The 114743-nt window shown below is 69.9% G+C and carries 102 protein-coding genes, 3 tRNA genes and 1 riboswitch (1 of these 106 only partly in view); of the genes, 35 read left to right on the forward strand and 70 right to left on the reverse strand.

The annotated features are described in order from the left end of the window. The first annotated feature begins 206 nt into the window (after positions 1 to 206). Positions 207 to 2423 (forward strand): Ig-like domain-containing protein, encoded by a 2217-nt coding sequence (locus QRN27_RS02695; protein ID WP_285040624.1) that lies wholly within the window; start codon positions 207 to 209, stop codon positions 2421 to 2423. A 67-nt stretch (positions 2424 to 2490) separates the two neighbouring features. Here the strand turns inward: QRN27_RS02695 and QRN27_RS02700 are convergent, their stop codons facing one another. The 15 genes from QRN27_RS02700 to mfd form a co-directional block, all read right to left on the reverse strand. Beyond that, on the reverse strand, positions 2491 to 2802 hold the full coding sequence (locus QRN27_RS02700) for a rhodanese-like domain-containing protein (protein ID WP_285040625.1): 312 nt from the start codon (positions 2800 to 2802) through the stop codon (positions 2491 to 2493). Between the two features lie 273 nt (positions 2803 to 3075). Beyond that, positions 3076 to 3324, reverse strand: a complete 249-nt coding sequence (locus QRN27_RS02705) for a hypothetical protein (protein WP_194669511.1) — start codon at positions 3322 to 3324, stop codon at positions 3076 to 3078. A gap of 99 nt (positions 3325 to 3423) precedes the next feature. Then, positions 3424 to 3639 (reverse strand): histone-like nucleoid-structuring protein Lsr2, encoded by a 216-nt coding sequence (locus tag QRN27_RS02710; protein ID WP_194669510.1) that lies wholly within the window; start codon positions 3637 to 3639, stop codon positions 3424 to 3426. Between the two features lie 36 nt (positions 3640 to 3675). Further along, a tRNA-Leu gene (locus tag QRN27_RS02715) sits at positions 3676 to 3749 on the reverse strand. Between the two features lie 102 nt (positions 3750 to 3851). Beyond that, positions 3852 to 5405, reverse strand: a complete 1554-nt coding sequence (locus QRN27_RS02720) for an NAD(P)/FAD-dependent oxidoreductase (RefSeq protein WP_285040626.1) — start codon at positions 5403 to 5405, stop codon at positions 3852 to 3854. Between the two features lie 66 nt (positions 5406 to 5471). Next, the gene (locus tag QRN27_RS02725) at positions 5472 to 6698 is read right to left on the reverse strand and encodes a S8 family serine peptidase (RefSeq protein ID WP_350224082.1); all 1227 of its coding nucleotides are present in this window, start codon (positions 6696 to 6698) and stop codon (positions 5472 to 5474) included. 101 nt (positions 6699 to 6799) lie between these two features. Beyond that, on the reverse strand, positions 6800 to 7321 hold the full coding sequence (locus QRN27_RS02730) for a DUF501 domain-containing protein (protein ID WP_285040627.1): 522 nt from the start codon (positions 7319 to 7321) through the stop codon (positions 6800 to 6802). Positions 7322 to 7359: 38 nt separating this feature from the next. Next, positions 7360 to 8145, reverse strand: a complete 786-nt coding sequence (locus tag QRN27_RS02735; protein WP_285040628.1) for an FtsB family cell division protein — start codon at positions 8143 to 8145, stop codon at positions 7360 to 7362. A gap of 89 nt (positions 8146 to 8234) precedes the next feature. After that, positions 8235 to 9515: a phosphopyruvate hydratase gene (eno, locus tag QRN27_RS02740; RefSeq protein ID WP_056007454.1), complete on the reverse strand. Its 1281-nt coding sequence runs from the start codon at positions 9513 to 9515 to the stop codon at positions 8235 to 8237. Between the two features lie 116 nt (positions 9516 to 9631). Continuing rightward, complete coding sequence (locus QRN27_RS02745; protein WP_285040629.1) at positions 9632 to 10630, reverse strand: endonuclease/exonuclease/phosphatase family protein; 999 nt, start codon at positions 10628 to 10630, stop codon at positions 9632 to 9634. Between the two features lie 143 nt (positions 10631 to 10773). Next, positions 10774 to 12081 (reverse strand): histidine--tRNA ligase, encoded by a 1308-nt coding sequence (gene hisS / locus QRN27_RS02750; RefSeq protein ID WP_285040630.1) that lies wholly within the window; start codon positions 12079 to 12081, stop codon positions 10774 to 10776. 52 nt (positions 12082 to 12133) lie between these two features. Then, the gene (locus tag QRN27_RS02755; RefSeq protein ID WP_285040631.1) at positions 12134 to 12814 is read right to left on the reverse strand and encodes a MazG nucleotide pyrophosphohydrolase domain-containing protein; all 681 of its coding nucleotides are present in this window, start codon (positions 12812 to 12814) and stop codon (positions 12134 to 12136) included. Then, positions 12811 to 14262 carry an aldehyde dehydrogenase family protein gene (locus tag QRN27_RS02760; RefSeq protein ID WP_285040632.1) on the reverse strand — a complete coding sequence of 484 codons (1452 nt, stop codon included), beginning with the start codon at positions 14260 to 14262 and terminating at the stop codon, positions 12811 to 12813. Before QRN27_RS02760 ends, QRN27_RS02755 begins: the two co-directional genes overlap by 4 nt. A gap of 53 nt (positions 14263 to 14315) precedes the next feature. Further along, positions 14316 to 15284 carry an alpha/beta hydrolase gene (locus tag QRN27_RS02765; protein WP_285040633.1) on the reverse strand — a complete coding sequence of 323 codons (969 nt, stop codon included), beginning with the start codon at positions 15282 to 15284 and terminating at the stop codon, positions 14316 to 14318. A gap of 72 nt (positions 15285 to 15356) precedes the next feature. Further along, the gene (mfd, locus tag QRN27_RS02770) at positions 15357 to 18980 is read right to left on the reverse strand and encodes a transcription-repair coupling factor (RefSeq protein ID WP_285040634.1); all 3624 of its coding nucleotides are present in this window, start codon (positions 18978 to 18980) and stop codon (positions 15357 to 15359) included. 125 nt (positions 18981 to 19105) lie between these two features. On the opposite strand from mfd, the gene folP reads away from it, so the two are divergent. Both folP and QRN27_RS02780 read left to right on the forward strand, forming a co-directional pair. Beyond that, complete coding sequence (gene folP / locus QRN27_RS02775) at positions 19106 to 20044, forward strand: dihydropteroate synthase (RefSeq protein ID WP_082455875.1); 939 nt, start codon at positions 19106 to 19108, stop codon at positions 20042 to 20044. Between the two features lie 22 nt (positions 20045 to 20066). After that, entirely contained in the window at positions 20067 to 20852 is a 786-nt protein-coding gene (locus tag QRN27_RS02780) for a pyrimidine reductase family protein (RefSeq protein ID WP_285040635.1), read from the forward strand. 53 nt (positions 20853 to 20905) lie between these two features. On the opposite strand, the gene pth is transcribed toward QRN27_RS02780, so the two are convergent. From pth to QRN27_RS02795, 3 genes are all read right to left on the reverse strand, one after another. Further along, positions 20906 to 21487 carry an aminoacyl-tRNA hydrolase gene (gene pth / locus QRN27_RS02785; RefSeq protein WP_056007476.1) on the reverse strand — a complete coding sequence of 194 codons (582 nt, stop codon included), beginning with the start codon at positions 21485 to 21487 and terminating at the stop codon, positions 20906 to 20908. Positions 21488 to 21615: 128 nt separating this feature from the next. After that, complete coding sequence (locus tag QRN27_RS02790) at positions 21616 to 22224, reverse strand: 50S ribosomal protein L25/general stress protein Ctc (protein WP_056007478.1); 609 nt, start codon at positions 22222 to 22224, stop codon at positions 21616 to 21618. Positions 22225 to 22398: 174 nt separating this feature from the next. Then, positions 22399 to 22902 carry a gluconokinase gene (locus QRN27_RS02795; RefSeq protein WP_285040636.1) on the reverse strand — a complete coding sequence of 168 codons (504 nt, stop codon included), beginning with the start codon at positions 22900 to 22902 and terminating at the stop codon, positions 22399 to 22401. 273 nt (positions 22903 to 23175) lie between these two features. Here QRN27_RS02795 and gnd point away from each other — a divergent pair, with 273 nt between their 5' ends. Further along, positions 23176 to 24636: an NADP-dependent phosphogluconate dehydrogenase gene (gnd, locus tag QRN27_RS02800; protein WP_285040637.1), complete on the forward strand. Its 1461-nt coding sequence runs from the start codon at positions 23176 to 23178 to the stop codon at positions 24634 to 24636. A 75-nt stretch (positions 24637 to 24711) separates the two neighbouring features. Here the strand turns inward: gnd and QRN27_RS02805 are convergent, their stop codons facing one another. From QRN27_RS02805 to QRN27_RS02815, 3 genes are all read right to left on the reverse strand, one after another. Then, the gene (locus QRN27_RS02805) at positions 24712 to 25689 is read right to left on the reverse strand and encodes a ribose-phosphate diphosphokinase (RefSeq protein ID WP_285040638.1); all 978 of its coding nucleotides are present in this window, start codon (positions 25687 to 25689) and stop codon (positions 24712 to 24714) included. Positions 25690 to 25724: 35 nt separating this feature from the next. After that, positions 25725 to 27206, reverse strand: coding sequence for a bifunctional UDP-N-acetylglucosamine diphosphorylase/glucosamine-1-phosphate N-acetyltransferase GlmU (glmU, locus tag QRN27_RS02810; RefSeq protein WP_285040639.1), 1482 nt, complete (start codon positions 27204 to 27206; stop codon positions 25725 to 25727). A gap of 47 nt (positions 27207 to 27253) precedes the next feature. Then, positions 27254 to 27325, reverse strand: a tRNA-Gln gene (locus QRN27_RS02815). A 213-nt stretch (positions 27326 to 27538) separates the two neighbouring features. Here QRN27_RS02815 and QRN27_RS02820 point away from each other — a divergent pair. Next, positions 27539 to 28033, forward strand: a complete 495-nt coding sequence (locus QRN27_RS02820; protein ID WP_056007489.1) for a MarR family winged helix-turn-helix transcriptional regulator — start codon at positions 27539 to 27541, stop codon at positions 28031 to 28033. Positions 28034 to 28115: 82 nt separating this feature from the next. Here QRN27_RS02820 and QRN27_RS02825 read toward each other — a convergent pair whose 3' ends face one another. From QRN27_RS02825 to QRN27_RS02840, 4 genes are all read right to left on the reverse strand, one after another. Beyond that, positions 28116 to 28775 (reverse strand): methionine ABC transporter permease, encoded by a 660-nt coding sequence (locus QRN27_RS02825; RefSeq protein ID WP_064296483.1) that lies wholly within the window; start codon positions 28773 to 28775, stop codon positions 28116 to 28118. A 1-nt stretch (position 28776) separates the two neighbouring features. After that, positions 28777 to 29805, reverse strand: a complete 1029-nt coding sequence (locus tag QRN27_RS02830) for a methionine ABC transporter ATP-binding protein (RefSeq protein ID WP_285040640.1) — start codon at positions 29803 to 29805, stop codon at positions 28777 to 28779. Between the two features lie 102 nt (positions 29806 to 29907). Beyond that, complete coding sequence (locus QRN27_RS02835) at positions 29908 to 30810, reverse strand: MetQ/NlpA family ABC transporter substrate-binding protein (RefSeq protein ID WP_285040641.1); 903 nt, start codon at positions 30808 to 30810, stop codon at positions 29908 to 29910. Positions 30811 to 30949: 139 nt separating this feature from the next. Continuing rightward, the gene (locus tag QRN27_RS02840) at positions 30950 to 32749 is read right to left on the reverse strand and encodes an ABC-F family ATP-binding cassette domain-containing protein (RefSeq protein ID WP_285040642.1); all 1800 of its coding nucleotides are present in this window, start codon (positions 32747 to 32749) and stop codon (positions 30950 to 30952) included. A 60-nt stretch (positions 32750 to 32809) separates the two neighbouring features. Between QRN27_RS02840 and QRN27_RS02845 the strand changes: the two genes are divergently transcribed. From QRN27_RS02845 to QRN27_RS02855, 3 genes are all read left to right on the forward strand, one after another. Beyond that, on the forward strand, positions 32810 to 33685 hold the full coding sequence (locus QRN27_RS02845; RefSeq protein WP_285040643.1) for a spermidine synthase: 876 nt from the start codon (positions 32810 to 32812) through the stop codon (positions 33683 to 33685). A gap of 98 nt (positions 33686 to 33783) precedes the next feature. After that, positions 33784 to 34350, forward strand: a complete 567-nt coding sequence (locus QRN27_RS02850) for a TetR/AcrR family transcriptional regulator (RefSeq protein WP_285040644.1) — start codon at positions 33784 to 33786, stop codon at positions 34348 to 34350. Continuing rightward, positions 34347 to 35375, forward strand: a complete 1029-nt coding sequence (locus QRN27_RS02855; protein WP_285040645.1) for a diacylglycerol/lipid kinase family protein — start codon at positions 34347 to 34349, stop codon at positions 35373 to 35375. The genes QRN27_RS02850 and QRN27_RS02855 overlap by 4 nt, the downstream gene beginning before the upstream one ends. 51 nt (positions 35376 to 35426) lie before the next feature. Here the strand turns inward: QRN27_RS02855 and QRN27_RS02860 are convergent, their stop codons facing one another. From QRN27_RS02860 to QRN27_RS02870, 3 genes are read right to left on the reverse strand one after another with little or no spacing between them, the layout of a single operon-like run. Beyond that, positions 35427 to 37091, reverse strand: coding sequence for an FAD-binding oxidoreductase (locus QRN27_RS02860; protein ID WP_056007513.1), 1665 nt, complete (start codon positions 37089 to 37091; stop codon positions 35427 to 35429). After that, entirely contained in the window at positions 37088 to 37792 is a 705-nt protein-coding gene (locus QRN27_RS02865; RefSeq protein ID WP_285040646.1) for a lysophospholipid acyltransferase family protein, read from the reverse strand. Before QRN27_RS02865 ends, QRN27_RS02860 begins: the two co-directional genes overlap by 4 nt. Beyond that, positions 37789 to 38586: an SDR family NAD(P)-dependent oxidoreductase gene (locus QRN27_RS02870; protein WP_285040647.1), complete on the reverse strand. Its 798-nt coding sequence runs from the start codon at positions 38584 to 38586 to the stop codon at positions 37789 to 37791. The genes QRN27_RS02865 and QRN27_RS02870 overlap by 4 nt, the downstream gene beginning before the upstream one ends. A gap of 79 nt (positions 38587 to 38665) precedes the next feature. On the opposite strand from QRN27_RS02870, the gene QRN27_RS02875 reads away from it, so the two are divergent. Genes QRN27_RS02875 through QRN27_RS02885 form a run of 3 tightly spaced genes read left to right on the forward strand, consistent with a single transcriptional unit; the run spans position 38666 to position 42742 of the window. Then, positions 38666 to 39568: a hypothetical protein gene (locus QRN27_RS02875; protein WP_285040648.1), complete on the forward strand. Its 903-nt coding sequence runs from the start codon at positions 38666 to 38668 to the stop codon at positions 39566 to 39568. After that, positions 39565 to 41958: an SDR family oxidoreductase gene (locus QRN27_RS02880; protein WP_285040649.1), complete on the forward strand. Its 2394-nt coding sequence runs from the start codon at positions 39565 to 39567 to the stop codon at positions 41956 to 41958. The genes QRN27_RS02875 and QRN27_RS02880 overlap by 4 nt, the downstream gene beginning before the upstream one ends. After that, the gene (locus QRN27_RS02885; protein WP_285037863.1) at positions 41948 to 42742 is read left to right on the forward strand and encodes a ferritin family protein; all 795 of its coding nucleotides are present in this window, start codon (positions 41948 to 41950) and stop codon (positions 42740 to 42742) included. The genes QRN27_RS02880 and QRN27_RS02885 overlap by 11 nt, the downstream gene beginning before the upstream one ends. A gap of 63 nt (positions 42743 to 42805) precedes the next feature. Here QRN27_RS02885 and QRN27_RS02890 read toward each other — a convergent pair whose 3' ends face one another. The 6 genes from QRN27_RS02890 to rsmI all read right to left on the reverse strand — a co-directional run bounded on the left by QRN27_RS02890 (position 42806) and on the right by rsmI (position 49157). Then, positions 42806 to 43744 (reverse strand): 4-(cytidine 5'-diphospho)-2-C-methyl-D-erythritol kinase, encoded by a 939-nt coding sequence (locus tag QRN27_RS02890; RefSeq protein ID WP_285040650.1) that lies wholly within the window; start codon positions 43742 to 43744, stop codon positions 42806 to 42808. A gap of 40 nt (positions 43745 to 43784) precedes the next feature. After that, the gene (gene mgrA, locus QRN27_RS02895; RefSeq protein WP_285040748.1) at positions 43785 to 44852 is read right to left on the reverse strand and encodes an L-glyceraldehyde 3-phosphate reductase; all 1068 of its coding nucleotides are present in this window, start codon (positions 44850 to 44852) and stop codon (positions 43785 to 43787) included. Positions 44853 to 44861: 9 nt separating this feature from the next. Continuing rightward, complete coding sequence (gene rsmA / locus QRN27_RS02900) at positions 44862 to 45713, reverse strand: 16S rRNA (adenine(1518)-N(6)/adenine(1519)-N(6))-dimethyltransferase RsmA (protein ID WP_285040651.1); 852 nt, start codon at positions 45711 to 45713, stop codon at positions 44862 to 44864. Positions 45714 to 45775: 62 nt separating this feature from the next. Next, on the reverse strand, positions 45776 to 46681 hold the full coding sequence (locus QRN27_RS02905) for a TatD family hydrolase (protein WP_285040652.1): 906 nt from the start codon (positions 46679 to 46681) through the stop codon (positions 45776 to 45778). Then, positions 46678 to 48258: a methionine--tRNA ligase gene (gene metG, locus QRN27_RS02910; RefSeq protein WP_285040653.1), complete on the reverse strand. Its 1581-nt coding sequence runs from the start codon at positions 48256 to 48258 to the stop codon at positions 46678 to 46680. Before metG ends, QRN27_RS02905 begins: the two co-directional genes overlap by 4 nt. Before the next feature lie 41 nt (positions 48259 to 48299). After that, positions 48300 to 49157, reverse strand: a complete 858-nt coding sequence (gene rsmI, locus QRN27_RS02915) for a 16S rRNA (cytidine(1402)-2'-O)-methyltransferase (RefSeq protein WP_285040654.1) — start codon at positions 49155 to 49157, stop codon at positions 48300 to 48302. Between the two features lie 66 nt (positions 49158 to 49223). Here rsmI and QRN27_RS02920 point away from each other — a divergent pair, with 66 nt between their 5' ends. Both QRN27_RS02920 and QRN27_RS02925 read left to right on the forward strand, forming a co-directional pair. Beyond that, positions 49224 to 50786: a dolichyl-phosphate-mannose--protein mannosyltransferase gene (locus tag QRN27_RS02920; protein WP_285040655.1), complete on the forward strand. Its 1563-nt coding sequence runs from the start codon at positions 49224 to 49226 to the stop codon at positions 50784 to 50786. Between the two features lie 13 nt (positions 50787 to 50799). Beyond that, positions 50800 to 51810 carry a YeiH family protein gene (locus QRN27_RS02925; protein ID WP_285040656.1) on the forward strand — a complete coding sequence of 337 codons (1011 nt, stop codon included), beginning with the start codon at positions 50800 to 50802 and terminating at the stop codon, positions 51808 to 51810. A 28-nt stretch (positions 51811 to 51838) separates the two neighbouring features. On the opposite strand, the gene QRN27_RS02930 is transcribed toward QRN27_RS02925, so the two are convergent. Further along, on the reverse strand, positions 51839 to 52162 hold the full coding sequence (locus QRN27_RS02930; protein WP_056011390.1) for a DMT family transporter: 324 nt from the start codon (positions 52160 to 52162) through the stop codon (positions 51839 to 51841). Positions 52163 to 52176: 14 nt separating this feature from the next. Continuing rightward, a riboswitch (guanidine-III (ykkC-III) riboswitch) is annotated at positions 52177 to 52240 on the reverse strand. Positions 52241 to 52360: 120 nt separating this feature from the next. Between QRN27_RS02930 and QRN27_RS02935 the strand changes: the two genes are divergently transcribed. From QRN27_RS02935 to QRN27_RS02945, 3 genes are all read left to right on the forward strand, one after another. Continuing rightward, on the forward strand, positions 52361 to 53650 hold the full coding sequence (locus tag QRN27_RS02935; RefSeq protein ID WP_285040657.1) for an O-acetylhomoserine aminocarboxypropyltransferase/cysteine synthase family protein: 1290 nt from the start codon (positions 52361 to 52363) through the stop codon (positions 53648 to 53650). Between the two features lie 124 nt (positions 53651 to 53774). Continuing rightward, the gene (locus QRN27_RS02940; RefSeq protein WP_056011393.1) at positions 53775 to 54293 is read left to right on the forward strand and encodes a CoA-binding protein; all 519 of its coding nucleotides are present in this window, start codon (positions 53775 to 53777) and stop codon (positions 54291 to 54293) included. A 56-nt stretch (positions 54294 to 54349) separates the two neighbouring features. Continuing rightward, the gene (locus QRN27_RS02945) at positions 54350 to 57628 is read left to right on the forward strand and encodes an ATP-binding protein (RefSeq protein ID WP_285040658.1); all 3279 of its coding nucleotides are present in this window, start codon (positions 54350 to 54352) and stop codon (positions 57626 to 57628) included. A gap of 19 nt (positions 57629 to 57647) precedes the next feature. Here the strand turns inward: QRN27_RS02945 and QRN27_RS02950 are convergent, their stop codons facing one another. Both QRN27_RS02950 and QRN27_RS02955 read right to left on the reverse strand, forming a co-directional pair. After that, positions 57648 to 58463: an ABC transporter permease gene (locus QRN27_RS02950; protein ID WP_285040659.1), complete on the reverse strand. Its 816-nt coding sequence runs from the start codon at positions 58461 to 58463 to the stop codon at positions 57648 to 57650. After that, positions 58460 to 59473, reverse strand: coding sequence for an ATP-binding cassette domain-containing protein (locus QRN27_RS02955; RefSeq protein WP_285040660.1), 1014 nt, complete (start codon positions 59471 to 59473; stop codon positions 58460 to 58462). Before QRN27_RS02955 ends, QRN27_RS02950 begins: the two co-directional genes overlap by 4 nt. A 187-nt stretch (positions 59474 to 59660) precedes the next feature. Here QRN27_RS02955 and QRN27_RS02960 point away from each other — a divergent pair, with 187 nt between their 5' ends. Further along, positions 59661 to 61034 carry an L-serine ammonia-lyase gene (locus QRN27_RS02960; protein ID WP_285040661.1) on the forward strand — a complete coding sequence of 458 codons (1374 nt, stop codon included), beginning with the start codon at positions 59661 to 59663 and terminating at the stop codon, positions 61032 to 61034. A gap of 60 nt (positions 61035 to 61094) precedes the next feature. On the opposite strand, the gene QRN27_RS02965 is transcribed toward QRN27_RS02960, so the two are convergent. From QRN27_RS02965 to QRN27_RS03020, 12 genes are all read right to left on the reverse strand, one after another. After that, positions 61095 to 63023 carry a thioredoxin domain-containing protein gene (locus tag QRN27_RS02965; RefSeq protein ID WP_285040662.1) on the reverse strand — a complete coding sequence of 643 codons (1929 nt, stop codon included), beginning with the start codon at positions 63021 to 63023 and terminating at the stop codon, positions 61095 to 61097. 21 nt (positions 63024 to 63044) lie between these two features. Continuing rightward, on the reverse strand, positions 63045 to 63824 hold the full coding sequence (locus tag QRN27_RS02970; protein WP_285040663.1) for a DUF1684 domain-containing protein: 780 nt from the start codon (positions 63822 to 63824) through the stop codon (positions 63045 to 63047). 130 nt (positions 63825 to 63954) lie between these two features. Next, positions 63955 to 64890, reverse strand: a complete 936-nt coding sequence (locus tag QRN27_RS02975; protein ID WP_056007572.1) for an ABC transporter substrate-binding protein — start codon at positions 64888 to 64890, stop codon at positions 63955 to 63957. 91 nt (positions 64891 to 64981) lie between these two features. Then, positions 64982 to 65788 carry an ABC transporter permease gene (locus QRN27_RS02980; protein WP_285040664.1) on the reverse strand — a complete coding sequence of 269 codons (807 nt, stop codon included), beginning with the start codon at positions 65786 to 65788 and terminating at the stop codon, positions 64982 to 64984. Then, positions 65785 to 66495, reverse strand: a complete 711-nt coding sequence (locus tag QRN27_RS02985; RefSeq protein WP_285040665.1) for an ABC transporter permease — start codon at positions 66493 to 66495, stop codon at positions 65785 to 65787. The genes QRN27_RS02980 and QRN27_RS02985 overlap by 4 nt, the downstream gene beginning before the upstream one ends. Further along, positions 66492 to 67361, reverse strand: a complete 870-nt coding sequence (locus QRN27_RS02990; RefSeq protein ID WP_285040666.1) for an ABC transporter ATP-binding protein — start codon at positions 67359 to 67361, stop codon at positions 66492 to 66494. Before QRN27_RS02990 ends, QRN27_RS02985 begins: the two co-directional genes overlap by 4 nt. A gap of 203 nt (positions 67362 to 67564) precedes the next feature. Further along, positions 67565 to 69046, reverse strand: coding sequence for an aromatic amino acid lyase (locus QRN27_RS02995; protein ID WP_285040667.1), 1482 nt, complete (start codon positions 69044 to 69046; stop codon positions 67565 to 67567). 198 nt (positions 69047 to 69244) lie between these two features. Further along, positions 69245 to 70000, reverse strand: coding sequence for an ABC transporter permease (locus QRN27_RS03000; RefSeq protein WP_285040668.1), 756 nt, complete (start codon positions 69998 to 70000; stop codon positions 69245 to 69247). Then, entirely contained in the window at positions 70000 to 70911 is a 912-nt protein-coding gene (locus tag QRN27_RS03005; protein ID WP_285040669.1) for an ABC transporter ATP-binding protein, read from the reverse strand. Before QRN27_RS03005 ends, QRN27_RS03000 begins: the two co-directional genes overlap by 1 nt. Next, the gene (locus QRN27_RS03010; RefSeq protein ID WP_285040670.1) at positions 70908 to 71219 is read right to left on the reverse strand and encodes a transcriptional regulator; all 312 of its coding nucleotides are present in this window, start codon (positions 71217 to 71219) and stop codon (positions 70908 to 70910) included. The genes QRN27_RS03005 and QRN27_RS03010 overlap by 4 nt, the downstream gene beginning before the upstream one ends. Before the next feature lie 3 nt (positions 71220 to 71222). Continuing rightward, positions 71223 to 71873 carry a hypothetical protein gene (locus tag QRN27_RS03015; RefSeq protein WP_285040671.1) on the reverse strand — a complete coding sequence of 217 codons (651 nt, stop codon included), beginning with the start codon at positions 71871 to 71873 and terminating at the stop codon, positions 71223 to 71225. Between the two features lie 213 nt (positions 71874 to 72086). After that, positions 72087 to 73358, reverse strand: a complete 1272-nt coding sequence (locus tag QRN27_RS03020; RefSeq protein ID WP_285040672.1) for an HNH endonuclease signature motif containing protein — start codon at positions 73356 to 73358, stop codon at positions 72087 to 72089. A gap of 186 nt (positions 73359 to 73544) precedes the next feature. Between QRN27_RS03020 and hrpA the strand changes: the two genes are divergently transcribed. Continuing rightward, a complete protein-coding gene (hrpA, locus tag QRN27_RS03025) occupies positions 73545 to 77420 on the forward strand; it encodes an ATP-dependent RNA helicase HrpA (RefSeq protein WP_285040673.1) in 3876 nt (1291 codons plus the stop codon). A gap of 18 nt (positions 77421 to 77438) precedes the next feature. Here the strand turns inward: hrpA and QRN27_RS03030 are convergent, their stop codons facing one another. Next, complete coding sequence (locus tag QRN27_RS03030) at positions 77439 to 78290, reverse strand: sulfurtransferase (protein ID WP_285040674.1); 852 nt, start codon at positions 78288 to 78290, stop codon at positions 77439 to 77441. 210 nt (positions 78291 to 78500) lie between these two features. On the opposite strand from QRN27_RS03030, the gene QRN27_RS03035 reads away from it, so the two are divergent. The 3 genes from QRN27_RS03035 to QRN27_RS03045 all read left to right on the forward strand — a co-directional run bounded on the left by QRN27_RS03035 (position 78501) and on the right by QRN27_RS03045 (position 79966). Further along, positions 78501 to 79130, forward strand: a complete 630-nt coding sequence (locus QRN27_RS03035) for a flavin reductase family protein (RefSeq protein WP_502929466.1) — start codon at positions 78501 to 78503, stop codon at positions 79128 to 79130. Positions 79131 to 79239: 109 nt separating this feature from the next. Further along, positions 79240 to 79620, forward strand: a complete 381-nt coding sequence (locus QRN27_RS03040; RefSeq protein WP_285040675.1) for a DoxX family protein — start codon at positions 79240 to 79242, stop codon at positions 79618 to 79620. Positions 79621 to 79738: 118 nt separating this feature from the next. Continuing rightward, positions 79739 to 79966, forward strand: coding sequence for a hypothetical protein (locus QRN27_RS03045; RefSeq protein ID WP_285040676.1), 228 nt, complete (start codon positions 79739 to 79741; stop codon positions 79964 to 79966). Between the two features lie 91 nt (positions 79967 to 80057). On the opposite strand, the gene nrdF is transcribed toward QRN27_RS03045, so the two are convergent. The 4 genes from nrdF to nrdH form a co-directional block, all read right to left on the reverse strand. Further along, positions 80058 to 81032 (reverse strand): class 1b ribonucleoside-diphosphate reductase subunit beta, encoded by a 975-nt coding sequence (gene nrdF / locus QRN27_RS03050; RefSeq protein WP_056007612.1) that lies wholly within the window; start codon positions 81030 to 81032, stop codon positions 80058 to 80060. A gap of 121 nt (positions 81033 to 81153) precedes the next feature. Next, positions 81154 to 83259 (reverse strand): class 1b ribonucleoside-diphosphate reductase subunit alpha, encoded by a 2106-nt coding sequence (nrdE, locus tag QRN27_RS03055; protein ID WP_056011398.1) that lies wholly within the window; start codon positions 83257 to 83259, stop codon positions 81154 to 81156. 23 nt (positions 83260 to 83282) lie between these two features. Then, positions 83283 to 83696 (reverse strand): class Ib ribonucleoside-diphosphate reductase assembly flavoprotein NrdI, encoded by a 414-nt coding sequence (gene nrdI, locus QRN27_RS03060; protein ID WP_082455879.1) that lies wholly within the window; start codon positions 83694 to 83696, stop codon positions 83283 to 83285. An 84-nt stretch (positions 83697 to 83780) separates the two neighbouring features. Then, the gene (nrdH, locus tag QRN27_RS03065) at positions 83781 to 84014 is read right to left on the reverse strand and encodes a glutaredoxin-like protein NrdH (RefSeq protein WP_056007615.1); all 234 of its coding nucleotides are present in this window, start codon (positions 84012 to 84014) and stop codon (positions 83781 to 83783) included. Between the two features lie 354 nt (positions 84015 to 84368). On the opposite strand from nrdH, the gene QRN27_RS03070 reads away from it, so the two are divergent. After that, positions 84369 to 85577, forward strand: coding sequence for an MFS transporter (locus tag QRN27_RS03070; RefSeq protein ID WP_285040677.1), 1209 nt, complete (start codon positions 84369 to 84371; stop codon positions 85575 to 85577). 28 nt (positions 85578 to 85605) lie between these two features. Here QRN27_RS03070 and QRN27_RS03075 read toward each other — a convergent pair whose 3' ends face one another. Next, on the reverse strand, positions 85606 to 86172 hold the full coding sequence (locus tag QRN27_RS03075; RefSeq protein ID WP_285040678.1) for an NADPH-dependent FMN reductase: 567 nt from the start codon (positions 86170 to 86172) through the stop codon (positions 85606 to 85608). Between the two features lie 47 nt (positions 86173 to 86219). Here QRN27_RS03075 and QRN27_RS03080 point away from each other — a divergent pair, with 47 nt between their 5' ends. From QRN27_RS03080 to QRN27_RS03090, 3 genes are read left to right on the forward strand one after another with little or no spacing between them, the layout of a single operon-like run. Then, entirely contained in the window at positions 86220 to 87071 is an 852-nt protein-coding gene (locus tag QRN27_RS03080) for an aldo/keto reductase (RefSeq protein ID WP_285040679.1), read from the forward strand. Positions 87072 to 87094: 23 nt separating this feature from the next. Beyond that, positions 87095 to 87943, forward strand: coding sequence for an alpha/beta fold hydrolase (locus QRN27_RS03085; protein ID WP_285040680.1), 849 nt, complete (start codon positions 87095 to 87097; stop codon positions 87941 to 87943). Positions 87944 to 88002: 59 nt separating this feature from the next. Further along, positions 88003 to 89193, forward strand: coding sequence for an acyl-CoA dehydrogenase family protein (locus QRN27_RS03090; protein WP_285040681.1), 1191 nt, complete (start codon positions 88003 to 88005; stop codon positions 89191 to 89193). A gap of 41 nt (positions 89194 to 89234) precedes the next feature. Here QRN27_RS03090 and QRN27_RS03095 read toward each other — a convergent pair whose 3' ends face one another. Beyond that, entirely contained in the window at positions 89235 to 89513 is a 279-nt protein-coding gene (locus QRN27_RS03095) for a metal-sensitive transcriptional regulator (RefSeq protein ID WP_056007632.1), read from the reverse strand. 82 nt (positions 89514 to 89595) lie between these two features. On the opposite strand from QRN27_RS03095, the gene QRN27_RS03100 reads away from it, so the two are divergent. Continuing rightward, on the forward strand, positions 89596 to 90873 hold the full coding sequence (locus QRN27_RS03100; protein ID WP_285040682.1) for a DUF445 domain-containing protein: 1278 nt from the start codon (positions 89596 to 89598) through the stop codon (positions 90871 to 90873). A gap of 12 nt (positions 90874 to 90885) precedes the next feature. Here QRN27_RS03100 and QRN27_RS03105 read toward each other — a convergent pair whose 3' ends face one another. Continuing rightward, a complete protein-coding gene (locus QRN27_RS03105) occupies positions 90886 to 91971 on the reverse strand; it encodes a hypothetical protein (protein WP_285040683.1) in 1086 nt (361 codons plus the stop codon). Between the two features lie 130 nt (positions 91972 to 92101). Between QRN27_RS03105 and QRN27_RS03110 the strand changes: the two genes are divergently transcribed. Genes QRN27_RS03110 through QRN27_RS03120 form a run of 3 tightly spaced genes read left to right on the forward strand, consistent with a single transcriptional unit; the run spans position 92102 to position 94743 of the window. Further along, the gene (locus QRN27_RS03110; RefSeq protein ID WP_285040684.1) at positions 92102 to 93448 is read left to right on the forward strand and encodes an MFS transporter; all 1347 of its coding nucleotides are present in this window, start codon (positions 92102 to 92104) and stop codon (positions 93446 to 93448) included. Positions 93449 to 93497: 49 nt separating this feature from the next. Then, the gene (locus QRN27_RS03115; RefSeq protein WP_285040685.1) at positions 93498 to 94466 is read left to right on the forward strand and encodes an aldose 1-epimerase family protein; all 969 of its coding nucleotides are present in this window, start codon (positions 93498 to 93500) and stop codon (positions 94464 to 94466) included. A gap of 25 nt (positions 94467 to 94491) precedes the next feature. Further along, positions 94492 to 94743, forward strand: coding sequence for a hypothetical protein (locus tag QRN27_RS03120; protein WP_056007644.1), 252 nt, complete (start codon positions 94492 to 94494; stop codon positions 94741 to 94743). Positions 94744 to 94778: 35 nt separating this feature from the next. Here QRN27_RS03120 and QRN27_RS03125 read toward each other — a convergent pair whose 3' ends face one another. Next, positions 94779 to 96275, reverse strand: coding sequence for a serine hydrolase domain-containing protein (locus tag QRN27_RS03125; protein ID WP_285040686.1), 1497 nt, complete (start codon positions 96273 to 96275; stop codon positions 94779 to 94781). 229 nt (positions 96276 to 96504) lie between these two features. Here QRN27_RS03125 and QRN27_RS03130 point away from each other — a divergent pair, with 229 nt between their 5' ends. Then, positions 96505 to 97968 (forward strand): MFS transporter, encoded by a 1464-nt coding sequence (locus QRN27_RS03130; RefSeq protein ID WP_285040687.1) that lies wholly within the window; start codon positions 96505 to 96507, stop codon positions 97966 to 97968. Between the two features lie 16 nt (positions 97969 to 97984). On the opposite strand, the gene QRN27_RS03135 is transcribed toward QRN27_RS03130, so the two are convergent. The 8 genes from QRN27_RS03135 to galU form a co-directional block, all read right to left on the reverse strand. Next, positions 97985 to 98647 carry a MurR/RpiR family transcriptional regulator gene (locus QRN27_RS03135; RefSeq protein ID WP_285040688.1) on the reverse strand — a complete coding sequence of 221 codons (663 nt, stop codon included), beginning with the start codon at positions 98645 to 98647 and terminating at the stop codon, positions 97985 to 97987. 185 nt (positions 98648 to 98832) lie between these two features. After that, positions 98833 to 100008 carry a mechanosensitive ion channel family protein gene (locus QRN27_RS03140; protein ID WP_285040689.1) on the reverse strand — a complete coding sequence of 392 codons (1176 nt, stop codon included), beginning with the start codon at positions 100006 to 100008 and terminating at the stop codon, positions 98833 to 98835. 123 nt (positions 100009 to 100131) lie between these two features. Further along, positions 100132 to 101307, reverse strand: coding sequence for a N(5)-(carboxyethyl)ornithine synthase (locus QRN27_RS03145; RefSeq protein ID WP_285040690.1), 1176 nt, complete (start codon positions 101305 to 101307; stop codon positions 100132 to 100134). A 144-nt stretch (positions 101308 to 101451) separates the two neighbouring features. Next, positions 101452 to 101528, reverse strand: a tRNA-Ala gene (locus QRN27_RS03150). Between the two features lie 51 nt (positions 101529 to 101579). Next, positions 101580 to 102194: a hypothetical protein gene (locus QRN27_RS03155; RefSeq protein ID WP_056007658.1), complete on the reverse strand. Its 615-nt coding sequence runs from the start codon at positions 102192 to 102194 to the stop codon at positions 101580 to 101582. Positions 102195 to 102340: 146 nt separating this feature from the next. Further along, positions 102341 to 103366, reverse strand: a complete 1026-nt coding sequence (locus QRN27_RS03160; RefSeq protein WP_285040691.1) for a hypothetical protein — start codon at positions 103364 to 103366, stop codon at positions 102341 to 102343. A gap of 97 nt (positions 103367 to 103463) precedes the next feature. Beyond that, the gene (locus tag QRN27_RS03165) at positions 103464 to 104117 is read right to left on the reverse strand and encodes a GNAT family N-acetyltransferase (protein WP_285036995.1); all 654 of its coding nucleotides are present in this window, start codon (positions 104115 to 104117) and stop codon (positions 103464 to 103466) included. Positions 104118 to 104238: 121 nt separating this feature from the next. Continuing rightward, positions 104239 to 105132 (reverse strand): UTP--glucose-1-phosphate uridylyltransferase GalU, encoded by an 894-nt coding sequence (gene galU, locus QRN27_RS03170; RefSeq protein ID WP_285040692.1) that lies wholly within the window; start codon positions 105130 to 105132, stop codon positions 104239 to 104241. 153 nt (positions 105133 to 105285) lie between these two features. Here galU and QRN27_RS03175 point away from each other — a divergent pair, with 153 nt between their 5' ends. The 3 genes from QRN27_RS03175 to mscL are packed head-to-tail and all read left to right on the forward strand — an operon-like array spanning position 105286 to position 106742. Next, a complete protein-coding gene (locus QRN27_RS03175; protein WP_056780934.1) occupies positions 105286 to 105885 on the forward strand; it encodes a 5-formyltetrahydrofolate cyclo-ligase in 600 nt (199 codons plus the stop codon). Between the two features lie 32 nt (positions 105886 to 105917). After that, positions 105918 to 106244, forward strand: a complete 327-nt coding sequence (locus tag QRN27_RS03180; protein WP_285040693.1) for an FmdB family zinc ribbon protein — start codon at positions 105918 to 105920, stop codon at positions 106242 to 106244. A 51-nt stretch (positions 106245 to 106295) separates the two neighbouring features. Continuing rightward, on the forward strand, positions 106296 to 106742 hold the full coding sequence (gene mscL, locus QRN27_RS03185) for a large conductance mechanosensitive channel protein MscL (protein WP_056778539.1): 447 nt from the start codon (positions 106296 to 106298) through the stop codon (positions 106740 to 106742). Positions 106743 to 106779: 37 nt separating this feature from the next. Here the strand turns inward: mscL and QRN27_RS03190 are convergent, their stop codons facing one another. From QRN27_RS03190 to QRN27_RS03200, 3 genes are all read right to left on the reverse strand, one after another. Continuing rightward, the gene (locus QRN27_RS03190) at positions 106780 to 106995 is read right to left on the reverse strand and encodes a hypothetical protein (protein ID WP_285040694.1); all 216 of its coding nucleotides are present in this window, start codon (positions 106993 to 106995) and stop codon (positions 106780 to 106782) included. Between the two features lie 16 nt (positions 106996 to 107011). After that, a complete protein-coding gene (locus QRN27_RS03195) occupies positions 107012 to 110749 on the reverse strand; it encodes an AAA family ATPase (protein WP_502929462.1) in 3738 nt (1245 codons plus the stop codon). Between the two features lie 99 nt (positions 110750 to 110848). Then, the gene (locus tag QRN27_RS03200) at positions 110849 to 112063 is read right to left on the reverse strand and encodes an ROK family transcriptional regulator (protein WP_194669437.1); all 1215 of its coding nucleotides are present in this window, start codon (positions 112061 to 112063) and stop codon (positions 110849 to 110851) included. A 116-nt stretch (positions 112064 to 112179) separates the two neighbouring features. Between QRN27_RS03200 and QRN27_RS03205 the strand changes: the two genes are divergently transcribed. Next, positions 112180 to 113382: a glycosyltransferase family 4 protein gene (locus tag QRN27_RS03205; protein ID WP_285040696.1), complete on the forward strand. Its 1203-nt coding sequence runs from the start codon at positions 112180 to 112182 to the stop codon at positions 113380 to 113382. On the opposite strand, the gene QRN27_RS03210 is transcribed toward QRN27_RS03205, so the two are convergent. Continuing rightward, positions 113345 to 114379, reverse strand: coding sequence for a Gfo/Idh/MocA family protein (locus tag QRN27_RS03210; RefSeq protein ID WP_285040697.1), 1035 nt, complete (start codon positions 114377 to 114379; stop codon positions 113345 to 113347). The genes QRN27_RS03205 and QRN27_RS03210 overlap by 38 nt on opposite strands. Positions 114380 to 114544: 165 nt before the next feature. Here QRN27_RS03210 and QRN27_RS03215 point away from each other — a divergent pair, with 165 nt between their 5' ends. Next, positions 114545 to 114743, forward strand: the 5' end (the start) of a protein-coding gene (locus tag QRN27_RS03215; protein ID WP_285040698.1) for a LysM peptidoglycan-binding domain-containing protein. It continues 299 nt past the right edge of the window; only the first 199 of its 498 coding nucleotides appear in the window; the start codon lies at positions 114545 to 114547; its stop codon lies beyond the right edge, outside the window.

Raw genomic sequence — 114743 nt, forward strand, 5'->3', positions numbered from 1 at the left:
GCGACCCTTCCAGGTGCGCTCCCGGGTCGTACCGCTCCATCGCCACCGGCCCGCCTGGGGCAGACGACCCAGTCGGGCCAGTATGTCGGACGAGCGGTCGCGGCGCACCTGTCCGAGCCGGGCTCCGGTGCGGATCGCCCGGGAATTGTCGGCTGATCTGGCGCGGGAGGTTGACTTCGCGCGGCGATCTTGGGGGAATGGAGACGGTGACCGGGGAACACGCGCGCGCAGGAACAGGAGTCCGATCGAATCGCTCGATCGGACGCGTCGCGATCCTCCTCACCGGCTTCCTGCTCGCGGGGCTCTGGACGACGACCGTCGCCGCCCCAGCCTGGGCGACGCCCGAACCGCTTCCGGCTCCCAGTCCGAGCGACTCCTCAGCGGCCCCGACACCGACCCCGCCGCCGCTCGACGGCCCCACCATCACGAGTCCGGCCACCGGTTCGTTCATCGGCAGCGGGTCGGTCACCGTCACGGGCACGAAGGACACCGGGACCGGCATCCAACTCCAACTCGGCGACGGCGTGGAACCGGCCTGCATCCTGCCGCAGGACGACGGCACGGACTGGTCCTGCTCGGTCGTCCTCCCGGACGGCGGCGGCATCCCGATCACCGCGGTCGAGGTCGGTGCCCCCGAGACCCTGTCCGCGCAAGTCTCCGTGTCCGCGCTCGCCCCGCCCACGATCACCGCGGGCACCCCGAGCAACGGCGGCGTCCGCGGCACCGCCTACCCTGGCGCGACGGTCACCGTGCGCGCGGACTCCGGCGCCAGCTGCAGTTTCGCGGCGGACAGCTCGGGCAGCTGGTTCTGCGTCCTGGGCGAGCCGCTGCCTGCCGGCGACCTCTCCATCACCGCCACGCAACAGGCGTCCTTCACGGGTGGTCGGCGTTCCGACGCCTCCGCTCCCGTCGTCCTCTCGATCGACCGGGACGCGCCCGCTCCCCCGGTGATGACCTCTCCGGTCGCCGGCCAGGCGATGCCGCTGGCGGCGTCCACCTACGCCGGGACCGGCGAAGCGGGCGCGACCGTCACCGTGTTCGCCGACTCGACCTCCGTCTGCACGGCGGTCGTCGTCGACGGCTCCTGGACGTGCTCGGGTGCAGGTGTCCCGGCCGGCGCACACGTGGTCCTCGCCATCCAGCAGGACGCGGCGGGCAACACGAGCGGCGCGAGCACGCCCGCCACCCTCACCTTCGGGGACGCCGCCGGAGCACCAGCCACGCCCGCGCCCTCTTCCCCCTCCCCGCTGCCGACGGACGGTGCTTCGCCGTCCCCGGCCCCCGGAAGCCAGGCGCCGGGCACGCAGCAGCCGACACCCTCGCCCAACGGGGAGCCGACTCCCGGCGCGGCTCCTCCGGTCGGTGGTGGCGGTGGGCTCTGGTCGGGCTCGACGCCGTTCTCCCAGACCCTTTCATCGACGATCGACGGCCGTGGTCAGCCCGTCTGGTGGCTCGCGGCCCTCCTCGCGCTCGCAGCCCTGGCCCTCGTCGCGGTCCCGGCGCGACTCCTCGCGACCTCGACCGCCGGGTGGCTGTCGTTGGTCGGCGAGCATGGTCGCGCGCCTGTGACCGGGCGCAACCGGCCCAGAAGCGAGTTCGAGCGACCGCCGTCCGTGCCGCTGCCGAACCGGTCGATCCTCGCCGTCGTCACCACGGTGCTCGCCGCCGGCATCCTGATGTTCGCGCACCCGGTCGTCGGACAGCCGGCCTACCTCCGGCTGTGGTTCGCGTCCGTGCTCGCGGTGGTCGCGATCAACGCAGCAGGGCTCCTCGCCCAGCTCGTTGTCGCCCGGCGGTCCGCACTGGGTCCGATGCGGGTCAGCATCCGAAGCGGTGGCCTCGTGACCGTCGGTGTCGTGACCGCGCTGTCGCGGCTCCTCGCGCTGCAACCAGCGTTGCTCTTCGCCCTCCTGGTGGACCTCCGCCCGGTTCCGACGTCCGAGTCATCGGACCAGGACGCTGATGCGGCCCCCGGTGCGGTCGCGCCGGCTCGCGCGGTAGGCGTCTCGACGCAGACCGCCGGTCACCTCGCCCTGGCGAGGATCGCGGCCGCCGCGGTCGTCGGCGCGCTCGCCTGGCTCGTGTCGGCGCTGGCCGGCGAGCCGAGCGGTGCCGTCGGCGCAATGCTCGTGGAAGCGGTGAACCTGACGGCGATCGCCGGGATCGGCTCGGCGTCGATCGCGCTCCTCCCCCTCGGCCCGTTGGGCGGACGCGCCGTCCTCGACTGGTCCAAACCGGTGTGGCTCGGGAGCGCCTTCCTCAGCTTCACGCTCCTGTTCGGACTCCTGGGTCCGACCGCGACGATGCCCGGCGCAACCGACACCCTGGTCGGGATCCTGCTCGGTGCGCTCGTGTTCGCGACGATCGGTGCCGGCGCCTGGGCATGGCGTCGACACATCCGCCCGCTCCTCGACACGCACTGAGGGCGCCGTAGCGTTTGGGCACGGCTCTGCTGGGCGCGGGTTCGGTCAGGTCGAAGCGGAAGGAGCGTCAGCCGGCGTCTGCGGCGCGCTGGACGGGCAGGCCGCTGGCAGCCCACTCGGAGATGCCACCGGTGACGTTCACCGCGTCGTAGCCCTGCTGTTCGAGGTACGCTGCGACCCGTGCGCTCCGGCCACCGGAGTGACACATCACGTAGACCGTCTCCTCACGCGGGACCTCGTCGAGGTGGTCGAGGAAGGACGACATCGGCAGGTGTCGCGCGCCGGCGACATGTGCGACGGCGACCTCGTCGGCTTCACGGACGTCGATGATGACGGCCTCGTCGAGCTTGCTCAGGTCGGTGGGGGTGATCTCCTGCATCACTTCAGCCTACCCTCGCCTCGGCTCTCCGAGGCCGGATCTGACGGCGGGCAGGCGTGAGGGCGAGGTAACCCGAATACCTCGCCCTCACTTGAGGCGTCTAGCAACCGATCGACCAGGAAGCTTGCGGCTTCCGGGACCGGCTCACGGGTGACGCCCCCACTCGAAGGTAGCGGACCGTGGGCCCCTTCCGTGACGCGGACCGCCGTGTCGCGGCCCGGAAGGCGAAAGTGACGACCCCCGTTCGGGGGTGCTCAGTGACGACCGGAGGGGTCAGTGGGCGCTGTCGGGGTCGCGCGGGAGGTGGATCTCGCCCGGGTCGACGTCCACGTCGCCGACGTCGTCCGGCCCACCCGTGCCGGGGGCGACGTTGATCATGCCCGAGGCGATGTCGGGGTCGCGGACGACCGGCTGCCCGTCGTCCTGCTTCGCTTCCGTCTCGGCTTCGCTCGAGGGGCTGTAGGTGCGGTCCTTGGTCGTCTGCTCTTCGTCGTTCAGGCCGGATTCGTTCGGAGTACTCATGCTCCGCACGCTACCGGCCCCCGCAGGCTAGACCCCGCCCCTTGCAGGATGGCGAGGAACGTGCAGACCTCCATCGCCCCCGCGTGGGGCGGGTCGCGATCAGTGGAGGCGGCGGAGCGACGCCGCAGCGACGACCGGCCGGGCCGCCTCGACGTACGCGGACAGCGTCTCGCGGAGCGCCGCGGCGTTGTCGTCGGTCAGATCGATCTCGTAGTTCTCGCCGTCGATGCCGAAGCGGACGGTCTCCCCCAGCCCGCGTGGGATGTCGGAACCGTCGAGGTCGTCGATGAGCGTCGTGATCGTTCGGGTGGCCATACGTCCATCCTCCCACCTCCCGCGATGCGATCGTCGTACCCCCGGTGGGGTTCGAACCCACACTGCGGCGATTTTAAGTCGCCTGCCTCTGCCAGTTGGGCTACGGGGGCGTGCCTCTCATCGTATCGAGGCCTGAGACGCCGAGAGGCGCACGTCCCGGCTGACCGGTGACATGCGCCTCTCGAAGCGTGGAGCGGAACGCCCCAGATGGACTACTTGCTCGCGCTGACGTCCTCTGCGGGCGTCGCGTAGGCCTGTGCGTCGTCGGCACCGGTCGGAGCACCAGCGGCAGCGGCGGGAGCCTCCGATGCGGGAGCCTCCGCCGCAGGTGCTGCGGCCTCGGCCGGAGCGGCCTTGGGCTTGCGCTTGACGGGAGCCTTGCGAGCGGGCTTCTCGGCGGCTGCCGGAGCCGCCGGAGCAGCAGCGGGAGCCGCGGCGTCTGCCGGGGGCTTCGGGCGTGACGCGAACGTCTCGAACGCCTCACGAGGCGTCTGAACGGCCTGCAGCGAGACGATGTCGCGTCCGAGCCAGAAGTTGTTCCACCAGCCACCGAAGACGCGGAACTTGCGCTCGAAGCTCGGCATGGCCAGACCGTGGTAGCCACGGTGGGCGAACCAGGCCGGGAGGCCCTTGATCGCGAGGTTGCCGGACTGGAACACGCCGACGCCGATGCCGAGACCGGCGACCGCGCCCATGTTCTTGTGGAAGTAGTTCTTCGGCTCCTCGCCACGGAGGACCGCGGTGATGTTCTTCGCGAGGAGCTTGCCCTGACGCACGGCGTGCTGCGCGTTCGGCACGCAGAACCCGCCGACGCCGCCGCCGCTGAGGTCGGGGACGGCGGAGACGTCGCCGGCCGCCCAGGCACCCTCGACGATGTCGTCGTCGGTGCCGACGCGGAGGTCGGCGCGGGTCTTGATACGCCCACGCTCCTCGACGGGGAGGTCGCCACCGCGGACGACACCCGGGTTCGCCATGACGCCGGCGGTCCAGACGATGAGGTCGGACTCGAACGACTCACCCGTGGAGAGCTCGATCTTGCCGTCGACCGCTGACTGCAGCTGCGTGTCGAGGTGGACGAGCGCGCCGCGCTCTGCCAGGTTCTTGAGGACCCAGTGGCTCGTCTCGATCTTGACCTCGGGCATGATGCGCCCCATGGCCTCGATGAGGTGGAAGTGCGTGTCCTCGAAGGAGAGCTGCGGGTAGAACTTCAACAGCGAGCTGGCGAAGGAACGCAGCTCGGCGAAGACCTCGATACCGGCGAACCCGCCACCGACGACGGTGAACGTGAGCAGGCGGTCGCGCTCGGGACCGGCCGGCAGGTTGGCCGCCTTGTCGAAGTTGGACAGCACGCGGTCGCGGATCGCGACGGCCTCCTCGATCGTCTTCAGACCGATCGCGGTGTCGGCGACACCCGGGATGGGGAAGGTACGCGAGACGGCGCCGGCGGTGACGACGATGATGTCGTAGTCGACCTCCCACGGCTCGCCGATCTCGGGCGTGATCGTCGCCTTCTTCTCGGCGTGGTTGATGCCCGTGACCTTGGCGGTGATCACGTTGGTGGACTTCAGGTGACGACGCGGCGAGACGACCGCGTGACGCGGCTCGATGGAACCGGCGGCGACCTCGGGGAGGAACGGCTGGTAGGTCATGTACGGCAGCGGGTCGACCATGGTGACTTCGGCTTCGCCACGGCGAAGCTGCTTCTCGAGCTTCCAGGCGGTGTAGAACCCGGCGTAACCACCACCGACGATCAGAATTTTGGGCACGGCGAACGATCTCCTACGTCAAGACGATTGGTTCAGATCAATGTCTGAGAATATCGGAACAGAGTACTACTTCCGCAGTACCCGCTTGAAATGCCTGGTAGCGCCTATGACACCGAGCGCCACCAGGCTACCAGTTCCGAGCAGGAGCGCCAGCGGCAATGACCCGTAGAGCAGGGTGCTCGGGGTGGGCAGGAAGGGGTTCGCGCGGACCTCGACGGCCTCGCCCTCCGGGATCGCCGGTGGCTGCGGTTCCGGCGTCGGCCGGTAGAACCCGTCGGCCGGATCGGTGTCCTGCGGGGCGCGCCGGTAGAGCGTGATCCAGTCGGACAGCTGCTCCTCCGGAGAGGTCGACGCCGGCCCGACGGTGGCGCTGACCGCCCGCTCGGCGTCGATGAGACCGGCACCGTAGATCGGACTCTGGGCGGAATCGCCGACCTGCTTCGCCGTGGCGGTCACCCGCTCGATGACGTCGGCGGCACTGAGGTCCGGCCACGCCGAGCGTACGAGCGCGACCAGCCCGGAGACGATCGGCGCCGCGCCGCTCGTGCCCTGCCACTGCACGGAGGAACCGGCCGGCGTCACCCCGACGAGCTGCTCGCTCGGCGCCGCGACCGCGATCGTGATGCCCTGGCTCGAGGCGTCGAAGCTCGCCGAACCCGTCCGGTCCACGCCGGCGACGGTCAGCACCCCGGGGATCGTGGCGGGTGCTCCGACCTCGACCGTCCCGCTCCCCCGGTTACCCGCCGCGGCGACGACGACCACGTCGTGCGAGAAGGCGTACAGGAACGCGTCGTCCCAGCTGGTCGGCCAGTCGAGACTGTTGCGGGTGAGGGACATGTTGATGACGTCCGCGCCGTTGTCGACGGCCCACCGGACGGCCGTCGCGATCTGCTCGTCCCAGGGAACGACCGTGGACCCCTCCGAGCCGAACCCGACGGAAACGGAGAGCAACCGGGCTTCCGGCGCGACGCCGATGACGCCCGCGCCACCCGTCCGGCCGCGGCCCGCGATCATCGACGCGACGAGCGTCCCGTGCTCACTCCCCTCGGAGCCGACCGGGGTCCGTCCGTCGGCGCTGCCGAGACCGGAGACATCGACGCCGCCCGCTACCGCACCGTTCAACTCCGTGGGACCGTCGGCGATCCCCGTGTCGATGACCGCGACGGTGACCCCGGCGCCCTTCGTCGTCTCCCACGCGGTGGTGAACCCGTAGTCGCCGAGCCAGTACTGCATGTCGCGGACGGTGTCCGCCGAGGCTGGGAGTGCCGGTGTGACGACGAGGAGGACTGCCACCAGGGCGCCCAGCGCGGGGCGCAGACCACGGAGACCACGCGGACGGCGCCCGTGTCGCTCCCCGACGCTCCCCCGCGTGCGACGTCCGTCGCGTGCGGGGGCTATCCCAGACCCGCCTGGCCGTCTGCGCATGCGCAGACCTCCGGGCTCCACGTCGCGCGCTCGAGCGCGAGGTCGCCGATGGGGTTGACGCCCGGACCGGCCGCGAGGGCGTGGCCGACGAGCGCGTGGAGACACTTGACCCGCACCGGCATGCCACCGGCGGAGATCCCGTCGATCTCGGCGACCTCGGCGATGGAGGTGCGGTCGGCGAGGTAGGCGGCGTGGGCGCTCGCGTACCCGCTCCGCAGCTCTTCGTCCTCGGCGAGCAGCTCGGTGTACTCGTTCATGACCTGCGTCGCCTCGAGCGAGGACACCGCGGCGGTGGCCGCAGGATGCGTCAGGTAGTAGAAGGTGGGGAACGGCGTGCCGTCGGCGAGACGCGGTGCGGTGGAGACCACGGTCGGGGCGCCGCACACGCAGCGTGCGGAGATACCGACGACGTTCCGTGCCGGGCGTCCGAGTTGCGCCGACACGATCTCGACGTCGCGCTCGGAGACGGGGCCGAAGGGAGGGGTGCTCATGGTTCCATTATCGCCGGGATCGCCGACGTCGCTCGACGTCAGCCCCCGGCGGGCGGCGCGGCCGGTGTCGTCTGCGCGGGGCTCGGCGTCTGCGCAGGGTCCGTCGCGGTCGGTGCCGGCGAGAACCCCGTGGCGACGAGCGAGGCCAGCAGCCCGTCGAGCCAGTCCGACTTCGCGTCGACGAGGGTGTCGCTCACCGGGGTCTCGGCGGTGGGCAACGACGCCGGATCGACGTCGTTGATGATGATGTAGCTGACCTCGCCGGGCAGCGCGTAGAACAGGCGGTCGCGTGCCTGCGTCATGACGTAGCTCTGGTCGTTCCACCGTTCGCGCTCCGCCTGCTGGGCGTCGACCTTGGCCTGGGTGTCGGCCACCGAAGCCTGCAGGACCGCGATCTGCTGCCGCTGCTCGAGGAAGGTCTTGAGGTTCGGTGCGAGGACGACAACACCGAGGACGAGGATGCCGAGGAGGAGCACGCTGAACCCCGAGAGGCGGAGACTCCGCAGCCAGCCGCCAGCCTCGGACGACCTCGCGGGAGCCGTCCTGGTCGATCCGGTGCGCGTCCGGGGACCCGCGGAGCCCGCAGCCGCCGATCGAGCGGCCGATGAGCGCACGGGCTTCGTCGCCGGCCGCAACGCCTTGCCCGCGGATCGCGCGGGCTTCGTCGTGGCGCCCGCTGCGCGCTTGGACGGCGCGGCACCCCGCGGCGTGCTCGCTGTGTCGACCGACGGCCGCCGAGACGCCGAGGACCGCTGCTTCGCCGTGCCGGCGGATGGTGTCCCGCCCGTCGGTGGCGTGCCCTTGGGCTCGCCTCCGGCCGGCATCGATGGCTTCTTCACAGGCGCCTCCCGCACACGACGAAGGCTCTCAGGGGTGCCGATCGGCACCCCTGAGAGCCTTCAGGTGACGATGCTTAGGCGGTGAACCGGGGGAAGGCGCTGCGGCCGGCGTAGACGGCTGCCTGGCCCAGCTCCTCTTCGATCCTCAGCAACTGATTGTACTTCGCGACCCGCTCGCTGCGTGCAGGCGCACCGGTCTTGATCTGGCCCGCGTTCGTGGCGACGGCGAGGTCGGCGATCGTGGTGTCCTCGGTCTCACCGGAGCGGTGCGAGAGGATCGTGGTGTAGCCGGAACGCTGTGCGAGCGAGACCGCGTCGAGCGTCTCGGTGAGCGTACCGATCTGGTTGACCTTGACGAGCAGCGAGTTCGCCGCACCCTTCGCGATGCCGTCGGCGAGACGCTTCGGGTTCGTGACGAACAGGTCGTCGCCGACGATCTGGACCTTGGAACCGAGCTCCGGCGTGAGGTGGGCGTACCCGGCCCAGTCGTCCTCGGCCAGCGGGTCCTCGATCGTGATGAGCGGGTAGTTCGCGACGAGGTCGGCGTAGTACGCGGTCATCTCGGTGCTGTTCAGCGCCTTGCCCTCGAACTGGTAGGCGCCCTCCTTGTAGAACTCGCTGGAGGCGACGTCGAGGCCGAGCGCGATGTCGGTGCCGACCGTGAAGCCGGCCTGCTCGATGGCCTCGACGATGAAGTCGAGGGCTGCGCGGTTGTGCTCGAAGTCGGGGGCGAAGCCGCCCTCGTCGCCGAGGCCGGTGGCGAAGCCCTTCGACTTCAGCAGGCCCTTCAGCGTGTGGTACGTCTCGGTGCCCCAGCGGAGCGCCTCACGGAAGCTCGGAGCACCGATCGGCAGGATCATGAACTCCTGGATGTCGACGCCGGTGTCGGCGTGCGAGCCGCCGTTGATGATGTTCATCATCGGGACGGGCAGGACGTGGGCGTTGGCGCCGCCGACGTACCGGTAGAGCGAGAGGTCCGCGGAGTCCGCAGCGGCACGGGCGACCGCGAGGCTGGCGCCGAGGATGGCGTTCGCGCCGAGGCGGCTCTTGTTCTCGGTGCCGTCGAGCTCGATCATGGTGTGGTCGACGAGACGCTGGTCGTCGGCCTCGATGCCCTCGAGGGCCGGGCCGATCTCGTCGAGGACGGCGTCGACCGCCTTCTCGACACCCTTGCCGAGGTACCGTGCGGCATCGCCGTCACGCAGCTCGTACGCTTCGAACGCACCGGTCGATGCGCCGGACGGGACTGCTGCACGACTGACCGTGCCGTCCTCCAGGAGCACCTCGACCTCGACGGTCGGGTTGCCTCGGGAGTCGAGAATTTCGCGAGCGCCTACTGCCTCGATGAGTGCCACTGATGTTCTCCTTGTGGGGATTGGGACGTGGGACGGGTACGACGGCCGCCCGCGCTCAGTCTAGTGACATCGGCTGAACGGGCGCAGGGCCCCGCTCCGCCGACGGGTGACGAGCCTCAGCGGTCGAGCCGGAAGCTCGAGACGATGCCGTGGTGGTCGCTCCCCTGCGCGTCGCCGACGGCGTTGTGGGTTGCGACCATGCCGCGCACGAACACGTGGTCGAGTCGCATGAGCGGGGCTCCCGCCGGCCAGGTGAGGCCGAACCCGCCCTCGCTCTGATTCGGTTCCGAAACCTCGCTCTGCAACGCGGCGAGCGCGCGGTCGGAGGCGGAGGCGTTGAAGTCGCCCATGACGACGACGCGGTCCCTGGTGTTCGCCGCGACGGCCTCGGCCAGCTCCTCGAGCATCACGTCGCGCTCGGCGTGCGCGCCGGGGCGGGCGGAGTCGGCGTGGATCACGTAGACGCTCACCGCACCCGACGGCGTCTCCACAACGGCGTTGATCGCCCGATACCAGTCGAGGCCGAGCTTCAGGCCGACCGAGTCCTCGATCGGGTACCGGCTCCAGAGGCCGACGGTCCCGGTGAGGACGGAGTACGGGTAGTCGGCATCGAGGGTCGCCGCGAGGGGCTCCCGGTCCTGGTCCTCGATCTCCTGCAGCGCGATGAGGTCGGCCCCGCTCGCCGCGAGCGAGCCCGCGATGACCGCCGGGTCGCCCGCCGGGCCGAGGTTCTGGCTGGCGACGGACAGTGAGGCCGCTGCCGGGACGGCTTGCCGCGCATCGCCCAGCGGGACGACGCCCGGCCCGAACAGGAAGCCCCAGACGAGCGTCGGGGCGAGCAGGCCGATGACGGCACCCGGCGTGCGCGCCACGAGCACGAGGAGGACGAGGACGGGGAGCACGACCCAGGTCCACGGCAGTGCGTTGTCCCACACGAGTCCCAGGCCGAGGACGTCCGGTACGAGCGCATGCGCGGCCGTGAGGAGCGCGAGCGGGACACCCACGAGCAACGCGATCGTGGTCGCCTTGCGACGGACGCGACCGACACCGCGGCGAACGGGGACGGGCGTCTCCGGCGCGCGGCGGGAGCGCGTCTGAGAGGCCGTGGCGGTCATCGGAACCAGTTCTCCGGTCGAGGGGGTCGTGAGCGGGCGTCCACCTCGCGGTGCGGTTCCGTCGGAATGCTCCATCCTGCCCCGAAGAGCTGGGCAGGCGCTCGGAAGCGCGCCGTGCGTCGCGGACCTCGTCGTGCCGAGGCTCAGTCGAGCGGCTTGAACTCGAGCGATTCGCGCGTCGAGTCCGCCGCCACGAAGGCGAAGGAACCGAACCCGGCCGCCGTCACGCGGTCGAGGAGCGCTCGGAGGTTCTTCACCCGTGCCTCGAGGCGGACGCGGCGACCCTCGGCGACGAGTCTCGCCTTGAGCGCGACGAGCGTGGCCGCGGGGACGTCGCGGTCGTGCACGAGGACGACGGACTCCCCGGCGGCGTCGCTCGGGAGCTCGACGAGGTCCACGATGCGCTCGAACCCGATCGAGAACCCGGCGGCGGGCACGTCCTGACCGAGGAAGCGACCGATCATCCCGTCGTAGCGACCGCCACCACCGAGCGAGTATCCGAGATCCGGGTGGGCGATCTCGAAGATCGCACCCGTGTAGTAGCCCATCCCCCGCACGAGGAAGGGGTCGAAGACGAGGGGGTTCGCGAACGGGTCGGCCGGCTGACCCTGGAGCGGGCTCGCCGCGGCGACGGCCTTGCCGAGCGCGTCGAGCTCCGCGACCACGGTGTCGTCCGCACCGGCCGGCAGGGCCTTCCGGATCGCGCGTTCGCCGAAGGTGTTGAACTCCATCGTCTGCGGACGGGAGAAGAAGGCTTCGAGCGCATCGACGGCGGTGGCATCGACCCCGCGTTCGCGGAGTTCGGCGACCACGCCCGCCTCGCCGATCTTGTCGAGTTTGTCGATCGTGATGAGCACCTGCGCGTGCGTGTCGGCCGGGAACCCCAGGGAGTCGAGCATGCCGAGCAGCAGGCGGCGGTCGTTGATGCGCACCGTGGACCCGGTGATCCCGAGTTCGACCAGGGTCGCGAGCGTCGCGGTGATGAGTTCAGCCTCGGCGAGGTTCGACGCCTCACCGATGATGTCGATGTCGCACTGCACGAACTGGCGGTACCGGCCCTGCTGCGGGCGCTCGCCGCGCCAGACCGGCGCGATCTGGATGGAGCGGAACACCGGCGGCAGTTCAGCCCGGTGGGAGGCGTAGAACCGCGCGAGCGGCACCGTGAGGTCGAACCGCAACCCGAGGTCGGTGAGCTCGGTCTGGTTCTCGGCCGCGGCCACGATGGCCTCCGGCGTCAGCTTGCGCCGGAGGATGTTGAACGCCATCTTCTCGTTGTCGCCGCCGAGCCCGGAGTGCAGGCGGTCGTACTCCTCGACCACCGGCGTCTCGATCTCGTCGAAGCCGTGCGCCGTGAAGACCCGGCGGATGGTGCTCAGCGCGTGCTCCCGACGGGCCTTGTCGGCGGGGAGGAAGTCGCGCATGCCGCGCGGCGGGTTCACTGGAGCAGCCATGCCTCAATTCTGGCACGGCGCCGACGGTGTCCCGTGAGCGGTCGCCCGGCGGTCAGCCGTGCCGATCCGCCGTCGTCGGTTCCGCACCCGGACGCTCGGCGTCGAGGACCTGTGCGCTGAGCCGACGGACCGCCCCGCGGAGCGCCCGCTCGGCGTCGAGCCCGTCCGCCTTCGCTGCGGCGACGACGGCGAGGAGGTGGTCGCCGAGGGCGTCCTCGTCGGCGAACCGCTCCGCCTCGGGCTCCGGCCGCACGCCCAGCGGCGCCGCTCGGCCGAGCACCTTGTCGGCGAGGGCGAGCGAGGGCATCGCCTGCGGGATCCCCTCGAGGGCGCTCGCCCGCTGCGCCTTCTCGGTCGCCTTCGCGGCGTTCCAGACCCGCAGGACGTCCTCCGGTGTCGGTGCCTGCTCGTCACCGAAGACGTGCGGGTGCCGGTGGGCCATCTTGCGGGTGACCGCTTCGGCGACGTCGTCGAAGTCGAACGGTGCATCCGGGTCGCGTGACGCGATCTCCGCGTGGAAGACGACCTGCCACAGCACGTCGCCGAGCTCCTCGACGAGATCCTCGCGCGACCCCGCCTCGACCGCCTCCACGAGTTCGTAGCTCTCCTCGATCAGATACGGGACGAGCATCCGGTGATCGATGCCCTGCGTCCACACGCAGCGGTCGCGGATCTGGCGCATCGCGTCGACGAGGCGCGCGCCGGAGGTGTCGCCGACGGGCTCGGTGCTCATCGGCGCGGTCCACCGCGACGCTCGCCGCTCGCCCGACCGGTCCGGGAGAGCAGCCGCGCGATGCGGTCCCTGGCCTCGGTGAAGGGCGGGTAGACGAGCGACAGGGTGTCGGGCGTGAGGGGCTTCGAGAACACGGCCTTGGCGTGGCTGAACGTGTCGAAGGAGTGGCGGCCGTGGTACGCGCCCATCCCACTCCCTCCGACACCGCCGAACGGCAGCCCGGGGACCATCAGGTGGGCGGCCGGGACGCCGAAGGCGAGTGCTCCGGAGGAGGTGTCCCTGGTGAACCGACGGCGGGTGGCCGCGTCGTCGCTGAAGACGTAGAGCGCGAGCGGCTTCTCCCCCGCCCGGATGTGGGCGATGGCCTGCTCGAGCCCGGACACGTGGAGGATCGGCAGGATCGGCCCGAAGATCTCCTCCTGCATGATCGGGGCGGACGCCTCGACACCGTTCACGACCGTCGGGGCGATGTACCGCTGTGACGCGTCCACCGCACCGCCGACCACCGGTTCCAGACCGTCGAGGAGACCGCTGACCCGTCCGAAATGCCGGTCGGAGATGATGCGACCATAGTCGGCGTTGCCGGCCGGGTCGGCGCCGTAGAGGTTCGCGACCGCATCGCGGAGGTACGGCACCAGCCGGTCCGCCACGGACCTCGTGGCGAGCAGGTAGTCGGGGGCGACGCAGGTCTGGCCGGCGTTCATGAGTTTGCCCCACATGATCCGTCGGGCGGCGTCCGCGAGGTCGACCGTGTCGTCGATGTAGACCGGCGACTTGCCGCCGAGTTCGAGGGTGATCGGCGTCAGGTGCTCCGCCGCCGCCCGGGCGACGACTCGCCCGACCGCCGCCCCTCCCGTGTAGAATAGGTGGTCGAACCGTTCGGCGAGGAGGGCGGTGGCGACCTCCGCGTCACCCTCGACGACGGCGACGGCTCGGTCGTCGAGGTACTCGGGGAGCAGCCGGGCGAGCGCCGCGCTCGTCGCCGGGGCGAGCTCGCTCGGCTTCAGGACGACGGCGTTCCCGGCGGCGAGTGCTCCGATCATCGGCCCGAGACACAGTTGGACCGGATAGTTCCACGGGCCGATCACCAGCACCACGCCGACCGGCTCCGCGACGACCGACGCGGAGGCCGGCGCGAGGGTCAGCGGCACGGCCACCCGCCGCGGCCTGACCCAGCGCTTCAGGTGCTTCAGCGTGTGGTCGAGCTCACTGATGAGCAGACCGATCTCGGTGATCTGCGCCTCCGTGCCACTCTTGCCCAGATCGGTCGCGAGCGCCCGCTCCAACTCGTCCCCGCGTTCGAGCAGCAGCTGCTTCAGGGCACGGAGCTGCCGGAGGCGCCAGGCGAGGGGCTTCGTCGCTCCGCGGTCGAAGGTCTGTCGGAGCCGGGCCACGGTGTCGGCGACGACCGTCTCCGGGTCCTGGATCATCCGGGTACTGGTCGCCATGGGTTCCTCCGACTCGACGGGATCGTGCGCCCCAGCATACGTCCGCCGACCGATCATCCGCGGGGTGGGACGGCCGGCTCTCCGACGCCCGCTGCGGCGAGGAATCGCCCGACCCCGGCCGCGATCTCCGGCGATTTCGTGTGGTGCAGGTAGTGGTCGGCGTCGAGCGGGACGACCTCGCCGTGGATGACGCTCGCCGCCTGGTCCTCGTGCAGCGGGAGCCAGCCCTCAACCGTCGGGTTGTGGCGTTGCACGAAGAGCAGCACCGGCAGGTCGCTCGGGAAGGTCTTCCCCTTCGCCGCGCGGAAGTTCGCCGCGATGCGGGACATCTCGTCCGAGGAGGTGGCGCTCGAGGTGTTCCGCTGCGAGATCATCCCGAGCTGCTCCCGGGTGTGCTGCTCGTAGGGCGGATCCGGGTACGGGTCTCCTGACAGCGCCGTGACGAGACGGGTGATGCCGAGCGCCTTGGCCGCGCGCAGGGCGTCGACCGGCAGGGAGACGTCCATCCCTGGCTGGTCGGGGACGCTGCTGTCGATGCCGACGAACGCCGTCACCTCGTCCCGGAACCGCTCGACGTAGTCCAGCGCGTAGATCCCCGCGATGGAGTGCCCCATCAACACGTAGCGGTCGATGCCGAGCGCGGACACGGCCTCGTGGATCTCGGAGACGATGTTCGCGGTCGTGCGGGGCACGTCGGTCTGGTCGCTCAGCCCGTATCCGAGCGGCTCGACGACGACCACCCGGTACGTCGCGGCCAGCTCGTCGGTGAGCGGTGAGAAGTCGAGCACGGGCGAACCGGTGCCGAAGCCGGGCAGGAGGACGATCGTCTGCGGGCCCTCCCCCGCCACCTGGACGTTCATGCGTCTGCCGTCGACCTCGACCCGCTGCCCGTAGTCCTCGATGCGCGCGGCCTCGGAAGCCGAGGCGGCGGTGTTCACGATGGTGGTCGTGAGGAGCCCGGCGAGCACGAGCGCGACGAGCGCCACGACCCCGGTGAGGACGATGCGGAGGAACTTCTTCATCCCTCCACGCTAGGAATGAACGACACTCGTCGGATCAGCCGCGGGTGCCGACCTCCTCGTCCCGAGGTCCCATCAGGACCGCGGCGTGTCCCCCGCAGGTGCCTCAGGCAACGGGTAGATCGCGTTCAGGAACTGCTGCACCCACGCGATGAGATCCGTGTCTGCCAAGGCTTCGTCGCCGACCCGCGGCAACGGCACGATGACCGTGTTCGTCTGAGCAAGGTACTTGGCACCGGGGTACATGCGCCGCAACCGGGTCTGGATCGAATCCGGCAGATCCGCGGGCGTGACCCGGAGGTTCGGCCCCACGGCGATGAGGTCGCTGAGCCCGGATCGCTGCGCCCGCTGCCGCAGCCGCGAGACCGCCACGAGCGTGCTCACCTGCGCCGGCGGTTCACCGTAGCGGTCGGTGAGCTCGTCGATGACGAGGTCGATCTGGCCGTCCTTCGCGGCGGGACCGGAGGCGGCGGACAGCTTCTGGTAGGCCTCGAGCCGCAGGCGCTCGCTGTCCACGTACTCCTCCGGGATGTGTGCGTCGACCGGCAGTTCCAGCCGGAGTTCCGTCTGGCCCTCGGCGACGTCGCCGCGGAAGGTCGACACGGCCTCGCCGATCATGCGGAGGTAGAGGTCGAACCCGACACCGGCGATGTGACCGGCCTGCTCACCGCCGAGCATGTTGCCAGCCCCGCGGATCTCCAGGTCCTTGAGCGCGACCTGCATGCCGCTGCCGAGCTCGTTGTTGGCCGCGATCGTCGACAGGCGGTCGTGGGCGGTCTCGGACAGGGGCTTGTGCTCGTCGTAGAGGAAGTACGCGTAGGCGCGCTCGCGACCGCGCCCCACCCGCCCGCGGAGCTGGTGCAGCTGGCTCAGGCCGTACTTGTCGGCGCGGTCGATGATGATCGTGTTCGCGTTCGAGATGTCGAGGCCGGTCTCGATGATCGTCGTGCAGACGAGGACGTCGAAGCGGCGCTCCCAGAAGTCGACGACGACCTGTTCGAGTGCGGCCTCGCCCAGCTGGCCGTGCGCGATCGCGATCCGCGCCTCCGGGACGAGCTCGGCGAGGTCGGCCGCGACCCGGCTGATCGACGAGACACGGTTGTGGACGAAGAAGATCTGCCCCTCGCGGAGGAGTTCGCGCCGGATCGCCGCCGAGACCTGCTTGCCGTTGTACGGCCCGACGAACGACAGGATAGGGTGCCGGTCCTCCGGCGGCGTCGCCAGGGTCGACATCTCCCGGATGCCGGTGACGGCCATCTCGAGCGTGCGCGGGATCGGCGTCGCGCTCATCGCCAGGATGTCGACGTTCGTTTTCAGCTTCTTGAGGGCGTCCTTGTGCTCGACGCCGAACCGCTGCTCCTCGTCGATGATCACGAGACCGAGGTCCTTGAAGTGCACCTTGTCGGTCAGCAGGCGGTGGGTGCCGATGATGACGTCGACCGTGCCGTCCGCCAGTCCGGCGAGCGCCTCCTTCGCCTCCTTGTCGCTCTGGAACCGGCTGAGCGGTCGGAGGTGCACCGGGAATCCGGCGAAGCGCTCCTGGAAGGTCTCGAAGTGCTGCTTGACGAGCAACGTCGTCGGCACGAGCATCGCGACCTGCTTGCCGTCCTGGACCGCCTTGAACGCCGCCCGGACGGCGACCTCCGTCTTCCCGAACCCGACGTCGCCGGACAGGAGGCGGTCCATGGGGATCTCGCGCTCCATGTCGGCCTTGACCTCGTCGATGGTCTGCAGCTGGTCGGGCGTCTCCGCGAACGGGAACGCCTCCTCGAGCTCGCGCTGCCACGGGGTGTCGGGCCCGAAGGCGTGCCCCTTCGACGCCATGCGCGCCGAGTACAGCTTGACGAGCTCGACCGCGATGTCGCGGACGGCCTTGCGCGCCTTGCTCTTGGCCTGCGACCAGTCGCTGCCGCCCATCTTGCTGAGCTGCGGTGCCTCGCCACCGACGTAGCGGGTGAGGAGGTCGAGCTGATCAGTGGGGACGAGCAGTTTGTCGCCCGGGTATCCGCGTTTGGACGGCGCGTACTCGAGCACCAGGTACTCACGCGTGCTCTTCACGGGGTTGCGGCCGCCGCTCGAGACCTCCCGCTGGGTCATCTCGACGAACTTGCCGATGCCGTGGGTCTGGTGCACGACGAAGTCGCCCGAGCGCAGCTGCATCGGGTCGACGACGTTCTTCCGGCGGGTGGCGAGCTTCTTGACGAGTCGCGAGTCGTAACCGGCGGTGCGCCCGTAGAACTCGGTCTCGCCGAGCAGCATGAGCTTGGAGGGCTCGAGCTCGAAACCGCCCTCGACGTCGGCCTGGAGCAGGTAGGCGACGCCGGGCTCCGGGTCGGCGGGCAGCTCGTCGACCATGCGCGCGGCGATCTCGTGCTCGGCGAGGACGTCGGCGGCGCGCTCGACGAGACCGACCCCACGGGCGGCGACGATGACCGTCCAACCGTCACGGACGCGGGCGGCGACGTGCTCGATGGCGCCCTCGACGTTGCCGTGGAAACTCGGCACCGTGTCGCCGTCGACCGTGACCGTGAGGAGTTCGTCGAGTTCGAGGTGCTCGGGGAGGGTCTCGACGTCCGGGCCGGCACGGAAGCCGCTGAGGGTCCACCACGGGTGGTCGGGGGCCGGAGCCCCTGGCGCACTGAACGTGACGGAGTCCTTCAGCGCCCCGAGCGACATGAAGTCACCGGACGCGAGGTCGATCGGCGCGTTCGCCCCCACGGTCGCCGCGCTCCAGGCGGCGGCGAGGAACTCGCGGTTCGTCTCGGCGAGGCTGATCGAGCGGGTGACGACGCGCTCGGGTGAGACGACGGCCACGGCCGCGCCGTCCGGCAGGTAGTGCGTCAGCGGCACGAGGCGGTCGACGAGCGCCGGGGTGAGCGACTCCATGCCCTCGACGGCGATGCCCTCCGCGATCTTCTCAAGGATGCCCGTCAGGCTCGGGAACTCGTGCTGCATCTCCGCGGCGCGCTGCCGGACGGCCGGGCTGAGGAGCAACTCACGCGACGGCGGCAGGCGGATGGCGTCGACCGGCTCGGGCAGCGAGCGCTGGTCGGCCACCGAGAACGCGCGGATACCGTCGACCTCGTCGCCGAAGAACTCGACCCGGTAGGGGTGGTCGGCGACGGGCGGGAAGACGTCGAGGATGCCGCCGCGCAGCGCGAACTCGCCGCGTCGGGACACCATGTCGACGCGCGTGTACGCCAACTCGACGAGCCGCAGGGCGATGGCGGCCAGATCGTGTCCGCGGCCACCCTGGACGAGCTCGATCGGGGCGGTGTCGGTGAGGTTGTCAGCGACGGGCTGGAGGGCCGCCCTGACGGACGCCACGAGGAGGAACGGACGCTCGCCCGTCCAGGCGCCGAGCCGCCGGAGCGCCTCCAGTCGTCGTCCGACGATCTCCGCGCTCGGACTGAGGCGCTCGTGAGGCAACGTCTCCCAGGCGGGGAACTCCACGATCTCGGCTTCGGGCATGAGGTCGCTGAGCGCGGAGCGGAGTCGCTCCGAGTCGCGGCCGGTCGCCGTGACGACGAGGGCCGCCTGGGATGCACCCTGGCGACCGCGTTCGTCCATGAGCGCCGCGAGGAGCGGGGCACGGAGGCCGTCGATCACGGAGAAGTCCGCGCTCTTGCCCGCATACGCGAGGGCGTCGTCGATCGTTGCGGCGCGCCGAAGCGCGTGAGTCAAACCCTGAAGCGTCACCGGGACAGCCTACGCCGAGCCACCGACACCGGTGACCGGACGGGCCCGTCCGCCACCGCTGTCAATCGGCTGCGGACGACGCCCCACGCGCCGTCCCGGTCCGTCGGACGCGCCATGATTGAGCCATGACCAGCACGGAGCCCCGGCCCGACCAGTACGCAGCGGTGGAGCCGGTTCGCGGCTTCCCCCTCCCGCCGATCCGGCAGCCGATCCGCCGGATCGGCGCACGGACGTTCGACTTCTCGAAGCAGGTCGCGGTCATGGCGATCATCAACCGCACCCCCGACTCCTTCTTCGACCAGGGCGCGACGTTCTCGCTCGACCGCGCCGTCGAGGCGGCGGTGACGGCCGCGGAACAGGGCGCGGACTGGGTCGACATCGGCGGCGCGAAGTTCGCCCCCGGTCCGGAGATCCCGGCGGCCGAGGAACTGGACCGGGTCCTCCCGGTGGTCGAGGCGCTCGCCGCTCGCAGCGACGTCGTGATCTCCGTCGACACCTTCCGCCCCGAGGTCGCCGCCGCCTGCATCGCGGCCGGCGCCTCCGTGATCAACGACACGACAGGCATCCACGATCCGGCACTCGCCGACGTGGTCGCCGCGAGCGAGGCGACCCTCGTCATCACGCACAGCCTGGCGAAGCCCAGGCAGCCGCACCCTCGACCGCACTACGACGACGTCGCGCGCGAGGTCGCCGCGTTCCTCGCCGACCGGGTGGAGCTCGCGATCGCACACGGCGTCCCCGAGTCCCGACTCATCGTCGACCCTGGCCACGACCTCAACAAGACCACCGTGCAGACACTCGAACTGACCCGTCACCTGGGTGAGATCGCCGCACTCGGCTTCCCGACGCTCGCCGCCGTGTCGAACAAGGACTTCATCGGCGAGTCCCTGGACCGCCCGAAGACCGAGCGCCTCGAAGGGTCGCTCGCCGCGGCGACCGCCTGCATCCTGCTGGGTGCCCGCATCGTGCGCATGCACGCCGTGCCGGAATCCATCGCCGCCGTGCGCATGGTCGAGGCGATCCTCGGCTTCCGCGCGCCGGTCGCGCCCGTCCACAACCTCTGACCCACACCCCTCGAGGAGCCCGATGAGCATCCCCACCATCACTAGTCTCGTCCCCGGCCGCGACGAGCCCATGTCGATCGACGACCTCGTGGCCGCGTACTCCGTCGACGACCGTGCCGTCACGACGGTCCGCGTCAACTTCGTGGCCAGCCTCGACGGCGGCGCCACCGTCGACGGCGTCTCGGGAGACCTCGGCGGGCCGGCCGACAAGGTCGTGTTCGACGTCCTGCGCCGACTGGCAGACGTCGTCCTCGTCGGAGCGGGCACGGTACGCGACGAGGGGTACGGGGCGATGCGCCTCGACGTCGACGCCGCGACATGGCGAGACGAACACGACCTCCCGATGCACCCCGTGTTCGCGATCGTCTCCGGCTCGCTCGACCTGGACCTTCGCTCGGACGTCTTCACCCTCGCTCCGGTCCGGCCGCTCGTCGTCACGACGGAGCGTACCGACCCGGCGAAGCGTGCGGCGATCGAAGCCGTCGCCGACGTCGTCGTCTGCGGCGACGAACACGTCGAACCGGCACGGGTGGTGGCAGCCCTCGCGGAACGTGGTCTCCGACAGATCCTGTGCGAGGGCGGCCCGGCACTGTTCGGCGCGTTCATCGACGCGGACGCCGTCGACGAGTTCTGCCTGACGATCAGCCCGACCCTCGTCGGTGGCCAGAGCGCGCGCATCTCGGCCGGGCCGTCGCCGGAGACGCCGCGCGGGCTCCACCTGCAGCACCTCCTGCGTTCGGAGGACCTGCTGCTTTCCCGGTACGTGCGAGCCCGACCGACGTCCGCGCCGGAGGCGTCTACCCGGTGACCCGGCCCCGGCACACCACCGTGGCGCCGACGACCCCGTAGCTCGCGCGGGGGTCAGGCCCCGTGGAATCGGGTCTGAGCCGCGAGGAGCCCCTCGGAGACGAGGAGCTCGACGGCGTCCGCTCCATCGGAGACGAGCATCGGCAGCTGCTCCCGCTCCGTACCCGCGAAGTCCTTGAGGACGAAGTCGGCCGCGTCCTGACGGCCGGGCGGGCGGCCGATGCCGACGCGCACCCGGGAGAACTCGGGAGTCTTCAGGGCCGCAGCGATGTCGCGGATGCCATTGTGGCCGCCGTGACCACCGCCCTGCTTGAGCTTGATCGAATCGAACGGGATGTCGAGCTCGTCGTGGACCGCGATGACGTGATCGGGCTCCACCGAGAAGAACTGGGCGAGCGCAGCGGTCGGCCCGCCGGAGAGGTTCATGTAGCTGTTGGGCTTCGCCAGGATGAGCTTCGGACCTCCGGGGACGAGTCGTCCCTCCGCCACGCGGGCGTTGCCCTTATGGCTCTTGAAGGTGCCGCCGATCCGCTTGGCGAGTTCGTCGAGGACCATCTGCCCGACGTTGTGCCGGTTGCGGGCGTACTGCTCGCCAGGGTTGCCGAGCCCGACGACGAGCCATGTGTCTGCAGCCATGCTGCCTTCCTGATCGAACGCCTCGGTACGCCCGGTGAGACCGGCCAGAAACCGAGCGAACCTGCCGCCTGCCATGCTCCGAGCGTATCGGAGCCGGCGGGCGACAGGTTCGTCTGCTGGGGTGGTGACTACTCTGCGGCCTCGGCTGCGGTCTCCTCGGCGGCGGCCTCAGCGGCCTCCGTCTCCTCGTCGGCCGGAGCGGACGGAACGGTGATCGCGACGATGAGGACGTCGGCCTCGGTGATGAGCGAAGCGCCCTTCGGGAGCTCGAGGTCGCCGGCCAGGATCTGGGCGCCCTCTTCGAGGCCCTCGACGCTGATGGTGACGCGCTCGGGGATGTGGGTCGCCTCGACCTCGAGGCTGACCGTGGTGGCGTCCTGGTTGAGGATGGTGCCGGCTGCGGACTCGCCCTCGATGGTCACGGGGATGTCGACCTGGACCTTCTCGCCCTTCTTGACGACGATGAGGTCGAGGTGCTCGATGATCTGGCGCACGGGGTCCTTCTGGACGTCCTTCACCAGGGCGAGCTGGCCCTTGCCGTCGATGTCGAGCTCGAGGACCGCGTTCGACTTGCGGAGGATGAGCAGCATCTGGTGGCCGGGCAGCGAGACGTGCACGGGCTCGGTGCCGTGGCCGTAGAGCACGGCGGGGATCTTGCCGAGGGCACGGAGCTTGCGGGCTGCGCCCTTGCCGAACGATTCGCGGAGTTCCGCGGCTACCTTCAGGTCTTCAGACATGATGTTCTCCTCACGGGTCTTGCACCCGGTTGGTCGTGCCGCGACGCTGCGCGGCGGAATGGATGAGTCAACTCGAACGCGTATCTGCGTGAGGAAAAGCCGGAAGCCAGACCACCGCGTCGATCACGGAAGCTGCCACGGGCCGCTTCCCTCGCCGAAGTTCAATGGGAGAGTCTACCGCACGGCCTGGAGGCCTGCGACCGCCTCGTCCACGATCTCGTCGACGGTGGCGTCGACGTCGACGATGAACCCCGGCTCGTCGGCGTCCAGCTCCTCGAGCAGCGCGAACTGGGAGTCGAGCAGCGACGGCGGCATGAAGTGCCCGCTCCGGCCCTCCATGCGGCGGCCGAGCACCTCACGCGAGCCGTGCAGCAGCACGAACCGCACGCTCGGCGCCTCGGCGAGGATCGCCTCGCGGTACACGCGGCGGAGCGCCGAGCAGGCCATCACGAGTCCGGTGTCCTCGGCGTCGGCGAGCGCCTTGCCCACGAGGGCCAACCACGGCCACCGGTCCGGGTCCTCGAGCGGTGTCCCCGCGGCCATCTTGCGGACGTTCTCGAGCGGGTGCAGCGCGTCGGCGTCGACGAACGGCACACCCAACCGGTCGGCGATCAGGACGCCCGTCGTGCTCTTCCCGGACCCGGACACGCCCATGACGACGACGAGCGGTGCATTCACACGGAACCCCCTGCGGTCTCCGGTCGGTGACCGGTGGCCGGCTCGTCCGACCAGGACAGCACGATACCCGACGGTCGTCTGAGCCCACCGAGTGACCGCGGACCACACCGTCCTCCGGGGTCATTGAGAGGTGCGCGAACACCTCCCTTTGCTACGGTTGCAGCACGGGCCGTGCCCGGATCGACGAGGGCGTCACTGCTGTCACACCGCCGCCGGATCGACTCCTGAGCACTCGGAACGCCTCCCGCATCACCCACTCTGAAGGAGAACCACATGGTGAACACCGCCGAAGCGCACGCCAACATCGGCGTCGTCGGTCTGGCCGTCATGGGCAGCAACCTCGCTCGCAACCTGGCGAGCCGCGAGGGCAACACGGTCGCCGTGTACAACCGCTCCCCCGAACGAACCGAGCTGCTCGTCTCCGAGCACCCCGAGGCAGGCTTCGTCGCGTCGAAGACCATCGAGGAGTTCGCCGCTTCGCTGTCGAAGCCGCGGACGGCGATCATCATGGTGCAGGCGGGCAAGGGCACCGACGCCGTCATCCAGCAGCTCACCGAGGTCTTCGAGCCCGGAGACATCATCGTCGACGGCGGCAACGCCCTCTTCACCGACACCATCCGTCGCGAGCACGCGGTGCGCGAGACGGGCATCAACTTCGTCGGCGCCGGCATCTCCGGTGGCGAGGAGGGCGCCCTGAAGGGGCCGTCGATCATGCCTGGCGGCTCCGCCGAGGCGTGGGAGACCCTGGGTCCGATCCTCAAGTCGATCGCCGCGGTCGCCGAGGGCGAGCCGTGCGTGACCCACGTCGGCACCGACGGCGCCGGTCACTTCGTGAAGATGATCCACAACGGCATCGAGTACGCCGACATGCAGCTCATCGCCGAGGCCTACGACCTCATCCGCCGCGGCACGGGCAAGTCGCCCGCCGAGATCGCGGAGATCTTCGCCGAGTGGAACCGCGGCACCCTCGAGAGCTACCTCATCGAGATCACCGCCGAGGTCCTCAAGCAGGTGGACGCCAAGACCGGGCAGCCGCTCATCGACGTCATCCTCGACCAGGCCGGCGCCAAGGGCACTGGTGCCTGGACGGTGCAGACGGCCCTCGACCTCGGCATCCCGGTGTCCGGTATCGCCGAGGCCGTGTTCGCCCGCTCGCTCTCGTCGAAGCCCGCTCAGCGCGCCGCGGCCCGCGAGCTCGCCGGCCCCTCCGAGGAGTGGACGGTCGCCGACCCCGACCAGTTCGTCGAGGACGTGCGCCAGGCCCTCTACGCCTCGAAGATCATCGCCTACTCGCAGGGCTTCGACGAGATCGTCGCCGGTGCCGAGCAGTACGGCTGGGACATCAAGAAGGGCGAGATCGCGAAGATCTGGCGCGGTGGCTGCATCATCCGTGCGCAGTTCCTCAACCGCATCACGGAGGCCTACGAGGAGAACCCCGAGCTCGTCGCCCTCGTGACGGCACCGTACTTCAACGACGCCGTCGCCGAGGCGCAGGACAGCTGGCGTCGCGTGGTCGTCGCGGCCGCCCAGGCCGGGATCCCCTCCCCCGCGTTCTCCTCGTCGCTGTCGTACTACGACGGTCTCCGCGCCGAGCGTCTGCCCGCAGCGCTCGTGCAGGGTCAGCGCGACTTCTTCGGCGCGCACACCTACAAGCGCGTCGACCTCGACGGCACCTTCCACACGCTGTGGTCGGGCGACCGCAGCGAGGTCGAGCAGGAGGGCTCGAGCCACTAGCTCGCAGGCAGCAGACGCAGAACGCCCGGTCCGAGTTCGGACCGGGCGTTCTGCGTACCAGCTGCAGGTGACGGGTTACGCAGCGCCGTCGAACATGCTCGTCACGGAGCCGTCGTCGAACACCTCGTGGATCGCGCGGGCGATGAGCGGGGCGATCGAGAGGACGGTGAGCTTCTCGAAGCGCTTCGCCTCGTCGACCGGCAGCGTGTCGGTGACGACGACGGAGTCGATCGCCTCGCTCTGCAGGAGCTCGACCGCGGGGTCGGAGAACACGGCGTGCGTGGCGGCGACGACGACGCCGATCGCGCCGGCGTTCTTGAGCGCCTCGGCCGCCTTGACGATCGTGCGGCCGGTGTCGATGAGGTCGTCGACGAGGAGGCAGACACGCCCCTCGACCTGTCCGACGATCTCGTGGACGCTGACCTGGTTCGGCACCAGCGGGTCGCGGCGCTTGTGGATGATCGCAAGTGGCGCGCCGAGCTTGTCGCTCCAGATGTCGGCGACGCGGACCCGGCCCATGTCGGGTGAGACGACGGTCAGCGTCGACGGGTCGAGCTTCGCGCGGAAGTGCTCGAGCAGGACCGGCATGGCGAAGAGGTGGTCGACCGGGCCGTCGAAGAAGCCCTGGATCTGCGCTGCGTGGAGGTCGACCGACATGATGCGGTCGGCACCGGCGGCCTTGAAGAGGTCGGCGACGAGACGGGCCGAGATCGGCTCGCGGCCGCGGCCCTTCTTGTCCTGCCTGGCGTAGGGGTAGAACGGGGCGACGACGGTGATGCGCTTCGCGCTCGCCCGCTTCGCCGCATCGACCATGATGAGCTGCTCCATGAGCCACTCGTTGATCGGAGCAGTGTGGGACTGGATGACGAAGACGTCGGTCCCGCGGATGCTCTCGTCGTACCGCGCATAGATCTCGCCGTTGGCGAAGGTCCTGGCATCGGTGGGCAGGAGCTCGGAATCGAGTTCTGCGGCGATCGCCTCGGCGAGTTCCGGGTGGGCTCGTCCGGAGACGAGGACCAGCTGCTTCTTGTTGTCCGCCGTGATGCCTGACACAGACCCTGCCTTCTGCCGGAATCCTCCGGCCTCACTCACGAGTCGACGTTACCAGCCGCAGCCGAGTCGCCCGACACGGGATCCACGGCCGGAGGCGCGGTCGCCGCGGCTGCAGCCGACGCCGCCGCGGTACCCGGGCGCTTCTGCTCGACCCAGCCTTCGACGTTCCGCTGCTGTGCGACCGTCAGGGCGAGCGCTCCGGCGGGGACGTCCTTGCGGATGACCGAACCGGCTCCCGAGTAGGCGCCGTCGCCGACGCTGACCGGAGCGACGAGCGTGTTGTGCGCGCCGGTGCGGACGTGGGACCCGATGGTCGTGCGGTGCTTGTGCACCCCGTCGTAGTTCGAGGTGATGGTGCCCGCGCCGACGTTCGACTCGACGCCGATCTCGGTGTCGCCGATGTAGCTGAGGTGCGGGACCTTGCTCCCCTCGCCGATCTGCGCGTTCTTCGTCTCCACGAAGGTGCCGATCTTGCCGCGCTCGCCGAGCACCGTTCCGGGGCGCAGGTAGGCGAAGGGCCCGACCTCGGCACCCGCGCCGATGACCGACAGGGTCGCGTCCGTCCGGCGCACCCGGGCACCCGCACCGACCTCGGTGTCGACGAGCGTCGTGTCCGGACCGATCGTGGCGCCGGACTCGACGACCGTCGCTCCGAGGATCTGCGTGCCCGGTAGCAGGGTGACGTCGGCGTGCAGCCGCGCCTTGATGTCGATCCACGTCGTCGCCGGGTCCTGGACGGTCACGCCCGCGAGCTGCCAGGCGCGCACGAGGAGCGCGTTGAGCTTCGCCGCAGCGGCGCTCAGCTGGGCGCGATCGTTGATGCCTTCGACGAGCCAGGAGTCGCTCACGGGGAGCGCCGACACCTCGGACCCCGCACGCCGGAGCAGGCCGATGACGTCCGTCAGGTACTTCTCGCCCTGCGCGTTGTCGGTCGTGACCTCGGCCAGCGCGTCGCGGAGCTGGCCCACCCCGAAGAGGTAGACACCGGCGTTGATCTCGTTCACGGCACGCTCGGCGTCGGTCGCGTCCTTCTGCTCGACGATGTAGTCGAGCGCCCCGGCGTCGGTCCGGATGATCCGCCCATAGCCCGTCGCGTCGTCCGGCACGGCCGAGAGGATCGTCGCGGCGACGTCGTGGTTGCGGTGGCGTTCGATGAGCGTGGTGAGCGTCGCGGCGTTCAGCAACGGGACGTCGCCGTTCACGACGAGGACGTCACCGTCGAAGTCGTCGGGCAGCGCCACGAGCGCCTGCTCGACCGCGCGGCCGGTGCCGGGGACCTCGTCCTGGTCGACGATCGTCGCGCCGGGGAGTTCGGCCTCGATGGCCTCGACGAGCCGGTCGCGCTCATGGCGGACGACGGCGATGACGTGCGCGGCGTCGAGCGAACGCGCCGTCGCGAGCACGTGCCCGACGATCGGGACGCCACCGAGCGGATGCAGCAGTTTCGGCGTCGCCGACTTCATGCGGGTTCCCTGGCCAGCGGCCAGGATGATGATGGCCAGACGGTCGTCGGTCACGTGTGCTCCCCCTCGGTCCGGGCACTCGCCCGGTCGGTGATCGGTCGCTCCGCCACCAGGATTCGAACCTGGACCGAACAGCTCCAAAGGCTGCCGTGCTGCCGTTACACTATGGCGGACCACCCCGCGAGACGGCGGAGCGTGGTCAATTCTGCCATGGATGGGCAGCGGCCTTGTCAGCGCTGCAGGAAAGCCCGCCGTACTGCATCCATGGGCGGACCACTCAGCCAGACGGCGGAGCGTGGTCAATTCTGCCATGGATGGGCGACCATCGATTCAGCACCCGGCACTCGATTCGGGCCCAGTCGCCGCCGTGCCTCGATAATGGTGGGATGCCAGCTAGCACCGATGAGGTCGACCGCATCGTCGACGCGTGGAACCGCGAGCGCCCGGACCTCGACTTCTCGCCACTCCAGGTCCTCTCGCGTGTCGCCCGGCTGTCCCGCCACCTCGACCGCGCGCGTCGGGCGGCGTTCACCCGATCGAACCTCGAGCCCTGGGAGTTCGACGTCCTCGCCGCCCTCCGACGTGCCGGTTCCCCGTACCGGTTGAGCCCGAAGGCACTCCTGCTGCAGACGCTCGTCTCGAGCGGGACGATGACGAACCGCATCGACCGGCTCGTCGAGCGTGGACTCGTCGAGCGGCAGGGCGACCCCAACGACGGCCGGGGCATCCTCGTCCAGATGACCAACGCCGGCCTCAACACCGTCGACGCCGCCATCACCCGGCTGGTCGACGCCGAGGCCGACCTCCTGGGTGGCCTGAGCGGCGCTGAGCAGACCCGGCTGACCGTGTTGCTCCGGAAGCTCAGCCTCGACTTCGACTAGCGGAGCACGCTCGGTCACTGAGCTTGTCGAAGTGCGCCCTTCGACAGGCTCAGGGACCGGGTGGGTGCGACTCAGGGAGCGATCAGCGACGCAGGATTTTCCGCGCCAGCCAGTTGCCGAAGAACTGGATCAGCTGCACGAGCAGGATGATGATGATCACCGCGGCCCAGGTGACGACCGGTTCGAACTGCCGGAACCCGTACTGGATCGCGAAGGCGCCGAGCCCACCGCCGCCGATGAAGCCGGCGACCGCCGACATGTCGACGATGACCACGAACACGAAGGTGTAGCCGAGGATCAGCGGCCCGAGCGCTTCCGGCAGGACGATGCTCAGGAGCGTCCGGAGGCGGCTCGCGCCCGCGGCCCGTGAGGCCTCGATGACGCCGGGCGACACCGTCAGCAGGTTCTGCTCGACGATGCGGCTGATGCCGAAGGTCGCGGCCAGGGAGATGATGAAGATGAAGGCGTTCGCCCCGATCCCGGTGCCGATCACGAGGCGCGAGAGCGGCTGCGCGGCGGCCAGGAAGATGATGAACGGGATCGGACGGAAGATGTTGACGATCACGTTGAGCACGCCGTAGAGCACCGGGTGCGAGTAGAGGTTGCCGGGCCGGGTCACGTACAGACCGGTACCGACGACGAGACCGGCGATGCCTCCGAAGAGGAGGCTGAAGGAGACGAGGTACAGCGTCTCGACGGTCGCGTCGCCGAGCTTCGGCAGGAGGTCGATCAGGGCGTCCATGTCAGCGCACCTCCGTCACGGTGGCCTGTGATCCGATGGCGGTCAACGCTCCGTCGATCGTCGCGTCGTCGCCGCGGAGGGCGAGCGTCAGGTGGCCGAACGCGCGCCCCTGGATGTCGTTGATGCCGCCGTAGACGAGCTCGAAGTCGACACCGGCCTGCGCGAGCGTGAGGAAGACGCCGGCCTGGGACGCGTCACCGTCGCGGAAGGACAGCGTGACGATGCGTCCGACGTGGCGTTCCCGGAGCACCGCGAGTTCGGCCGGCGACGGAACGCCCTTGATGACCGTCGAGACGAAGCGCTTCGACGCCGCGTGCTGCGGGGCGGAGAAGACCTCGAAGACGTCACCCTGCTCGATGACCTTGCCGCGCTCCATGACGGCGACCTTCGTCGCGAGCGACTGGATCACCTCCATCTCGTGGGTGATCACGACGATCGTGACGCCGAGATCGCGGTTCACCTGCTTGAGCAGGGCCAGCACCTCCTGCGTCGTCTCGGGGTCGAGCGCGCTCGTCGCCTCATCGGCGAGCAGGATCCGGGGCGAGGTCGCGAGCGCCCGGGCGATGCCCACACGCTGCTTCTGCCCACCGGAGAGTTGGTCGGGGTAGTTGTCCGCCTTGTCGGCGAGGCCCACGAACTTCAGGAGCTCGTCCACCCGGGTGCGCACCTCGGAGCGCGAGCGCCCGGCGACCTCGAGCGGGTAGGCGATGTTCTTCCGGACCGACTTCGAGTTGAAGAGGTTGAACTGCTGGAAGATCATCCCGATGCCGAGCCGAAGCTGCCGCAGCCCGCTCTCCGAGAGCGTCGTCACCTCGGTGCCGTCGACGACGATGCTGCCGGACGTCGCCGGCTCGAGCGCGTTGATGAGCCGCACGAGCGTGGATTTCCCGGCTCCCGAGTAGCCGATGATCCCGAAGACGTCACCGGCCTCGATGTCGAGGTCGACGCCGTCGATCGCTGCGATCGGTGGGGCGCCCTTCTGCGGAGACGGGTAGCGCTTCGCGACGTCTCGGAGGCTGACGAGTGGCATGCGGGTGTCCTCGGGGTGGGGGCGGTCAGCAGGCGGGGAAACGACGATGCGTTCCTGCGGGGGCGGGTGACAGCCTCCCACAGGAACGCATCGGACGGTGGATCAGCCCTTGGCCTTGATGTCCTTCTGGACGGTCTCGAGCGACTTCACGAGGTCCTTGACCGGCGTCTTCAGGGGCACGGCCGTGCCACCGGAGTTTTCCACGACGCCGTCGATGACGGACTTCGTGTCCTGGTAGATCTTCACGAGCTTCGCGTACGTCTCGTTGTCGGCGTCGGCGGCCTTCGCGGCGAAGATGTTGACGTACGGCAGGGCGTTCGGGTCGGACGGGTCGTCCTCGGCGATCGCATCGGACGCCTTGAGGCCGGAGTCGTTGATGAAGTCGTTGTTGATGATCGCACCGGTGACGTCCGGCAGCGAGGTCGGCGTGAGCGAGGCCTCGAGCGAGGTGACGGTGACCTTCGACTTGTCGGCGATGATGTCGTCCGGCGTCGAGAAGATGTTGCCGCCGTCCTTGAGCTCGAGCAGGCCTGCGGACTGCAGGACGAGGAGCGCACGGGCCTGGTTGCTCTCGTCGTTCGGGATGGCGATCGTGTCGCCCTTCTTGATGTCCTTCACGCTGTCGACCTTGGTCGAGTAGAGACCGAGCGGGTAGATCGCGGTCGAACCGACGGGCGTGAGGTCTTCACCGGATGCCTCGTTGTACTGGGCGAGGTAGACGATGTGCTGGAACTGGTTGAGGTCGATCTCACCCTCGGTGAGCGCGGGGTTCGGCTGCGTGTACTCGCCGAAGTCGACGATGTCCACGAAGATGCCCTCCTTCTCGGCGGCCTCCTTGTAGGTCTCCCAGTAGGGGTCGCTCGCGCCGACGACGCCGATCTTGACGGGGTTCGCCTCGGTGCCCTTGTCCTCGGCGGCGGCGCCGGAACCGCCGGCGCATCCGGCGAGGAGCGCGATGGCGGGGATGATGGCCAGTCCGGCCAGAAGCTTCTTCGAGAAGGTCATTGCTGTGATTCCTCTTTCGGGTGGTGCGCGCCGGTGGACGCTGATTCGACGGTACGTCGGCCTAGCAGGGATGACGAACCGGTGCGTAACACTTCGGAACAGAGCGACGGACGTCGTCGATCGCGCTCGACGACGGCGACTATTCGACGAGCTCGGAGAGCTCCAGCCAGCGCACTTCGAGGTCGGCGATCTCCCCGTACATGGCCTGGATCTTGGCGCCGAGCGCCGTGATCCCGGCGAAGTCGTTCTGGTCGTGGACCGCGACCTTCTCGTGCGCCTGCTCGATCTGGCCGTTGAGCTTGTGCAGCTTGCGGTCGATCGCCTTGATCTCCTGCTGGGCGTTCCGCAGCTCAGCGCCACTCAGCTTCGGCGTCTTCTTCGTCGGACCGCCACCCGACGCCGTCGGGCGGTCGTGCTCCTGCGAGCGGCTGCCGGCGGTCCCGGCATTGAGCTTCAGGTACTGGTCGATGCCGCCGGGGAGGTGACGGAAGTGACCGTCCATGATCGCGTACTGCTGGTCGGTCACGCGCTCGAGGAAGTACCGGTCGTGCGAGACGACGAGCAGGGTGCCCGGCCACGAGTCGAGGAGGTCCTCCATGGCCGCGAGCATGTCGGTGTCGAGGTCGTTGGTGGGCTCGTCGAGGACGAGGACGTTCGGCTCGTCGAGCAGGATGAGCAGCAGCTGCAGACGTCGACGCTGTCCACCGGAGAGGTCCTTCACCGGGGTCGACAGCTGCGCGCTCGTGAAGCCGAGGCGTTCGAGCAGCTGACCGGGGGTCATCTCCTTGCCGCCCGCGACGTAGCTCGTGCGCTTCCGTCCGATGACGTCGCTCACGCGGTCCTGCTCGTACTCGGCGAGCTCGTCGAGCTGCTGCGTCAGCGTGGCGACCTGCACGGTCTTGCCGCGCTTGACGCGCCCTTCGGTGGCCTCGACCTCGCCGGTAACGAGTCCGAGGAGCGTCGACTTGCCGGCGCCGTTGACGCCGAGGATGCCGGTGCGCTCACCCGGGGCGATGCGCCACTCGACGTCCTTGATGATCGTGCGGTCGCCGTAGGACACGGTGACGTCGAGGATGTCGACGACGTCCTTCCCGAGCCGGGCGGTCGCCATACCGGCGAGCTCGACCGCGTTCCGCACCGGGGGTTCGTCGGCGATGAGCGCGTTGGCCGCTTCGATGCGGAACTTGGGCTTGGCCGTCCGTGCAGGAGCGCCGCGGCGCAACCACGCCAGCTCCTTCTTCATGAGGTTCTGACGCTTCGCCTCGGACACGGCTGCCGAGCGGTCGCGCTCGACGCGCTGGAGCACGTACGCCGCGTACCCGCCCTCGAAGGGCTCGACGATGCGGTCGTGCACCTCCCAGGTGGCGGTGCAGATCGCGTCGAGGAACCACCGGTCGTGGGTCACGACGAGCAGGCCGCCCGAGTTCCTGGACCACCGACGGTTCAGGTGTTCGGCGAGCCAGGTGATGCCCTCGACGTCGAGGTGGTTGGTCGGCTCGTCGAGGAAGAGGATGTCGTGGTCGCCGACGAGGAGCGCCGCGAGCGCCACTCGACGACGCTGACCGCCGCTCAGATCGGCGACGAGGGCGTCCCAGGCGATGTCGGAGGCGAGGCCGGAGATGACGTCGCGGACCTTCGGGTCGCCCGCCCACTCGTGCTCGTCGAACCCGCCGACGATGGTCTGGCCGACGGTCTTGTCGTGATCGAGGGTGTCGGACTGGTCGAGCACGCCGACCGTGACGCCGTTGCGCACGGTGACCCGGCCGGAGTCGGGCTCCTTGCGGCCCGCGAGGAGACCGAGGAGCGTGGACTTGCCGTCGCCGTTGCGGCCGACGATGCCGATGCGGTCGCCCTCGTTCACCCCGATCGTGATGCCGTCGAAGACGACTTTGGTCGGGTACTCGAGGTGGAGCGCTTCAGCGCCGAGAAGGTGTGCCATATCCGGTCTACGATACCGGCTCCGGCGACGCGCGGCCTCCGTGCACCCTAGGCTGCACAGGTGGCTCTGTTCTCCCGTTCCCGCCGGCTCCCGCTCGACCAACGCGACGCGCGGCTCACCCTCCTCGACAAGCGCATGCAGCGCTACGAACTCTCCGTCGACGACATCCCGCAGTCGGTCGTGTCACTCGCCGACCCGCGCTCGCTCGAGTACCCCTACATCCGGCACATCGCCCGCGTGATCGACGCCGAGGGCCCCGCGGGTGAGCCGCTCTTCACCGTGCATCTCGGGGCCGGGGCGCTGACGCTCCCACGCTACGTGCAGGCGACCCGACCGGGCTCTCCGCAGCTCGTCGTCGAGTTCGAGCCGGAGCTGTACGCCGCGATGCTCGAGGCGCTCCCGCTGCCGGAGGGTTCGCACGTGGAAGTCCGGTTCGGCGACGCCCGAGCCGTGGCGGACGAGCCGGTCGACGACATCTCGGCCACCGCCGCTGACGGCACGGTGTGGCGGGATGCCAGGGTGACCGTCGTCGACCTCTGGGACGCGGCGGTGATCCACCGTCGGGTCGCGAGCCTCGAGTTCTACCGTCGGGTCGCAGCGCGGTCCGCAGCCGACGGCGTGATCGCGGTCAACCTGCTCGACGGCAGCCCCTTCGACTACGCCAGGCGTCAGGCGGCGACCCTCCGGACCGTGTTCGCGCACGTGGCCGTCGTCCTCGACTTCGACCCGGTCGACGACGAGGGACCGCTCGGCAACGTCGTCGTCTTCGCGAGCGACGCACCACTCGCGGCCGTGACACACCCGCAGCTGTTCGGCGCACCAGCCCCGGAACAACTGCACGGTGACGCGCTGACGGCCTGGATCGACGGCGCGGCGGTCATGACCGACGCGGACGGCGAGGACTCCCCCGACCCCGACGACCCACGCTGGGACTGACGGGCCCTCTTTGCGCCCTCAGCCGGTTGCGCTACGGTGGGCGTAGCGCAATCGGCTGATTTACCCGGAATCGGCTTCCGCGCGGAGGAGGTTGGTCGGTGCCCGTCTCCCGACGCGTCTCCCGAGCGCAGCAGATGAGCGACCGCATCCTCGACGCAGCCCTCGACCTCATGCGCTCCCGCGGCTCGGTCGCCGTCAACATCGAGGCGGTCGCCGAGACCACCGGTGTCGCCAAGACGACGATCTACCGGCGCTACCGCAACCGCTCCGAGCTACTCACGGCGGCCGTCGCCCGCGCCATGGAGACCCCGGTCGAGATACCCGCGGACCTGCCGACGTACGAGACGTTCACCTGGCTGCTCCACGAAGCGCGCGCGATGATCGAGGACGTCGTGGGCCGGGGCACGATCGCGTCGATCCTGCTCCAGGACGATCCCGAGTTCTCCACCCTCCTCCGGGACCTCACCCGCAACCGTGCTCGTGCCCTGTCCAACCTGGTCGACGAACGGATCTCCACCGGAGACCTGAAGCCCGGACTCGACGGCCGCCTCGTCGCGACGCTCCTGCTCGGCGCCGTCCTCGGCCAACTCGTCCGCGGCGCCGACATGGACGACGACTGGGCGGACCAGGTCCTCTCCGTGCTCTGGCCAGCACTGGCGGCATGAACCCTCGCAGCACCCGACCGCACGCCGCCGTCGTCTACAACCCGACGCGCGTCCAGCTCGAGCGTCTCCGCCGCCTCGTCGACGACGCAGCGGACGACGCCGGCTGGGGCCCGACGACCTGGATCCCGACCCGCGAACGGTCCGCCGCCGTCGAACAGGTCGCCGAGGCCCTCGACGATGGCGCGGCGCTCGTGATCGCGGCGGGCGGCGACGGTACGGTCCGCGAGGTCGCCGGGGCCATGCGTCACACCCGGACACCGTTCGCCGTGGTACCGCTCGGCACGGCGAACCTCTTCGCCCGGAACGCCGGCATCCCCATCGACACGGCCGCAGCCGTCCGAGCGGCGTTCACCGGGGAGGAACGGCACATCGACGTGGGGTCGATCGAGTACCGAGCTGTGGACGGCGTAAGGCGGAGCACCCCCTTCCTCGTCATGACGGGCTTCGGGGTGGACGCCGACATGGTCGCCTACGCCGATCCCGTCCTCAAGCGACGCCTCGGCTGGGTCGCCTACGTCGGCCCGATCGTCCGAGGGCTCTTCCGTCGGGACCGGCCGCGGCTGTCCTGGAAGGCGGACGGCGGATCGATGCGCAGCGCGCGGACCCACACGATGTTCGTCGGGAACTGCGGGACCGTCTCGGCTGGACTCGACGTCCTCCCGGACGCGCTGATCGACGACGGCGTCCTCGACGTGCTCATGGTGCGCTCGCTCGAGGGATGGGACGGGGTCCGGGTGACCCGCTGGCTGCACCGGGCGAACAACCCCGTCGCCCGGTTGACGAGGTCGAAGCTGGCGCGGCGACGCCCACGGCCAAGCGCTGTCGAGACGGCCGGATCCGCGGGCGGCGCGGTCCGCTACCTCCGGGCGGAGCGGCTGGACGTCACGGTGTCACCACCCGCGGCGTTCCAGGCCGACGGCGACGGCATCGGCCTGGTGGCCGCGGCACGCGTGACCGTCGACGCGGGCGCGCTGCTCGTGCGCCTGCCGGTGACGGCCTCGCGTTCCACCCGCCTCGGTCCCTGAGCCGCCCTTCGACAGGCTCAGGGACCGGAAGCGGCTCAGGGACCGGAGAGCTCAGTCGGCGAGGATCTTGCCGGGGTTGAAGTTCGATCCCGGGTCGGCGCTCTCGAAGAGGCCACGCATGATCGCGACGCCCTCGCTCGAGATGTCCTGCTCCATCCACGGCGCGTGCTCGACACCGACCGCGTGGTGGTGCGACAGGGTCCCGCCGTGGTCGACGAAGGCCTGCTGGATGGCCGACTTGACCTGCTCGTACTCACCGATGGGGTCGTCGCCCGTGATGAACGCGAAGGTGAAGTACAGGCAGGCGCCCGAGTGGTACGAGTGTGACAGGTGGCACATGATCCAGCCGTGCACGCCGAGCTTGTCGTAGGCGGCGTTGGCGGCGTCGTTCGCGGCGTCGTAGACCTCCTGCAGCCGCGACCACGGTGCGGCCGTCTCCGAGACGTCTGCCGCCGCGCCACGGTCGAGTAGGAAGTCGCGCAGGTAGGGGGTGTCGAACTTCTTCTGGTCGTACAGGGCACCGGGGCCCTTGCCGACACCCATGCCGCCGTGCTTTCGGACGATCGAGCCGACGAGGCCCTTCTCGTAGCGGACGTGCGAAGCGCTGCCCTCGTATCCGATGAAGGACAGGCACAGCTGCTCGAGGTCCCAGCCGCGGGCCGTCAGGACCTTCATGAGGCCCTTCGTGACCTGCGCCGAGACGCCGGTGCTGGCCTTCCGGGTCGCGAGCGAGAAGCCGCTCTCCCGGGCGTTCGACACGCGCGTGACGGACGGGCTGGCGTCGCTCTCGGCGATCTCGTGCATCGCCGCGAGTCCGGCCTCCCAGGTGGGGAAGAAGTAGCCGAGGACCTCGCGGACCGCCGGGGTGCGGTGGACCTGCACCGTCACCTCGGTGATGATGCCGAGGCGGCCCTCGCTGCCGATGATCATCTCGCGGACGCTCGGTCCGGTGGAGGCGCTCGGAACGGGACGGATCGCGACGATCCCGTTCGGCCGGACCATGCGCAGGCCCTTGGTGATGTCGGCGATGTCGCCGTACTTGTCGGACTGCATGCCCGAGGAGCGCGTCGCGACCCAACCGCCGAGGGTCGAGTGCGTGAAGCTGTCGGGGAAGTGGCCCATCGTCCAGCCCTTGGCGCCGAGCTGTTCCTCGATCGACGGTCCCTGCGCACCCGCCTGGATGGTGGCGAGGCCGGAGCCCTCGTCGATCGACAGCACGCGGTCGAGGCGGCCGAGGTCGAGGGAGATGATGACCCGCTCCTCCGTCGGCTGCGGGTCGAGCGAGCCGGCGATGTTGGTTCCGCCGCCGAACGGGATGATGACGGCGTCCGCGGCGACGGCCGCCGCGACCACGGAGGCGACCTCGGCCTCATCGGCCGGGTACACGACGAGGTCGGGCGTCCGCGGAAGGTCGTTCGCGCGGATCCGGAGCAGGTCGCGGATGCTCTTGCCGTAGGTGTGGACGACGCGTTCCTCGTCGTCGGCCGTGACGTGGCCCTGGCCGACGAGCAGCGAGAGCTCGGCGATGAACTCCTCGGTCGCGCGCGAGGCCGGGACGGTGAGCTCGTCGAAGCTGAGGTGCGACTGCGCCGGCTTCCGCAGGTCGAGGCCGACGGCCTGCTTCACGAACGGCGCGAAGTCCGGCTTGTTGCTGTGCTCGAAGGCGACACCCTCGACACCCCAGCCCCACCACTTCATGTGCTCCACAGACGTCATCCGGCTTCCTTTCGTGGTGTGTCGATCGACACGTGTGCTTCCGGCTCGACCGAGGCACGCAGGGCCACGATCTCGGCGACGACGCGGTCCATGAGTTGGACGGGCGTCTCGTTCGGTTGCGGGTGGATCGGGCGCCCGAAGACGACGCTGACGGGCGGCCGTCCGGGGACGGGCCAGTTGCGGCCCTTCGGCATCGCGGCGTGGGTGCCGAGCACCGCGACCGGGAGGCAGGGGATGCCCTGGCGGGTCGCGAGGGCCGCCGCGCCGGGTTTGAACCGGCCGAGCTCACCCGTCTTGGATCTGCCGCCCTCGGGGAAGATGAGGATCGGGACGCCGCTCTCGAGGAGCTCCCTCGACACACCGGCCCGTTTGCGGTCGCCCGAACGGTCGACCGGGAAGGCGTTGAAGAACAGGGCCGCGAACAGGCGTCGGGCGGGGACGTCGAAGAAGTAGTCCGCCGCGACACCGGCGGCGAGGAACCGCGAGAGTCGCCGTGGCATCGCACCGACGACGAGCGGGGCGTCGAGGTGGGACTGATGGTTCGCGACGACGATGAACGGACCGTCCACCCCGGTGAGACGCTCGCGGCCCGTCACGCGGACGCGAGTCAACGACCAGACGAGCGGCTTCAGCAGGAGGCGCTGTGCGACGAAGCGCGCGTTCGCGTGCAGGGATGAGGTGAACCGCGGCTCTGCGGTCATCGGTGGGCTCCTGACTGGGCGGCGTTCGCGGCACGACGACTCGACGACATCCGGCCCGAGATCCACCGGATCGAGGAGCGGGGCGCGAACTTGACGAGGGCCATGAGCGATTTGAACCGGAGACTCGGGATCGACACGACGACGCCACGAGCGGCGTCGCGGAGGGCGTCGGCGACCAGTCGGTCGACGTCGATCCAGAGACCGGACGGGATCGAACGGGTGCTGATGCCGGCGCGGTCGTGGAACTCGGTGCGGACCCAGCCCGGGCAGAGCGCCGTGACGTGCACCCCGGTGCCGGCGAGTTCGACCGCCAGCGCCTCCGTGTAGGTCGTGACGAACGCCTTGACCGCCGAATACCCGCCCGTGGTGATGAACCCGGCGGTGCTCGACACGTTGAGGATGGTGCCGCCACCGCGTTCACGCATGGCACGGGCTGCGGCGCCCGAGAGCACGGCGACGCTGCGGCACATGACCTCGATCGCGTTGTCGAGCTCGCTCGTGTCGGGATCGGTCAGCCGCGCGTGCACCCCGAAGCCGGCGTTGTTGACGACGACGTCGATCGGCGCTGCGGCGTCCTCGATGCGGGCAGCGAGTCGTGCGACGTCGGCGCGGTCGGAGAGGTCGGCGGAGATCACCTCGACCGTGCGTCCGGTCGCGCGGAGCCGCTCGGCCGACGCCTCCAGGCGCTGTGCGTCGCGGGCCACGAGCACCAGGTCGAAGCCCCGCTCGGCGAGCGCCGTGGCGAACGCGGCACCGATGCCGGAGGTCCCACCGGTGACGAGAGCTGTAGCCATGTGGATCAGAATACGCTACGCGTTGCGTATCGTTGCAAGCTACAGTGATGAGGTCGGATCGTCACGGAACGGAGACGCCATGGTGAACCGGGAATCGCCGCGCCCAGCAGCACCCGCCGCCCTCGACGATGTCGAGCAAGAGAGCGCCATGCTGCGCCCCGCCCACGGGTTCAGCGTCCGCGACTACGCCACCTCGGCGGTCGGCAGTCGTCGCAAGGAGATCGAGGCGGAGGACTTCTCCTCCACGCCCCTCTCCCCCGAGACGGTCGCGCTGCTCCGGGCCCTCTCCGACATCGAGCGCGCGACCATGCAGTACCTCCGCGGCGTGCTGGTGACACCGACCCACAAGGACGCCAGGGTCACCGCGTTCCTCATCACCTGGGCGTACGAGAAGTACTGGATCACCGACACGATCGACACGGTGCTCAAGGCGAACGGCACGCCGCGGGTCAAGGTCCGCGCGACCGGGCTCCGCCGCACCCTCCGGGGTGTGAGCGACCGGTTCACGCCGATCGGTCAGGCCCTCATCGCGAACGTGCTCGGCGAGGACATCATCGCCTGGCACATGACGATCGGGACGATCGACGACCTCATCACCGCGGCGGCCTATCGGGCCGTCCGCGAGCGCGCCGCGCATCCCGGACTCGACCGCCTCATCGACGAGATCCTGGAGACCAAGGCCCGCCACCTGGAGTTCTTCAGCGCGCAGGCCGGCGACCGGCTCGCCGCGTCGCCCCGCGCGCAGGGCATCACCCGCCGCCGCATCCGCTCCGCCGTCTGGCCGACCGGATCCGACGTGACGGGCACCCGGCAGACCGCACGGTTCGCCGCCCTCGTGTTCCGCAGTACCGCCACCTGGAGCGACCCGGCGGTGATCGGGATCGACGCGGCCATCGACGCGCTCCCCGGTCAGTCGGGCCTCCATCTCGCCGCCAAGCTCGCCCACCGTGGACGCCACGGAAGCACCGAGGAGAACCGATGACCGACGCCACCACCCCCGACGAGGTTCCGCAGCCGGAACCTGTCGCGAGCACCGCACCGGCGATCTCGCCCGGCGCCCTCGACGGGGCACACGTCCTCGTCACGGGCGGCACCGGCTTCCTCGGGCAGGCCGTGCTCGAGCGCCTGCTCGCCGACCACCCCACCACCCGGGTCAGCCTGCTGATCCGCAAGAAGGGGTCCGTCCGCGGGAGCGACCGGTTGCAGACCCTCCTCCGGAAGCCGGTGTTCAAGGCCTGGCGCGAGCGCGTCGGTGCCGAGGCGGCCTCGGCCATCGTCGCCGAGCGGGTGAACGTCATCGAGGGCGGGCTCGACGAGATGGCGCTCCCCTCCGACCTCGACGTCGTGATCCACAGCGCGTCCACCGTCTCCTTCGACCCGCCGATCGACGAGGCGTTCGCCACGAACGTCGGCGGCGCGACCACCCTTTACGCGGCGCTCGCGAAGAGCGGCGCGACCCCGCACGTCGTCCACGTGTCCACGGCCTACGTCGGCGGGACCCGCAAGGGCATCCAGCCGGAGCGCAGCCTCGTGCACGACGTGGACTGGCGCGCCGAGGCCGAGGCGGCACGCTCCGCCCGCATCCGCGCCGAGGAGTCCTCCCGCCGGCCCGAGGTCCTGCGGAAGCTCATGCAGACCGCTCGCCGCGACCACGGCAAGGCGGGCCCGCAGGCGGTCTCGACCGCGGCGGAGGCCGCACGGATCGCCTGGGTCGACGCGCGCCTCGTCGCCCACGGTCGCGCCAGGGCCGAGAGCCTCGGCTGGACCGACGTCTACACCTTCACGAAGGCGATGGCGGAGCGCGTCGCCGAGGAGCGTTGGGCCGGCACGGGCAACCGACTGTCCTTCGTCCGCCCCTCCATCATCGAGAGCGCCCTCGCGCACCCGTTCCCCGGCTGGATCGACGGCTACAAGGTGGCGGATCCGCTGATCATCGCCTACGGCCGAGGCCAGTTGCCCGACTTCCCGGGCCTGCCGGACAGCGTCCTCGACATCATCCCGGTCGACTTCGTCGTGAACGCCATCCTCGCCGCGGCGGAGACCCCTCCGGAACCCGCCGCCCCTCGCTACTTCCAGGTGAGCTCCGGCGCGAGCAACCCGCTGCCGTTCCACAAGATGTACGCGAACGTGCACAGCTACTTCACGGAGCACCCGATCCCGGCCGACGCGGGCGACATCAGCGTGCCGACCTGGAACTTCCCAGGCGGACGGGCCATCGAGCGCTCCATCGACCGCCGGCAGAAGGCCACGAGCGCCGCGGGCAGGATCGTGTCGCACCTCCCGGCCAACGCGCGGACCCGTGGCTGGCAGGACCGCATCCGGAAGGCGTCGAGCGACCTCGGGTCGCTCCGCGACTTCACGGGGCTCTACCGCTCGTACGTCCAGAGCGAGATCGTGTTCGACGACCGTCGCACCCGCGAGCTCCACGCCTCGCTCACCCCGGAGCAGCAGGCGGACCGCGGCTTCGACGTCACGACGATCGATTGGGACGACTACTTCCAGCGGATCCACTTCCCGGCCGTCACCACGCTGACCCGCGCGTTCGCGAACCGCAAGGCCGGCGCGGCGAAGCAGCAGAAGATCCTCCCCGTGCGGGACGACGTCCTCGCGGTGTTCGACCTCGAGGGCACGGTGCTCGCCTGGAACCTCATCGAGCAGTACCTCTGGTTGCGGCTCGCCGCGACCTCGCGCTCGCGGTGGCCCATCGAGATCGCCGCGCTCGGCGCGTCCATGCCCGGCTACATCGGTGCCGAGCTCCGCGACCGCGGCGAGTTCATCCGCACCTTCATGCGTCGCTACGAGGGCGTCGACGTCGCTCAGCTCGAGAAACTCGTCCGGGGCGGGTTCGGCAAGGCGGTCCGTTCGCGACTGCTCCCCCAGGCGCTCGAACAGATCGCCGCGCACCGCGCCGCCGGGCACCGGACCATCCTCGTGACGGGCACGATCGACCTCATGGCCGCTCCCCTCGCACCGTTCTTCGACGAGGTCGTCGCCGGTGCGATGCACGCCGAGAACGGGCGCCTCACGGGGTACCTCGACAGCCCGCCGCTCGTCGACGAGGCCCGTGGCGCCTGGCTCACCCAGTACGCCGAGCAGCACGGGATGGACCTCGCCCACTCCTACGGGTACGGCGACTCCCACGCCGACGCGGCCTGGTTGCAGCTGGTCGGCAATCCGGTCGCCGTGAACCCCGACCACACCCTCTACCAGCTGGCACAGGCCGGCCGGTGGACGGTGCGAGAATGGGCACGAACCACCGGGGGCGTCCGCTCCGAAGACGAACTGACCCGCGCACCGCGCCCCGCACAGCCGAGAGGAGAGCGGACGGCCGAGGACACGATCCCCGACCGCCCCAACGCACATGGCGTTTGACATCGACAAGTTCACCGAGACGAGCGTCTCGGTGAACTGGAGTGACCTCGACTTCGACGAGTTCAAGACGAATCCGCTCCCCGCTTCCACCCTCCGCAGCCTGCGGTACATGTGCGACATCGAGTACCACACGGTCTGCTACCTCCGGGACATGCTCATGACGCCGTCCCACGAGGACGACGAGGTCGGCGCGTTCATGACGATGTGGAACCGCGAGGAGTTCTGGCACGGTGAGGCACTCGCCGCCGTCCTGGCCGCCCACGACATCACCGTCGACTTCGACGAACTGAAGGCGACGCGCTTGAAGCTCGGCTGGAAGGACCGCCTCGACCCCATCAAGCAGTCGATCCTCGGCAACCTCGTCGGCACCGACTTCATCGCCGTGCACATGAGCTGGGGTGCGGCGAACGAGTGGTCGGCCACGGCCGCGTACACCCGCCTCGCGCAGCTCGAGCGGCACCCCGTGCTCTCCGTGCTCCTCAAGCGGATCGCGAAGCAGGAGACCCGCCACGTGGCGTTCTACGCGAGCCAGGCCAGGGCACGCCTCGAGTCGTCGAAGAGCGCCCGCCGCCTCACCCGGTTCCTGCTGCGCAAGGTGTGGGGTCCTGTCGGCTCCGGCGTCATGCCGGACTCCGAGGTCACCCACGTGATGGGGCACCTGTTCGGCGACGAGGAGGGCCTGGCGGAGGTGCGCCGCATCGACGGCCACATCGCGAAGCTGCCCGGCATGGAGGGGCTCACGATCATCGAGAACTCCCTCCGCGTGCGAGGCGTCGCGGCCTGAACCCGTGTGTCGGAACCCCGGTCGGATCACCGACCGGGGTTCCGTCGGTCACGGAGGTACGCCTCAGCTCTGCGAGACGATGCGGGCGCCGTGGACCGGCCCGTGTGCCCGGATGGTCTTCAGCCCGGATGAGGCGAGCGTGACCTGCAGCTCCAGGGCGTCGTCGGTGTCCGCGGCGAGGAAGGCGATCGTGGGGCCGGAGCCCGACACGAGGCTGCCGAGGGCGCCCTGCGAATCCCCGAACTCGAGGACCTCGCCGAGCACCGGCCGAAGCTGCAGGGCGGCGGCCTGCAGGTCGTTGTAGAGGACATCGCCGAGCAGGTGGGCGTCGCCGGCACGAAGCGCCTGGAGCACCGCGGCGTCGACGGTCGGCTGGCGGCCGGACGGCGAGATGTCGAGGATGTGGCGCGCGCGGTGCGCGTCGAGCTCCTGGTAGACCAGCGGGGTCGACATGCCGAAGTCGGCGAGCGCGAGGACCCACTCGAACTGTCCCTTGGCGAGCGCGCTGCTCAGCTGGTCGCCTCGGCCGGTGCCGACGGCCGTGCCGCCGAGCAGCGCGAACGGCACGTCCGCGCCGAGACGGGCGGCCAGGGCCAAGAGCTCGTCGCGGCTGCGCTCGGTGCCCCAGAGCGCGTCACAGGCGAGCAGGGTCGCTGCTGCGTCCGCCGAGCCACCGCCCATGCCTCCGGCGACCGGGACGTGCTTCTCGATCTCGAGGCGCACGCCACCGCGGAACCCCGTCCGCCTCGCGAGCGCCTTTGCGGCGCGGATGGCCAGGTTGCTCGTGTCCGTCGGCACCCCGGAGACGTCGACGGACCCCGAGAACGTCACGCTGAAGTCGTCGGCCGGGTACGCGTGCACGTCCTCGTACAGCGAGATCGCCTGGTAGGCGGTCGCGACGTCGTGGTAGCCGTCGTCCATCACGTCGCCGACTTTCAGGAAGACGTTGATCTTCCCCGGTGCGCGCACGTGCACGTGCTTGAGGATGGCCTCGGTGGTCATTGTTCCAAGTTAGTCGATCCGGGAACCGCCCCGGACCGCCCTACTTGTCCGAGGAGTCCGCCCAGATGTTGACGTCCGCGCCCTCGGCGAGCCGGTCGATCTCCTCGAGCTCCTCGGTCGTGAACGCCGGGCCGTCGAGCGCGGCGAGGTTCTCGTCGAGTTGCTCCGGCCGCGAGGCGCCGATGAGCGCTGAGGTGATCGCCGGGTTGTTCAGCACCCAGGCCAGCGACATCTGCGCGAGGGTCTGGCCGCGCTCGGTCGCGATGTCGTTGAGGGACCGCAACCGCGTCGCCATCTCCTCGCTCACCTGGCGGTCCGGCAGTGACGGGCGGTTCGTCGCGCGCTCCGCCGGGCCCTCCCCGAGGTACTTGTCGGTGAGGAGACCCTGCGCGAGCGGCACGAAGGCGATCGCCCCGAGGCCCGTCTCGGTGAGCACCTCGGTGAGTCCGTCCTCCACCCAGCGGTTCAGGATCGAGTACGACGGCTGGTGGATCACGAGCGGCGTTCCGAGCTCACGGGCGACGGCGTGGGCTGCCGCGGTCCGTTCGGCCGAGTAGGAGGAGATGCCGACGTACAACGCCTTCCCCGAGCGCACGATCGCGTCGAGCGCACCGACCGTCTCCTCGATGGGCGTCACCTCGTCCACCCGGTGCGAGTAGAAGATGTCCACGTAGTCGAGCCCCATGCGTTCGAGCGACTCGTCGAGGCTCGCGGTCAGGTACTTCTTCGAACCGAAGTTGCCGTACGGGCCTGGCCAGAAGTCGTAGCCGGCCTTCGAGGAGATGATGAGCTCATTGCGGTACGGGCCGAAGTCCTCGCGCATCATGCGACCGAAGTTCGTCTCCGCCGAACCGTAGGGCGGCCCGTAGTTGTTCGCGAGGTCGAAGTGGGTGATCCCGTGGTCGAACGCGTGCCGGAGCAGGGCACGCTGTCCATCGAAGGGCCGGTTGTCGCCGAAGTTGTACCAGAGGCCGAGCGAGATCGGCGGCAGGAAAAGGCCGGAGGTACCCACCTGGCGGTAGTCGTTCCGCGCGTAGCGGTCGTCGGCCGCGGCGTACGGGCGGTGGATGTCGGGGACGTTCAGGGGGAAACGAGCATCAGCGGTAATGCGCCAACGCTATCGCCCTGCGCGGACGATCGACAGGAAGTCGTGGACGGTGAGTTCCTCACCGCGCGCGGTCGGCTTGACCCCGGCGGCCTCCATGCGCTCCGTGGCCGCCTGCGAGCTGCCGAGGACGTTGCCGAGCGCCTGGCGGAGCATCTTCCGGCGCTGCTGGAAGGCGGCGTCGATCAGCGCGAAGGTCTCGACCCGCTCCTGCTCGGTGCCGATCACGTCGCTCCGTCGTTCGAAGCCCACCAGGACGGAGTCGACGTTCGGGATCGGCCAGAAGACCTGGCGACTGACCTGTCCGGCGATGCGCCACGCCCCGTACCAGGCCGCCTTCGCGCTCGGTGCGCCGTAGACCTTGCTCCCCGGGACCGCGGCCAGCCGGTACCCGACCTCCGCCTGCACCATGACGACGCCGGCAGTGAGCGAGGTGAAGTGTTCGAGGAAGTGCAGCAGGACCGGCACGGAGATGTTGTACGGCAGGTTGGCGACGAGCCGGTTCGGGAGCGCGGGGAGTTCCACGATGCGGAGGGCGTCCTCGTGGACGACCGACAGCCGGTCGATCATGCCCGGCGCCATCTCCCCCACGGTGATCGGGAGCTGCTTCGCGAGGCGACCGTCGATCTCGACGGCGACGACACTCGCGTCGGCTTCGAGCAGGCCCAGCGTGAGCGATCCGAGTCCCGGACCGATCTCCACCACCACGTCGCCCGGCGCGACATGGGCGACCGAGACGATCTTGCGGACGGTGTTCGCGTCGATCACGAAGTTCTGACCGAGCTTCTTCGTCGGCGTCACGTCGAGCAGGGTGGCGAGGTCTCGGATCTCGGCGGGGCCGAGCAGTGCGACGGAAGCGGTCATCCCCCCAGTATCCCCGATCGCCGGTGGCCCCGATCGCGCCGCGGCTCCAGGCCGCCCACCGGTCAGTCGGACCAGGAGCCGTAGACCCGCTCGGTGTTCGAGGCGAGCTGCGTCGCGAACCCCTCGAGGTCTGCGCCGAGGTGCGCCGCCATGCCACGGACCGTGTGGGGCAGCAGATAGGGGGCGTTGGGCCGACCGCGGAACGGTGCCGGTGTGAGGTACGGCGCGTCGGTCTCGACCATGACGAGCTCGCGGGGCATGACCTCGAGCGCCTCGCGCAGCGGTGCGGCGTTCTTGAACGTCACGGTGCCCGCGAACGAGGCGTACCAGCCGTGCTCGGCGCAGAGCGCTGCGAGTTCGCGGCCCCCGGAGAAGCAGTGGAAGACGGTGCGCTCCGGAGCCCCGACGCGCAACAGGGTCTCGACGACCTCGTCGTGGGCGTCGCGGTCGTGGATCTGCAGGGCGATGCCGTGCCGCTTCGCGATCGCGATGTGCGCCTCGAAGGAGGCGAACTGTGCTGCTCGGCCGTCGTCCTCGGTGCGGAAGAAGTCGAGGCCGGTCTCGCCGACGGCCCGGACGCGGGGTTGGGCTGCCAGCCGGTCGATCTCGGCCAGCGCGTCGTCGAGTGTTCCGGCGCGGTCGAGATCCGGAGCGTCGTTCGGGTGGATCGCCACGGCAGCGAGGACGCGTGGGTCGCGGGCCGCGAGCGCAGCCGACCAGCGCGAGGTCTCGACGTCGGTGCCGACTTGCACGATCCCGCGGACACCGACGGCGACCGCGCGGTCGAGGTGCTCCGTCGGCGTGAGCGGCGCATCGCCGTCGGCGTGCTCGAGGTGGGTGTGGTTGTCGTACACGGCCACCGGCAGCGGCTCGGGGCTCTCCGGGTAGCTCAACTGCTTCCGCTCCCCCGCCTCACGCTGCCGCAGATGCGGGGTGGCGGCTGGATCCGGCGCGACGCCCTCGCTCATTCCGCGACGGCCTCGATCCGCGGGAAGAGCGGCTCGAGCCCGACCACCGTGGTGCCGGCGGGGACCTGAGCCCAGGTGCCGACCTCGCCGATGCGCTGCGCGCCGAGCTGACCCAGGGCGTCCTCGACCCCGAGTGCGGTCCAGAGCTTGGTGGTCGCCTTCGGGACGAAGGGGTGCAGCAGGACCGACAGGGCGCGGAGCCCTTCGACCGCCGTGGCGAGGACGGTGCCGAGGCGTGCGCGCTTGGCCTCGTCCTTCGCGAGCGCCCACGGCTCCTGCTCGGTGATGTAGCCGTTCAGCTCGTCGACGATCCGCCAGATGGCGGCCAGTGCGTCCTGAATGGCGAGTCGCTCGATGGCGGCGTCGGCGTCCGTAGCGGCGCGGGCGACCGTCTCCTGGATCGCGACGTCGGCAGGCTCGGCGGGGCCGCTCGGCGGCACGACGCCCTCGAAGTAGCGGGTGACCATGGCCAGCACGCGCGAGGCGAGGTTGCCGAAGCCGTTCGCGAGCTCGGCCTGGTAGCGCGCCGAGAGGTCCTCCCAGCTGAAGGATCCGTCCTGGCCGAAGGCGATGGCGCGCATGAAGTAGTAGCGGAACGCGTCGGATCCGAAGGTGTCGGTGATCTCGCTGGGTGCGATACCGGTGAGCTTCGACTTGGACATCTTCTCGCCGCCGACGAGCAACCAGCCGTGACCGAAGACGCGCTTCGGCACCTCAAGTCCGGCGGCCATGAGCATGGCCGGCCAGATGACGGCGTGGAACCGGAGGATGTCCTTGCCGACGATCTGCGTCGCCGGCCAGCGCTCGGCGAACGCCTCCTCGTCGGAGCCGTACCCGGCGGCGGTGATGTAGTTGAGCAGGGCGTCGAACCAGACGTAGACGACGTGGCTCTCGTCCCACGGGACCTTGATGCCCCAGTCGAAGGTGGAGCGCGAGATCGAGAGGTCCTTCAGGCCCTGGCGGACGAACTGGATGACCTCGTTGCGTGCCGACTCCGGCTGCACGAACTCGGGACGTTCCTCGTAGAGGGCGAGCAGTCGCTCGGCGAAGTCACTCATGCGGAAGAAGTAGTTGCTCTCCTGCAGCAGCTCGACAGGCTTGGAGTGGATCGCGCAGACGAGCTGGCCGACGTACTCGCCGGTGCCCTGGACGAGGTCGCTCTCCTGCTTGTACTCCTCGCACCCGACGCAGTAGTAGCCCTCGAACTCGCCCGTGTAGATGTACCCGGCGTCGTACAGACGCTGCAGGAAGAGCTGGACGTTCTGCTCGTGGCGCTCGTCGGTCGTGCGGATGAAGTCGTCGTTCGAGATGTCGATCGTGTCGAGCAGCGGGTACCAGGACTCGCTGACGAGGCGGTCCGCCCACTCCTTCGGCGTCACGCCGTTCGCGGTCGCCGTGCGCAGGATCTTCTGGCCGTGCTCGTCCGTCCCGGTGAGGAACCAGGTGCGGTCGCCGGCCTGACGGTGCCAGCGCGCGAGGACGTCGGCGGCCACCTCCGTGTACGCGTGCCCGATGTGCGGAGCATCGTTGACGTAGAAGATGGGCGTGGTGATGTAGAACGAGGTGCCGTCGGCCATGGGGTCAATCCTAGGACGAGCGGGCACCACGCTCGTGCCTGTTACGACGTGGGGCGCCGCTCCGAGCCCGGTACCGTCTTCGGCGGGCGTGCGGCCAGGGCCGCCTGGTAGAGGTCGCGCTTCGACAGGCCCGTGGCCTCGGCGACCTCGTTCGAGGCGTCCTTCAGGCGCATCCCTGCGGCCACGAGGGCGAGCACCTGCTCGAGCGCGGTGTCGGGATCGGCCTCGACGGCCTCGGCACCGGCGATGACGATGCAGATCTCGCCCTTCACCCCGCCCGAGGCCCAGACGGCGAGCTCCGCGGCCGTTCCGCGCTTGACCTCCTCGAACAGCTTCGTGAGCTCCCGGCAGACGGCGACCCGGCGGTCGCCACCGAGGACCGATGCGACGTCCTCGAGTGAGGAGGCCAGGCGGTTGGGCGATTCGAAGAACACCATCGTGCGCGGTTCCGTCGCGAGGGCGCGGAGGGCGCTCCGACGGTCGCCCGGCTTCCGCGGCAGGAAGCCCTCGAAGGTGAACCGGTCCGTCGCGAGCCCGGAGACGGCGAGCGCCGTGACGACCGCGGACGGACCGGGGATCGCCGTGACCTGGACGTCCGCCGTGGCGGCCGCGTCCACGAGGTGGAACCCGGGGTCTGACACGGTCGGCATGCCGGCGTCGCTCAGGACGAGCACGTCGGTCTCGCGGGCGAGTTCGACGATCTCGGCGGCGCGCTCACGTTCGTTGTGGTCGTGCATGGCGATGAGTCGGGGGCGAGACTCCACGCCGAGCGCCCGCAGGAGGTGGATCGCCGTCCGGGTGTCCTCGGCGACGATGACCTCCGCGGTGGCCAACGCCTCGCGGAGTCGGGGCGACGCGTCGCCGAGGTTGCCGATGGGGGTCGCGCCGAGGATGATCACCGGACCAGTCTCCCACCGGCCGGGTGGTTAGATGAGACGGTGTCGGTCGATCTCCTGGAACCCCCCGTGACGGGATCGCGCCTCGACCGTTGGTGGGAGCGGATGCTCCGCACCGAGCGCCGCCGGAAGCTGTGGATCTGGGGCGGCCCTGCAGCCGTCACCCTCCTCGCCTTCATCCTGCGGTTCTGGAACCTCGGCCACCCGCACTCGCTCGTCTTCGACGAGACGTTCTACGTGAAGGACTCCTGGTCGTTGTGGCTCAACGGGTACGAGAGCACCTGGCCGGACGGGGCGGACGAAGGCTTCGCCAACGGTGACGCGGGCGACCCGAGCACGAACCCGTCGTACGTCGTCCACCCGCCTCTCGGCAAGTGGCTGATCGCCCTCGGCATCGCCGTCTTCGGCATCGACGACAGCACGGGTTGGCGGATCTCCACCGTCATCGCCGGCACCCTGGCGGTGCTCCTCGTGACCCTGATCGCGAAGCGCCTGTTCACCTCGTCGATCCTCGCGGTCCTCGCCGGGTTCCTGTTCGCCATCGACGGGCACGCCATCGTCATGGCGCGGGTGTCACTGCTCGACAACTTCGTGATGCTGTTCGTGCTGGTCGGGTTCGGGGCGATCCTGCTCGACCGCTCCTGGCACGCGTCCCGGCTCGCCGCGAAGCTCGCGTCACTCCGTTCCGGTGGCGCGGAACCGGCCTGGGGCCCCGTGCTCTGGTGGCGTCCCTGGCTCCTCGCCGCCGGAGTCGCGTTCGGTGCGGCGACGGCGGTCAAGTGGAACGGCCTGTACTTCCTCGCCGCGTTCGGCCTGTACGTCATCGTCACCGACCTCCTGCTCCGCCGCCGCCTCGGGCTCGGCCTCTGGGCGAGCGCCGCGGTCCTCAAGCAGGGTCCCGTCTCCTTCCTGACGCTCGTCCCGGTCGCCGCGGTGGTGTACCTCGCGAGCTGGTCGGGATGGATCCTCACCTCGGGCGGCTACGACCGGCAGTGGGCGAACGCCGTCAGCAACGCGTGGACGGGCACCTTCGCCTGGGTCCCCCACTGGTTCCAGAGCCTCATCCACTACCACCAGAGCGCGTACGGCTTCCACGTCGGGTTGAGCACACCGCATCCGTACGCGGCGAACCCGCTCGGCTGGTTGCTCATGATCCGGCCGACCAGCATGTACTACCAGTCCCCCGCGATGGGGACCGACGGCTGCGCCTGGGACGCCTGCTCCTCGGCGATCACCTCGATCGGCAACCCGCTCATCTGGTGGGGTGCCGCCGTCGCCCTCGGGTACTGCGTCTACCGTCTGGTCCGCTACCGCGAATGGCAGGTGGGGCTCATCGTGCTCGGCGTCGCGGCCGGGTACCTCCCGTGGCTGCTGTACCTGAACCGCACGGTGTTCCAGTTCTACACGATCGTGTTCGAGCCGTATCTGATCCTCGCGCTCGTCTTCGCCGTCGGGAAGATCCTCGGGTCCAGGGACGATCCGGAGGAACGCCGGGTCGCCGGTGTCGGGGTGATCGGCGTGTTCGTGACGATCACCACGCTCCTGAGTGTCTTCTGGTACCCGATCTGGACCGCGATCACCGTCCCGTACTGGTTCTGGCACCTCCACGCCTGGTTGCCGTCGTGGGTCTGACGGGCGGTCGGTCGTGAAGGCCCTCCCCGGTGTGCTCGTCGCCGGTGGGGCGGCACTGCTCGCCCTCGGGCTGCACACCCTCGTGCCGGTCGTACCGCTCCTCACCGCGAGCGTCCTGCTCGGGATGGTCACAGGCCAGCTGCCGGTCTTCCAACGGCTCGCGGGCGGCGTGCTCAAGCCGGGACTCGGACTCAGCGCGAAGCGGTTCATGCGGATCGGCATCGTGCTGCTGGGGCTGAAGCTCAGCCTCGTCGACATCGCCGGACTCGGCTGGGTGACCCTGGCGACCACCGTCGCCATCGTCGTCATCACCTTCTTCACCACGCTCTGGCTCGGCAAGGCGATCGGTCTCACCGGCCCGGAGCCGTTGCTCATCGCGACCGGCTTCTCCATCTGCGGCGCCTCGGCGATCGGTGCGATGAGCGGGGTCGTGAAGGCGAAGGACGAGGAACAGGCCACCCCGATCGCGCTCGTCACCCTCTGCGGCACGCTCGCGATCTTCGTCCTCCCCGCGCTCCGCGGACCGCTCGGCCTGACCGACGAGCAGTTCGGCCACTGGGTGGGTGCAAGCGTGCACGACGTCGGCCAGGTGGTCGCGACCGCGCAGATCGCGGGGACGAGCGCGCTCGCCGTCGCGGTGGTCGTCAAGCTCACCCGCGTCGTGTTGCTCGCGCCCATGGTCGCCGCCGCCGCGACGATCGAACGCCGGCGACTCCAGACCGTGTCGGCCGGAGCCGGCGGCGGCGCTGACGGGACCGCCACCGCCCGCCCGCCGATCGTCCCGCTGTTCGTCGCCGGCTTCATCGCGGCCGTCCTCGTCCGCACGCTCCTGCCGGTGCCCGAGGTCGTGCTCGACATCGCGGACGCCGTGCAGACCGCGCTGCTCGCGATGGCGCTGTTCGCGCTCGGCGCGGCGATCCGGGTGCGCACGCTCATCACCACCGGGTGGCGCGCGCTCATCGTTGGCCTCGGATCCTGGCTCCTCATCGCCGTCCTGGCGCTCGGAGCGGTGCACCTGTCCTGACGCCCTGCGGCTCGCCGAGCTGCTCGGGCTAGTGCTCCCCGCCCACGAGCTTCAGGCCGATGACGCACCCGATGAGCCCGAGGATGAGCAGCACCTTGACGACGGACAGCTCCTCCCCGCCGAAGACCATGGCGTAGCCGACGGTGAGCGCGGCACCGATCCCGACCCACACGGCGTAGGCGGTGCCGACCTGGATGTCGCGCATGGCCCAGGCCAGGCCCGCCATGCTGAGGACGAGCGCCACACCGAAGGTGACGGTGGGCCAGAGCTTCGTGAAGCCCTCGGACTTGCCGAGCGCGGTGGCCCAGACGGCCTCCAGGACACCCGATGCGATAAGCACGATCCATGACATGACGATCACTCCTCAGTGGTCAGTCTTGTCGCGTTCCGGGTACTGCGCCCTCGTCCGGCAACCCCAGCGGGGCTGTGCCCGTCACGATACGCGTTCGGCCTGAGCAGGCGCTGGGCACGGTGGTGGACGGTCGGGCGCAATGCGTCCTTCTGTTGCAGCAGGGCCGAGCCGCGCGTGGTGCTCGGGTAGCGTGAACGCATGGCAGATCGTGAGTATGGCTTCCGCACGCGTGCGATCCACGCGGGCAACATCCCCGACCAGGTGACCGGCGCCCGCGCGCTGCCCATCTACCAGTCGAGCGCCTTCGTCTTCGACGACACCGCCGACGCCGCCGCACGCTTCGCCCTGCAGAAGTACGGCAACATCTACTCGCGTCTCGCGAACCCGACCGTCGCGAGCTTCGAGGAGCGCATCGCGAGCCTCGAAGGCGGTCTCGGCGCCGTCGCGACGGCCTCCGGTCTCGCCGCGCAGTACATCACCTTCGCCTCGCTCGCCGGACAGGGCGACCACATCGTCGCCTCGGCCAACCTCTACGGCGGGTCCATCACGCAGCTCGACGTCACCCTCCGGCGCTTCGGCATCGAGACGACGTTCGTGCAGTCCTCCGACGCGGCAGACTACGCCGCCGCCATCCAGGAGAACACGAAGCTCGTCTTCGCCGAGACGGTCGCGAACCCGTCCGGCGAGATCGCCGACATCGAGGGTTTGGCCGACGTCGCCCACGCCCACGGCATCCCGCTCATCATCGACTCCACCATCGCCACGCCCTACCTCAACCGTCCGATCGAGTGGGGTGCCGACATCGTCACGCACTCCGCGACCAAGTTCCTCGGCGGGCACGGCACGACCCTCGGTGGCGTCGTCGTCGAGAGCGGCCGGTTCGACTGGGACTCCGACAAGTTCCCGCTCTTCGGTCAGCCGGTGCCGAGTTACGGCGGGCTGCAGTGGTCGGGGAATTTCGGCGAGTACGCCTTCCTCACCCGCCTCCGCGCGGAGCAGCTGCGCGACATCGGCCCGGCGCTCGCGCCGCACTCGGCCTTCCTGCTCGCGCAGGGCGTCGAGACGCTGCCGTTCCGGATCCAGGCGCACGTCGACAACGCGCGGATCGTGGCCGAGTGGTTGGACGCCGACCCGCGCATCGCCGCCGTCAACTGGGCAGGACTCCCCGCCCACCCGCACCACGAGCGGGCGAACAAGTACCTGCCGAAGGGGCCTGGCTCCGTCTTCAGCTTCGAGGTGAAGGGTGGTCGCCAGGTCGGCCAGAAACTCATCGAGTCCGTCGACCTCGCCAGCCACCTGGCGAACATCGGCGACGCGAAGACCCTCATCATCCACCCGGCGTCGACCACGCACGCCCAGCTCTCCGACCAGCAGCTCGTCGATGCGGGCGTGCTGCCCGGCATCGTTCGACTGAGCGTCGGCATCGAGGACCCGGACGACATCATCTACGACCTCGACCAGGCCCTGGCGACCGCGGTGAAGGAGTAACGGGATGAGCACTTCGACAAGCTCAGTGACCGGGCAGGACGCAGCAGTGACCGGGCAGGACGAGACAGTGACCGATCAGGACGCGACGGAGACCGTCCGGCTCACCAACGGGCTCACCTGCTCGCTGCCGGCGAGCTCGCCCCTCGCCAAGCTCCTGCGGTCCCAGCGCACCTGGGTCGGTCCGGACGCCAAGGCCCGCCTCAAGCTGCTCCGTGAAGCGAAGTCCGTCGCGATCGTCGGCGCCTCCCCCAACCCCGCGCGCTCCTCGTACTTCGTGGGCACCTACCTGCAGCAGTCGAGCGACTTCCGGATCTACTTCGTCAACCCGAACGCGACCGAGATCCTCGGGCAGCCGGCGTACCCCGACCTCGCGTCGCTCCCCGAGGTCCCCGACATCGTCGACGTGTTCCGGAAGGCGAGCGACATCCCGCAGGTCATCGACGAGGTCGTCGCCGTCGGCGCCCCCACCGTCTGGGTCCAGCTCGGCATCTGGAACCAGGAGGCGGCCGAGTACGGCGAGTCGAAGGGCCTGAACGTCGTGATGGACCGCTGCATCAAGGTGGAACACGCCCGTTTCCACGGAGGCCTCCACCTGCTGGGCTTCGACACCGGCCAGATCACCGCCCGCAAGACCCTGCGGTAGCCATCCCACCCGCTGGGTATGCTCGACTGGCGCCCGCGTCCACGCCTCGAGTGACCGTGCTCGGTCCCGTCCGCGTCGAGGGTCGAGCCGGTGCACTGGTCGAACCGGGTGGACGTCGCGCCAAAGCCCTCGTCGCCGCACTCGCCCTCGCGGACGGACGGTCCGTGTCCGCCACGGCCCTCATCGATGCACTCTGGGACGACGCCCCGCCGGTCGGTGCGAAGGCGGCCCTGCAGACCCTCGTGTCACGGGTCCGAGCCGTCGCCGTGCCAGGACTCATCGAGTCGTCGGCCGCCGGCTACCGGCTCGCGGTAGGCGCGGACGACGTCGACCTCGGGGCCGCCACCATCCTCGCGGACGCCGCGTCGACGGCGGTGCGGGGCGGCGACCCGCGCGCTGCCGCGCAGCTCTCGCAGGAAGCCTTGCAGCTCTGGACCGGTGACCCAGGCGCCGAGCTCGACCCACCGCTCGCCGAGGAGCTCTCCGGCCGCGGGGCACGACTGCAGGACGAGCTGCGCCGGGTCAGGGCGCAGAGCAGGATCGATCTGGGTGAGGGTGTCTCCGTGATCAGCGACCTGGAGTCGCTCGCCGCAGCCGCACCGCTCGACGACGCGACGCACCTGATGCTCTTCAACGCCTACGCGCAGTGCGGCCGACGCGCCGACGCGATGCGCCTGTTCTCGGACCACCGGCGCCACCTGCGGGACGAGCTCGGGACGGATCCGACGAACGCCCTCGTCGCCGCCCACACCTCCCTGCTGCAGGAGGGCGCCGATCAGGCGGCGACGCAGGCCGACAGCGACGCCTCGACGTCACCGCCGCCGTCGGCGCATCGCACCGACCGCCTCGTCCTGGGGCTCCGCGCGCCGCCGAACGACCTCATCGGACGGGAGACGGACCTCGAGGCGATCCGGGAGCTGGTCGCCGAGGTGCGGATGACGACGATCCTCGGCCCGGGTGGCCTCGGAAAGACCCGCCTGGCCCAGGAGGTCGCCCGCCGCGCGTCGGTGTCCACACCGGGTGTCGTCTTCGTGGAGCTCGCGAGCATCCGGGATGCGGAGGATCTGCCACTCGCGGTGGCCACCGCCCTCGGCATCCGGGACGTCACCGGCTCCCGGCGCCTCGGCGAAGCCTTCGCCGCCCTCCCCGTGGACCTGCACGAGCGCATCGTCGCGCGGCTGTCCGAACGTCCCACGCTCCTCGTCATGGACAACTGCGAACACCTCGTCGACGCAGCGGCCCGGTGGATCGCCGACCTCCTCGATTGGACGACCGGACTCCGGGTCCTCGCGACCAGCCGCAGCCCGCTGTCGATCACGGCCGAGCACGTCTACCAACTCGAACCGCTCGGAGCAGGCCACGCCGACGGCGACGACCCGGATCAGGCCGGCCCGGCGGTGCGCCTGTTCGTCGAGCGAGCTCGCGCCGCGCGCCCAGGTGTCCACATCCCGCTCGAGACGGCAGCGCGACTGTGTGCCGCTCTGGACGGGCTCCCCCTGGCGATCGAGCTGGCGGCGGCACGGACCCGCTCCATGTCCGTGGAAGAGGTGGAACGGCGGCTCGGGAACCGCTTCGCGCTGCTGACCACCGGTTCCCGAAGCGCGCCCGAGCGCCACCAGACCCTGCAGGCGGTCATCGAGTGGAGCTGGAACCTCCTCGGCGAGCGTGAGCGGACGGTGCTGCGCCGCACAGCTCGATTCCCCGACGGCTTCGGCATCGACGCGGCCGGCGCCGTCGCTCCTGAGGTCGACGACGTCGCCGACGCCCTCGACGCGCTCGTCGGACAATCGCTCCTCACCGTCCGGGACGACCCGGCGACCGGATCGCTGCGGTTCCGGATGCTCGAGACGGTCCGCGAGTTCGGGATGATCGCGATGCAGGACGCCGGCGAGGAGGCGGAGGTCGTGGACGCCATGCGGCGGTGGGCGATCGCCCTCGCCGACGCGACGCAGCCGCGCATGCACGGGGCCGAGCAACTCGACGCCTTCGCGATCCTCGCCCTCGAACAGGACACCCTCGTGAGCATCCTGCGACAGGCCCTCGCCGACGACCGGGCAGAGGTCGTCGGCCCGCTGTTCGCCGCGCTCGCGGTGTTCTGGACCTTCCGGAGCGCGCATCAGGAGGTGCTCGTGTTCGGCGAGCCGGTCCTCGCCGTCCTGCGACGCCAGGACGCCGGCTCGGTGACCGGCGACGCACCGGCGGTCGCCTTCGCGATCATCGCGGTGACGTTCCTCGCCACGGACGTCCGGACGTCGGCCCGCGCGATCGGGGCGCTCCGCCGCGTCGAACGCGTGCACCTGACGGAGCACCCGCGGATGCGCGCGCTCGTCGGGCTCATGCTCGCCGCCGGACGCGCCGATCGGTCGGTGGACCTCATGCAGTCGTTCCGGACCTCGCCCGACCCTCGGGTCGCCAACGTCGGCAACCTCCTCGCGGCGCAGATGGCCGAGAACGAGGGCGATCCGGCGTCCGCCGAGGTGGCCGCGCTCCGAGCGAACGAACTCTCCGTGTCGATCGGCGACGTCTGGGGCGCCGCGATGAGCGCGCACATGCTGGCGCAGTTGCACAGCCAGAACGCCGAACCCGAGTCCGCCCTCCACTGGGCCGGGCTGGCCGCCACCGGCCTCGAGGCGATCGGCGCCGAGGCCGACCTCCGCCAGCTGGACTGGCTCATCGCCCTCGGCGACATCGGTCGCGGCGACTACGCGTCGGCGACCGCGGTCCTCGACCGCTTCCTCGCCGACGAGACGCCGGGCACGGGCTTCACGCCGATCCCCGAACGCGAGTCGATCGTCTGGGCGGGTCTCGCCGAGATCGCCCGCGCCCAGGGCGACAGCCGACGAGGCACGGAGCTCTACGGTCGCGCGCTCGGGGCCTTCAGCGGTGGTGAGTCCCGCCGCTCGCCGTGGTTCGCGCTGGTCGCCTCCGCCGCCCTGGCTGCGGCTGTGCTCGACGGCACCACCTCCACCGAGGTCCACGGGCGTCTGGCCCGCCGCATCCGGACCCGCACCGTCGCGCTCGGCCGTCTGCTGCCGGAACGGTTCGACCGCCCAGTCCTCGGCGCCACCGTCCTCGCCCTCGGCAGCTGGTACCGGCGTGCCGACGAGGGCGAGGTCCGGGTTATCGGCGCGGAGCTCGTCGCCCTCGCCGCCGGACTCGCGTCCCGGCAGGACATCCCGTCGCTCGTCCGCCGCCTGCACGAGCCGGATGACACCGCGCACCCGCGCACCGACGGCAACCCGGCCATCGTCGAACGCGTCGCGCACCTGACCGCGGACGAGAGCGCCGCCAGGGCCCTCGAGCTGCTGGGCAGCCGGGTCCTGGCGGCGCGCTGACCGTCCGTCGGAGCCGATCTCAGGCGCGGCGCATGTACGCCCGCACCGTCAGCGGCGCGAACACCGCGACGATGACCGCAGCACCGAGGAGCGCGAGCCAAGCGTCCGAGCCGAAGGTGCCGGTGTTCGCGAGGTCGCGGACGGCGGTGACGAGGTGCGACACCGGGTTCACGGCGACGAAGCCCTGGAGGAACGCCGGCATCGTGTCCGGGTTCACGAACGCGTTCGAGAGGAACGTGAGCGGGAACAGCACGAGGAAGGAGATGCCCTGCACGCTGCTCGCGCTCCGGGCGATGACGCCGAAGAACGCGAAGATCCAGCTGATGGCCCAGGCGCAGACGATGACGAGCAGACCGGCGACCACCACGAAGCCGAGGCCGCCCTCCGGTCGGTACCCCATGACGAACCCCATGGCGAAGGTGAGCGTGATCGCGATCGTGTACCGGACGGTGTCGGCGAGCAGGGCGCCCGCCAACGGCGCGATCCGCGCGATGGGCATCGACTTGAAGCGGTCGAACACGCCCTTGTCCATGTCCTCGCGCAGCTGGATGCCGGTCACGACCGAGGTCGTGATGACGGTCTGCACGAGGATGCCGGGGATGATGATCGGGAGGTAGCTCGCCACGTCGCCGGCGATCGCGCCGCCGAAGATGTAGGTGAACATCAGCGTGAAGATGATCGGCTGGACCGTCACGTCGATGAGCTGCTCGGGGGTGCGCTTGATCTTGAGCAGACCGCGGTAGGCCATGGTGAAGGAGTTGCGGACCGTCTGCGACAGGCTGACGTGGTTCCGGAGGGACCGGTCCGTGCCGGGGGTGATGGTGATCGTGCTCATGCGTGGACCTGCTCTGCGGTGTCGAAGGAATCGGTATCGGACGTGGCGCCGGCGTCGCCGGTCTCGACGCCGTGTCCGGTGAGGGTGAGGAAGACCTCGTCGAGCGTCGGCTTCTGGACACTCATCTCCGCGAGCCGGATCCCGGCTTCACGGAGCGTGATGAAGAGGTCGGTGACGGCGTCGGGGTCGCGCATGGGCGCCGTGATGCGGGTCGCCTCGGGCGAGACGACGGTCTCCACCCGGAGCACCTCGGTGATGACACGCCGGGCGTCCTCGAGGTCCGCCGGATCCGCCAATCGCAGTTGCAGCGACGACTCCCCCACGGATGCCTTCAGTTCGTCGGACGTCCCTTCGGCCACGACGAGGCCCCGGTCGATGACGGCGATGCGATCGGCCAACTGATCGGCCTCGTCGAGGTACTGGGTCGTGAGCAGCACCGTCGACCCGGTCGCCACGAGGCGTCGGATGGTGTCCCACATCTGCGCCCTCGTCCGCGGGTCGAGGCCGGTGGTCGGTTCGTCGAGGAAGATGAGCGGCGGCTGCGCGATGAGGCTCGCGGCGAGGTCGAGCCGACGCCGCATGCCGCCGGAGAACTTCTTCAGCGGGCGAGCCGCCGCTTCGCTCAGCCCGAACTCCTCGAGGAGTTCCGCGCTCTTGCGCCTGGCCTCGGCACGCCCGAGGCCGAGGAGCCGCGAGAAGATGACGAGGTTCTCGGTGGCGGAGAGGTTCTCGTCCACCGAGGCGAACTGCGCGGTCACGCCGATGAGCTGGCGGACCACCTGCGATTCGCGCTGGATGTCGTGGCCGAAGACGGTCGCGCTGCCCGCGTCGGGACGCAGGAGGGTCGCGAGCATGCTGATGGTGGTGGTCTTCCCGGCGCCGTTCGGGCCGAGGACGCCGTAGACGGTGCCGGTCCGGACGGAGAGGTCGACGCCGTCGACCGCTCGGTTGTCGCCGAAGGTCTTCACGAGGCCGTGGGCCTCGATCGCCCAGTCGGAGCGGATGCTCATGCGGATGCCTTTCGATTCGTGGTGGACCGCCGGTGGGCGACCCGGACACGAGTGTGCTCGTCGGCACTCACCGATCGCTCACGTGGCGCTGACGGCCGCTGTTCGTCGCTGACAGAGCCGACAGCGATCGCCGCAGTCGATCGCGCCTAGAGTGGAGGGAGCCAGTCGTACCGAAGGAGGTCGTCCAGTGACGGCATACGTGTCCGCATTCGACCTCTTCTCCATCGGCATCGGCCCCTCCAGTTCGCACACCGTCGGCCCCATGCGCGCCGCGCTCGCGTTCGTCGAGGGTCTCGAGCGCGACGGGCTGCTCGGGCGGGTCGACCGCGTCACGTGCTCGCTCTTCGGCTCCCTCGGCTCGACCGGTATCGGCCACGGCACACCGGACGCCGTCGTCGCCGGACTCCGCGGCCTCACTCCCGAGGGATGCGATCCGGCCGAGGTCCGTCGCGCCTGGAGCGACCACCCCGACGGCGGAACCCTCCTCCTCGCCGGGGTCAGGCCCGTCGACTTCTCCCGGGACGACGTCTCCTTCGTCCCGAGGACGCGCCTCCCCGGCCACCCGAACGCCCTGACCCTGTCCGCCTGGGACCGTTCGAGCGAGGTACCGGTCCGCTCGGAGACCTACTACTCGGTGGGCGGCGGTTTCATCAGGCGCGACGGCGACGACCCGGCGTCCGCGCTCCCCCAGCACCCCGTCCCCATGCCGTTCCGGACCGCCGAGTCGCTGATCGACATCTGCGATCAGAGCGGACTGCCGATCGACGCGATCGCCAGGCGGAACGAGGAGGCCATGCGCACCCCGGAAGCGGTCGACGCCGGCCTCGACGCCATCTGGGCGGCCATGCACGAGTGCGTCACGGCCGGACTCGCGGACACGGGCACGCTGCCCGGTGGCCTCGGTGTCAAGCGTCGCGCCCGCGCCGTCCGCGAGCGACTCGACGTGGCCGAGGCGGAGAGCGGCCGAGAGCTGCCGACGGAGTGGCTCCACGCCTTCGCGCTCGCCGTCAACGAACAGAACGCCTCAGGCGGGCGGGTGGTGACGGCGCCGACGAACGGGGCGGCCGGCATCATCCCGGCGGTCGGCAGCTACTACCTGCGGTTCGTCCCCGGGGCGTCGCTCGACGGCATCCGCCGGTACCTACTCACGGCGACCGCGATCGGGTCGCTGTTCAAAGCGAACGCCTCCATCTCCGGTGCGGAGGGCGGGTGCCAGGCGGAGGTCGGATCCGCGTGCGCGATGGCGGCCGGCGCCCTGTGCGCCGTGCTCGGCGGCACCCCACGCCAGGTCGAGAACGCCGCGGAGATCGCGATGGAGCACCACCTCGGTCTCACCTGCGACCCGGTCGGCGGACTCGTCCAGGTGCCGTGCATCGAGCGGAACGCGATCGCCTCGTCGACGGCGGTCAGTGCGGCCAGGCTGTCGCTGCACGGCGATGGGACGCACCTCGTCTCCCTCGACACCGTGATCGAGACGATGCGCCAGACCGGTGTCGACATGTCGACGAAGTACAAGGAGACCAGCGAAGGCGGCCTCGCGGTCAACGTCATCGAGTGCTGAGCCGCGCCGCCCGGCTCGGCCGAGTCTGCGCGCCTCAGCGTCGTCCGGCGGGCGACCCGATCACCGTGGGTCGAGTGCTGCCACGTCGGTCACGGGTAGGCGGCACACGAAGTCGTGACAGAGGTAGGCGGTCGGCAGGCCGTCCCGGCTCGTCCGCTCGGCGAAGAGGCCGAAGCCCGCAGCAGCCCAGGCGGCGGCCTCCTGGTCTGTGACCACCGTCACCACCGCGTCGCGTCGCGTCCTGACGGCGTCGCGCATCGCCCGAGCGGCCGTGACCCGGTCCTCGCTCTCGTCGGCGCGGACGTGATCCGGTGCGACGACGACGAGTTGCGAGGCCGGTTCCGCGAGCGATGCGGCCAGTCCGAGGCTCGCGCCGAACGCGGTCGGTACGCGCAGCGCCGCCGACGCGGCGAACCGCACGGCGCCCTCGGCGGCCGCACGGAAGCGCCCGTCCGCTGAGAGCTGGTACAGCAGAAGCGACGCCTGGCCGAGCGCGGAGATCCCCGACGGGTAGGCGCCCTCCGACGGGTCGCCGTCCACGCGGGTGCCGTGAGCGGCCAGCACCGGGTCTCCACCGCCCGGCAGGACGAACCCGGCCACAGCGGTCGGCGCACCGGCCCCTGACGCCTCGGCCCCGGAACCCTCGGGGAGGCATCGTTCGACGAGGTCCCTGGCGAGCTCCGCGTAGCGCACCTGACCGGTTGCGAGGCCGAGACGCACCAATCCTGCGGCGAGCATCCCGTAGTCCTCGAGGGCCGCCGCCGCTCCCGAACGCTGCTCGTCGAGCGAGGCGCGGGCGAGGGTGCCGTCGGGCAGCAGATGGTTCTCGACGACCGCGTCGGCCGCCCACCGGGCGGCCTCGAGCCACTCGGGGCGATCGAGGACCGTCGACGCCTCGGCCAACGCCCCGATGGCGAGTCCGTTCCACCCCGACAGCACCTTGCGGTCGACCGCGGGCGGAGCGAGCGTCCCTCGGCCGTGCACGTCGCGACGGTAGTAGCCGCCCTCCGACCGGACGCCGTCGACGACGCTCTCCGAGTCCTGGGCGGACCCGAAGCCGCCGCTCGGCTGCTGGAGGGTGTCGATGAGGAAGCCGGCGATCCCGGTCGCGACGGTGGCGGCCCACGGGCTCGGACGCTCCGCCCAGGCCCGCGCGTAGGCGGTGAGCAGGAGGGCGTTGTCCGTCAGCATGCGTTCGTAGTGCGGCTCGGTCCAGTCGCGGTTGACCGCGTACCGGAAGAACCCGCCTTCGACGGGGTCGCGGAGCGCCGACGCCCCCATCGTCCGGAGCGTGCGCTGCGCGAGGTCGACACCACGGCGAGCAGCCTCCCCCTCGCGCGGTGTGAGCAGGAAGTCGAACACCGGCGCCATCGGGAACTTCGGCGCGGTGCCGAATCCTCCCGACTCGGGGTCCTCGAGGCCCTCGATGATCTCGACCGCGGCATCGAGGTCGGCAGATGCCGGCACGGACGCGTCCTCGGGGGCGGTCATCGCCTCGGCGATCGCGCGCGCGAGGCCGTCAGCGCTGGCGACGACGTCCTCTCGGCGTTCCGTCCACGCCACCCGGACCGCCTCGAGCACCTGCGGGAACGACGGGTGACCCCGGAGCGGCACCGGCGGCGAATAGGTGCCAGCGTGGAACACGTGCCCGCGAGGGGTCACGAAGACGTTCAACGGCCAGCCGAGCTCCCGGGTGAATGCCCCCGCCGCAGCGAGGTAGCTCGCGTCGACGTCGGGATGCTCCTCCCGATCGACCTTGACGGCCACGAAGTCGCGGCGGAGCAGCTCCGCGATGCGCTCGTCCGCGAACGACTCCCTCGCCATGACGTGGCACCAGTGACAGGTCGAGTAGCCGATCGACACGAGCAGGGGGACGTCACGACGGGCGGCCTCCTCGAAGGCCTCGGGCCCCCAGGGGTACCAGTCGACCGGCTGCTCGGCGTGGGAGCGGAGGTAGGGGCTCATCGCCCCGGCGAGCCGGTTCGTCATGACGGGTCCGTCGCCCCGGACCTAGAGACCGAGTGGCAGCTGCTCGCCCGCCGTGATGCGGGAGCGGAGCCGGTTGTTCGGGGCGGGCAGCGGGCACACGTAGTGGTCGCTGAACGCGCACGGCGGCAGGTAGGCGCGGTTGAAGTCCACGAGGACGTGTCCGTCGGCGGTGGGCGCCGGCATGCTGATGAACCGGAACCGGTAGGTCTCGTCGCCGCTCGTGCCGTCGGAGAACACGGCCCAGAGCCCGTTCGGGCCACCCGTGACGGTCAGGGACACGGCTTCATCGCCGAGGGTGAACTCGACCCGGCCCACCGGCGTCTCGGTCGTGACGTGGCCGTCGATCGACTCGGTCTCCACCGTCACCCCCGGCGACGGCACGAATCGGGCGGGCCTGATCCACGAGACGTCCGGCGCGAAGGCACTGATTCCGGACAGCGAGGTGCGCGTCGGAGCCTCGGGATCGAGGACCCTGAGCGCGTATGCGCCGTCGCGCTCCATGCCGCGGAGGAGAGCGTCGCCGAAGTGCAGTTCCTCACCGTGGACGAGCTCGACGCGGTCGGTCATGATCTGCGCACCGCTCGGTGTCGTGAGGCCCGTGCCGGTGAGCCGTTCGCCCACGATGCCGGTGTCGTCGGCACGCCAGGTGCCCGGAGCGCCCTCCAGAGGCGTCGCCTCCTCGGTCAGCCAGTGCGTGAAGCGCAGTGCGGCGATCCCATGCGGCGCGCGCACCGAACGCTCGCGGGCGGTGTGCCAGGCGGTCCAGGACGCGATGAACTCGGCGGGGGTCTCGGAACTCATACCCCGACGGTACCAACTCCGGGCGTCCCACAGAGCCCCTGGACATCCCGTCTGGTCCGGATGCGCTCACCGCGAACAGCGCGATGGCGCCGCCCGGCGGACCGGGCGACGCCATCGAGGTGGTGCCGTACTAGTTGAAGAGCTTCTTGTCCTTGAGCCAGTCGGCCGCGAGGGTCTTCGGTGCCGCCTTCTCGTCGCCCTGGTTGCGGGCGTTGAGCTCGATGAGGTCTTCGGTGGTGAGCTCCGCCGACACGGCGTTGAGCACCTCCTTGACCTTGTCGCTGGCCTTGTCCGAGTTGATCAGCGGGAGGACGTTCTGCGGGAGGATCAGGTTCTCCGGGTCCTCCAGCGTGACGAAGTCGTTCGCGGCGATCGACGGGGTGGTCGTGTAGATGTCGGCCATCTGGACCGTGCCGTCGAGCAGGGCCGCGGTGGTCTGCGCGCCGCCGCCGTCGCTGATCGGCACGAAGGTGAGCTTGTCGGCCGGGACACCGTAGACCTCGGTCAGGCCCTTCGGTCCGTACGGGCGCTCAGCGAGCTCAGGAGCCCCACCGATGGCCAGCGGGACGGTGAGGGACGCGAGGTCGGCGAGGCTCGTGACGTTGTTCGCCTCGCTGAACTCCTTGGTGACGTTGTAGGAGTCCTTGTCCTCGGCCTTCGACTGGTCGAGCACCTCGTAGCCCTTGGGAGTCGCCTCCTGGAGCGCCGAGTAGACCTCGTCGCTCGACTTGGCCGTAGCCGAGTCGTCGAAGAACTGCAGCAGGTTGCCGCTGTAGTCGGGGACGAGGTCGATGGACCCGTCCTCGAGGGCGGCGATGTAGACGTCGCGGGCGCCGATGTTGAGCGACTCGGCGGTCTTGATGTCGTTCGCTTCGAGCGCCTGGATGTAGATCTGCGCGATGATCTCGGACTCGGGGAACCCGGCGGAACCGACGGTGATGGTGTCGGACGCGGCGGTCTCGCCGGCGGTCGGGTCGCCTGCGGAGCAGGCGCTGAGGGCGAGTGCCGCTGCGGCGGTCGCCGCGATGCCGACGGCGAGGCGTCGACCCTGTCGAATGGTGAACATGAGGTTTCCTATCTGTGATGGACGAGAACGGTGGTGCCGTTGTGCGGGATGGTGCCTCGGGCGATGCTGGCGCCCGAGAGGGTTCGGAGTGCTACTCGGTTCGGTGGGCTGCGGTCTGCATCTTCGTCTCCGCCACGGCGAGCGCGGGGTCCGGTGACGTCGACCGGTCGTCGACCCCACCGCCGTGCGCGCGGGTCTCGTCGACGCGGGCGTGGGTCGCCTGGACGCCGCGCGGCACGACCGCCCGCTGGATGAGCGAGAACACGCCCTCCAGCAGCAGGGCGAGCACGATGATGATGATCGACCCGGCGAGCATCTGCGCGTAGTCGCGCACCGGCAGGCCGTCGAGGATGTAGCGACCGAGCCCGGGGCCGTTGGTCAGGAAGGCCACGACCGTCGCGGTCGCGATCGTCTGGAGCACGGCCGAGCGGACGCCACCGATCATGAGCGGCAGAGCCAGCGGGATCTCCACCTTGCCGAGGATCTGCCACTCGTTCATGCCGACGGCACGAGCGGCGTCGACGGTCTGGCGGTCGATCGCCTCGACTCCGCCGTAGGCGCCGGCGAGAACCGGCGGGACGGCCAGCACGACGAGGGCCGTGATCGCGGGGACGAGGCTCGTGCTCGAGAAGCCCCAGCCGAGCGTGATGAGTGCGAGGAGCGAGAGCAGGCCGAGCGTCGGGAGCGCGCGGAGCGACCCGGTGATGACGACCGCCAGCTCACGCCCCTTGCCCGTGTGCCCGATGAGCAGCCCGAGCGGGATCGCGATGAGGCAGGCGATCAGGACGGTGAGGCCGGTCACGCCGAGGTGCTGCAGCACCCTGACGGGGATGCCACCAGGACCCTCCCAGTGCTCCGGGTCGAATATCCACGCGAACGCGGCGAGGAAGTTGATCATGCGACTCCTCCCCCGGTGGTCGCCAACTCGCGGGCCTCGGTGGCGGCGCGGCGTCGACGGATCGCCCCCTTCGAGCTGATGCGCGTCCAGGGCATGAGCAGGCGCCCCAGGAGGACGAGCAGGACGTCGAACACGATCGCGATGACGACCGTCCCGACGATACCGGTGAGGATCTCGATCGGGAACTGGCGGTTGTAGCCGTCGGTGAAGAGGTAGCCGAGGTTCGTGACCCCGATGAGGGCACCGACGCTCAACAGGCTGATGGTGCTGGCCGAGACCACCCGGATGCCCGCCAGCATGAGCGGACCGGCGAGCGGGAACTCGACCCGCCAGAACCGTTGGCCGGTCGAGAACCCGACGGCCTGCGCCGACTGCCGTACGCCGGCGTCGACCGCGTCGAGCGCGTCGGCGATCGTCCGCACGAGGAGTGCCACCGCGTAGATGGTGAGCGCGATGACGACGTTGGCCGGGTCGAGGATCTTCGTCCCGATCAGGGAGGGCATGAGGACGAACAGCGGCAGCGACGGGATCGCATAGAGGATGCCGCTCACGGTGAGCAGGACCCCGCGCGACCACCGGTACCGGTGGGCGAGCCAGCCGAGCGGTAGCGAGATGAGGAACCCGAGGATGATCGGCGGGAGGCTCAACTGCACATGGGTGAGCACGAGCTCCCAGATCATGCTCCAGTTCGCGATGACCCAGTTCATCTGGATGCGCCGCCCTCGGCCGATTCCCTGGCCTGTGGCTCACCGGGATCGCGACGGTCTCCGAGGACGCCCGCCGGGCGCCCCGACTCGTCGACGACGACGTCCCGTCCGCCCACCCGCTCGACGTGCAGGGTGCGCTGGCCGCGGTCGGCACCGATGAACTGGGCGACGAAGTCATTCGCCGGCTCCGCGACGATCTCCGCCGGTGAGCCCACCTGGGCGATGTGGCCACCCTTCTGCAGGATGACGACCTGATCGCCGAGGAGGAACGCCTCGTCGATGTCGTGGGTCACGAACACGATCGTCTTGGCGATGTCGCGCTGCAGGCGGAGCAGCTCCCGCTGGAGTTCGGCCCGCACGAGCGGGTCGACGGCGCCGAACGGCTCGTCCATCAGGAGGATGTTCGGGTCGATCGCCAGGCCTCGGGCGACCCCGACGCGCTGCTGCTGCCCGCCGGACAGCTGGCTCGGGTAGCGGTCGGCCAGCGAGCGGTCGAGGCCGACGGTGTCGAGCAGCGTGAGGGCGTCCGCCCGCGCCTGCTTCTTCGGGACGCCGGTGAGGAGCGGGACGGTGGCCACGTTGTCGATGACCGTCCGGTGCGGGAGCAGGCCGGAGTTCTGCATGACGTACCCGATGCGGCGCCGCAGGCGGACGGGGTCGACGGCCGAGACGACCTCGTCGTCGATGACGATGCGGCCCTCGCTCGGATCGACCATGCGGTTGATCATCCGCAACAGGGTGGTCTTGCCGCAGCCGGAGGAGCCGACGAAGACCGTGGTGGACCGCGACGGGATCGTGAGGGAGAAGTCGTCGACCGCGAGCGTGCCGTCGTCGAAGCGCTTGCTGACGTGTTCGAAGGAGATCATGCTGGACCGATGCCTCTTCTCTGCACGACGGGCGTGGCAGCTCTCGTCCGACGAGGCTGCGCCGCCGAGGTCGGTGGCTCGCTGGACGTCTCGCCGTCGGTGCATCCGAACCTACCGGAGGCCACTGACATCGCTCACCCCCTCGACACATGTCGAAATACATGGCATGCGGCGGCGCGGGGGTACCGGCCGGCCGCCGTCCCTCAGGATCGGTCGACGCCCAGGGCGGTGAGCGCTGCCGTGACGAGCTGCTGACCGAGCAGCTCCTGCTCGATCGCCGACCGGAGGCCGGCATGGGCGACCGAGAACCCGACCGACCATTCGTCGTGCTCCGCCGGACCGAGCGCGTCAGCTGCGACGACCGCCTCGAGCGCCAGCACGTCCGCGAGGAGGGCGGTCGAGCGTTCCAGGAGTCGCAGGGAGGTCCCGGCGAAGGAGGCCGGGTCGTCCGCGGCCTCGTCGGACGGGCCGGCGGCGACCGGGGTTGCGAGCACGCGGAGCTCGGCGACGAGGTCCGCGGCCGACTGACCGAGCAGGACGGGGACGAACGCGGATCCGGTCCCCCGGCGGTCGGCCCCGCCTCCGTCGACACGTCCGAGCCGTCGCTCGGCGGCAGCGGCGGTGTGCGCGATCGCCGCGCGGAGCCCGTCGAAAGCGCGGGCGAGCGCCGCTCCATGCAGCAGTCCGCCGGTCCGCAGGACACCCGACGCCTGATCGACGAGTGGATCCTCCGAGGCTGTGCCGAGCGTCGATTCGACGAGCAGGACGGCCGCGGTGACCTCGTCGGCGAGGGCACCGTTGATCTGCGGGGTCGCGCGGAGCCGCAATCCGTCCGGGTCCCGCTCATCGCGCGCACCCTCCGGGCGGACCGGCGTCGCCAACAGCTCGGTGATCCGTTCCGCGCTCGCCCGGGTGCCCGCCGACGGGCTGCCGGCGAGGACCGTCGCGTCGAACGCCGGTCCTCGCCCGCGCGGCCCGGACCCCGCACCGGCCCGTGACGAGAGAGCGCTCGTGGTGTCCGCCAGCCGACTGAGCGCGCCGAGCCGGTGGAGTGCGAGCGCGCCGACGCCGAGGGAGTAGGCGTTGTGGTGGACGAACGCCAGCCCCTCGTGCGCAGCGAGGTCGAGCGGTGCGAGCCCGACCCGCGACAGGGCGACCCGGGTCGGGAGCCGCTCGCCCGCGAGGACCGCCTCCCCCTGTCCGAGCACGAGCGTCGCGACGGACGCCAGGTGGGTCTGGTCGCCGTCGCCGAGGGACCCGACGGAGGGGATCACCGGGGTCACTCCCCGGTTGAGGAGCTCGGCCACGAACACGGCGGTCTCGAGGCGGATCCCGGATGCGCCACGGGTCCATCCGGCGAGCCGGGCGGCGATCACCGCTCGAGCGCGGTCCACCGAGAGCGGGAGACCGATGCCACCACGCCGATCGTGGACGACGCGCTCCTCCACCGCCGACGGGTCGAGCGTCGCCGTGCGCGGAGCCGCTCGTCCCCGGACCGGGCCCAGGGACCGTGGACCCGGCGCATCGACTCCGACCGCCGTCGTCTGCCGGTCGACGATGGCCCGGCCCGCACCGATGCGGTCGAGCGCCGCCGTGTCGAGGACCACGATCGCGTCGTCGCGGGACACGGCCACGAGGTCGTCGACCGAGATCGGACCGGTCCCGAACACCACGGGCGCTCCCATCAGCGCACGCCCATCGAGCGGTCGGTGGCGTTCGTCTGGTCTGCACTGCTGGACACGGGGCGCTCCATCCGCTCGTCGAGGGGCCGTGGACCGGCCGGGATGGACGTCAGCGTACGAGCGCCCGGCGGCCGGCGCACGGCGTGTGTCGACGTATGACGGGATGCGGGGACGGGCGGAGCGACGGGGTGCCGGCGGACCTCAGCGGTAGCGGCGGCCCTCGTCGCGGCGGTAGCGGGCGAGGACCACGACGGTGAGGACGAGCGTCCACGCGAGGACCCCGACCCACGACCACCACGGCAACTCGCCGCCCTGGACCGCCCAGACGACGAGCTCTCGGGTCTGACGGCTCGGAAGGAACATCGACAACCGGTCGAGCCAGGGGGCGAAGAGGAACGGCGGGATGAACAGTCCGCCGGCGAAGGCCAGCGAGAACATGGCCACCTGCACCACGGCGATCGCGGCCTTGCTGGGGAGGGCGTACCCGATCGCGGTGCCCAGGAGCATGAACGGCATGGCACCCACCACGAGCGCCACGACGCCGCCGAGCAGTCCGAGCGGGGTCGCGGTGGCGGCGGTCAGGAGCGCACCGAGCACGACGACCGGGACGACGGCCGCGAACCCGAGGAGGCCGACCGAGCAGAGGTGCGAGAGGACCCGGGCGACACCCGTCACCGGGAGCGTGCGGAGGTACGGGTCCCACGCCTGCTCCCGCGCCTGGGCGATGGTCAGCCCGAAGCCGAACAGGGCGTTCGCGAGCACCGCGAAGACGATCAGGGAGATGACCGCCTGGGTCGCGATGCGGGGGTCACCGGCGACCTGCGCCTGCGGAACGACGAAGAACAGCAGCGAGAGCGCCGGGAACACGAGCGAGCCGATGACGGCGATAGGGACGCGCACCGTTTCGAGCAGGGAGTACCGTGCGTGCAGGGTGGTGAGCTGGAGCGTCGTGGCCATCAGGCGGCGCTCCGTCCGACGTTCGCCCGGGCGTGCGCGGTGAGGGTCAGGAACGCCTCCTCGAGGGTGGCGCCGCGGACGGCGAGGTCGGTGAACGGGACCTCGGATCGGACGAGGTCACGCACGAAGGCGTCGGCGTCGCGGACGTCGAGTTCGACGGTGTCCCCGTCCCGACTCGCCTGGACGACCCCGGCGAGCTGCTCCACCGCTCCAGGTTCGGCGCTCCGGAGCCGCACCCGGTGGATGCCGACGAGCCCGAGAACCTCGCGCAGGGGCGCATCGGTGATGACCCGTCCGCCACCCAGCACCACGACGCGCTCGGCGAGCGCTTCGATCTCCTCGAGGTAGTGGCTCGTGAGGACGATCGTCGCGCCGAGCTCACGTTGCCGACGGATGGCGTCCCAGAGGGTGCGACGCGCGCCGACGTCGAGCCCCGTCGTCGGCTCGTCGAGAAGCACGAGACGCGGCTTGCCGACGAACGCGAGCGCGACCGCGAGGCGCCGCTGCTGGCCGCCCGAGAGCGAACCCGTCTGGCGTCGGATGAGCTCGCCGAAACCGAACTGCTCGGCCAGGACGGCCGTCGGCACGCGGTCGGCGAAGTGACGTCCGACGAAGTCGACGACCTCTCCCACCCGGAGCGTGGGCGGGAGCGCCGTCTCCTGTGGTGTCGATCCGAGCCTGGTGCGGTTGACCGCTTGGGCGGGATCGCCACCGAAGAGGGTCACGGTGCCGCTCGTCGGACGTCGGGTGCCCTGCAGGAGGGAGAGCACGGTGGACTTGCCGGCGCCGTTGGGGCCGAGGAGCCCGACGAGCGAACCCGGGTCGATCCTGAGGTCGACGTCGTCCAGCGCGGTGACGTCGCCGTAGCGTCGCGTCACGCCCTCGAGGGTGGCCAGTGGTGTGGTCGTCATGCTGTCCCCGTTCCCGTGGCGCCGCCGAGCATCGCTCGGAGGCCGGTCATGTAGTCCTCGAACGCTCGGCGCCCGACGGTGGTGAGTTCCAGGTAGGTGACCGGAGTGCGTCCCCGGTGGGTCTTGGTGACGAGGACGTAGGCGCCGTCCTCGAGTTTCCGCAGATGGGTGGACAGGTTTCCGGCGGTCATGTCGAGCATCTCCTGCAGGCGGGGGAACGACATGCTGCTGTCGGCATCGATCGCCGCGAGCGTCGACATGATGCGCAATCGGGCTTGCGCGTGGATGAGGGGGTCGAGTTCGTCCACCGGTCACACCGCCGACCGGTGGGCACGCCGACGGCGCGTCGTCTCGAGGAAGGTCGCGTACACGAGGAACCCGCCTCCACCGGCGATCGCCATGATGAGCGCGTTGCCCGGCGAACCGAAGAACGGCGCGGCCATGCCGACGACGATGATCCAGATGCCCATGCCGTACATGAGGCGGTCGCGCCAGACCGCTCCGCCTGCGAGGTAAAGCAGACCGACCACGAGGCTGTAGATGGCCGGGTAGAAGATGGCCGCGAGTTCGGGGGCCATCCCCGCAGCGAACAGGGCGCCGCCGAACACGGCCGCGGCCGTGCACCCGATCGCCCAGGCGATGCCGTACATGGTGCCCTGCACCTGCTGGGCACCCTGGATCCCGCGCGACACCCGGGATCCGATGATCGACGACGAGACGATGCCGCCCACCATCAGGATCCCGAAGAGCCATCCCGCGACCGCCGCTGGCGTGGTGAACCAGGGGTTTTCGTCGCTCGCGGACCAGAGCGCGAGGAACCCGATCGTCCATGCGACGCCCCAGACGTACACGATCGCGATGGTGGGCCTCGTGAAGATGTCGTCGACACGACTCGCCTGGCGCTCCTGCAGCGCGAGCATGGCGGCCGGGTCGAGTGCATCCGTGCCATCGGTGGGTTCCATCGGTGAAGTCATATCTACTTTGTAACGCAAACCACTCTGCGAAGCAACCCTGTTTGCAGCACGAGCACCCTTTGGCAGGCTCAGGGACCGGGCCGTTCCGGCGCACCGCCCCGGTCGCCGATCCAGTTGCCCTTCGACAACTCCTCCGCCGGTCACTGAGCTTGTCGAAGTGCGCACGAGGAACCCTTCGACATGCTCAGGGACCGGGAGTGGTCAGAACGGCGCAGGGTCCGGCTCTGTTCGATGGTGTTTGCCGTCGGGTGTCGTCCAGTCGAGGACCCCGCCCGGTCGATGTTCGAGGCCCCATCCGGGGAGGTGCTTCATGCGGTGGTGGTGTCGACAGAGGCAGGCGAGATTCCCGACATCTGTCGTGCCGCCGTCCTGCCAGGCGACCGAATGGTCCAGGTCGCAGGCTCGGGCTCGCCTCCCGCAGCCGGGTGCCCGACACGTGCCGTCGCGGAGGCGCACCGCGCGCTGGAGATCGGCGGGCACTCGGTACTGGCCGCGGCCGACGGAGAGCACGGCTCCGGTTTCCGGCTGGACGAGGATCCGGGTGAAGGAGGGTGCGTTCACCGCGATGCGGGCCGCGGTCTCGGGGTCGATCGGCCCGTATCCGTCGAGCGTCGCTGGGGCGTCGGAGACGCCGGCCAGGCTGAGGGCCGGGACGGTGATCTGCACGGTCGGCTTGATGTGCTCCTGCACTTCGATCGGGTGCGGGAGCACGGGATTCGATGCGACGTCGTCCGGGGTCGCGCCCGCTAGCGCGAGCGCCGCGAGGGCGTCGGCCTGCAACTGCCCGCAGGTGCGCTGGTCGCCCGCACGTCGCGCTTCCGACGCTGCGGTGTCGAGGCGCTCCACGATGCCCTGCGCGATCGGCGCCGTGGTGAAGAGGTGCACCCACGCCATACCGTCGGAGGCGGGCTCGAACTCGATGCGCCGGTCGGCCTCGGAGCGCGCTGCACGCGCCGTGATGGACTCCGGGTGGAGGCGCTCCCGCAGGACACGGGCGCGCTTCCGGAGGTTGGCGTTGGTCAGCTGCTCCGCGACCGGCAACACCGCCTCTAAGAACGCCGCCCGCCCGGCGGTGGGCACGTCGCTGAGTTGGTCGATAATGGTCTGCGCATGCCGGGCCGAGATGCGCCCGGCCTCGAGCGAAGCGAGCACTGCGGGCGCCTCGTTGACGAGGCGTTCCGCGTCGTTCGTCGCCCGCTGCACGGTCTGCTCGGGTGTTCGGGTTGCCATGGCGAGCGCTGCACAGGTCGACCGGCGGGAGAGCGCCTGCCGTTCGGCCGGTGGGTACACGGCCGGGACCACGGAGTCGGCGAGGGCGTCGGCATACGCCGCCGACCGGGCCAAGAGTCGCGCCGCCCGAGCGGCCAACACGGCCTGCTGTCGACAGATCTCCGCGTACTCGTCCGAGAATTTCGCGAGCTGCGCGGTGTACTCGTCGCCGGCTCGAACTGCGGAAGTGGTGCTCTCGGTCATGGAGCAAGTCCACCACGGACCACTGACATTCCAGATGCTGAGTTCGGGCTGCTGTGGAGGTATCGCGTGAGCATTTCGACAAGCTCAGTGACCGGGGCTGGTTGGAGGGATTCGACCGGGTCGATGAGCCGCTCGGCCACCAGGAACGGGCCGCCCCGCCGCTCAGGCCGATACGATGGAGGGCTGATGTCCGACCTCCGAATCTCCTACCCGCCCGAGCTGCCGGTGAGCGCCGCCCGTGCGGACATCGCGCGCGCCATCTCCGAGAACCAGGTGGTCATCGTGGCGGGCGCCACCGGCTCGGGCAAGACGACGCAGCTGCCGAAGATCTGCCTCGACCTGGGTCGAGAGTCGATCGGGCACACGCAACCGCGTCGTCTCGCCGCCCGCACCATCGCGGAGCGCATCTCCGAGGAACTCGGTCAGGAGCTCGGCGGCATCGTCGGCTACCAGGTGCGCTTCACCGATCAGGCGTCGAAAGCGACGAAGATCAAGCTGATGACCGACGGCATCCTCCTCAACGAGATCCACCGCGACCGGCTGCTCCGCAAGTACGACACGATCATCATCGACGAGGCGCACGAACGCAGCCTCAACATCGACTTCCTGCTCGGCTACCTCAAGCAGCTGCTCCCCCAGCGCCCCGACCTCAAGGTCATCATCACCTCGGCCACGATCGACCCGGAGAGCTTCTCCCAGCACTTCGACGGCGCCCCCATCGTCGAGGTCTCGGGCCGCACCTACCCGGTCGAGATCCGCTACCGCCCGCTCGTGGCCGACGAGCCCTCCGACGACGACGAGGACGCCCCGGAGTCGGAGTCGGCGGATCGCGACTACCTCGAGGGCATCAACGCGGCCCTCGACGAACTCGCCCGCGAATCAATGGGCGACGTGCTCGTCTTCCTGTCGGGCGAGACCGAGATCCGCGACGCCGCGGACGCGATCCGTGGCCGGAACCTGCCTGGCACGGAGGTGCTGCCGCTCTACGGCCGCCTGTCCTCGGCCGACCAGCACCGTGTCTTCCAGCCGTCCTCCGTACCGGGCCTCCGTCGTCGCATAATCCTCGCGACCAACGTCGCCGAGACGAGCCTCACCGTCCCCGGCATCAAGTACGTGATCGACGCCGGGACGGCCCGCATCTCGCGCTACAGCGTGCGTTCGAAGGTGCAGCGACTCCCGATCGAGGCGATCTCGCAGGCGTCGGCGAACCAGCGCTCCGGGCGCTCGGGCCGCACGAGCGACGGCATCGCGATCCGCTTGTACTCCGAGGAGGACTTCGCGAAGCGACCGGAGTTCACCGAGCCCGAGATCCTCCGCACCAACCTCGCCGCGGTCATCCTCCAGATGATCTCCCTCGGCCTGGGCGACATCGCCGCATTCCCGTTCCTGCAGCCACCGGACGCCCGCGGCATCAAGGACGGCGTCGACCTCCTCGCGGAACTCGGCGCGATCGAGACCCGGACCTTCGCCGACGGCTCGGCCCGCGGTGGCGGCCCCCGCCTCACCCGGGTGGGCCGCGACCTCAGCCGCCTCCCCATCGACCCGCGGTTCGCCCGCATGGTCGTCGAGTCGAAGCGCCACGGCGTCTCCCGCGAGGTACTCGCGATCGTCGCCGCCCTCACCATCCAGGACCCCCGCGAGCGCCCGCTCGAACACCGCCAGAAGGCCGACGAGCTGCATCGCCGGTTCGTCGACCCGACCAGCGACTTCCTGGCACTGCTCAACCTCTGGAACTACCTCGAGGAGCAGCAGGACCAACTCTCGTCGAGCGCGTTCCGCCGGCTCTGCAAGAACGAGTTCCTGAACTACCTGCGCGTCCGCGAATGGCATGACGTCTACCGCCAACTCCGGCAGCTCGCGAAACCGCTCGGCCTGACCATCGGCGAACCGTCCGTCAATCCCGACGGCATCCACAAGTCGCTGCTCGCAGGCTTGCTCTCGCACATCGGGTTGAAGGACCAGACCGTCGCGCCCGTCGTGAAGGGTCGTGGGGCGCCGCCGGCGACGAAGACCGCCAAGAAGGGCGACTACATCGGCGCCCGCCAGACGCGCTTCGTCCTGTTCCCGGGCTCCGCGCTCGCGAAGAAGCAGCCGAACGCGGTGATGAGCGCCGAGCTGGTCGAGACGAGTCGGCTCTTCGCCCGCACCAACGCCTCGATCGACCCGGCATGGGCCGAGCAGATCGCCGGCGACCTCTGCAAGCGCTCGTACAGCGAACCGCACTGGGAGAAGAGCCAGGGTTCCGCCGTCGCCTTCGAGAAGGTCACGCTGTTCGGCGTGCCCATCGTGCCTCGGCGTCGGGTGCAGTTCGGGCGCATCGACCAGGAGCAGGCGCGCGAGCTCTTCCTGCGCCACGCCCTCGTCGACGGCGAGTGGACGCACGACATCGGCCGCGACAAGCTGTTCGACTTCCACCGGGCGAACCGCCGACTGCGCAAGGAGCTCAGCGAGCTCGAGGAGCGGACCCGCCGGCGCGACATCCTGTTCGACGACGAGGCCGTGTTCGACTTCTACGACACCCGGGTACCGGCGGACGTCTCCACCACGCGCGGCTTCGAGTCGTGGTGGCGCAAGACCCGCACGGAACAGCCCGAGCTGCTGACCATGCGACAGGAGGACCTCCTCCCCGAGGACGCCCCCGCCGTCGATGAGGACCGCTTCCCCGCCGAGTGGGTGCAGGCCGACCAGCGACTGAAGCTCAGCTACCGGTTCGAGCCGGGCAGCGACGACGACGGCGTCACGGTCATCGTGCCCCTCGCCCTCCTCGACCGTCTCTCGCCCGCCGGGTTCGACTGGCAGGTCCCCGGACTCCGGCGCGAGCTCATCACCGCGATGATCAAGGCCCTCCCGAAGGCGCTGCGCCGCAACATCGTCCCGGCAGCCGACTGGGCGGCGAAGCTCATCGCCGAACTCCCCGCAGACGTTCCGGCGGTCTCCGCCGACCGGCCCGCCGCCGAGGACTCCTTCGCCACGCGGCTCGCGAACGCCATCAAGCGACTCTCGTACATGGACATCTCGGCATCGGACTTCGAGATGGAGCGTGTGCCGGAGCACCTGCTCGTGACCTTCCGGGTCATCGACGAACGCGGACGCGCGCTCGCCCGCGGCAAGGACCTCGTCGAGCTGCAGCACCGGTTGAAGCAGCGCACGCGCGCGAGTGTCGCGAAGGTCGCCGCCGCGCGCGTCCCGAACGCGATCGAGCGCTCCGGGTTCACCCGGTGGGACTTCGACGACCTGCCGCGCTTCATCGACATCCGGCAGGAGGACGGCGTCATCCGGGGCTACCCCGCGATCGTCGACGACGGCACGAGCGTCTCCATCCGGATCATGAGCACGGAGGCCGACCAGGCTCGCGCCATGCCGTCCGGTGTCCGTCGGCTCCTGCTGCTCGCGATCCCCTCACCGACCGCCTACGTGCAGCAGCACCTCAAGCCGAACGAGAAGCTCGCGCTCGCGACGAGTCCGTACCGCTCGACGCCCGCGCTCTTCGAGGACTGCCTCGCCGCCTGTATCGACGACGTCCTGTACCGGGTCGTGCCGGATGGCCAGGTGTTCTCGAAGCTGCAGTACGAGACGCTCCGCGACCGGGTCTCGGCGTCCGTGATGGACCGCATGTTCCAGACCGTCGCGATCGTCGCCCGCATCCTCCAGGCCGCGCGCGACACCGAGAAGGCGATGAAGGCGGCGACGAGCATGATCCTGCTCGCCGCCCTCACCGACATGCGCGGGCAGCTCGACGGTCTGGTGTTCCCGGGCTTCGTGTCGCGGACGGGGTCGGCTCGACTCGAGCACCTGCCGCGCTATCTCGCCGGCATCCGCTATCGCGCCGAGCGACTGACGGACAACCCGAACCGCGACCGCGTCTGGATGACCGAGGCCCAGACGGCGCTCGCCCGGTTCGAAGCGGCCGGCGGCACGATCCCGCTGCCCGCCGAGGCGCCTGAGCACCTCGTGAAGGCGCGGTGGATGCTCGAGGAGCTGCGGGTCAGCCTGTTCGCCCAGCAGTTGGGCACGGCCGAGTCGGTGTCGCTGCAGCGCCTGCAGAAGGTCCTCGCGGGCTAGCGTGCCCGCGGCACGCGCTCAGGCCTCGGGGCCCGTCGTCACCGGGCGCTCGGGGTGGTTGGCCCACTCGCTCCAGGACCCCGGGTAGAGGACCGGTTCGAAGCCGGCGAGCGTGAGGGCGACGGCGTTGTGCGCTGCCGTCACGCCGCTCCCGCAGTACGTGGCCACCGCCGCACCCTCCGTCACGCCCGCAGCGAGGAACCGCTCGCGGAGCGCCTCCGGCGACAGGAACCGTCCATCCTCGTCGACGTTGGCGGTCGTCGGCGTGTTGATCGCGCCGGGGATGTGGCCGGCGCGAGGGTCGACCGGTTCGACCTCCCCGCGGTACCGCTCGCCGGCGCGGGCGTCGAGCAGCACGCCGCCGTCGCGCGTCCAGATGGCGGCGCCATCGATGTCGATGCTCGGAAGGACACCCGTCGTCAGCGTGACCGTGCCCGGCTCCGGCACGACCTCGCCGCGTTCGACGGGCAGTCCGGCGTCCGTCCATGCCCGCAACGCCCCGTCGAGGATCCGGACGTCGGCGACACCGGCGTTCCGCAGCACCCACCAGGCCCGCGCGGCCGACAGGCTCTTCAGGTCGTCGTAGACCACGACGACATCGCCGTCCTCGATCCCCCACGACCGTGCGGCGGCCTGGAGCGCTTCGAGAGCGGGCAGCGGGTGACGGCCATCGACCGGCTGCTGTCCGGTGGGCACGTGGTCCGCCAGCTCGTGGTCGAGGTCCACGTAGACCGCGCCGGGGAGGTGTCCCTCGAGGTAGGCGGGCCGTCCATCCGGGGCGTCGAGTCGCCACCGCACGTCGAGGACGCGCACCGGCGTCTCCGAGGCGATGAGGGCTGCGAGGTCGTCCGGCGCGATGAGGATGGGCATACCCTCCAGCGTACGCAGCCGGGGCGGTGGCGGCCGCCGCGGATGCGCCCGTCCGCCGTCACACCGGGTAACAGAGTTGCAGTGGCACCCGGATGAGCGAAACGTAGCCTGTGCAGCGTCTGCCGAATCGGCCGCCGCACCAGTCGTCCACAGCCGTTCGAAGGATCCCCCGTGAGCTCAGTCCACCCGGCAGCCGCCTCCGTGACCGCCTTGCCGTCCCCCGTCGACGGCGGTGAGGTCACCCCCGGTTTCGCCTCCCTCTCCCCCGACGACTTCAAGGCCGCCTTCAGGCAGCACCCGGCCGGGGTCTCCGTCATCACGGCGGACGACGGTTCCGGACCCGTGGGGCTCACGGCCACCTCGGTCTTCTCGGTGAGCGCGGAGCCACCCCTCCTCGTGTTCTCGGTCTCGTCGCTGTCGTCGAGCGCACCGACCATCACCGCCTCCGACACGGTCGTCGTCCACCTCCTGGGCTCCGAGCAGCTCCACATCGCGAAGCTGTGCGCGACGAGCGGGATCGACCGGTTCGCCGACACCTCCATCTGGGACCGCCTGCCGACGGGTGAGCCGTACTTCACGGGCAACGGCGTGTGGATCCGTGGGCGCATCGTGAACCGCATGGAGGCGGGGACGTCGACGGTCATCGCGGTGCACGCGCTCGAGTCGAGCGTGTCGCAGGCGCTGACAGAGGCGCCGGCGGACCCGGTCCGGACCGAGTCGGCCGCCGCGGCTCCAGCCTCGGCGACCCCGGCCTTCAGCCCGAGCTTCGACGGAGCGCCACTGGTGTACCACAACCGCACGTGGCACCGCCTCGACGCGAACTCGCAGATCGACGGCTGAGGTTGCGAGGCTGAGGTTCGGCGGCTGAGCATCTGTGCAGGCCGAACCGGCGTCGTCCCCGTGATCTGCGGATAGCGTGGTGACATCACCATCGTCGAGAGGACCCCGCATGGCTGGATCGAAAGCCCGTACCGCCGCCCGTCTGCTGCTCGGAGGCGCCCTCGTCTTCGCCGGTATCAGCCACCTGACCTTCGCCCGCAAGGACTTCCAGGCGCAGGTGCCTGAATGGGTGCCGATCGACGAGGACACCACGGTGCTGGCATCAGGCGTCGTCGAGATCGCCCTGGGTGCAGCCCTGGCCTCAGGCGTCAAGCGGACGCTGGTGGGCAACGTGGCCGCGGCGTTCTTCACCGCGATCTTCCCCGGCAACCTGTCGCAGTGGATCAACCGCCGCGACGCGTTCGGCCTCGACACCGACAGCCGCCGGTTCACCCGCCTCTTCTTCCAGCCGGTGCTCATCGCCTGGGCGCTCTGGTCCACCCGCCGCTGAGCTCGTGAACGGCCCGTCCGACGCCGCCGGGGACCGGATGTCCCGATCCCCCGGCGAGTCGACGATTCCTCCCGGCACGGCGGGTATGGTCGACAACACCGCACACCCAGGGAGAACGATGCTCACGACCGAAGCGACCATGGACGAGCTGCTCGTCGCCGAACCCGTCGACGCTCCGAGCGCCGGACGGAACGGCGTCGTCAGCCTGGTGTCGCTCGCCGTCATCATCACGATCGTCGTGACGGCCATCGCCGTCCTCTTCTTCCCGGTCGTCCAGGGCGTGACGGCGTTCTTCTACTTCTTCCTCGCCGCGGCAGGCGGCATGGGCGGCACCCTCGGCGGCTGACGCCGAGCGATCGACCCCTGAAACGACCGAGGGCCGGATGGAATCGTGGATTCCATCCGGCCCTCGTGCATGCAGCGCAGGTGCTTGGTGACTAGAAGTCCCAGTCCTCGTCTTCCGTGACCACGGCCTTGCCGATCACGTAGGAGGAGCCGGAGCCCGAGAAGAAGTCGTGGTTCTCGTCGGCGTTCGGGGAGAGCGCCGACAGGATCGCCGGGTTCACGTCCGTGACCGTCTTCGGGAACATGGCCTCGTAGCCGAGGTTCATGAGCGCCTTGTTGGCGTTGTAGTGCAGGAACTTCTTGACGTCCTCGGTCAGGCCGACCTCGTCGTAGAGGTCCTGCGTGTACTGCACCTCGTTGTCGTAGAGCTCGTAGAGCAACGAGAAGGTGTAGTCCTTGACGTCGTCGCGCTCGGCCTGCGTCAGCTTCTCGAGGCCCTTCTGGAACTTGTAGCCGATGTAGTACCCGTGCACGGCCTCGTCACGGATGATGAGGCGGATCATGTCGGCGGTGTTGGTGAGCTTCGCGCGGCTCGACCAGTGCATGGGCAGGTAGAAGCCGGAGTAGAAGAGGAAGGACTCGAGGAGGGTCGAGGCGGCCTTCCGCTTCAGCGGGTCGTCACCGTGGTAGCGGTCGAGGACGATGGACGCCTTCTTCTGCAGGTTCGGGTTCTCGACCGACCAGCGGAACGCCTCGTCGATCTCCTTCGTGCTGCTCAGCGTGGAGAAGATCGAGGAGTAGCTCTTCGCGTGCACCGACTCCATGAACGCGATGTTCGTGTAGACGGCCTCCTCGTGCGGGGTGATCGCGTCAGGGATGAGCGCGACGGCACCGACGGTGCCCTGGATCGTGTCGAGCAGGGTGAGGCCCGTGAACACCCGCATGGTGAGCTGCTGCTCTTGCGGCGTGAGGGTGTTCCACGACTGGACGTCGTTCGACAGCGGGATCTTCTCGGGCAGCCAGAAGTTGTTGACGAGGCGGTTCCAGACCTCGACGTCCTTCTCGTCCTCGATCTTGTTCCAGTTGATCGCCTGGACGCGGTCGACCAGCTTGAGCTTCTCTGACATGAATTGGTGTCCTCTATCGGGAAGTGGGGTCGGCCCGTCGACGAGCTCAGGGACCGGGGTGACGCGGGTGGCCCGCCGACGGGCTCAGGGACCTATCCGGTCCCTGAGCCCGTCGAAGGGGTTAGAGCATGCAGCTGACGCAGCCGTCGACTTCCGTGCCCTCGAGCGCGAGCTGGCGGAGACGGATGTAGTAGATGGTCTTGATGCCCTTCTTCCACGCGTAGATCTGCGCCTTGTTGATGTCGCGCGTGGTGGCGGTGTCCTTGAAGAACAGCGTCAGCGAGAGACCCTGGTCGACGTGCTGCGTCGCCGCGGCGTAGGTGTCGATGATCTTCTCGGCGCCGATCTCGTAGGCGTCCTCGTAGTACTCCAGGTTGTCGTTCGTCATGAACGGCGCCGGGTAGTACACGCGACCGAGCTTGCCTTCCTTGCGGATCTCGATCTTCGACGCGATCGGGTGGATCGACGACGTGGAGTTGTTGATGTACGAGATCGAACCGGTCGGCGGCACGGCCTGGAGGTTCTGGTTGTAGATGCCGTACTCCTGGATGGACGCCTTGAGGGCGACCCAGTCGGCCTGCGTCGGGATCTGCACGCCGGCCTGCTCGAAGAGCTCGCGGGCACGGGCCGTCTCCGGCTCCCAGACCTGGTCGGTGTACTTGTCGAAGAACTCACCGGACGCGTACTTCGAGTCGGCGAAGCCGTCGAAGGTCTCGCCGCGCTCCTTCGCGATGAGGTTCGAGGCGCGCAGCGCGTGGAACACCACCGTGTAGAAGTACATGTTCGTGAAGTCGATGCCCTCGGCGCTGCCGTAGTGCACCCGCTCACGGGCGAGGTAGCCGTGCAGGTTCATCTGGCCGAGGCCGATGGCGTGCGACTTGTCGTTGCCGTCCTCGATCGAGCGCACCGAGGTGATGTGGCTCTGGTCGGACACCGAGGTGAGGCCGCGGATCGCGGTCTCGACGGTGCGACCGAAGTCGGGCGAGTCCATCGTCAGCGCGATGTTCAGCGATCCGAGGTTGCAGGAGATGTCCTTGCCGATCTCCTTGTAGGAGAGGTCCTCGTTGTACGTGGTCGGCGTGTTCACCTGCAGGATCTCCGAGCAGAGGTTCGACATGTTGATGCGGCCCTTGATGGGGTTCGCCTCGTTGACGGTGTCCTCGAACACGATGTACGGGTAACCGGACTCGAACTGGATCTCCGCGATGGTCTGGAAGAACTCGCGGGCGTTGATCTTCGTCTTCTTGATGCGCGAGTCGTCGACCATCTCGTGGTACTTCTCGCTCACCGAGATGTCGCCGAAGGGCACACCGTAGACGCGCTCGACGTCGTACGGGGAGAACAGGTACATGTCCTCACCCTTCTTCGCGAGCTCGAAGGTGATGTCGGGGACGACGACGCCGAGGGACAGCGTCTTGATCCGGATCTTCTCGTCGGCGTTCTCACGCTTGGTGTCGAGGAAGCGCAGAATGTCGGGGTGGTGCGCGTTGAGGTACACGGCACCGGCACCCTGACGGGCACCGAGCTGGTTCGCGTAGCTGAAGGAGTCCTCGAGGAGCTTCATCACGGGGATGATGCCGCTCGACTGGTTCTCGATCTGCTTGATCGGAGCGCCGGACTCGCGGATGTTGGACAGCGACAGTGCGACGCCACCGCCGCGCTTCGAGAGCTGCAGCGCGGAGTTGATGCCGCGGGCGATCGACTCCATGTTGTCCTCGATGCGGAGGAGGAAGCAGGAGACGAGCTCGCCGCGCTGCGCCTTGCCCGAGTTGAGGAAGGTCGGCGTGGCCGGCTGGAAGCGTCCGGCGATGATCTCCTCGACGAGCGCGATCGCGAGCTGCTGGTCGCCGTCGGCGAGGCCGAGGGCGGTCATGACGACGCGGTCCTCGAAACGCTCGAGGTAGCGCTTGCCGTCGAACGTCTTCAGCGTGTACGAGGTGTAGTACTTGAACGCGCCGAGGAAGGTCTGGAAGCGGAACTTCTTCGAGTAGGCCAGGTCGTTGAGGTCCTGGATGAAGTCGAACGGGTACTTGTCGAGCACGGCCTGCTCGTAGTACTCCTTCTCGACCAGGTAGTCGAGCCGCTCCTTCAGGGAGTGGAAGAACACCGTGTTCTGGTTGACGTGCTGGAGGAAGTACTCCCGCGCGGCCTCACGGTCCTTGTCGAACTGGATCTCGCCGTTCGGGCCGTAGAGGTTGAGCATCGCGTTGAGCGAGTGGTAGTCCATCTGGCTCGTCGACGGTGCGTCGATCACTGAAACTGGCGCTGCTGCCAAAATGATTCCAATCCATTGTGGACGGTGGTGACATCGTCCTGGGTTCCGAAGAGTTCGAAGCGGTACAGGTGCGGGACCTTGCATTTGCTGGCGATCACGTCACCGGCGAGACCATAGGCCTCACCGAAGTTCGTGTTCCCGGCGGCGATGACCCCGCGGATCAGGGAGCGGTTGGCCTCGACGTTGAGGAACCGGATCACCTGTTTGGGCACCGCTCCGTCGCCGTTGCCCCCGCCGTAGGTGGGGGTCACGAGAACGTAGGGTGCCGTGGCGTGCACGGCTTCGTCTTTCGCATACAGCGGGATCTGCAGTGAGGGCAGATCGAGCTTCTGCATGAAGCGGTGCGTGTTGCCGGAGATGCTGGAGAAGTAGATCAGCCGTGGTTCCACGGTGGGCCTCCTCGTCGGATTCCGGACGGGCGGATGGTGCGGTGCTGCTGGAGCCGGCTCATGGTGACGCCTGCGACCGAGGGCTCAAGCCAGACGTGCAGCGAGCTCTTCGATCTTGTCGGGACGGAAGCCCGACCAGTGGTCTTCCTCGGTGATGACGACGGGCGCCTGGAGGTAGCCGAGCGCCTTGACCTGCTCGAGCGCGTTCTCGTCGACCGACAGGTCGAGGATGTTGTACTCGATGCCCTTGTTGTCGAGCGCGCGGTACGTCGCCGTGCACTGCACGCAACTGGGCTTCGTGTAGACCGTGATTGCCATAGCTCTTCGTGCCTTCCCCTCTAAATCCTGGTGATTCCCGCGGCGTCCTGCGCCGGGGTTCCAATACTACATATAGATGACGACCTTCAGGCCAACCACAAGGGCTAGTAGTTACAGCCCTGTAGTTTTCCACCGGGTTCTCCACCGTTTCGGGCGAGTTATCCACCGGTTCTCCACTGGGTACAACGCTCGGCGGCGACGCGAAAATCCCGGATTCTCGCCCTTTTCTCCCCCGTGTGAGGGATATCTATCCACAGGTGGAATTCTCCTCGGGACCACCGACACCGACCGCCGTCTTGGGCGTGTCGTGGGCGTGTCGCGGACGTCCGGACGGGTCCATAGACTGGTCTCCTTGTGAGCAGCTACCGTGACCTTCTTCGTACCCCCGGCGTCGCCCGGATCATCGCAGCGCAGCTCACGGCTCGCTTCCCGTTCGGGATGCTCTCGCTCGCGTTCCTCCTGCACATCGAGCAGGTCACCGGATCCTACGGCGCAGCCGGACTCGTCCTCGCCGCCACGAGCATCGGCCAGGCGATCGCCGGCCCGCTGACGAGTCGGTGGATGGGCGTGTGGGGCATCCGCAAGGTGCTCCTCCTGACGCTGGTGGTCTGCGCCGTCTCGGTCACGACTATCGCCCTCGTGCCCATGAGCGTCCCGGCGTACATGGCGGTCGGGCTGGTCGCCGGCCTCAGCACCCCGCCGGTGCAGCCCGCCGTGCGCACCATCTACCCGAAGCTCGTGACCTCCCAGCAGCTGACGCCGCTCTTCTCGCTCGACGCCTCGGCCCAGGAGATCATCTGGGTCCTCGGGCCCGTCGTGACGACCTTCGTCTCCACGCAGGTCGGCACCGTCTGGGGCATCGTCCTCGCCGCCGCCATCATGATCGTCGGTTGCCTGTGGTTCATCTCCTCCCCCGAGGTCGGTCGGGTCCGCATCCCGAGGAGCCGTCGCAAGCTCGGTCAGGTGCTCAAGCGTCCGCCGGTCCTCCTCGCCACGGTGGTGGGCTTCCTGCTGATCGGCGCCTGCTCGGCCGTCGAGGCGGGGGTCGTCGCGACGTTCGGCCACGACGGCCTCGAAGCGGGCATCGTCCTCGCGATCTTCTCGGTCGGGTCCCTCGCGGGCGGTCTCGCCCTCGGGCACACCCCCATCGGTCCCTACGCGCTGGCCCGCCGCATCTTCATCGTCTTCGCCGGACTCGCCGTCGCCAGCCTCTTCCTCAACGCCTGGTGGCTGTCGGTCACGCTCTTCGTCGCCGGGATCGGCATCGCCCCGGCCCTCGCCGTGCTGTTCGCCATCGTCTCGGCGAGCGTCAAGTTCAGCGACACGGCGGAGGCCTACGGCTGGGTCGGTACGGGTCAGCTGATCGGAGCGGCCATGGGATCCGCGGCCGCCGGATTCCTCATCGACGGTTCAGGAGCCGTCGGCGCGTTCTGGGTCGCCGGGGTCTTCGCGCTCTTCGGCTTCGTGATCCCCTGGGTCGGTCACCGCTGGCACCCGGACCTCCGCGGACGCGACGCGAGCCCCATCCCCGACACCGAGCCGATCAACACGCACCCGTCCTGATCGTCGAGCGGGTCGGCCAGCGGCTCCGTCAGTCGGCGGAGCGCAGCGGCGCGAGCGCTCCGTCGAGGGCGGACACCTCGTCGAGCAGCATCGGCAGCACCGCCGACTGACGGTCGTTGGGCGAGAACACCCCGTCGGCGATCTGGCGGGCGACGTACGGGATCTCGACGTTGGCACCCGTACTCACGAGACCGAGGGCCTGGAGCACGGGCCGCAGCGCGACCACGCCCCTCGTCCCGCCGGACAGCCCGCCGTAGCTGACGATCCCGACGGGCTTCCTGGACCACTCGTGCATCAGGTAGTCGAGTGCGTTCTTCAGGGCCGGCGCGAAGCTGTAGTTGTACTCGGGCGTCACGAAGACGAAGGCGTCCGCCCGGTCGACCCGCTCGCTCCACTCGATCGTGTGCCGCTTCGTGTACGCGCGCTTCCGGGGATGCGCCGGTTCGTCCATGAACGGCAGCGCCAGCTCGCGGAGGTCGACCGCGTCGACGGTGAACCGTTCGTCGGCGCCGGCCACGCCCACGACCCAGTCGGCGACGGCACCCCCGACCCGCTCGGCGCGAACACTCCCGGTGACGATCATGAGGTGCGGCATGGGCTCCCTTTGGACGGCGACGGTGCCCTGTCGAGGATACTGGTGACATGGCAGCCACCACCCCGACCGTCGTCCTCAACGACGGGCATTCCATCCCCCAACTCGGCTTCGGCGTCTACAAGGTCGCGGACGCCGCCAGCACGGGCATCGTCCGGACCGCGCTCGAGGTCGGGTACCGGCACATCGACACCGCATCGCTCTACGGGAACGAGCGCGGCACCGGCGTGGCGATCCGCGAGTCCGGACTCCCCCGCGACGAGCTGTTCGTCACGACCAAGGTCTGGAACACCGACCAGGGCTACGACGAGACGCTCCGAGCGTTCGACACGAGTCTCGAGCTCCTCGGCCTCGATCACGTCGACCTCTACCTGATCCACTGGCCCGCACCCAAGCAGGACCGCTACCGCGAGACCTGGCGCGCACTCGAACGGCTCCGGGCCGAGGGGCGGGCCCGCTCCATCGGCGTCTCGAACTTCCACCGCAGTCATCTCGAACGCCTCCTCGAATCCGCCGAGATCACGCCGGCCGTCAACCAGATCGAGTTGCACCCCTTCCTCCCCCAGCGCGAGCTACGTGCCGTCAACGCAGCTCACGGCATCGCGACGGAGGCCTGGTCGCCACTCGCCCGCGGCCGGTTCTTCACCCCCGCCACTGACGGCTCCGAGGCCACGAGCGACCTCGGAGCGATCGCCCGCAAACACGACCGCACGGTGGCGCAGATCGTCCTGCGCTGGCACCTGCAGCTCGGCAACATCGTCATCCCCAAGTCGGCCACGCCGGCACGGATCGCCGAGAACTTCGCGGTGTTCGACTTCGCCCTCGACGACGACGACCTCGCCGCCATCTCGGCGTTGGAGAACGGCGAGCGCACCGGCACCGACCCGGACCGACTCGACTGAACTCGAGACCGTAGGCTGAACGCATGACCGAGCCCGTCGTCGACACCGCGTCCAGCCTCGCCGCCCGCACGATCACCCCGGTGGAGCTTCCGCGCCACCGCTGGGGTCGTCATGATGCTCCGGCCCGCGCGCTCGTCGTCCATGGCCTCGGCAGCAACGGACCGAGCACGTGGCGGATCTGTGCCGCTCTGGCAGACCGCGGATGGCTCGTGGAGGCGGTCGACCTGCGCGGACACGGCGTCGCCCCGCGATCGTTGGACTACCGCGTCGAGGCGTATGCCGCCGACCTGCTGGCGACGCGGCCGGCACCCTCGATGGCTGACACCCGGGGCACCTGGGATCTCGTCGTCGGGCATTCGCTCGGTGGCGCGGCCACGGCGGTCGCGGCGGCGGCGGATCCCCGCTGGACCGCGGCGGTCGTGCTCCTCGACCCGGCCATCGCCCTCGACGACCACGACGCCGAGACCATCCGGGCCAGCCAGGAGGCGGCGTTCGCCGACAACACGACCGCCTCCGTCCGCGCGAAGAACCCCGAGTGGCACCCGCTCGACGTCGAGCTCAAGGTCCAGGCGGTGTCGCAGGCGAGCCGGTGGGCGATCGAGCAGACGAGCGAGCAGAACCACCCGTGGGATGTCCGGCCGGCGGCCGCCTCCCTCCGGAACCCGACCTTCGTGATCGCGTCCGACCCGGAGGTGTACAGCCTCGTCCGCGGCCCGCTGGCCGCCCAGATCCTCGCCAATCGTCAGGTGAGTCTCACCGTCATCCAGGGAGCCGGGCACAACGTGCACCGGGACCGCCCGGCCGAGACCACGAAGGCGATCGGCGACTGGGCCGAGTTGCAGCTCGAGCAGCGGTCTCGTCGCGAGGCCTGATCGCCGCACCGCCCGCAGACACCCGTGTCATCGTCGGGCCCCGGTGCGACAATGGTCCGGTGACCGTTCCGACGCAGTCAGATCCCACCGCCCAGGCGTTCGATCCCGCCGCCGTGCTCGGCGACGCGCTCATCGAGCGCATCCGCGAACGCGCGGCCGTGGCCGACCGTGAGAACGCCTTCTTCGACGAGGACCTCGTCGAACTGCGGGCGTGCGGGTACCTGCGCGCCCTCGTCCCCACGGATCTCGGTGGTCTGGGCCTCGGGCTGAGCGAAGTCACGCAGCTCCAGTCACGGCTCGCCACTGCAGCGCCCGCGACCGCGCTCGCGGTCAACATGCACCTGGTGTGGACGGGTGTCGCCCGCCTGCTGCACGAGCGGGGCGACGACTCGCTCCGGTTCGTCCTCGACGGCGCGGCGGGCGACGAGCTCTACGCGTTCGGCGTGAGCGAGGCCGGGAACGACCTCGTGCTGTTCGGGTCCGACACGGAGGCCCGCCCGGGTCCCGACGGGTCGTACCGCTTCCACGGCCGCAAGATCTTCACCTCCCTGTCCCCAGCTTGGACCTGGCTCGGGACGACCGGCCTCGACTCGACCTCGGCCGACGGCCCGAAGGTGGTCTACGGGTTCGTCGAGCGCTCGCGGGGCGGCTTCGAGATCCTCGACGACTGGGACACCGTCGGGATGCGCGCCAGCCAGAGCCGGACGACCCTGCTCCAGGGCGCTCAGGCGAGTGCTGAACACGTCGTCCGGCGACTCGACCCCGGGCCGAACCCGGATCCCATCGTGTTCGGCATCTTCGCCTGCTTCGAGACCCTCATCGCCGCGGTCTACACGGGTGTCGCCGAGCGTGCGCTCCGGCTCGCGGTCGAGACCGCGCACCGCAAGACCTCGAAGAAGGCGGGTGGCGCGAGCTACGCCTCGGACCCGGACATCCGTCGCCGGATCGCCGCGGCCGCCATCGCCTACGACGGCATGCTGCCGCAGCTGGCGAGCGTGGCTCGGGACCTCGACGACGGCGTCGACCACGGATCGCTCTGGTTCCCCAAGCTCGTCGGGCTCAAGGTGCGCGCGACGGAGACCGCCCGTGAGGTCGTCGACCAGGCGATCAGAGTGGCAGGCGGCGGAAGCTACTTCGCCGCGAGCGAGCTCGGCCGCCTCTATCGCGATGTCCTCGCCGGCATGTTCCACCCCTCCGACGACGAGTCAGCGCACGCCACCGTCGCGAACGCGTGGCTCGGCCCCGCCTGACGTCCTGCGCCGGCCGATGATCGCCATGACCGGCACCGGGTTCAGCCCCGGTTGTTACTGAGCTCGAACACGCGCAGGAGCTCGGCGACCGCAGCGTCCTTGCTGTCGCCACCCTCCTCGAACATCTGCGTGACGTGCGTCAGCAGGTGGTTCTCGACGAGGAGCTTGTTGAGCGAACCGAGGGACTTCTGGATGGCGAGCGACTGCGTGATGATGTCCATGCAGTAGTCCTCGTTCTCGATCATCTTCTCGAGACCGCGCATCTGTCCCTCGAGGATCTTCGTGCGGTGGAGGGCGCGCTTCTTGATGTCTTCGATCACCGGCTCAGGGTACCACCAGGGGGTACGGCGGCCGCCTCGCGAGCGGACGCTCGCGCACACCGCGCGAGCCTAGGATGGGCGGATGACGAGCTCCCCCGCCCTCGAACTCACCGCCGCCGACGCGGACCGCGCCAGAGCCCTGCGCTCGATGAAGCGCCTGGCCACCGGGTTGCTCCTCGTCATGGCGGCCATCTTCGCCGTCGCCTTCGCGCTCGAGGGTCGCTACCCGTGGCTGGCGTACGTCCGGGCAGCTTCGGAGGGCGGCATGGTGGGTGCCCTCGCGGACTGGTTCGCGGTCACCGCCCTCTTCCGCCACCCGCTCGGCATCCCGATCCCGCACACCGCGATCATCCCGAAGCGCAAGGACGAGATCGGGGTCAGCCTCGGTGAGTTCGTCGAGGACAACTTCCTCTCCGAGGAGGTCGTGCGACAGAAGCTCGCCACCGTCAGCCTCTCGGAGAAGCTCGGCGGGTGGCTGTCCGAGCCGGCCAACGCCGAGCGCGTCACCGCCGAGGCGTCGGTCGCGGTCCGTGGGCTCCTGGAGACCCTGTCCGACGACGACGTCCGCGAGGTCATCGAAGCGCTCGCGTCGAAGCACCTCATCGATCCGCAGTGGGCGCCGAACATCGGCCGGTGGGTCGAACACATCGTCGGCGCCGGAGCGCACCACGACGCGGTCGACCTCCTCCTCGACCGGACGGGCGAGTGGTTGGGCAGCAACCCGAAGGCGTTCGAACGCCTGGTGTCGAGCCGGCTGCCCACGTGGGTGCCGTCCTTCGTCGACCGGCTGGTGGACGACAAGCTCTACCGCGAGGCCGTGTCGTTCGTGCACGCGGTCCGGGCGGATCCCGACCACCAGCTGCGTCACGCGCTCGACGGCTACCTGGCTGAGCTCGCCGAGCAGCTGCAGACCGACGAATCGACGATCGCGCGCTTCGAGAACGCGAAGCACGAGGTCATCGACAGCCCGCGTGTCCGCGAGGTCGCCGGGAAGACGTGGACCGCCGCGAAGACGGCCTTCCTCGAGGCGCTGGACGCGCCCGACAGCGAGCTCCGCAAGCGTGTCGCCGGCACCATCGCGGACGTCGGCCGACGGCTCTCCACCGACGAGGCGTTCGCGACCCGGGTCGACACACGCGTCGCCGACGCCCTGTCCTATGTGGTCACCCGGTACCGGCACGACATCGCCAGCATCATCACCGAGACGGTCGAACGCTGGGACGCCCGCGAGACGACGCAGAAGATCGAGCTGCTCGTCGGACGCGACCTGCAGTTCATCCGCCTGAACGGCACGATCGTCGGCGCCCTGGCCGGCCTCGCCATCTTCACGATCGCGCAGGCCGTCCTCCGGGCGTTCTGACGGCCCGTCCCGTCAGCGCTTCGGGAGGAGCTCGACGGAGATGAGGTTGACGACGTCGCTCGCGAGCTGGTCGAGTGCGGCCTGGTCACGGCAGGTGAAGGTGAAGACCACGAGCGTCCCCATCTTCGTGAGTGAACGGACACCCCAGTAGGTGCGCTCCCCTGACGCCTGCGTCCACGACAGCACGCGGAACTCGATGAGCCCACCGCCGCTGTTGTAATTGAGCTGTTCCGTCGTGCCGTCGGCCTTGACGTAGTCGGCTCCGACGTACTTCGCCAGGTAGGCGTCGCTCGAGCGCTCGTCGTCGCCGACGGCGATCTCGTCCTGCGTCAGCGCGATGTTGCCGAGCCGGACCTCGCACGACGTCGAGGCGTTGGTGTAGATGTCGATGCCGTTCTTGTCCTTGCCACCGGCCGCCCACGACGAGTCGAAGTCGTTCGTCAGGTACGCCGTCCACTCGGTGGGGACCTCCTGTCCCGCGGCGAAGTCGAGATCCGGCGGGATGGAGACGTAGGTCTTCGTCGGCTCCGGCGTCGAATCGGTCTCCGACGGTGTCGGTGACGCGGTCTTCGTCGGCGTCGCGGAGCGGGTCGGGCTCGGGTCCGCCACCGGCGTGCCGCCCTGAGCGAGCACGAGGGAGACGACGGTGATGATGGCGGCGACCACCACGACGGGGATACCCACGGCGAGCGTGATGATGAGGCCGGTGCGCTTGCGCTTCGGGGGTCCGTAGGGCGGCTGCTGCGGCGGCTGTTGGCCGTACGGGTTCTGCTGCGGCTGCTGGCCATACGGGTTCTGCTGCTGCCAAGGCTGCTGCGGCTGCTGCGGCGGGGTCGGCTGCTGCTGCCAGGTGGGCTGCTGGCCGTTCGGCTGCTGCTGCCAGTTCTGCTGCGGGTTCGGGTTCGGGTTCGGCTGCTGCTGCCAGTTCTGCTGCGGGTTCGGGTTCGGCTGCTGCTGCCAGTTGGGCTGCTGCCAGTTGGGCTGCTGGCCGTTCGGCTGCTGCTGCCAGTTCTGCTGCGGCGGCTGCTGGGGCGGGTTCGGCTGCTGCGGCGGCCGGCCGTCGGGGTTCTGCGGGTCGGGCGGCGGGACATCGGTCACGGCAGTGGCCTTTCGACGGAACGGCGGGCGGAGCGGCTGAACTGCCCGGCCGCACGCCTGCAGTTCGTTGCCGTCAGCCTATCTGCGACAGAGCGGCCCCGGTGGGTGCATCCTGCACCAGAATGGTGACGTGTCCACCGCGCCCACCACCCCTCGCAGCCGCAGCGAGCGCCTCGATGCGCTCCCGTTCACGAAGGCGCACGGACGACTCCTCGTCGGTTCCGGTGTCGGATGGGCGCTCGACGCCATGGACGTCGGACTCGTCTCCTTCGTCCTCGCCCAGCTCGCCGTCCAGTGGCAGCTCGGGAAGACCGAGCTGTCCTGGATCGCCTCAGCCGGGTTCCTCGGGATGGCCATCGGAGCGACCCTCGGCGGGCTCCTCGCCGACCGCGTCGGCCGTCGCCACGTCTTCGCCATCACGCTGCTCGTCTTCGGCATCGCGACGGGCGCCTCGGCGCTGGCCTGGGGGCTCGGGGTCCTGATCGTACTGCGCTTCGTCGTCGGCCTCGGGCTCGGCGCGGAACTCCCCGTCGCCTCGACCCTCATGAGCGAGTTCGCCCCGCCGCGGATCCGCGGCCGGATCATCGTCTTCCTCGAGGCGTTCTGGGCCGTCGGGTGGATCGCCGCCGCGCTCATCGGCTACCTCGTCGTGCCGACGAGCGACGACGGCTGGCGGTGGGCGCTCGCCATCGGCGCGCTCCCCGCGGTCTACGCCGCCATCGTGAGGACGCGCCTGCCGGAGTCGGTGCGCTTCCTCGAATCGCGCGGCCGCCACCGCGAGGCGGAAGTCGTCGTCCGCGAGTTCGAGGCCTCCGCCGGTGTCGACCACGTCGAGGTTCCCGGCGGCACCGGGGGCGACACCGCCGCGAGCGCCGGCCTCTCCGCGGGGCAGCGGCTGCGCGGCCTCTGGGTGCGGGAGCACCGCCGCGACACCGCATCGCTCTGGATCGTGTGGTTCTGCGTGAACTTCTCCTACTACGGAGCGTTCATCTGGATCCCGACGATCCTCGTCGACTCGGGCTTCTCGCTCGTCCGATCCTTCGGCTTCACGCTCATCATCACGCTGGCCCAGCTCCCCGGCTACGCGGTGTCGGCCTGGCTCATCGAGGCATGGGGTCGGAAGCAGACCCTCGCCACCTTCCTCGCCGGTTCGGCCGTGTCCGCGGTCCTCTTCGGCACGGCGACGACCGAGCCGATGATCATCGCGTTCGGCATGTGCCTGTCCTTCTGCAACCTCGGCGCGTGGGGCGCGCTGTACGCGACGACGCCGGAACTGTATCCGACCCAGCTTCGGGCGACCGGTGCCGGGTGGGCGGCCGGGATCGGGCGCATCGCGTCGATCATCGCTCCCCTGTCGGTCCCCGTGCTGCTCGTCGCCGGCCACGCGCTGCTCTTCTCCGTGTTCGCGGCGTTCTTCGTCATCGCCGCGGTGGCCGCACTGTTCCTCTCCGACCGGCGCGGACGCTCCCTCGACTGAGCCGCCGGACGGCGCTCTCGGAGCGGCCGCCATACGACAGAATGGGGCCGTGATCGAATCCACCCCCGCCGCGTCCCCGTCCGCCACCATCGACCGCCGACCGATCTCGGGGCGACGCGTCGATCTCGCACATGGTGCGTACACCGCGTCGATCGCGTCGGTCGGCGCCTCCCTGCGCTTCCTGCGGCACGAGGGACGAGACCTGGTGGTCGCCTTCGACGCTGACGAGGTCCGTCCGGCCTTCCGCGGCGCGATGCTCGCCCCGTGGCCGAACCGCGTGGTCGACGGCCGGTACACCTTCGCTGGCGTCGACTACCAGCTCGCCCTGACGGAGCCCTCGCGCGGGCACGCGCTCCACGGCCTCGCCGCCTGGTCCGATTGGGAGCTCGTGGCCTCGTCGACCGCGTCCGCGACGTTCCAGGTCGTCATCGAGGCGCAGGACGGCTACCCCTTCCGTGTGCAGGTGGCTGCGACGTACACGCTCGACGACGACGGGCTGCGCACCGAGGTCGAAGCGGTGAACCTGGGCGACACCGACGCCCCGTACGGCACGGGCCCGCACCCCTACCTCGTCGCCGGCGAGGGCCGCGTGGACGACTGGACTCTCGAGCTCCCGGCGTCGAAGGTGCTGACGGTCACCCCCGACCGCCTGAGCCCGATCGCGGTGGAGGACTTCGAGGGCGACGACACCCGGCACTTCGACTTCCGCACGCCGCGCACCATCGGCGACACGTTCATCGACCACGCCTTCACAGACCTCGCGACGGATGCCCACGCCGGTCAGGTCGTCGTCCGGGTGACCTCGCCTGGCGGCACGGGCGTCGCCATGCACTGGGGCGACGGGCTCCCGTGGGTGCAGGTCCACACGGCCGACCAGCCGGTCCCGGAACTCGACCGACTGGGTCTCGCCGTCGAGCCGATGACCTGCCCACCCGACGCCTTCTCGACGGGCACCGACCTCGTCGTGCTGGCCCCCAATACACCACACCGGGTGTCCTGGACCATCGCAGCACTCTGACAGCGGTCGGCGTTAGGCTGACGACATGTCACAGACGCTTGCGAAACTCATCGGTGGTCCGCTCGACAGCGAGATCATCCCGCTCGAAGACGGCCAGGACGGCGAACTCGTCCTCCCCTACGGCGAAGGCCAGCTCATCTACCGCCCCGCCGGCGAGGCGACGAACACCGGCGACCACGACGGCCCGACGACGACCGCGTACGAATACGTCGAGGCCACCGAGGAGATCTCTCCGACCAACCGCAACGGGAACGGCGACGACGACTCGATCGGCTGACCCGACCCGACCATCCGGACGCCGGCGACTGATCCTCAGTCGTCGGCGACCGTCGTCTCCAGCGCCTCGTGATCGACCGTCACGGTGAAGGTCTGGACGCGCAGCGGCAGCACCGGGGTCAGGCGGACCTCGAGTCGGAGCCGGCCCCGCTCGCCCTCGACGAACCAGACGAGATGGTCCGGCGAGTCGCAGACGGGTGTGGCCCGGCCGGACGCCACCTCGGCGATGCCGCCGACCGCCGCGACGGCAGCCTCGGCCGCGGTGCGGCGTTCGTCCAGCGGGACGTCGAGTGCGACGTTCTCGGCGAACAACGACGCGGCGACCCGGTCGTCCCAGTGCGACAGCAGCCCGGTCGCGGTCATCGACGCCACGAGGGTCTCCGGCCAGGGACGGATCACGGGTTCGGCGAGCTCGCCGGATGACTGAGCATCGGCGATCGCCAGCCGGAGTACCTGTTCGGCGGGCTTCGCCACGGCCGCGTATCCGGCGTTCTCGAACGCGACGACGCCGATGCCGGAAGCCGGGTGCCAGCGCATGTGCGCGCTGTAGCCCGGGTACCCGCCCGAGTGCGACACGAGCGTCCCGAGCGCGGCGTCCTCCTCCACGAAGAGTCCGAAGCCGTAGCCGAGCGCGAGGCGCGGTGGGAGCCCGTCGAGCGAGGGACGCGGCGGGGAGAGACGCTGCAGCTGCTGCATCTCGCGACGACTCGCGCTCGACAGCGGACCGCTCTCGTCACCCGTCCATGCGGCGTCGAGCCAACGGACCCAGCCGATCATCGTCGTCGCCGAAGCGAAGAGCCCGCCGATCGCGGAGAAGACCCCAGGACCCGAGAACGGGACCTCGACGAACCGGTCGTCCGCATCGACGGCTCGGTCCCGCCGGACGCGGTGACCGATCGCCGTCACCGCTCCGCCGTCCTCCGGGCGCTCGCGGTCGGGTCGCTCGAACACGGCACCGAGCCCGAGCGGTTCCAGCAGGAGTGATGTCACCGCGTCCACGAACCGCCCACCCGTCACCCGCTCGATGACCTGACCGAGGAGCGCGTAGCCGAGGTTCGAGTAGGCGAACGCCGTCCCGGGTACGGTGACGCACCGCACGCCGCGCACCAGCAGCCGACGGAACTCCGCCAGGGTGATCGACTCCTGGCGGTCGGCCCACGGATCGTCCGTCCCGAGCCCACCCGACATCGTGAGCAGCATCCGGACCGTCGGCCGGACGGCCACCCCACCGGGCGTGATCGGGGCGAACTCCGGGACGAACTCGTCCACCGGGGCGTCGAGGTCGAGCCGGCCGGTGTCGCGGAGGATGAGGAGGACGGCAGCGGTGAAGCTCTTCGTGCAGGAGGCGATGCGGAAGAGCGTGTCCTCGTCGGGCACGTCGCCGCCTCGGGTGATCTCGCCGAAGCCGCGCGAGAAGCGGACCCGATCGCGATCGAACACCGCGACGTACGATCCGGGAGCGACGCCGCCGGCGATCCGGTCCTCGAACACGCGGGCGATACCCGTCTCCGTGCCGTCCTCCACCAGGTGCATCTCGTCTCCTCCTCGGCGGCGGCGCACCGCCGTCCGCGGTCCACTCGTCGTTCGAGCGTACGACCATTCCGCGACGACGATCACCATCGGCGGGTGTGCCGGGCGTACTGTGCTCCTCTGTCCGGATGAAGTCAAGGGGGCGAGATCCTCGGCGTCGGATCCGCGCCTCGGGAGTAGCGTCATCTCCCGGATCGACCGTCGAGGGGACGGCCGTGGAAGGAGTCGTTCCATGTCGAGCACGTCGACCTCCGGGCAGCCGGGTCCCGTCAAGAGTCTCGTCCCCGCCAGGATGGATCGATTGCCCTGGACCAGGTTCCATTGGATGATCGTCGTCGGTCTCGGGTTCTCCTGGGTGCTCGACGGGCTCGAGATCCAGATCGTCGCCTCGGCCGGATTCCAGAAGTCCTTGGGACTCTCGGCCGCCGAGGTCGGGCTGCTCGGGACGATCTACCTGCTCGGCCAGGTGACCGGTGCCCTCGTGTTCGGGCGGATGGCCGACCGGCTCGGACGCAAGAAGCTCTTCATCCTCACGCTCGCGATCTACCTGGTCGCGAGCGGTATCGCCGGTCTGTCGCCGACGTTCTGGTTCCTCGCGATCTTCCGCTTCTTCGCCGGGATGGGCATCGGCGGTGAGTACGCCGCGATCAACTCGGCCATCGACGAACTCATCCCGTCGAAGTACCGTGGCCACGTCGACATCGCCATCAACGGCACCTACTGGGGCGGCGCCGCACTCGGGTCGGCCGCCAACCTGTTCCTGCTGAACACCGACTACTTCGCCGAAGACGTCGGCTGGCGGATCGGCTTCTTCATCGGCCCGGTCCTCGGCCTCATGATCATCTTCCTCCGGCGGCACATCCCCGAGAGCCCGCGCTGGCTCATGACGCATGGACGGGAACAGGAGGCGGAGGCCACGGTCGACGAGATCGAGGACACGGTCCGCAAGCAGGGCGGCACGATCGACCCCGTCGACGACTCGAAGGCGCTCACCGTGCAGGCGCAGGGACACATCCCGATCCGCACGATCTTCGGCGTCCTCTTCCGGACCTACCCGAAGCGCACCTTCGTCGGGCTCGCGATGATGATCACGCAGTCGTTCCTGTACAACGCGATCTTCTTCACCTACGCGCTCGTCCTCCAGAACTTCTACGGCACGAGCCCGTCGTCGACCCAGTACTACTTCTTCCCGTTCGCGATCGGGAACCTGCTCGGGCCGCTCCTCCTCGGACGACTCTTCGACACCTGGGGTCGTCGTCAGATGATCTTCCTGACCTACGGGGTCTCGGGTGCGGTGCTCGCCGTATCGGCCGTCCTCTTCAACGCCGGCGTGCTCGATGCGACGACGCAGACGATCTTCTGGTGCGTGTCGTTCTTCTTCGCGTCGGCAGGAGCGTCCAGCGCCTACCTCACGGTGAGCGAGATCTTCCCGCTCGAACTCCGCAGCCAGGTCATCGGGTACTTCTTCGCGATCGGTCAGATCGCCGGTTCGGTCGCGCCGCTGCTGTACGGGATCCTCATCGGCGACGGCACGGACCGGGGCCCGCTGACCGTCGGCTACTTCATCGGAGCCGGGGTGATGGTCCTCGGCGGTCTGATCGCCCTCATCTTCGGTGTCGACGCGGCCCGGAAGTCGCTGGAGGACATCACCGAACCGCTGTCGATCGTCCGGGAGGGCAAGCGCCCCGGGAAATGACGGTCGGAGCGGCGGTTCAGCCCTCTCGGTCCACGTAGACCCCGAGGGTCTCGGCCAACCGTTCCCGCTCCACCGCACGTCGGCCGGCTCCCTTGGCGCTGGCCGTCGTGAGCGTGGCGAGGATGTGGAGGGTGAGCGCGATCCCGATCGACGAGCTCGGGTGACCGTCGTCGGCTCGTCCGACCACGATCGTCTCGTCCGCGTAGGGGGTCAGCGGGGAGTCTGGGGCGTCGGTGATGAGGACGAGGCTGCCGCCGGCCTGCGCGAAGGGGACGGCCGAGGCGATCGTGTACTTGCGGTACCGCCGCAACGACACGGCGATCATCACATCGCTCGACCGCACGTCGCTGAGGACGTCGAGGGGGCGCACGATGGTTCCGTCGATCAGGGTGACGTTCGCCAGACCGTAACTGAGGTCGGCGGCGAGCAGGGACGCGTAGGTGAACGACTTCGACGCCCCGATGAGGAATCGTCGGCGGGCGGACACGATGAGCGCGGCCGAACGTTCGAGTGCGCCGTCGGTCTTCGCCCAGGCGAGCGAGTCCTCGAACTGATTGCGCTCCTGGTCGAGGAGCCGATGCTTCAGCACGGAGGCCGATCGTCGTTCCAGTCGCTGCTCCGGCCGCTCACCGGGGACGGCCGTGTCCTCCTCGGTGAGGAAGCGGATGTCGTCGTTCACGCGGGGTCTCCTTCGCCTGCAGACACCGTCGTGCGGTCAGGCGTCGTCCGTCCAGGTCGGCAGGGGCACCGACGGCCCGCCGGCAGGTCACCCGGCGAGGTTCCCTCGATGGTAGCGAGGGGAAGCGCATACAGGATCGCCGGAACGACAACGATTCGGTGCAGACGGACGCGACCGGTGCGCGATCAGCGCTCGCGCTGCTCGTCCGCCTCGGGCAGCGTGATCGAGGAGGTGAAGAGGCTCGCCCGCTGCTCGGCCTCCACGCTGCCGCTGAACAGCCCGACCGGTTCCGTCACGGGCCCGCCGCGCTTCGGGACCGGGCGCGGTTCCTGCTCCACCATCTGCACGCGGTTGCGCGGGATCGCCGACGGGTTCTGTGCGAGGATCCACTCGACCATCTGCTCGCGCACGAGGCAGCGCAGGTCGAAGAGCGTCGGAGCGTCAACCGCCGTGACGAGGATGCGGATGCGCACGTACCCGCCGACGGCGTCCGTGACCTGCAGCACCTGCGCCCGGCCGTCCCAGAGGTCGGTGCGGTCGAGGATGCGCTCCAGCTCGGTGCGCATCACGGCGGGACTCACCCACCAGTCGAGGTCGAACTCCACCGAACCGAGCAGCTCGCTGGTGTTCCGGGTCCAGTTCTGGAACGGCGTCGACGTGAAGTAGGTGGAGGGCAGCACCATGCGCCGGTCGTCCCAGATGCCGACGACGACATAGGTGAGCGTGATCTCCTCGATCCGACCCCACTCCCCCTCGACGATCACGACGTCGTCGACGCGGATGGCGTCGCTGAAGGCGAGCTGGATCCCGGCGAAGACGTTGCCCAGCACCGACTGCGCGGCGAGGCCGGCGACGATGCTGACGACGCCGGCCGAGGCGAGCACACTCGCCCCGACGCCCTGCACGCCGGGGAACGTCAGGAGGATCGAGGCGACGCCGACGATGACGACGACCGCGATCGCGAGCCGCCGGACGAGCGCGAGCTGCGTCTGCATGCGTCGGGCGACCTTGTTGTTGGGGACGTCGACGCGATACCGGGCCTGTCCGAGTCCGATGACGAAGGCGAGGAGCGCGGCGACCAGCCAGGTGGCAGCGGCGATCACGGCGATCCGGAAGCCCTGATCGATGAGCCCGCGGACGTTCTCGTCGGGCAGCGTCGCCGCCACCGCCAGCCACACCGCCACGAGGATCACGAGCGCGCGGAACGGGTGGCGCGCGCTCCCCGCGAGCGCGGCCGGCCAGGCCCGCCGTCTGGCGGCCAGACGGAACGACACCGAGACGACGGCGAGTACGACGAGTGCCGCGACCGCGGCGATCCCGGCTGCTGCGGCGACACCCCACCAGCTCTCCCAAACGAACATCCGTGCCTCCTCGAGCTGGTCCTGCGGTCCTTGGTCGCACCCTGCTCCTGCAGCGCGCAAGCGTCAAGCGTAGGGGCGCTCGTCCGCCGGGATCGACCGCTTGTGCGGCCTGCCACGAACCTCTCAGGCCGAGAGGATCGGGTGCGGGTACTCCATCGTCCGATGCTGGAACTCGGCGATGGCCTCGTTCCGGATGACACCGTCCTGGATCTCGACGGCGCGGTCGACGGTCAGGCTGTCGGCCCAGGCCGCGGGCCCGGCGAGCACGACGGGCAGGAACGGCAGGAGCGCTTCGCTGTTCTCCCAGCTCGACGAGTTCCAGAGGAGCGAGGGGCTGTGGTCGACGGCGTAGTAGTTGATCTCGCCCCGTCCGACGGTGAACATCGGGTCGTCGAACCCGGTCGTCCGGGCCCACTCGAAGGCCATCCCCTCATCGCAGGAGACGTCCACGATGAGGCTGCCGGGACGGAAGGCGCCCAGGTCGTCCTCGCGCAGGTACAGCAGCGGGGCATTCGGGTCCTGCAGGGTGCAGTTCACGACGATGTCGCTCTCCGCCAGGAACGGGGCGAGCGGGACGCGGCCCTCGTCGGTGATGACCTCGCTGAGGTAGGGGCCGTCGTCGTGGTCGAACTGGATCATGCGGGCGGAGTGGATGGGCGATGCGACCGCAGCCACCCGTCGGTTCGTGAGCACCCGCACGTCATGGATCCCGTGGGCGTTGAGCGCGGTCACCGCGCCTCGGGCGGTCGCGCCGAAGCCGATGACGACGGCGGTGAGGCGCCGACCGTAGCTGCCCGTCGAGCCGCAGAGCTCCAGGGCGTGGATCACCGAGCTGTAGCCCGCGAGTTCGTTGTTCTTGTGGAAGACGTGCAGTCCGAAGCTGCCGTCGGCGGCCCAGTGGTTCATCGCCTCGAAGGCGATGAGGGTGAGCCGTTTGTCGATCGCGAGCTGGGTGAGCGGGGTGTCCTGGACGCAGTGCGGCCAGCCCCAGAGCGTCTGCCCGTCGCGCAGTTGCTGGACGTCCTCGAGCTGCGGCTTCGGGAGGAGGACGACGTCGGCCTTCGCGAGGACCTCGGCGCGCGTCGCGAACGCGCGGACGTACGGTGCGATCTCCTCGTCGGAGACGCCGAATCGGGCGCCGTACCCGTGCTCGACGACGATCCGGGACCGGAACTCCTCCGGGATGCGTTCGAAGTGCGCCGGGTGGATCGGGACACGCCGTTCGTCGGGCTTCAGCGAGGTGGCGACCACCCCGAGGACGCTGTCGTGCTGCACGGTCGGTTCGGATCCTGCTGGCATGACTGCTCGTCCCGTTCACGGGTGCCGAGGCGGCGCCGTGCCCCTGACCGTACAGGACGCAGCGCGGAGGGGACGCTCGGGGGCACGCGCGCGGCCCGGGAACACGACAGCCCCACACCGTGAGGTGCGGGGCTGTCGTCGTGTTGGTGGACCCAAGGGGATTCGAACCCCTGACCCCCTCGATGCGAACGAGGTGCGCTACCGGACTGCGCCATGGGCCCAACTACTCGTCCAGGCTAGCAGACCGCGCGACCCGTTTCGAACCGGCGGAGCTAGTCCTCGTAGGGGTTCGGGCCGTCGTCGACCGGCATGCCGCCGTCCTGTGGATTGGCGGCGATGAGCGCCGCGAGGTCGAGGTCGCGGAACCACCGGAGCCGCTGACTCCTCGCACGTCGGTAGTGCTCGTCGACGACCGGTTCGTCGAGCACCCGGTCGAGTTTCGCCTGGATGGCGCGCTCCAGATCGCCCCAGGCGCGCTCGCGAGCGGACTCCGCGATCGCCGCGACGAAGGCCTCATCCTGGCTCACCCGACGGAGTTCTGCCGCGAGCCCCGAGTAGACCTCGCGACGACGCGACAGCGCGCTCAGATCGCCCGCGCGGTAGTCGTGCTGGTGGCGGGCGCTCCCCCGACGCTGGAACGCCGTCTGGCGGGCCTCCCGCGCCAGGTCGGCGTACTCCTCCTGCTCGTCCGCCATGCGCCCGAGCTCCCGGCGGACGGCGGCCTGCGTCGCCTCGGCGTCGTAGGAGGCGCCATCGCGGAGCGCTCGCTCGATGATCCAGTTCGTGACCTCGACCACCGTCCATGAGCGGGCGATCAGCAGGCCTTCCTCGACCGCGTGCTCGACCGGCGGCGGAGCGACCTCGGGAGGCGCGACGTAGGGCTTCATCGGCTTCCGCCGGCCTTTGCGCCACACGCCCATCGGTCACCTTTCGCGTTCCAGGGCGCCGACGAGACTGGATCGACGAACCCCCTCCACGAGTCTATCCGGAGCGGGTGACCGGTTCATGAACGACCGGAGCCGAGGGCCGTCGGTCAGCCGGCAGCGCGGCGACGCTGCAGGAGCGTGGAGCCACCGGCGGCGATCTCACCCTCGTCGACGACGCCCATGGCGGCGAACCGGCTCGGAGCCGGCTGTGGCTCGACCCGCTCGGGCTGCGGGGCGGCCACGGGCTCCGGGCGACGGACGATCGTCGGCATGGCCGGAGCGAGTCGCTCGGCGCGCGAGGCGATGGCCTCCTGCATGGCGGCCTGGCGGAGCCGGTCGTACGCGTCGGCCTTCGCCAGCTCGGCTGCGGCGGACGAGCCCTCTGAAAGGTGCAGCGGCTTGGGGATGGCCGTCGGGGTCCACGTCTGGGCCTGCGAGGCAGCCTTGACGGGTTCGTTGTACTCGAAGAGCGCCGACTCGACCCGCCTGGTTGTCACCGCGACCGCCGGCACCGGCGCGACGGCACGGTGGGCGATGCGCGACATACGCGAGAGGGCGGACAGGGCCAGCAGCCCGACGACGGTGGACGCGACACCGAGCACGAGGCCCCCACCGGCCAGGAAGGAGGTGACACCGGAGCAGAACCCGATGATGGACGCGACGAGCACGGTGGTGGCGAGCAGCCTCGAACGACGTCGGCTCCTCGCGAGCTTCGCGGCCCGCGCGTTGCGCTGGACGGCTCGGGCTGCGGCGGCGGCTGCACGACGAGCGTCCTCCGCGGCACGAGCGGCGGCCTCGGCCTGCACGGCCTTCGCCTCTTCCTCTCGCCGGATGCGGTCGGCTTCGGCGAGTTCGACCCGCGCCGCGGCTTCCGCCGTCGCCTTGGTCCTGGCTTCGAGCTGCTTCAGCAGCTTCCGCTGGGCTGCGACCTCGCGCGAGGTGGCCTCGAGGCGGACGGCCTCCGGCACCTCGGCGGTCTCGGCCAGCACACGGAGCGTCTGCTGGAGTCGGATCGCGTTCCGCTCACTGGCGGAGAACTGACTGTCACGCACCCATGAGGGCACCAGGTACACCAGCCACAGCATCGCCGCGACCAGAATGATCACCCCACCGCTCAGGAATCCGCCGTCCATGTTCATGACCGTAGCGGGTGGACACTCGTTGACCGATCACCGGCGGGGTGTGTCCGCGGATGGATGTCCAAACCGACCGATGTGGGGTGGAGCGGGGTCAACGCCCGGGGAAGGGCACGGACGCGGCGATGCGGTCCGACTCGGGGATCACACAGGCGTCCTTGGGGACCTGGCCGTCCAACCACCGGTTCAGGACACCACCGGGGACCTCCTCGCGCACGAGCGCGAAGCAGAAGTGGTCGCGCCAGTCACCGTCGATGTGGATGAACCGACGCCGGAGTCCCTCGTAGCGGAAGCCCAGCTTCTCGACCACGCGGAGGCTCGGTGCGTTCTCCGGGCGGATGCAGATCTCCAGACGGTGGAGCTGCAGGGCGGTGAAGCAGTGGTCCGTCGCCAAAGCCGTGGCGATGGGCGTGGCGCCGAGGCCCGCGAAGCGCTGCGACACCCAGTACCCGATCGATGCGGACGCCAGGGAGCCGTAGGTGATGCCGGAGACGTTGAGCTGGCCGGCGAACTCGCCGTCGACCTCGATGACGAACGGGAGACCGGCACCGGAACGTGCGTGGTTCTGCAGCGACCGGATCGCCGCACGACTGTCGGCCGGGACGGGGCCGTACGGACTCGTGGCCTCCCACCGGCGCAACCAGGCGCGGTTCTCCGCCAGCTCGCGCTCGAGCGGCCTCGCATCGCGGACCTTGATGGGCCGGATGCTCACTCGCCCGCTGCTCAGAACGGGTACGACCTGCACCACCTTGCCACCCCTCTCGCGTCCTGTGGCGAGCCTAGCGGAGCACTCCCCGAGTCACTGACGCAGCCGCGCCCCGACGCCCGCTTTCGCGGACCCGGGGCGCGTCGTGCGTCGTCGGCGGTCCTCAGTCGAGGTCGCCGGCGAAGTCCTTGAGCCACGGCCGCAGCTCGGGACCGAGGTCCTCGCGGTCGACCGCGAGCTGCACGATCGCCTTGATGTAGTCGAGACGGTCACCCGTGTCGTAACGACGGCCGCGGAAGATCACGCCGTAGACACCGCCGGTGCCCTCGACGTCCGAGGCCATCTCCTGCAACGCGTCTGTGAGCTGGATCTCGCCGCCCTTGCCCGGCTCGGTGCGCTCGAGGATCTCGAACACCTCGGGCTTCAGCACGTAGCGTCCGATGATCGCGAGGTTGGACGGGGCGTCCTCCTTGGCGGGCTTCTCGACCAGGCCGGTGACCCGCACGACGTCGGCGTCGTCGGTGGCCTCGACGGCGGCTGCGCCGTAGAGGTGGATGGAATCGGGGTCGACCTCCATGAGGGCGATGATCGTCGCGTTCCGCTTGTCCTGCTCGTCGAGCATGCGCTCGAGGAGGATGTCGCGCGCGTCGATCAGGTCATCGCCGAGGAGCACCGCGAAGGGCTCGTTCCCGACGTGGCGCTTGGCGCGGAGGACGGCGTGGCCGAGCCCCTTCGGGTCGCCCTGGCGGAGGAAGTGGATGTCGGCGAGTTCGTTGGACTCGTTGACCTTCTCGAGGCGCTGGGTGTCGCCCTTCTTGGCGAGGTTGAGCTCGAGTTCCGTCACGCGGTCGAAGTGGTTCGCGAGCGCGTTCTTGTTCCGGCCGATGATCATGAGGACGTCGGCCAGGCCGGCGCTGACGGCCTCCTCGACGACGTACTGGATGGCCGGCTTGTCGACGACGGGGAGCATCTCCTTGGGCAGCGCCTTGGTGGCCGGGAGGAACCGGGTGCCGAGACCTGCTGCGGGGATGACTGCTTTGGTAACTCGAGTGGTCATAGGGGAAAACCTATCGTGTGGAGCCGGGGAAGTCGTCGAAGACGGCCTCGAACGGGGGTGAAATCCCCTCAACCCCTGGACGACGCGGCCGTTGTCCGGTAGGTCGTCGCGCAACGAGCCGACGGCGACGGCGAGCCGTTTAGAATGGGACCCATGACGAGCCCCGCAGAGCACGAGAAACGAGCGCTCCGCGCCGAGCTCCGTGAGCGGCGTGAGCTGCTCACCTCGCTCGAGAAGGAGCGGTCGACGACCGGGCTGACCGACAACCTCAGAGCGCTCGTCTCCCGCCTCGGCGCGACCTCGCTTGCCTGTTACCTCGCCTCACCGAGCGAACCGGACACCCGTCCGTTCCTCCAGTGGGCCCAGGAGGCCGGCATCCGCATCCTCTTCCCCGTGACCCGCACCGACGGACTCCTCGACTGGACGATCGGCGAGGACGGCATCGAGACGGTCGGCTTCGCCGGCACACCGGAGGTCGTCGGCACCACGCTCGGTCCAATAGCCATCAACGACGTCGACCTGATCCTCGTGCCGGCAGCGGCCGTCGACGGCAGTGGCATGCGGATGGGCTGGGGTCGTGGCTACTTCGACAAGACGCTCGGTTCGATGGAGCGCTGCCCACCCGTCTACGCGGTCCTCTACGACACCGAGATCCTCGACGAGGTCCCGAGCGAGATCCACGACGAGCCCGTCGGCGGTGCGGTCACGCCGAGCCGCATCATCGACTTCGACCAGGTCCGACCGCGCCGCTGAGCGCGACGACCCACCACATCCCAGGAGACCCCGTGCCCACCTACGCGTACCGCTGCACCGAGTGCGGCAATGCCTTCGACATCCAGCAGGCGTTCACCGACGACTCGCTCACCGAGTGCCCGGCCTGCTCGGGCAAGCTGCGGAAGCTCTTCAGCGCGGTCGGCGTGACCTTCAACGGGTCCGGCTTCTACCGCACGGACTCCCGGGCCGGTGCCGGGAAGGGCTCGAGTTCCATCCCCGCCTCCTCGGGCAGCTCGGAGAGCTCGTCGACGTCCTCTTCGTCCGACGCCAAGGGTTCCTCCGGCACGTCCTCGACGTCGAGCCCGGCTCCGGCTTCGGCTGGGAGCAGCTCGTCCTGAGCCGGTAGCGTAGCGAGCGTCCGTTCCATCCCCGATCATCAGGGAGACCCCATGCTCAAAGGCTTCAAGGAGTTCATCCTCCGTGGCAACGTGATCGACCTGGCCGTGGCCGTCGTGATCGGGGCCGCATTCACCGCGATCGTCAACTCGCTCGTCGAGAACATCTTCAACCCGCTGCTCGGGGCACTCTTCAAGGCCGAGAGCCTGAAGGACGCGTTCGTCGTCAAGATCCCGACGCTGGACGGGCAGACCGCCGACCTGCAGTTCGGCGCCTTCCTCGGTGCGGCGATCCAGTTCGTGCTCATCGCCGCCGTCGTCTACTTCGTCATCGTGCTGCCGATGAATCACTTCAAGCGCGTCACGACGAAGCCGACGATCGCGGACGAGGCGGCGGCTCCGAGCGAGCTGTCCCTGCTCACCGAGATCCGCGACGTCCTGAAGACGGGCACGAGCGCACCGCTGCCGCCCGCACGCGACGACACGACCGACGGCCGCTAGCCCGCAGCCTGCAACTCCTGTCCACGTCCCGTCCCGCTCACCAGTGGGGCGGGACGTTGCGTTGCAGCTCGGCGTCGTTCCCGCCGCCACCGGCGGGTTTCGTGGAGCCACCCCAGGCCTCGTCGGTGTCCTCGCTCGCCTTCACCGGGCCGGCCGGGAGCTGCGGTGCAGGATCCGTCCCGGGAGCACCGGGACGGATCGCGCGCCTCGACCCTCTGGGGCGGACGATCCGCGGCTCCTGATCGTCCTGCATGATCAGCGTCCGACCATCAGTGGCGTGGCACCTGCACGGCGATCGGCGCGGTGTCGAGGTGTTCCGTCGTCGTGAGTCCGAGCACGCCGGCGACACGCTGCGCGACCGCCTCCGCGTCGGCGAACAGGTCGAAGCTGTGCACCCGCACGTAGTGCCAGCCGAGGCGGCGCAGGACGTCGGGGCGGAGCCGCAGCGACTCGCGGAGACTTGCGTCACCCAGTTCCTCGTCGCACTCGACGACGACGGCGCGGCCACCCCATGAGGCGACGAGCGCGAGCTTGCCGCGGTAGCCCATGTCGACCCGCATCCCGAGCGTCTCCAGACGGGTGGCGAGATCGACGAGCATCGGCTCGGCCTCGTGCGTCGCCTGGTCCTCGGAAGCACGTCGTGACGTGTCGGTGAGGATGCGGGCGAGAGCGAGGATGCCGTGCTGGATCCGGTTCTGATCGAGGTCCTCGGGACGCACGCAGGAGACGATCACCATGGACCGTCGGGCGCGCGTCATACCGACCGCGAGCAAGCGGTCGCCACCGGGCTGGCCCAGCGCGCCGAAGTCCGACAGGACCCGACCGTGCGGCGTCAGCCCGTATCCGATCGAGAAGATGACGCGATCGCGACTCTCGGCGACGGACTGCTCGAGCGTCAGGACGGTGAAGGGCTCCGCGCGCTCGCGGAGGAGGAAGTCGGAGAGGTCGGCACGACGCGCGAAGGCGGCGAGGACGGCCTGCTGGACGCGCACCGCGTGCTTGTCACTCGCCGTGACCACCATGAGCGACTCGCGTGGACGGTTCGACGCGTGCTCGAGGACGAGTTCGACGACCCGTTCGACCTCGACGTCGACGCTCTCCACGGCGCCGGTGACGGGGTCGGGCATGCCGAGTCCACCGGGCACGTAGTCGAGGCTCAGGCTGCCGTGGCCGAGGAACGAGCCCGCCCACGGGAGGGAGTCGATCTGGCCGCCGTAGAAGCGCTCGTTGACGAGTTCCGCGAGGTCCTCGCCACCGGCACGGTAGGACCGCGTCAGCATGAGGGTCGGGAGGACGGAGCTCAGCTGCTCGAGTGCGGACTCGCGGTGCAGTTCGGCGAGGTCGGCGTGCGGCTCCGGCGTCGCCTCCTGATCCGTCAGACGGATCTCGAACGGGGACGGGCTCTGCGTGACCGGGTCGCCGAACGCGACGACCTGGCGAGCGCGACGGATGGCGTCCACGTTCTCGGCGAGGAGGGTGGCGCCGGCGTCGACGAGGAAGACGGCGTCGAAGGACGCGCTCTCGGGGATCCGCGGCACCTCATACGGCGAGACGAGCCAGACCGGCGCGAGGACACGAGAGAGCGTGGGAGCCGCCTGCTCGAGCTCGGCGGCTCGAAGCGGTCGGTCGCGCTTCAGGAGCGAACGGAGGGCCATGCCCTCGGTCGCGTGGTCGACGAGGCCGATCTTCCAGGTGTCGGCGAGCAGCGAGGCGAGCAGCTGCCCGGAGGCGGAGGCGTGCGCTTCGTCCACGAGGCGGAAGTCGGACTCGAGGCGCTCGACGACACTCGTGTTCGCACCGAGCAGACCGCGGTCCTCGGTGAGGACGAGTTCGAGCAACGACTGCCACCAGGCGAGTTCGAGCTCATCGGCGAGGCGCGTCCGGGGCACGTGCCGCTGGGACAGGTCGATGATGAGCTCGCCGAGGCCCTGCTCACGCAGACCGGCGAGGATCGCGGTGCGCTCCTGGAGGTTGTGCAGGACCTCGGATTCGGCCGCGAGTTCGGAGATCGTCCGGACGAGGCTCGGGATGGCCAGGCGTCCGAGGCGGTCAGGGGTGTCGGCGATGCCGAGCGGCTGGTCGACGAGTTCGAGCTTCCCCGCGACCATGGCGTACGTCTGCTCGACGTCCGCGATGCCGAGCGGCACCTCCGGCGGCGCGCCGGTCGTCACGTAGCGCTGCCAGAGGGTGCGTTGCTGCTGGATCCGGCGGAGCGCGGCGTTCATGTCCGGCACGTGGGCACCGGGTCGCAGGTACTCCTTGGCGAGCGCCTTGAGACGACGGCGGCTGGCCGAGGACATGGCCGTCGAGTCCTTCCGCGGGCTCGTCGCGACGATGAGGTCGGCGAGCGAGCGGTCGAAGACGTCGGGCTGGAAGCGGTCGAGCGTCTCGCGGATGTCGGCGAGGAGTCGGAGGTAGATGCCGAGTTCGTCGATCGACTCGAAGGGACGCATCTGCGTCTGGCCGATGAGCCCGTAGGCGCGCTCGAGCAGCTGCGGGAGGTCCTTGCGGTGCAGGCGCTTGGCGAGCTCGTGCGTCTCCTGGGCCTCGGCGGTCGTGTCGAACGAGGCGCCGTACCACGGCGAGTCGCCGGGGCCGTATCGGAACTCACCGAGGGCGGCTGCACCTTCGAGCGCTTCGGCCGCACGGGAACGACCGGCGGCGAGCCCCACGAGCGTCTGGCGGTCGAGGCGGACGAGGGTCCCGGGCGGGTTCGGCAGCTTCGAGAGCTTGGAGAGCGCCTCGAGGGCGTCGATGACGGAGACCCGGAGGTCCGGGTCCTTCGCCTGCAGCGAGGTGCGGTAGTCGATGAGGACCCGACGCAGACGCACGAGGGCGTCGTCGACCTCCCCCACCTGCGGCGGGATCGCGCGCTCGTTCCGCGTGATCGCCTGGATGAGGTCGCGGCGGAGGGTCGACGGCGACGCGCAGAGGCCAGGGAGCCCGACCTTCGTCAGGCGGTGGCGGATGCCCTCGAGGGTGGAGCGGCGAGGGCTCACCACGAGGACGCGCTTGTGCTGGGAAGCGAGTACGCCGATGGCGTTCACGATCGTCTGGGTGCCGCCGGTGCCCGGGAGCGTGGTGACGACGAGCGAGTTGCCGGCGCCGATCTGCGCGATGACGTTCTCCTGCTCCACGTCGGCGTCGAGCAGCAGGGTGTCGGTCGACGGCGGGCGGTCGTCCTGGCCGGGCGCGTCCACCGGGGTGAAGCTGCTGCGCACGAGGCCGACCGCACCCTCGTCGCCGGCGACGGCGTCGAGGATCGGGTGGTCGAGCTTCGCGGCGTCGTCGAGCAGGGAGTGACCGACCGCGGCGAAGGACGAGACGAGCAGCCGGGGCTGGACCGTGAACCACTCGAGCCCCGCGGCGAGCGAGCGGAGGCGGTCGATCACGGGCTGCGGCTTGAAGACGCCGCCGGACTCGCTCAGGGCGACGAACTCGTCCGGGTCGAGGACGATGCCGAACTGCTCACGGAGCGCGCGGACGAGCTCAGGGTTCGCCGTCGTGGTGCCGCGGAGTTTGACCTCGAAGTCGCGGCCGTATCGACGGATGGCGAGCGGCCGCAGGAGGACCGGGGCGCTGAAGTCCTCACCCTGGTGCGTCCACTGGGCCAGACCGACGGCGAGGTGCACGGCGTCGATGCCGCGGACGGTCGCGAGCTCGATGCCCTTGGTGGTGATGCGGTCGGCGGCACGCTTCGCTCCGCGGAGGGCGATCTCGTCTCGGATGAGGTTCGACAGCAGCGTCGACTTCCCCGAGATGAACTGCGGCAGGCCTCCGGGGTGGGTGGAACTCAGTTCGACCCGGGTCGTCGGAGCATCGACGAAGTGCAGCAGGGGCGAGGGTCCGCCGACCGTGCTGAGCTGCTGACGCCAAGCGTTCAGCGCCGTGTCGACCACGCCCGCCGATGCCGCGACGGGACCCTCGCGGAGTTGCGACTCCGCTGCTTCCCGCTCGACTCCGGACGTCACGTCGCCGTCATCCCGTCTCTTCTCTAGCCGCCACACCCTTGCACCATACGTGCCAGGTAGGCGAAACGCCGGGAAGCAGTGCGGTTTTTCGTCGAGTCCGTCCAGGAAATGTGCGACGCGCGCGGCCGGCGTCCGTCAGGAGACGCCGAGGAGGCCGGAGAGCACCATCACCGCGGTCCCGCGCAGCACGATGTCCGAGCCCTGCTCGCTCATCCGGATCCGGACGCCGCCGTGGAACTCGGTCATGGTGCGTGCCCGGACGGTCTCGATCGCGGCGTCCAGCAGCACGCCGCCGAGCAGCTCCTCCGGGCCGCTCACGACGATCTCCGAGAGGTTCAGGGCACCGACGATGGCCGCGAGCGAGATACCGAGGCGTTCCCCGGCGGCCCGCAGGATCTCGTCGCGGCGCCGTTCGACCTCCGCGACCGGCAGGCCACTCCCGTCGACCTCGTCGAGCAGCTGCCGGAGGTGCGGGACGGCGAGCCAGGCTTCGAGGCACCCGCGCTTCCCGCAGGCGCAGAGGGGGCCACCGTCGGTACCGACGACCACGTGACCGATCTCGCCGGCCGCGAACCGGCTGCCGAACAGCGGGTGGCCGCCGACGAGCAACCCGGCACCGACACCGTTGCCGACGCTCACGAGCATGAGGTCGCCGTCTGCCCCACCGAAGCTGTACTCCGCGAGCACCGCCGCGTTGGCGTCGTTCGCGACGAGGACCGGGACCTGGGCGACCTGCTCGATCGCCCCCTGGAGGTCCACGTCCGTCCAGCCGAGGTTCGGGGCACTGCGCACCGTGCCGGTGATGTCCACGACGCCCGGCGAACCGACGCCGAGACCGAGAACCTCCACCGTCGCCTCGTCGACGAGGTCGGCGGCGAGCGCCACAGCCTTCGCGATCGCGGCCTCGCCCGTCGCACCGTCGAGGGGCACCTGCAGCATCGTCACGATGTCACCGTCGAGCGTGAGGACGGCACCGCGGAACAGCTCGGTGTCGGAGAGGTCGAGGCCGACGATCTGGAACTCGGCCCGGTTGATGTCGATGAGGGTGGCGGGTTTGCCCGGGCGTGCGGTCTCCCGCAACCCGACCTCGACGATGAGGTTGTCGGCGATGAGCGAGGCGACCAGGTCGGAGATGCTCACCCGCGTGAGGCCGGTGGCGCGCGCGATGTCGGCACGGCTCATGGCGCCGCTCGCGAAGAGCGTCTGGAGGACGAGCGCGCGGTTGTGGCCGCGGGCGTGCTCCGGCAGCACCTTGGCGTTCGGCCGCAACCGCCGGGCAGGTGTGTAGGGGAAGGACTCGATGCGCTCCGACGCGATCCCGCCGCCGTGTCCGAATCCGCCTGCAGTCATGCGATAAGTAAAGCAGGCTGCGCTTCATCGTGCGGCACCGCGATGTCACCCGATGGTCACCGCCGCGTCTCCTCTCGGGCACCTCCGGGACCGGTCGGGCGCGGAGCATCGTGGGTGTGAGGATCGCAATCGTGACCGAGTCGTTCCTGCCGCAGATGAACGGCGTCACCCACTCCCTGCTCCGCATCATGGAGCACTTCGCGGACCGCGGTGACGAGGTGCTCGTCGTCGCCCCGGGGGCCGGCGCCTCGACGCCGAGCCACCACGAGGGGTTCCGGGTGGACGGCGTGCCGTCGATCCCGCTCCCCCGCTATCGGAACGTGCGGGTGGCCGCTGGTGGTGTCGGCCGGATCGCCGAACTGCTGCGCGGCTTCCGGCCGGACGTCGTCCACCTGGCCTCCCCGTTCGTGCTGGGGTGGCGCGGGGTGCAGGCGGCCGAGCGACTCGGCATCCCCACGGTCGCGGTCTACCAGACCGACATCCCCGCGTATGCCGGACGGTACGGGTTCCCGGTGGCCGAGTCACTGCTCTGGCAGCACGTCGAACGCCTCCACGGGAAGGCGACGATCACCCTCGCGCCCTCGCGCCAGTCGATCGCGCAGCTGGAGGCGCACGCGATCCCCCGGGTCCGCCTCTGGGTCCGCGGTGTCGACGCGGTCCGCTTCTCGCCGGAGCGTCGCAGTGAGGCCTGGCGTCGGTCCGTCGCGCCGAACGGTGAGCGGATCGTCGGATACGTCGGGCGGCTGGCCGCGGAGAAGCAGGTCGCCGACCTCGCGGTCCTCGGCGGCCTCCCTGGCGTGAAACTGGTCGTAGTCGGCGAGGGACCGCTCCGCGCAGCACTCGAACAGCGACTCCCCGACGCGGTCTTCACCGGGTTCCTCGGCGGCGAGGAGCTCGCGGTCGCGATGGCGGGACTCGACGTCTTCGTCCATCCCGGCGAGTCGGAGACCTTCTGCCAGACGATCCAGGAGGCGATGGCGTCAGGCGTGCCCGTGGTCGCGACCGGGCGCGGTGGTCCCGTGGACCTCGTCGACTCCAGCCGGACCGGGTGGCTGTACGAGCCGGGCAGGCTCGAACAGCTGCGCGGCTTCGTCCAGGACCTCGTCGGCGACGAGGTGAAGCGTACGGCGTTCGGTGCCGCGGCCCGGGCCGGCGTCCTCCCGCGGAGCTGGAAGAGCGTCAGCAGCGCGCTCATCGGCCACTACAGCGACGCCATCGAACTCCACCAGGGAGCGCGGACGCAACGCGGCGGACTCGACCCTCGGTCGCCGGTCCCCCGCGTCATTCGTCCGGGTAGCGGACGCCGATCTGACGCCTGACCTCGTCGAGCGTCTCCATGATCGCGACCGTCTCGGCCAGCGGCAAGAGGTCGCCGGAGAGACGCCCTTCGGAGACGAGCCGTTCGAGCTCCCAGGCCTGGAAGTGCATGCCGCGGCCCTCGACCTCGGAGCGGTACGTCTCGACGACCTCGCCGCTCGTGTCGTACACCCGGAACGTCGTCGCCGTGTACCACACCCGATCGAACTCGATCCATCCTTCGGTGCCGACGATGGCGGCGCGGTTCGGGCCCACGGTGTTGCTCGCGGAGAGCGTGTTCGCCACCTGACCGTCCGCGTAGCCGAAGATCGTCGCGACCTGCATGTCGGCGCCCGTGTCGCGCAAGGCGGCGGTCGCCTGGATCGACGTCGGGGTGCCGAAGACCGCCGAGGCGAAGGAGACGGGGTACACGCCGAGGTCGAGCAGGGCTCCGCCGCCCAGTTCGAGGTTGTTCATGCGGTGGTCGGGGTCGTCGGAGAGGAGCTGCGTGTGGTCGGCGACGAGGCTGCGCGGCTGCCCGATCACACCGTCCGCGAGCAGCTCGCGGAGGCGGACCATGTGCGGGAGGAACCGGGTCCACATCGCCTCGAGGACGACGAGGCCCCGCTCTGCGGCGAGCGCGACGACCGCCTGCGCCTCGGCGGCGTTGAGCGTGAAGGGCTTCTCGATGAGGACGTGCTTCCCGGCGTCGAGGGCGAGGACCGCCTGCTCGGCGTGGAACGGGTGCGGGGTCGCGATGTAGACGACGTCCACTTCGGGATCGGCGACGAGGGCCTCGTACCCGACGTGGACGTTCGGGATGTCGAACTCGGCGGCGAACGCGGCTGCGGTGTCCGCCGACCGCGAGGCGACGGCCCGGACGTCGAATCCGTGTCGGCGGAGGTCGGCGGTGAAGCTCCTCGCGACGCCTGCGGGGCCGAGGATGCCCCATCGCAGGCCGGCTGAGGAACCCGCGGCTGCACTCCCCGGGGCTGGCTGGTCGGTGTGCTGATCCGTCATGGCTCTCCTTCGATGCGCGTTCCAGCAGCCTACTGGAGGGCCTCGACCAGGCCTCCGGGTTCGGGGCTAGCCCTGCTCGCTCCGGCCGCGCTGCGCCGTAGGCTGAAGATTCGACCACGTCCGCCATCCCGCCGCGGACCCGGTCCGTCTGTTGGGGGAAGCACTGTGGGGGCAATCGAATCGAGCGGACGCCGACGCGCCGTCCGCAGTGCCCGGGCAGTCGCGCTCGGTGTCGCCGCGCTCCTTGCGCTGAGTGCCTGCGTCTCCGCGCCCGCGGCACCGCCGGTCACCGTCGTCGTCACGGAGCGGCCGGACCCGTCGCCCTCGGTCGCTCCCGTGCCGACCCAGACGGCGCGCGATGCTC

It is taken from the genome of Plantibacter sp. LMC-P-059a (genome assembly GCF_030209505.1).
GTDB lineage: Bacteria > Actinomycetota > Actinomycetes > Actinomycetales > Microbacteriaceae > Plantibacter.

Bases quoted from the DNA above. Each gene is read 5' to 3' on its own strand.
- QRN27_RS02980 (WP_285040664.1), bottom strand. From the start codon at position 65,788: ATGATCAACTTCCTCGCCGCGTTCGCGTGGATATTCGACCCGGAGCAC.
- QRN27_RS03120 (WP_056007644.1), top strand. From the start codon at position 94,492: ATGTCACAGACGCTTGCGAAACTCATCGGTGGTCCGCTCGACAGCGAG.
- QRN27_RS02745 (WP_285040629.1), bottom strand. From the start codon at position 10,630: ATGACCGCCACGGCCTCTCAGACGCGCTCCCGCCGCGCGCCGGAGACG.
- QRN27_RS03210 (WP_285040697.1), bottom strand. From the start codon at position 114,379: ATGACGGATCAGCACACCGACCAGCCAGCCCCGGGGAGTGCAGCCGCG.
- QRN27_RS02755 (WP_285040631.1), bottom strand. From the start codon at position 12,814: ATGAGCACCGAGCCCGTCGGCGACACCTCCGGCGCGCGCCTCGTCGAC.
- QRN27_RS02990 (WP_285040666.1), bottom strand. From the start codon at position 67,361: ATGATCTCCTTCGAACACGTCAGCAAGCGCTTCGACGACGGCACGCTC.
- nrdE (WP_056011398.1), bottom strand. From the start codon at position 83,259: ATGGACTACCACTCGCTCAACGCGATGCTCAACCTCTACGGCCCGAAC.
- QRN27_RS03100 (WP_285040682.1), top strand. From the start codon at position 89,596: ATGACGAGCTCCCCCGCCCTCGAACTCACCGCCGCCGACGCGGACCGC.
- QRN27_RS03160 (WP_285040691.1), bottom strand. From the start codon at position 103,366: ATGGACGGCGGATTCCTGAGCGGTGGGGTGATCATTCTGGTCGCGGCG.
- QRN27_RS02760 (WP_285040632.1), bottom strand. From the start codon at position 14,262: ATGGCGACCAGTACCCGGATGATCCAGGACCCGGAGACGGTCGTCGCC.
- QRN27_RS02835 (WP_285040641.1), bottom strand. From the start codon at position 30,810: ATGACCTTCTCGAAGAAGCTTCTGGCCGGACTGGCCATCATCCCCGCC.
- QRN27_RS02710 (WP_194669510.1), bottom strand. From the start codon at position 3,639: ATGGCCACCCGAACGATCACGACGCTCATCGACGACCTCGACGGTTCC.
- QRN27_RS03125 (WP_285040686.1), bottom strand. From the start codon at position 96,275: ATGCACCTGGTGGAGGACGGCACGGAGACGGGTATCGCCCGCGTGTTC.
- QRN27_RS02985 (WP_285040665.1), bottom strand. From the start codon at position 66,495: ATGAACTGGGTCATCGCGAACTGGAGCATGATCTGGGAGCTCGTGCTC.
- QRN27_RS02780 (WP_285040635.1), top strand. From the start codon at position 20,067: ATGAGCATCCCCACCATCACTAGTCTCGTCCCCGGCCGCGACGAGCCC.
- QRN27_RS02965 (WP_285040662.1), bottom strand. From the start codon at position 63,023: ATGACGAACCGGCTCGCCGGGGCGATGAGCCCCTACCTCCGCTCCCAC.
- QRN27_RS03075 (WP_285040678.1), bottom strand. From the start codon at position 86,172: ATGCCGCACCTCATGATCGTCACCGGGAGTGTTCGCGCCGAGCGGGTC.
- rsmA (WP_285040651.1), bottom strand. From the start codon at position 45,713: ATGACCGCTTCCGTCGCACTGCTCGGCCCCGCCGAGATCCGAGACCTC.
- QRN27_RS03130 (WP_285040687.1), top strand. From the start codon at position 96,505: ATGTCGAGCACGTCGACCTCCGGGCAGCCGGGTCCCGTCAAGAGTCTC.
- folP (WP_082455875.1), top strand. From the start codon at position 19,106: ATGACCAGCACGGAGCCCCGGCCCGACCAGTACGCAGCGGTGGAGCCG.
- QRN27_RS02730 (WP_285040627.1), bottom strand. From the start codon at position 7,321: ATGAGCACCCCTCCCTTCGGCCCCGTCTCCGAGCGCGACGTCGAGATC.
- QRN27_RS02880 (WP_285040649.1), top strand. From the start codon at position 39,565: ATGACCGACGCCACCACCCCCGACGAGGTTCCGCAGCCGGAACCTGTC.
- nrdH (WP_056007615.1), bottom strand. From the start codon at position 84,014: ATGGCAATCACGGTCTACACGAAGCCCAGTTGCGTGCAGTGCACGGCG.
- QRN27_RS02765 (WP_285040633.1), bottom strand. From the start codon at position 15,284: ATGAAGAAGTTCCTCCGCATCGTCCTCACCGGGGTCGTGGCGCTCGTC.
- QRN27_RS02955 (WP_285040660.1), bottom strand. From the start codon at position 59,473: ATGAGCATCCGCTCCGACTGGGCGATCGAGGCCCACGGCCTCGTGAAG.
- QRN27_RS02700 (WP_285040625.1), bottom strand. From the start codon at position 2,802: ATGCAGGAGATCACCCCCACCGACCTGAGCAAGCTCGACGAGGCCGTC.
- QRN27_RS02865 (WP_285040646.1), bottom strand. From the start codon at position 37,792: ATGACCGCAGAGCCGCGGTTCACCTCATCCCTGCACGCGAACGCGCGC.
- QRN27_RS02855 (WP_285040645.1), top strand. From the start codon at position 34,347: ATGAACCCTCGCAGCACCCGACCGCACGCCGCCGTCGTCTACAACCCG.
- QRN27_RS02870 (WP_285040647.1), bottom strand. From the start codon at position 38,586: ATGGCTACAGCTCTCGTCACCGGTGGGACCTCCGGCATCGGTGCCGCG.
- QRN27_RS02930 (WP_056011390.1), bottom strand. From the start codon at position 52,162: ATGTCATGGATCGTGCTTATCGCATCGGGTGTCCTGGAGGCCGTCTGG.
- QRN27_RS03145 (WP_285040690.1), bottom strand. From the start codon at position 101,307: ATGCCAGCAGGATCCGAACCGACCGTGCAGCACGACAGCGTCCTCGGG.
- QRN27_RS02735 (WP_285040628.1), bottom strand. From the start codon at position 8,145: ATGCCGGCCGGAGGCGAGCCCAAGGGCACGCCACCGACGGGCGGGACA.
- QRN27_RS02820 (WP_056007489.1), top strand. From the start codon at position 27,539: ATGCCAGCTAGCACCGATGAGGTCGACCGCATCGTCGACGCGTGGAAC.
- mscL (WP_056778539.1), top strand. From the start codon at position 106,296: ATGCTCAAAGGCTTCAAGGAGTTCATCCTCCGTGGCAACGTGATCGAC.
- QRN27_RS02935 (WP_285040657.1), top strand. From the start codon at position 52,361: ATGGCAGATCGTGAGTATGGCTTCCGCACGCGTGCGATCCACGCGGGC.
- QRN27_RS03020 (WP_285040672.1), bottom strand. From the start codon at position 73,358: ATGACCGAGAGCACCACTTCCGCAGTTCGAGCCGGCGACGAGTACACC.
- QRN27_RS02705 (WP_194669511.1), bottom strand. From the start codon at position 3,324: ATGAGTACTCCGAACGAATCCGGCCTGAACGACGAAGAGCAGACGACC.
- pth (WP_056007476.1), bottom strand. From the start codon at position 21,487: ATGGCTGCAGACACATGGCTCGTCGTCGGGCTCGGCAACCCTGGCGAG.
- QRN27_RS03155 (WP_056007658.1), bottom strand. From the start codon at position 102,194: ATGAAGCCCTACGTCGCGCCTCCCGAGGTCGCTCCGCCGCCGGTCGAG.
- QRN27_RS02830 (WP_285040640.1), bottom strand. From the start codon at position 29,805: ATGCCACTCGTCAGCCTCCGAGACGTCGCGAAGCGCTACCCGTCTCCG.
- QRN27_RS03045 (WP_285040676.1), top strand. From the start codon at position 79,739: ATGCTCACGACCGAAGCGACCATGGACGAGCTGCTCGTCGCCGAACCC.
- QRN27_RS02875 (WP_285040648.1), top strand. From the start codon at position 38,666: ATGGTGAACCGGGAATCGCCGCGCCCAGCAGCACCCGCCGCCCTCGAC.
- QRN27_RS02905 (WP_285040652.1), bottom strand. From the start codon at position 46,681: ATGAGCGAGGGCGTCGCGCCGGATCCAGCCGCCACCCCGCATCTGCGG.
- QRN27_RS03085 (WP_285040680.1), top strand. From the start codon at position 87,095: ATGACCGAGCCCGTCGTCGACACCGCGTCCAGCCTCGCCGCCCGCACG.
- QRN27_RS02790 (WP_056007478.1), bottom strand. From the start codon at position 22,224: ATGTCTGAAGACCTGAAGGTAGCCGCGGAACTCCGCGAATCGTTCGGC.
- QRN27_RS02825 (WP_064296483.1), bottom strand. From the start codon at position 28,775: ATGGACGCCCTGATCGACCTCCTGCCGAAGCTCGGCGACGCGACCGTC.
- QRN27_RS03175 (WP_056780934.1), top strand. From the start codon at position 105,286: ATGACGAGCCCCGCAGAGCACGAGAAACGAGCGCTCCGCGCCGAGCTC.
- QRN27_RS03005 (WP_285040669.1), bottom strand. From the start codon at position 70,911: ATGACGACCACACCACTGGCCACCCTCGAGGGCGTGACGCGACGCTAC.
- QRN27_RS03030 (WP_285040674.1), bottom strand. From the start codon at position 78,290: ATGCCCATCCTCATCGCGCCGGACGACCTCGCAGCCCTCATCGCCTCG.
- QRN27_RS03190 (WP_285040694.1), bottom strand. From the start codon at position 106,995: ATGCAGGACGATCAGGAGCCGCGGATCGTCCGCCCCAGAGGGTCGAGG.
- QRN27_RS02975 (WP_056007572.1), bottom strand. From the start codon at position 64,890: ATGTTCACCATTCGACAGGGTCGACGCCTCGCCGTCGGCATCGCGGCG.
- QRN27_RS02970 (WP_285040663.1), bottom strand. From the start codon at position 63,824: ATGAGTTCCGAGACCCCCGCCGAGTTCATCGCGTCCTGGACCGCCTGG.
- QRN27_RS02890 (WP_285040650.1), bottom strand. From the start codon at position 43,744: ATGACCACCGAGGCCATCCTCAAGCACGTGCACGTGCGCGCACCGGGG.
- QRN27_RS02950 (WP_285040659.1), bottom strand. From the start codon at position 58,463: ATGAGCACGATCACCATCACCCCCGGCACGGACCGGTCCCTCCGGAAC.
- hisS (WP_285040630.1), bottom strand. From the start codon at position 12,081: ATGGCTGCTCCAGTGAACCCGCCGCGCGGCATGCGCGACTTCCTCCCC.
- galU (WP_285040692.1), bottom strand. From the start codon at position 105,132: ATGACCACTCGAGTTACCAAAGCAGTCATCCCCGCAGCAGGTCTCGGC.
- hrpA (WP_285040673.1), top strand. From the start codon at position 73,545: ATGTCCGACCTCCGAATCTCCTACCCGCCCGAGCTGCCGGTGAGCGCC.
- QRN27_RS03140 (WP_285040689.1), bottom strand. From the start codon at position 100,008: ATGTTCGTTTGGGAGAGCTGGTGGGGTGTCGCCGCAGCAGCCGGGATC.
- QRN27_RS03080 (WP_285040679.1), top strand. From the start codon at position 86,220: ATGGCAGCCACCACCCCGACCGTCGTCCTCAACGACGGGCATTCCATC.
- QRN27_RS02995 (WP_285040667.1), bottom strand. From the start codon at position 69,046: ATGGGAGCGCCCGTGGTGTTCGGGACCGGTCCGATCTCGGTCGACGAC.
- nrdF (WP_056007612.1), bottom strand. From the start codon at position 81,032: ATGTCAGAGAAGCTCAAGCTGGTCGACCGCGTCCAGGCGATCAACTGG.
- QRN27_RS02840 (WP_285040642.1), bottom strand. From the start codon at position 32,749: ATGGCACACCTTCTCGGCGCTGAAGCGCTCCACCTCGAGTACCCGACC.
- QRN27_RS02885 (WP_285037863.1), top strand. From the start codon at position 41,948: ATGGCGTTTGACATCGACAAGTTCACCGAGACGAGCGTCTCGGTGAAC.
- QRN27_RS03000 (WP_285040668.1), bottom strand. From the start codon at position 70,000: ATGGCCACGACGCTCCAGCTCACCACCCTGCACGCACGGTACTCCCTG.
- QRN27_RS03200 (WP_194669437.1), bottom strand. From the start codon at position 112,063: ATGACTGCAGGCGGATTCGGACACGGCGGCGGGATCGCGTCGGAGCGC.
- gnd (WP_285040637.1), top strand. From the start codon at position 23,176: ATGGTGAACACCGCCGAAGCGCACGCCAACATCGGCGTCGTCGGTCTG.
- QRN27_RS03040 (WP_285040675.1), top strand. From the start codon at position 79,240: ATGGCTGGATCGAAAGCCCGTACCGCCGCCCGTCTGCTGCTCGGAGGC.
- metG (WP_285040653.1), bottom strand. From the start codon at position 48,258: ATGGCCGACGGCACCTCGTTCTACATCACCACGCCCATCTTCTACGTC.
- QRN27_RS03015 (WP_285040671.1), bottom strand. From the start codon at position 71,873: ATGGAACCCACCGATGGCACGGATGCACTCGACCCGGCCGCCATGCTC.
- QRN27_RS02860 (WP_056007513.1), bottom strand. From the start codon at position 37,091: ATGACGTCTGTGGAGCACATGAAGTGGTGGGGCTGGGGTGTCGAGGGT.